The following is a 115,343-nucleotide window of genomic DNA, read 5'->3' as shown; positions in this document are numbered from 1 at the left end:
TATGTGGGTTATGCTCATCGGCGCGTTCGGTATCTCATTCGGTCTCCTGCTGTTCGGTCCAAAGCTGATCCGCATTGTTGGCGAAAAGATCACCAAGCTGAACCCGATGCGCGCTTACTGTGTGGCACTTTCTGCAGCGATCACCGTTATCGTGGCATCCGGTCTGGGTCTGCCTGTAAGCTCCACCCACATTGCAGTTGGTGCGATCTTCGGCGTTGGCTTCTTCCGTGAATGGTTCATCAAGCGCTCTAAAACCCGTGTTCGCTACGTTCGTAAGGACACCGGCAAAGACAAGTACCTCATTGATGGTCGTGAAGCTCAGAAAATCGCTCTCGTGCGCCGCTCTCACTTCACCTCTATCCTTGCAGCATGGGTAATCACCGTGCCTGCAGCGGCTGCACTGTCAGCAACCGTTTACTGGGTTCTGAGCTTTACGTTCTAATCCAGCGTGTTAAGTCAGGTTGGGAGGCCCGCGCCTCCCAACCTGAACGCAATATGAACAGCGTTTTCAGCATCGATACAGACCACCCCCGCTAATAAGGCAATTATGACAGGCATTAGGCCTGTTTTTTCGTTTTTGATGGCTATTCGGGGGCAACAATGAAAACACTGGCAGCACTGACACTCGCAGCAATGCTCGGCTCATCCGGCATTTATACCTTTACCGCTGGCAGCAAAGAAAACCTGCGCCGCGTAGAGTGCAAAACCCTCTCTGTATTTACCGCAAACAAGCTGCTTAGTGATGCTGATGTATGCCGCGCCTATGGCGGGCCGGTGGACACGAAAGCCATCTTGCAGCCAACAGCGATAAACTAGCCTCAAAGCGCCCCTCAGTTCTCTGATTGCTCTCTTGGCGTATCATCACCCCGTAAGCGCCAAGTACCCCTGAAACGGCTCTGAGGGCCTCCATTAGGCGATACTGACAGCTCAGGGTCTCCTTGGGCGTAAAGCGCCTGTGAAGGCCCCACACCGCCCGGACAATGCCCCTGCTCCAATAACGCATAGAACGAACGAGGCCAGATGATCGGCGCAGTCTGTTCTGGATAGACGCCGCCGCTCAAACGAGCGCCCTCAAAGTAGACATCCTCCAGTGATGCTCTCTGGAAGCAGGTTCCTCGAACATCGGCGGCATCCAGCATAACAACTTCCAGCCCCGCGTCGGTAAAGTCCACGCCCCTGAGCCTTGCCCCGTAGAAGGTCACATTGCGAAGCGTGGCGCCTCTAAAGCTCGCTCGACTGAGGTCAGCAAGTGTAAAATCCACGTTGGATATGTAAGCGCCGTTGAAGTTCGTTCCACTCAAATCAGCTTTGAGGAAGCTGATATTCTCGAAGGTCTGACCGCGAAAATCCCTACCCGCCCAAACAGCAGCATTCAAATTACGACCAGCTATTTCACCATAAGGCAGCGAGTTGCTTACGGAGGAGCTTGGTAGCCAATCAAGCACACTGGGATTGAAGTTTCCGCAGGCGGCTAACGACATGAGAATGCATGCGAGCGACAGCCCACGCTGAAGCCCGATTGAAACACACCTGTGATGCGAATCAACCTTTCTACGGATCATTGAATGAACATGCCGCAGCGGAAGAGGACTTCCAAGCGCAACAAAAAAGCAGCCCTCCGTTTTGAACAGAGGACTGCCTTAAGCCCTTAAAGGATAATGGCTATTTATGCCAATTACCCTACTGGATATCGAAAAGCTTGTTGCTCAAAGCCAAAGATGCGCCACATGGCTCTTCCGGTTCGCCGCGCTGCTTGGAAGCGCCTTCTCCCGGACGCAGGCCCGCGAAATCGAAAACCTTCGGGTCATGTAGGTGAGATGGACGTACGTGAGAAAGAGCACGCGCCATAATACCAAGACGGCCCGGTGTTTCCTTTTCCCACTGCTGCAACATCTTCTTGATCTGCACGCGCTGCAAACCATCCTGAGAACCACACAGGTTACAAGGAATGATCGGGAATTCCATGCCCTTGGCATACTTCTCGATGTCTGCTTCGCATGAGTACATCAGCGGGCGCAGAACCATCAGATCACCTTCATCGTTCACCAACTTCGGCGGCATGGATGCCATACGGCCACCGTGGAACATGTTCATCATGAAGGTTTCAAGCGCATCATCGCGGTGATGGCCAAGAACAATTGCCTCGCAGCCGTTTTCACGGGCTACACGGTAAAGGATGCCGCGGCGCAGGCGAGAGCACAAAGAACAGTAGGTACGGTTCTCAGGGATCTTGTCTGTAACGATGGAGTATGTGTCTTCGCGCACGATCACATGCGGAATGTCGTAGCGCTCGAAAAACTCAGGCAGGATATGGCTTGGGAAGCCCGGCTGCGACTGGTCAAGGTTACAGGCCACAAGGTCAACCGGCAGAAGGCCGCGCCACTTGAGGTCCATCAGAACTGCCAGCAGGGTGTAGCTGTCTTTGCCGCCGGAAAGGCACACGAGCCACTTCGGCTTGGTCTGCTCTGCGTCTGGCGCCACCATACCGTAATCTTCAATCGCCTGACGGGTTTCACGCAGCAAGCGCTTTCGCAGCTTTTTAAACTCTACCGAGCCGGGTGTCTCCCTGAACAGCGGAGGACAATCAGGATCAACCACCTTTTGTGGTTCGTCACTATTGATCTGTGTCGGGGATACATCGGTCATCGGGTCTGCTCGGCGTATATTAGGGCTGCGTTGTGCCCTGCCCGACTTTTGCGTCGGGCCAGATTAACAATGGGGCCAGATAAACTGGTTCGGTGGCGCAATGTGCCTGTACCACCGCAAAAACTCAAGGTTGCCCGAAGGCAGAACGGAAAAAGGCCGCCTTTGAAAAGGCGGCCAATCCCAAAAAGCACAAGTGCTTTCCAAACATTAGCGGGAATAGAATTCCACAACCAGGTTTGGTTCCATCTGTACTGGGTAAGGTACGTCAGAGAAGCTTGGTACGCGGGAGAAAGTCGCAGTCAGCTTGTTAGCGTCTACGTCGATGTAATCCGGTACGTCGCGTTCAGCGGACTGAACAGCTTCCAGAACGATTGCCAGCTGCTTGGACTTTTCACGCACTTCGATAACATCGCCTGGCTTACATACGTAAGAACCGATGTTAACGCGGCGGCCGTTCACGTTCACGTGGCCGTGGTTGATGAACTGACGAGCAGCAAAAACAGTTGGTACAAATTTCGCGCGGTATACGATCGCGTCGAGACGGGACTCCAACAGACCGATGAGGTTTTCAGAGGAGTCACCCTTCATGCGGGTAGCTTCAAGGTAAACCTTGTGGAACTGTTTTTCGGAGATGCTGCCGTAGTAGCCTTTCAGCTTCTGCTTAGCGCGCAGCTGCACACCAAAGTCAGAAAGCTTGCCTTTGCGGCGCTGACCGTGCTGGCCTGGGCCATATTCACGACGGTTAGCAGGGGACTTTGGGCGACCCCAAATGTTTTCGCCCATACGGCGGTCTAGTTTGTACTTGGCGCTCTGGCGCTTAGACATCGCAGTTTCCTTTGCGTTGCTCTTCAAATATTAACAAGGAAACGCGCCCTCCTTTTCCCTTCGGAAGAAAACTTCCTAAGGCTGACAGAAGTCCTGACAAACAGCGCCTGCCGGACTACTCGGGTGCGTAAAATCAAAGCGGCCCCGCAAAGAACCGCCTTAACCGGCGCAGTACTAGTCGTAACTCGCCCGCGAGTCAATTACTGAACGCGCCAGAGACGGCAAAAAGCGGCAGTTTCAGGCCCGTAAGAGGGATCGTGCAACAACTAAGAGACTTGGCGCTGCCATAACTCCACCTCGTAGACCTGCTCAACAAGCTCAAGACCGCTTTTTGCAAGCAGCGTGCGCACCCTATTACAGCCCTCTTCTCCGATTCTTGCCGGATGCAGCTCGATAAACACCTGCTTGAGGTTGGGGAGCCAATCAGCATGCTCTTCAACAAACGCCAGCTCCGCCCCTTCAATGTCGATAATCAGGGTATCGAAACGGGTCGAAGCCAGTTGCTCCAGCTCAGCGATACTATAGCACCTGACCTGCGAACGCTGCCCTTGCCGCCCCTTCAAGGAGGAGCTACCGCAGATGTTATCAGCAAGAAAGATTGAGTACTCAAGCCTTGAAGATGCCGCCCCCTCTACTGCAAAAAAGGACGCGTTGTTTCTAGCGCGATTGCGTTTGAGCGCTGCAAAAGATCTCGGATCAGCCTCCATAACAACGTGTGCGGATGACTGCTCTAACCGCCGGTTCACATAGCAGGACACAACACCCAAACCGCCCCCAAGCTCTAGCACACGAGCATCGCTTCCAAGGTACTTATCGACCAAGGAGCGCTCGTTCCATTCATGGTTCCCGAATAAAAACCGTGCTCGAAAGCGCCTGCTCGTACCTTCCTGAGGCACCTCGAAACTAAGCGAACCGACACGGAACACGCCCCGCTTGAAGGTGTCGAACAACCACCCGCCAAGCTCCTCCAGAGCAGTTGTGTCGATGTTTTTCTTTCCGGCGGAGCGGGTTAAACGGCTGATAAAGGTGGGTGAAAGCATTGCGGCCTTTCCTGTTCGGTTACCGCAGAAAATGCCTCAGCTCGCCCTTCCCGTAAGCCCTCCAAATCTGCCTGCTAAAATCCGCAGGAGCAAACGCAAAGGGGCCGCCCGAAGGCGACCCCAAACACTCATCAGCTAGAAAAAGGCACTTACTGCGCAGGCTGCTGCGCTGTATCCGGCGTTTCTTCCACCCAAATGGTTGGATCAACGCCCTGAGCCAATTCAGGATGCAGGGAGATATCGAACTGCGGTGTCTGACCTGCCTGCAGATAGCCCAGATAATCCTTCGTGAGATAGATCACCTTAGGTGCCAGCAAGATCAGCGCAAACAGGTTGATCGTCGCCATAAAGCCCATTGCCGCATCCGCCGCGTTAAACACGGTGGTGACTGACTGCTTGGTTCCCCAGAACACCATACCAAGCGCCGCAAAACGCAAGATAGCAATGCCCGGCTTCCAACCATGATCAAGGAAGATCATCGCGTTTTCAGCGTAGGAGTAGTTTGCAACGATGGTTGTGAACGCGAAGAAGAAGATCGCAATCGCCACGAAATAGGTTCCGGCAAAGCCGATGTGCTCACCAGCCGCAGCCTGTGTCAGCGCGGTGCCGGTAAGGCTTCCGCCCGGAACATAAACATCGGAAAGCAGGATAAGCAGCGCTGTAGCGGTACAGATAACGATGGTATCGATGAACACACCAAGCGCCTGCACAAAACCCTGACTGGATGGGTGATGCGGATCTGGAACAGCGGAAGCTGCGATGTTTGGCGCAGAGCCCATACCAGCTTCGTTGGAGAACAGACCACGACGGATACCGTTTATCATCGCAGCCATAACGCCGCCGGTAACACCACCAGCTGCCTGCTCGAAACCGAATGCATGGCCAACGATGCTCCACAGAACACCCGGAACATCAGTGATGTTCATAAAGATCACGATGAAAGCGATAAGGATGTAAGCACCGGCCATAAGAGGCACAACGCGCTCGGCAAAGTGAGCGATGGTGCGGATACCGCCGAAAATTACGAGAGCTGTGCCGATTACAAGGCCAACGCCGGTCACCATATCAGGGATACCGAAAGCGCTGTCCAAAGCATCGGCAATAGAGTTGGACTGCACAGCGCAGAAAACAAGACCAAAGCAGAAGATAAGAGTAATAGCAAAGATATGACCCAGAACAGGCATGTTCAGCCCGCTGGACATATACTGCGCCGGACCACCACGGAACGTACCTTCATCGTCGCGCACCTTGTAAAGCTGTGCCAACGCACTTTCCGCATACGCGGTAGCCATACCGAGAAACGCTACAACCCACATCCAGAAAATCGCACCCGGACCACCCAAGTTCAGCGCCACTGCCACACCGGCAATGTTGCCAGTGCCAACGCGCGAAGCAAGCGAAGTACACAATGCCTGAAAGGGGCTAATGCCGCTGCTGTCTTCCTTGCCTGAATTCTTCAGAACCCGAATGCACTCGCTAAAGTAACGGATCTGAGGGAAGCCAAGACGAAAGGAGAAATAAAGCCCAACGCCAAGAAGACCGACAAATAGAATGTAGTTATAAAAGACGGTGATGAGGGTATCGACCACGGTGTCTATCACGCCTGCCCTTCCTTATTATTATTCTTTTTTTCGCCACAGTATTTGGGCTGCCTATAGCACAACAACATTGACCTATCATAGTGCCCTCAAAGAAATATCAATGAAAGGCAAGAGGCGGCAAATAGTGAACCGAAGAATAAGGTTGGGCAGACTGAGATATACCTCAAAGCCCCCCAGCGGAAACTACGCTAGAGGAACCTATTGAATTCATTAGGGTCTACAGATCGACCAGTCGTAAAGTGAATGTTCACTTTCCGCTCACCTTCCTGCTGGTGAGATATCAAGACACTACAAACGCGCCGCGCAATGGCTGGAGCGGGGTCAATCCAGCGAACTGGCCACGGCGAAACCTGCTCCAATTCTTCGAGTAACAGTGGATAATGTGTACACGCGAGTACAACCGTGTCGGTTTTTTTATCGTTTTGCGACACGAAACACGCTTCGACCTCTCCTTTAAGGCGTAACAAATCAACCGGACGACCGGCAAGTTTGTCTTCGGCTATGGCAGAAAGATGGCGTGAACCGACCAGATTTACAGAAATCTCACTGGCGAACTGACTAATTAGACTACGAGTATATTCTCGCCTTACGGTACCCGGTGTAGCAAGCACGCTAATTTGCCCGCTTTCCGTCTGTTCGGCGGCAGGTTTAATAGCAGGTACCGTTCCCACAACAGGAATTGTGAGTTCTGCCCGCAGGCGCGGCAATACAAGAGTGGAAGCAGTGTTGCAGGCCACAACAACAGCGCGAGGTTGGACCTTTGCAACAAAGTCGCCAACCAGTGCGCTAATGTGATCGATGAGAGCCGCCTCTTCCCAGTCACCGTAGGAAAAACCGGCATCGTCGGCCAAATAGGTCAGACTGATAGCGGGAAGCAGGCGGCGGATTTCCCGCGCAACTGTAAGCCCCCCGACACCACTATCAAAAACAAGGATCGGCCCGTCTGTACCTGTGGCTGCCCCTTGCATGTTCGTCGCCATATTGCGACTACTCCTTGTCTTCCTTGATACCGTACTTATCGAAGCTGGCGATAATACCGCGCAAGGTGCGCACTTCGTTTTCGGTCAGGCTTGCTTTCTGGAAGATATTGCGAACACGGCGGATCGTTGTCGGGCGCTTTTCTACCGGACGGAAGAAACCGCGCTTGTCCAATGCCTCTTCAAGATGCTCGAAGAAACGAACCACGTCTTCTTTTTTGGCAGGCTCTGCACCGTAATCATCAAGCGTGAACGGCAAACGGCCAGCAGTAGCAACACGGCGCCACTCATAGGCACATACCAAAACAGCCTGCGCAATGTTCAGCGATGCATAGGTCGGGTCTACCGGCAATGTCACGATCTTATTTGCCAGCGCAACCTCATCGTTATTGAGGCCCCAGCGCTCACGGCCAAACATGTAACCGGTGTTCACTCCCTGCATTCCGCGGGCTACCGTCTCGCTGGCTGCCTCATCCGGCCCAACAACAGGCTTAGGCATATCGCGAATACGGGCAGTCGTTGCAAAAACAAGCTGCAAATCCGCCAAGGCTTCTTCGACAGTATCGAACACACGCGCTGCATCGATAACATGATCAGCACGGCTCGCCGCCGAACGGGCGCGCTCACTCGGCCATCCGTCGCGAGGGTTCACCAAACGCAGATCCTTCAAGCCGAAGTTGGCCATAGCACGGGCAACCATGCCGATGTTTTCGCCCAACTGCGGCTCACAAAGAATAACAGCAGGAGGGACTAGGTTTTCACTGGGTGCTTCATTCTCAGACATGACGCTCCCCTTATCGCAATAGCGCAAAGAATTCCAGTATCCATGAAAGGAGATACCCAATCTCGCCACGAACTCGGCCTAGCATATTCACCAAGCCAAGGGGCCTTTGATTCGTTTGGAGTATTTGTGACTAGCCTGAGCCTACGGGCAGTATCAGGAGGGTTTTAAACGCCGGTACTCTGACCGTATTCTGATAAATAAAAACAACGCCGCATAACGCGAGGAAAAAGCAATGTCAGAGAATCCAAGCATAAGTGAAGTAGCCGCTCAAATGACCGAAATGGTCAAAAAGCACTGGGGCCGATTTCTCGCCCTCGGAATTATCTTGGTAATTGGCGGTATTATCGTCATCGCAATGCCCGTCGCTTCTTCTATTGCGGTAGCGCTGGTTATTGCCTTTGCCCTCATCCTTGTCGGTGCCTTGCAGATCTGGCACGCCTTTTCGGTTAAGGGCTGGGGTGGCTTCCTTTGGGAGTTGATCACCGGCTTGATCGCAGTCATCGGCGGCATCGCCATCTATTACAATCCGGTATTTGGCACAGCAGCCCTTACACTCGTCATGTCCGCTGCCTTCGTAGCTCAAGGTGTTTCACAGGCAATTTTCGCCTTCAAGCTGCGCCCTCATGACGGCTGGGGCTGGATTTTGCTCTCCGGTATCGTTTCTATGATTGCCGGTCTATGTATCTTCTTCGAGTTCCCAATGTCCGCAGCTTGGGCACTTGGCCTCGTCGCTGGCATCTCAATTATGTTCAACGGCTGGAGCTATATCGCCATCGCGATTGCCGCACGGCGCATGGCCAACCACAGTCACGCCTGATTGCTGGGCTGGAGCTCGGACCTATTCACAGTAAATGGATAGGCAGCAAACCCACTTTGATTCTTGCGCCGGATAGTCTCCGGCGCTTTTTTCTTTTTACCTCTGCATTTTAAGAGCATTGAGAGGCCTTTGCCTTGCCCCGCCCATACCTTTGATGGAAACAGGCAGCACCAACCACTGGTTACGTGGGGTTTTCTCACGAATAACCTGAGTATTTCGTGCTCCACTGCTTAAACTACTGATGCTGGATGCGGAAAACGAACGCGCAGTAAGCCCAAAAAAATAAGTAGTTGCAAAGACTTCGTCCTACCGAAAATCGCGCATACCAACTTTTCCGCCTACGCATGATCTGGTATAGAACGAGATGTTCATCGACCAAATTCCCACTGGCGCTTTATTGCGCACACGTGTATACAACTTTTCGAATTCCGGCACTGCCGGACCCTTTTCGTCTTTACACAAGAGGTCCGTAACATGGCAAAGATCAAAGTAGCCAATCCAGTCGTCGAGCTCGACGGCGATGAGATGACCCGCATCATCTGGCAGTACATCAAAGACAAGCTGATCCATCCATATCTGGACATCGACCTGAAGTACTACGACCTTGGCATTGAATCCCGCGATGCGACTGACGACCAGATCACCGTTGACGCTGCAAACGCGATCAAAGAACACGGCGTAGGCGTTAAATGTGCAACCATCACTCCAGATGAAGCACGCGTTGAAGAGTTTGGCTTGAAGCGCATGTACCGCTCGCCAAACGGCACCATCCGCAACATCCTCGGCGGCGTTATCTTCCGTGAGCCGATCATCATGCAGAACGTCCCACGTCTGGTACCGGGTTGGACCCAGCCTATCATCGTTGGCCGTCACGCATTTGGTGATCAGTACCGCGCGACTGACTTCAAATTCCCTGGCAAAGGCAAGCTGACCGTTAAGTTCGTTGGCGAAGATGGCACCGAGATCGAACACGAAGTGTTTGACGCGCCTTCCTCCGGCGTTGCAATGGCAATGTACAACCTGGATGACTCCATCCGTGACTTTGCCCGCGCATCCATGAACTACGCTCTTGGCCGTAAGGTACCTTGCTACCTCTCCACCAAGAACACCATCTTGAAGGCATACGACGGCCGCTTCAAAGATCTCTTCCAGGAAATCTATGAGGCCGAGTTCAAAGAGAAGTTCGAAGCAGAAAAGATCTGGTACGAGCACCGCCTGATCGATGACATGGTTGCAGCTTCCATGAAGTGGTCCGGTGGCTACGTTTGGGCATGTAAGAACTACGACGGCGACGTACAGTCCGACACCGTTGCACAGGGCTTCGGCTCCCTCGGCCTGATGACTTCCGTTCTGATGACCCCAGATGGAAAGACCGTTGAAGCAGAAGCAGCACACGGCACAGTGACCCGTCACTACCGCCAGCACCAGAAGGGTGAAGAGACCTCCACAAACTCCATCGCATCTATCTTTGCATGGACCCGTGGTCTGGCTCACCGCGCTAAGCTCGATGACAACGCCGACCTTAAGAAGTTCGCTGATACTCTCGAGCGCGTGTGCATTGAAACCGTTGAAAGCGGTTACATGACCAAAGACTTGGCTCTGCTCGTAGGTCCAGACCAGAAGTGGCTCACCACAACTGGCTTCCTCGACAAGGTTGACGAGAACCTTCAAAAGGCAATGGCTGCAGCCTAATCCTTCTTGAGACATTCAAAAAGAAAGCCGCCCAATCGGGCGGCTTTTTTATTATTCACCTCCATCATCACCGTCCGGCGCGTTCCCACTTCCCTCAGATTTGGGTGGTCGCACTGTCCGCCGTGGTGGTACCTTTTTTGGTTTCTCGGTAGCGCTGGCGGCACGGGCCTTTGAGGCTTTCTCTGTGCCGGCCCCGTACACCTTGTCATGAATGACAACGCGCTTGCGGTAGGCTGGATCCTTGCGAGCTTTTGCAAAAATATGCTTGGCAACATTTGGCTTCATATCCATAAAGCGGCGCAGATCATCCATTTCCAGCACCATCAATTGAACTTCGCCGATCGCGGTTGCCCGCACGCCTTCCTCTGAGATCCCGTGTAAGGCAAGCTGACCGAAGTAATCGCCAACACCAATGGACGTCTCCTCGCCATCTTCCTCCACCAGTACCTCGCCAGATGCGACGAAGTAAAGCTCATCCGCCGGATCGTCAGGTTCTGTGATTATGAAGCCATCGCCGACTGACCGCGCCCTTAAAAGGTCTGCAAGCTCGGCAATTTCCCGAGCCGCTAGATTTTCAAAAGCGGGAACCGTCGCAACCATGCCCCAAGTCACCACGAAGTCACGGCTATTAATCTCGCGTACAAAGGCCGTTCCGACGATACCAACGGGCAACGCAAACAGGCAGTAACCGGTGAGCATAACAACGCTGGCCAGAACCTTACCCGCTGCTGTAACGGGCACAACATCGCCGTAGCCCACAGTTGTCAGGGTCACAAACGCCCACCACATAGCATCAGGAATGGTGCCCAGCTTCTCAGGTTGCACATGGCGCTCAACGAAGTACATGCCCGTTGCAGCCATCAAAATAGCGCCCAAAATAATCACAATACTGGCAAGTATAGCTCGCCGCTCAACGCTAATGGCTGTAACCAGCGACTTCATAGCGGGCGAATATCGAGCAATCTTGAAGAAACGCAACAGGCGCAAAATCAAGAACGCCTTCCATGATCCCTCCCCAAAAAACAGGGCCAGAATGAATGGCATCACAGAGATGAGGTCGATGATCGCCATAGGCTGAATGGCATACATCAACCGAGATTTGATCACTCCGTAACGGCGAAACGGAGGATAGATGTTGGCGACCCAAAGCCGAAGGATGTACTCGATAAGGAAGATTGCACCGGCGGCAACATCTAAAAACAGGATCAGCTTTTGCCATCCCGGACCGATATCCGGCTCCGTTTCCAGAACCGCCGCACCTACGGTGAGCACAATAAGGGTAACGAGCACCCTGTTCGTCCACTGCGCATAAACATTGCCGGAGCTGCTCTTCTCCAGAATATTGTAGACGGTTTCTTTTAGTGCCTGCGCCATTAGACAGTTGTTTCCCTACGCAAAAAGGGAGGCCGCTAAGCCTCCCTTCGCTTATAACCAATTGGCCTCTAAAGTTCCTTAAATGGCTGCCAGATGATCTTCAATCGCTTTTACAGCGTCATCTGCCTTGCTTCCATCTGGACCACCAGCTTGCGCCATGTCCGGACGGCCGCCGCCACCGCGACCACCAAGAGCTTCAGAACCGATGCGAACCAGATCAACCGCAGACACAGTCTCGGTCAAGTCCTTCGTTACACCAACAACGATTGCAGCTTTCCCGTCTTCAGCAGTGCTGATGAGAACAACCACGCCGCTACCCAGAGAGGTTTTGCCTTCATCAGCAATGCCTTTCAGGTCCTTCGGGTTGATGCCTTCAACAACGCGAGCCATCAGCTTGAATTTACCAGCATCACGAACGCCAGTGTCACCAGCGCTGGAACCACCGCCCATTGCCAGTTTCTTCTTGGCTTCTGTCAGTTCACGCTCCAGCTTACGACGCTCATCCATGAGAGCCGCAACGCGGGATGTTACGTCACCTGCGCCAACCTTCAACAGGCCAGCCAGTTCACGAACGCGTGCATCCTGCTCGCTAAGGTACTTGCGTGCTTCACTACCGGTGAGCGCTTCGATACGGCGAACGCCAGCAGCAACCGCACCTTCAGAAACGAGGGTCACAAGACCGATTTCACCAGTGCTGGAAACGTGGGTACCACCGCAAAGCTCTACAGAGTAGGTTTTGCCAGCTTTAGAGCCCTCAACCGCTGTGCCCATGGATACAACGCGAACTTCATCGCCGTACTTTTCGCCAAACAGCGCCATAGCACCAGACTCGATAGCTTCATCAACAGCCATCAAGCGGGTCTCAACCTTGGAGTTCTGCAGAACCATTTCGTTTGCAAGGCGTTCGACCACTGCAACTTCATCATGGCTCATCGGTTTAGGATGAGAAAAGTCAAAGCGCAGACGCTCAGGGGTAACGAGAGACCCCTTCTGAGCAACGTGCGAACCCAAAACTTCACGAAGTGCTTCATGCACAAGATGGGTTGCGGAGTGGTTGGAACGGATTGCCTGACGGCGTGCACCGTTTACAGCCATCTCAAGCGCGATACCCTTGGTAACGTCACCCTTCACGACTTCTACGGAGTGAACGAAGAGGCCATCAGCCTTTTTCTGAGTATCAACAACGCGCAGTTCAACGCCTTCGCCAACCATAGAGCCGGTGTCACCGACCTGACCACCGGACTCGCCGTAGAACGGTGTCTGGTTGGTGATGACGATGCCCTTGTCGCCTTCTGCAAGCGTCTCAACGACTTCACCATCTTTCAAAAGACCGGTTACTACGCCTTCAGCCTGCTCGGTTTCATAGCCGAGGAACTCGGTTGCACCCAGCTCATCCTTCAAGGTGAACCAAACAGCATCGGTTGCCGCTTCACCAGAGCCTGCCCAAGCAGCACGCGCTTCAGCACGCTGACGTTCCATAGCCTTTGCAAAGCCATCGGTATCAACGGTGATGTCACGGTTGCGCAGAGCATCCTGTGTCAGATCAAGCGGGAAGCCATAGGTGTCATAGAGTTTAAACGCGGTTTCACCATCAAGGCGGTCACCAGCGTTAAATGTACTCGTTGCATCATCCAGCAGGCCAAGGCCACGCTCAAGCGTTTTGATAAAACGCTTCTCTTCCAACTGAATAGTTTCAGAGATGAGCGGCTCGGCGCGAACCAGTTCAGGGTATGCCTGACCCATTTCGCGAACGAGGGTTGGGATCATCTTGAAGATAAGCGGATCGCGAGCACCCAGAAGGTTTGCATGACGCATTGCGCGGCGCATGATGCGGCGCAGAACGTAACCACGGCCTTCGTTAGAAGGCAGTACACCATCGGCAATGAGGAACGCCATAGAACGGAGGTGGTCTGCAATTACGCGGTGGCTTGCAAGAGTATTGCCAGCAGCTTCTACACCAGTGAGGTTCTCGGAAGAGCTGATCAACGCGCGGAACAGGTCGATTTCATAGTTATTATGAACGCCCTGCATGATCGCAGCAAAACGCTCCAGACCCATACCGGTATCGATGGAAGGACGCGGCAGATCGATACGCTTATCGACCAGTTGCTCGTACTGCATGAATACGAGGTTCCAGATCTCAATGAAACGGTCGCCGTCTTCTTCAGGAGAACCTGGAGGGCCACCCCAAACATGCTCGCCGTGATCATAGAAAATCTCGGAGCATGGACCACAAGGGCCGGTATCGCCCATAGACCAGAAGTTGTCAGAGGTCGGAATGCGGATGATCTTGCTTTCCGAAAGACCACCGATCTTCTTCCAAAGATCGAACGCTTCATCATCCTCAGCGTAAACGGTCACAAGGAGCTTGTCCTTAGGCAGACCGAATTCGCGGGTTACCAGCGTCCATGCATGCTCAATCGCGGTTTCTTTGAAGTAATCGCCGAAGGAGAAGTTACCCAGCATTTCAAAGAAGGTGTGGTGACGAGCGGTATAGCCGACGTTATCAAGGTCGTTATGCTTACCACCGGCGCGTACACACTTCTGGGAAGAAGTTGCGCGCACGTAATCACGCTTTTCAAGACCTGTGAAGACGTTCTTGAACGGCACCATACCTGCGTTGGTGAACATCAAGGTTGGGTCGTTACGGGGAACCAGCGGGCTGGATTGAACAACCTCGTGCCCATTTTTTTTGAAGTAGTCGAGGAAGGTCGACCGGATTTCGTTCACACCACTCATTGGTTCAGATGTCCGTCTCTTTATTTGAAGACAGAGGCTACGTCCCTTCTCGCAACCCCGTCACAGTAAACTTACAGGCTGTATCAAGCCAAAAATCGAATTTGAATGCGTTTTATCTGCGATGAACGTTTCTGTCCATGAAATACCGGTGAGACACAGAGCGCGCTTTCCACATTCGCCTGACAAAATCCATCAATTAACAGATTCTTTCACATAACCTCGTCACGCAACCGCAGGAACCCGCGTGTTGCGCCTAAAAAAGAAGCCGGAACGATACGTCCCGGCTTCAATAACCTTAAGGGTAACTTTTTACTCTTCCGAGCCGTCTTTATCAGGATCAGAAATCGCCTCGGCGATAAGACCCGCATTCTGACGAATGGCAAGCTCGATCTCAGCAGCCACCTCTGGGTTTTCTTTCAAGAAGACCTTGGAGTTCTCACGGCCCTGCCCCAAACGCTGGCTGTTGTAGGAGAACCATGCGCCGGATTTATCGACGATACCGCCCTTAACACCCAGATCCAGAAGCTCACCGGTTTTGGAAACACCTTCACCGTAAATGATGTCGAACTCGACCTGCTTGAACGGAGGAGCAAGCTTGTTCTTGACCACCTTTACGCGAGTCTGGTTACCAACGATCTCGTCACGGTCTTTGATCGCACCAATGCGGCGGATATCCAAACGTACGGAAGCATAGAACTTCAGTGCGTTACCACCGGTTGTTGTTTCAGGAGAACCGAACATCACACCGATCTTCATACGGATCTGGTTGATGAAGATTACCATGGTGTTGGATTTAGAAATAGAAGCTGTCAGCTTACGCAGCGCCTGGCTCATCAAACGAGCTTGCAGACCCGGCAAGCTGTCGCCCATCTCACCTTCCAATTCGGCTTTCGGTGTCAGTGCAGCAACAGAGTCAACAACGAGAACGTCAATCGCACCGGAACGCACCAGAGTATCGGCAATCTCAAGAGCCTGCTCGCCGGCATCCGGCTGAGAGATCAGAAGATCATCAATGTTAACGCCAAGCTTGCGTGCATAAACAGGGTCCAGCGCATGTTCCGCATCGATAAAAGCGCAGATACCACCAACCTTTTGAGCTTCAGCAATGGTGTGTAGAGCAAGCGTGGTTTTACCGGAAGATTCCGGACCATAAATCTCTACAATGCGCGAGCGCGGCAAACCGCCGATACCCAGAGCGATATCAAGGCTGAGAGACCCAGTGGATACGGCCTGGATCTCTACGGCCTGCCCTTGGCCCATGCGCATAATGGAGCCTTTACCAAAGGCTCTTTCAATTTGTGACAACGCTGCATCGAGCGCTTTTGTTTTGTCCATCTTATTGCCCTCGACAAGGCGGAGTGAAGTTTGTGACATGCGTACCCGTTCCTTATTCCATGACGGACCGAGAGTTTCAAAGCTCGCCTTTTGTACCTACTTTGTTCCACAATCGCAACCACTCATAAACCGTTACTAAAAAAGCAATATTTTCAATACGTTCTATAAATGTTCCATGTGTGTAAGTTTTATTGCCGCACAGGTGGGTCTAATGAAAATGATTCTAAACAGGAAACCAGCTATGTTTCTAGAGGCTAAAGAGAGTTATTTTGGCTACGTGTTTTCGCCATTCAGATTATTGCGGTTCCCAGATTGAACTGCTAGGAAAATACGGTCAACAGTCAGGAACCTCTGATGATCCGAAAACTCGGAAAGATTGCAGTGGTCGGCGCTATCCATGTCGATCGCCTAGCTCATGCATCAAGACCGGTTAAGCCGGACACTTCCACCCCCGGGGAGATTTTCCAAAAGGCCGGAGGTGTCGCTGCCAACATAGCGCAGGCGCTTGCTCGTCTCGACTGCGCCCCTTTGTTGATTGGCTCAGTAGGGAACGATTCCGACGGAACATGGGTCTGTGATCTTCTTCAAAGTGCTGGCGTTGATACCAGCGCAATTGCACGGTCTAGCCGTTTTCAAACGGGCTCATACCTTGCACTACATGATGTTGACGGCTCTCTATATGCAGCAATTGCGAGCAGCGAGATAACCGATCACGCGCTTCCGCTAGATCACCCTCTTCCTCACCAGCTTCTAGATGCTGGTATTTGGGTATGTGAGACCAATTTGGCGGAGGAACAGTTGCTGCGACTGGCAGCGCAAAAGGGCGAGCGATTACTGGCTGCAGACACCGTTTCTATTGCCAAAGCTCCCCGACTTCTTCCAATCCTTGATCAACTAGACCTCCTTTTCACGAACCGAAGTGAAGCCGAGACACTTACTGGCTTGAGCCAAAATGAACCGACAGAGGCCCTCGCCCAAAGCCTTCAAATCCGCTCAAATGGATCGGTTGTTATTACGGATGGCCCAAGCCCCCTTACCATCGCAGGGCCGGAAGGCATCATCTCCTTGCCCGTTCCGCCGGCGCAGTTGAAAGACGTAACCGGAGCGGGAGACGCCTTTATCGCTGGTTTCCTAAAAAGTGTAAGCAAGGGCTCCGACATCAAGGCAAGCGCAATTATGGGGCTGGCCGCATCTGCCATTACGGTGGAGCAAGAAGGAGCCGCTCCCCCTGCACTCAATTCCAACGCTATTGCTCAAAAGGCATCTCAGATCAAAGCCTTTTACGAACAAAGCCAAACAACAACGACAGCATAAGAAGAGAAAACCATGAGACTTGAGCTCTCTGATGAGGTGAAAGCAGCCCTTGATAACGGTAAGCCTGTTGTCGCGCTTGAATCGACCATTATCACCCATGGTATGCCGTACCCACAAAACGTGGAGACGGCCCGTGAAGTAGAGGCGTTGATCCGCACCTGCGGCGCTACGCCAGCAACAATCGCTGTTTTGTCCGGTACCCTTCACATTGGCCTGAATGACGAGCAGCTGGAACGTTTGGCAACAGCGGACAGCACAATGAAATGTTCCCGTGCTGATCTCACCATCGCCATGGCGATGGGCCGCAATGGTTCAACAACCGTTGCAGCAACCATGATGGCGGCTCATAAAGCTGGCATTAAAGTCTTTGCAACTGGCGGCATCGGTGGTGTTCACCGCGGCGCGGAGGATAGCTTCGATATCTCCGCAGACCTTGATGAGCTGTCTCGCACACCGGTTTGCGTTGTCGCAGCAGGCGCCAAAGCGCTGCTCGACCTGCCAAAAACGCTGGAAGTACTTGAAACACGCGGCGTTCCAGTCATCGGCTACAACTGTGACACGCTTCCTGCGTTCTGGTCCCGCACCAGCACACACAAAGTGCCATATCGCATGGACACAGAAGAAGACATCGCGAATATCATTCAAACCCGCGAGGAGTTTGGTGATCATGGCGGCGTTTTGGTTGCTAACCCAGTGCCGCAGGATGACGAAATCCCTGCACATGAGATCGGTGTGTTCATCGAAAAAGCTCTCGAAGCCGCAGAAGAACAAGGCGTTCTAGCCAAAGACGTTACGCCGTTCATCCTCGGACACATCTTCGAAGCAACCGAGGGGCGAAGCCTGAAAACAAATATCGCATTGGTAAAAAACAATGCCATTTTGGCTGCGGGAATTGCAAAGGCACTGTGCTCTTAACAGCACGCTCTTGAAAGAAAGTCGCGTTTACTCCGGTTTTCTACGAGAGTTCCTACCACGCTTTCAGGGGTGTCATTTAAATCCACCGACACCTCTGTTAGAGTGCCGCAAACTGGACTTCTGCCGGAGTCGGCAAGCAACCGCCGAACCAAGAAGTCTGGCAATTTGATTTCTACGAGAAGTTGGTGGGCATACGAGCCCACTAGGGGACGAATGATGCATACACTTGGAAAATTGGGTCTCTTGGCGTTGATTGGCGCATCTGTCGCAGCATGTAGCCCTTCTTCTAGACCGGGACAGCCGATCCTGCGTGCTGAGCCGGGCTCCCAACAAATCGCCATCAAGGCTTCTCCTGAACAGGTACGACAGACCCTCGTTAGCAGCGCAGCAAGTCGCGGCTCTTTCGTTATTCAGGATGATCCGAACATGGTCATCATCGAAAACGCCATGCGCAAGGCCAACCCTGTGCTGGATCAAGAGTTTGGCGAATCCTCCGTTGGTGAACGCGTGATCCGTGTTCGCGTTCGCTTCTCCGGTGATCGCTGCAACACACGCGTCGTGCAGGACCTTGCGCTGATCAACAACTCGCGCACCCCTGCGGAACAGTCCTTCCAGTTACCGGGTGACGCAAACACCATGCAGAGCCTTCAGGGTTTGAAGAGCAACGCAGAATCCACATCCGGCTGCGCATAAGCGAGCAGGATCGTACGAAATAAAAAAGGGGCTGCATTGCGCGGCCCCTTTTCTTTTGTCTGAAATAGATTCTGTGATCCGGCTACTGCGGCCCGTTTTGGCCTTTCTCCAGCACATCCTTCACTGTTGTCGCAAGCTGCTTCAACGAGAACGGCTTTGGCAGGAAGGAGAATTTTTCGCCCTCTGGCAAGTTCTTCTCGAATGCATCCTCGGCATAGCCTGAAACGAAGATGATCTTCAGATCCGGGCGGACTTTGCGCAGCTCTATGAGCAAGGATGGGCCGTCCATCTCTGGCATCACAACGTCAGAAACGACCAGATCAACCGCGCCATCCAGCTCGGTCATTACATCCAGCGCTTCCGTACCAGACCCGGCTTCATGCACTTCATAGCCGCGAGAAGAGAGCGCGCGGGCAGCGAAGGCACGCACCGCTTCTTCATCTTCCACCAGCAAAATGGTGGCGGAACCGGTGAGATCAGCAATAGCAGTAGTTTCCTGTTTCTCTTCAACGACCGGCGCCACCTCTTCAGGAATATGGCGCGGCAGGAAGATACGTAACACAGTGCCCTTGTTTACCTGACTGCTACAGAACACAAAGCCGCCGGTCTGCTTAACGATGCCATAGACGGTCGAAAGCCCAAGGCCGGTGCCTTTACCCACATCCTTAGTAGAGAAGAACGGTTCGAAGATCTTATCCATCACCTCAGGCGGCATACCATGACCGGTATCGGCCACTTCAATCAGCACATATTCGCCATCCGGCATTCCGCGCGTGTTCTCGTAGGTAGCGGAAGCAGCACGGTCCACGTTGAGAGTGCGGATGCTCACTTCGCCTCCGCCAGACATCGCGTCGCGGGCGTTAACAGCAAGGTTAACGATCACCTGCTCAAGCTGGTTCACGTCTGCCATTACCGGCCACAGATCGCGCCCATGAACCACTTTAAGATCAATCTTCTCACCAAGAAGACGATCAAGAAGGATACTGAGGTCGGCCAGCACGTCCGAAAGAGCCAGTTCTTTTGGTCTTAGTGTCTGACGGCGGGAGAACGCAAGCAACTGACGAACAAGACCAGCAGCACGGTTTGCATTCTGCTTGATATTCATGATGTCTTGGAAAGCCGGATCAGTTGGCCGATGGCTTGCAAGCAGCAGATCGGAGAAGCCGATAATAGCTGTCAGCACGTTGTTGAAGTCGTGCGCAACACCGCCTGCAAGCTGGCCAATCGCCTGCATTTTCTGGCTCTGCGCAAACTGGGCTTCAAGCGCGCGCTGCTGCGTGGTTTCAAGCACGTAAACAACAGCTGCTTCATCGTCATCCTGCACGTCTTGAACGGCAGACACGTAGAAGGTTGCAGAGCGTTCCTGATTACTGCCAGCGAGAACCACATCAACCGGAGCTATCTGGCTTTGCCCTTGCGCGGCATCAGAAAGCGCAGCCAGCAATTCGCCACGGCCCGCTTCCTCTACAAACTCTGCAAGCGTCGTATCGCGTAGCGCCGTGTCATTCGTACCAAACAGGCGAACAAACGGCGCGTTCGTGCGGTTAATGCGGCCAACACTGTTAACACTGGCAATAGCAACTGGCGTATTGTTGAAGAAGCGGGAGAAACGAACTTCCGCCGCACGCAGCGCCTCAGCAGCCTCTTCACCCGGTGAGCGGTTAAGCACAAGCGTACGGCTTTCACCCGCCTGCCCTTCCGCCCCAAACGGAACGCGGTGGATGAGACGAACCGGAAGTCCAGTACCGTTGCGGGTAACAAGATCAATATCGAAGGTCTCGGTTCTTACCTGCCCCTCCGCACCCTGCATGGAGAGGATCAAAGCCGCGCCATCGCCGCGCACAACATCGGAAAGCGTCAGGCCGCCAGAGACGAACTGGGTGAGATCATAACCCAGCCAATCAGCAAGCGTCGCGTTGAGGTAGACGAGACGACCATTGTCATCGCAAGACATAAAGCCAGATGGCGCATGGTCGAGAAAATTGATAACGCGTTGAAGCTCTTGGAATGAGTTTTCCTGCTCTTTGCGGTCTCGCGAAATATCGGCTACCTGCCAAACCGTCAAAGCACGGTGGTCGATCGCGGCGCCATGCTGGCGCAGCGGGCGAACGCTAATGCGGTACCAGCGGGGCCCGCTATGCAACTCGCCGCCCAGCGGTTTGGTCAGGCGAATTTCTTCCTGCGCACGGCGGCCTTCACGAACAGCATGAGAAAGACGGAAAATGGCGTCTGCCGCATTGGGGTCAGCAGAAAACACCCGTTCAACAGCACGCACTTGTTCCGGTCCAAGAGCATCTGTCAGATCAGCATAGGCTTTGTTGGCGTAGATGATGCGCCCGCTTCCATCGGTAAGGATTGCGCCTTCTTCCAGGGAGTCCAGAAACGCCTCTGCCAGAGGGTTACCCGCCCCTCGGGAGGAAAAACGCAGCAAGCCGATAGCCCATGCGAACAAGCTGAATACGCCCACAACGGCAAGAATACCAAGTAGCCCCAGAATATAGGGCTCTGACTGCTCCTTAGACATCATGGCAAAGGCGGCAATTACCGCAACAAGACCAAGGGCAAGCAGCATGAGCACGCCGATATTGCCACCCTTTTCGACCCGGTCCACCACCGGTTCAGGGGAACGTGCTTCTGTCTTACTCATAAAAAGTCTCCCCAATAACCCCGGATTCGGAGAGTATAGAATCGCGCTTACTGTTGATTTCACACAGCTTACAGCAGGTTGCAACCATTAGCTTCCCTTAAGGCCCCAATACCAAGAGGAGTTACGAACGCCAACTGCGGCGCGACTTGAGATTGATAACGTAACCAATCACCTTAGCAACGGCTGCAAAGTGTTCTTCCGGCACCATATCTCCGACCTCGATCGCGGCATGCAAGGCGCGTGCAAGCGGCGGGTTTTCGACCACCGGCACCTCGGAGTCCTTGGCGACTTCACGAATGCGCAAAGCGACCGCATCCAAGCCCTTGGCAACACAAAGTGGCGCGCCCATGCCCTCTTCATACTTCAACGCCACAGCATAGTGCGTCGGGTTGGTAACAACCACAGTCGCCTCAGGAACCTGCGCCATCATACGGGTACGTGCTCTTTGCTGGCGAAGCTGGCGTATACGAGCCTTGATCTGCGGATCACCTTCCGCCTGCTTGTGCTCGTCCTTCACTTCCCGCTGTGTCATCTTTAGCTTGGTGAACCACTGGTACCGCTGCCATGCATAATCTGCCGCTGCAACAACCGTCATCAACGCCAAAATAGCGCCAATGAGCAACAGTGACAGCTCCTGAACTTCCGGAAGAAGCGACGTTCCCGGGCGCAGCACCATCGTGTCGAGGCGGTCTCTTTCCGGCCACAGCACGAAAAACATCAACACAGCAACAATGACGATCTTCACCAGCCCCTTTAGAAAGTTCATCAAGCTTTCTTTGGAAAAGAGGCGCTTAAGACCAGCCAAAGGGGAGATCTTGCTCAGTTTTGGTATCAGCTTTTCAGCTGTGAAAATCGGTTTGCTTTGAATAAGCGAACCAACGGCTGCAAGAAGCAGCAGAGTAAGAAATGGGGCTGCCAGAATTTTAAAAATCTGCGGCGCGGTTTCCCGCCACAACTCCAGAAAATCAACGCCGTCAACGCTTAGCGTGCCAGCATGAATAAAAAAGCCCTTCAGCAAACCGGAAAGCGAAATGGCAACGGGCGCTGCGAAAAAGGCCACCACAAGCGCCGTGCCAACAAGTGCAAACCATGCACTGACTTCTTGTGATCGGGGTATATCCCCTTTGGAAAGCGCTTCATCCAGCTTTCGTTGGGAGGGGTCCTCGGTCTTCTCGCTGTCGTCGGTATCATCAGCCATTTGCGTCTCCTATCCCACCAGAAAGGGCGCAAAAAGCTCTTGAAACTTGGTCAAATACCAACCCATCAGCGTCGAGAGCAAAAGAACGAGTAGCACCAAGCCCATCATGATGTTGAGTGGCATGGCAACGAAGAAGATTTGAAGCTGCGGCATAAGCTTGTTGAGCAAGCCAAGGCCGAAATAGAAAACAAGCCCGAAGAGAATAAACGGCGCACTCATACGCAGGGCGATCGAGAAACTTTCGCTAACCACTTGAACGGCCAACTGGCTGGCATCTGCCACCGGTATTGTTCCACCGGGCGGAAACAGCGTGAAGCTGTCATGCATAGCCGCAATAACCAGGTAATGCAGGTTGTTGGCGAAGATTAGCGTTGCCCCAAGCAATGCAAGAAAGTTGGAAAGCATAGCACCCTGCTGACCGGAGTTGGTCATATCTCCGCCCATAGCGAAGGCAAGGCCAGACTGGTTGGCGATAACTGTTCCAACGGTATTGAGCGTATAGGTGATGAGGCGCGTTATCAGGCCAATGAAAAAGCCGATAATCAGCTCAATCGACAGATACGTAATCAGGAGGCTGAAATCAGAGGCGACCTCTGAAGGGTAATAGGGGCGTGCGATTGGCAGTAGAATGTAGGCGAGCATCAGCGCCATAGACAACCGCATACGCGCTGGAATAGCCCGCTCCCCAAGCCCCGGCATCAGCATAAGCATGGTACCTATCCGCGCAAAAATGAGCAGAAAGACGACAGTTATGTTGGTAAGCGGGCTTAGGTCGAACTCCATTTCAGGCTATCCGACGGGTTATACGGGGGGACTGATAATGAGAGCTGTCACACGCTCGGTAAAGCTGCCCATAAGCTCTCCCATAAAGGGAAGAGCCACCAGAAGCCCAATGAAGATAGAGAGAATTTTCGGCACGAAGACCAGCGTGGCTTCCTGAATCTGCGTCAATGCTTGGAACAAAGACACTATAACGCCTACCACAAGGCCAACGAGCATCACCGGCGCAGACACCTTGATCAGGGTCCAAATGCCATCACTGGCAATATCAAGTACTTCTGCGCCGTTCATAGAACCTCCGCCGGTTAGATCGGCATTCTCATGATTTCTTCATAGGCCGAAATTACGCGGTCGCGAACCGAGACCATAGTTTCAAGCGCCAGCTCTGTTTCAGCTACTGCTGTCACAACATCCACCACGTTTGCGTTGCCTTGAAGAAGGTCGATAGACTGGCTTTCCGTGGTAGAGCCAGCATCCGCAACGTCCTGAACTGCAGACTGAACCATCTGGGCAAAATCAGAGCCCTCGCCCTTTGCCAAACCGCCAGCAGTTGCGCCTACTCCGCCCTGCGTTGCAGAGCCGACCTGCGCCATACTTGCATAGGCGTTCGCCGCCATTGTTGCGTTAGACATGGGTTCCCCTCCTCATAAAGCTGGCAGAGCAGCTTAACCCTTCAAAATATCGATGGTTCTTTGCAGCATGGAGCGCGATGAACGCACCACATTGAGGTTAGCCTCATATGAACGCTGCGCTTCGTTCATATCAACCGCTTCAACCATCGTGTCCACGTTAGGCATCTGCACATAGCCCTGTTGGTTCGCAGCTGGATGCCCCGGCTCAAACCGCGCCTTGAACGCAGACTGATCTTCCTGCACTCGGCCAAGCTCAACCACGGCAGCCCCAAGTTCACGGTCAAAGCTTGTCTTGAAAGTCGGAACCTTGCGGCGATACGGGTCTTCTTCCGGCGTGCGGCCCGTTGAAGAAGCATTGGCAACGTTCTCCGCGATGACGCGAATACGTCCGCTCTGCGCTTTCAAGCCCGATGCAGCAATGTGGATAGATTTGACCAAGTCCAACGGCTTGTCCCCTCAAAAATCTGGTTAAACCACTTACGACGCCCCATCGTGAATGGCTCGAGTTCGTTTATCGCCCAAGCGCGGTACGCAGCAGCCCTAAACTGCGAGAATAAAGGCTAGTCGCCATCTGGTAATCCATCTGGTTCTCCGTAACCTTCATCATCTGCTCTTCCAGCACCACGCTATTACCGTCCGGTGTGCGCTCGAAACTCTTTGCAGAAATACCCTTTGCAGAACCACTGCCACTAATGGCAGATCCACCAATATGCCCCGCATGAGTGCGGGCGGGCCCTGCGTCACCCGTATGCTGGGCAACCATGCCTTCAAATTTAAAGTCTTTGAGGTCTTGCCCCCGATAGTCCGGCGTATCAGCATTGGCTATGTTCTGTGCCAGCAAGCCCTGACGCTGCTGGTGCCAGTTCATTTTCTGCTTCAACGCCTGAAATAGCGGCAGGTCGACAATGGACATCAAATCACTCTAGTGCGTATTAATAACTAGGTAATTTTTGCCTATTCAATGGTTAACGAATAGTTAACATTAACGAAAAATAAACCATTTCCCTCGGCAAACATCGCTTTAAGTTTCAGTACGACCTTGCAAAATGGTGCAATTTTCCTCTTCTTTTGGTCAACCTTTAAATACCCGCGCCGAAGTAAGGCATTGAAATGTAAAACTCGGGGCTGATTATAGTTAATTTTCTCCAACGAGAAATAAGCTAGATCGGTTCATTCGGGCCTTACTATCGGGTAAACAAAGCAACGGCTTTGCGTAGGGGCGGATTCGCATACGCAACGACGGGGATAAAAACTCGGCAATAGCTGCAACAAAGCGGAGGGGCTCCGCTGAAGTGAGGACGGAATGAAAGACTGGTTGGCCGCAAACCTCGGTCTGTCGCCTGAAGTGGCGCTGCTGTTTTCTATCATTTTATCGCTTGGGCTTGTTTTAGCCTTAGCTGCTGTCGTTATTCCCCTTCTCAAGCGCTTTGCCCGCACGAGTTACAAGGGTGCGCGTAACCGTCAGCCGCGTATTGCGATTATGGACGCTGCGGATATTGATGCTCGCCGCCGCCTTCTGTTGATCCGCCGTGATAACGTTGAGCACCTCATTCTTGTAGGTGGTCAAAATGATCTCGTCGTGGAACAGCAGATTGTTCGCGGTATGCCGGTTTCTGCAACCCATGGCCGTTCCGCCGCTGTTGGCGGTCACTTTTCTGCAACCAACGGCTATTCGGATCAAACCAGCATTGTCAGCGAGCCTTCCAGCGAAAGCAGCGAACCGCAGGTAGCAAAACCAGCGAAGCAGGAAGCTATGCCTAAGCAGACTGCCCCTGTTGCAATTGCTCCAGCACCTGAGAAGACCGTTGAGGTGGTAAAACCAGTTCCGGCACCAGCGCCTGTAAAGGCACAGGTTGCAACGCCTCCTGCACCTAAGCCGCAAGCCCCGCAAATCAAGGTTCAGCCAACGGCCCCGCAGGTAAAGCCTGCGCCTGTAGCGCCAACACGCCCAGCACCAATTGTGCAGCCTGCTGGCCCACAACAGGGCGCAGCTGTAACGCATCATACAAATTTGGGAGATAAGCCAAGGGCCTATCCACCAGTTGGTAGTGCGGCGATGAAGCCACTGGCGCAACCTGCTCAGGCACCAATCCTCAAACCAGCGGCAACAACTCCTTCTGCAACTGCTCCGTCTGCGGCTACGGCAACTGCAACTGCAGCACCTAGCCGTGTTCGTGCACCGATCCGCAGAGAGATGACGCCGCCTCTTGCAGGACCAGCCTCACGCACATCCAGTGTTTATCCTCGTCCGACTGCTAAGCAGGAAAAGCCAGCAGAAAAGTCTGAGAGTGAAGCTGCTCCGAAAGCGAACGGCGCACCAGCCAAAGCTGAACAAAATGAAGCTCCCAAGGCTGCAGTGAAGGCTGAAGCACCGGCAAAAGCGGATAAGGCACCGAAGGTTGAGAGCGAGCATGAAGTTGATCGCAAAATCGACGCTGCCATTGACGCGATTGTTGCAACCGACAAAGAAGCGAAAGCTGAAAAGCCTAAAGCTGAGACTGTAAAGAGCGCTTCTGAGGCGCCTCAGGACAAAGCTGACAAAAAGGCTGAAAGCAAAGAAGAGGCAGATAAGACAGCACCTGCCAAAAAGTCTAAAGCGTCTGCCAAAAGCGACGAGAAGCCAGAGGCAAAGAAGGATGATGCAGCTAAAGTTGCAGCATCCAACACCAATAAACCTCTGGACGACACCAAACGCACCGTTGAGCCGTTCGGCGACACTATGGCAGATTTACTTAGTGAGATTGACGGGGAAACTCGCGCACACTAAGCGCAACCGATCCCAAACGTACCCTGTTCGATTTCGGACAGGGTACAATGCGGCTATTTCTTTTTCTTGCACTACTGGTCCTCGCTGGTCTTGAACCGGCATCAGCCCAGACAATTTCGATAGATCTTGGCCAAGACAATGGCCTCACGCAGCGCCTGTTGCAGATCATTGCACTGCTGACTGTTCTATCCCTCGCTCCCAGTATCCTTGTTATGGTCACCAGCTTCACCCGCATTGTGGTGGTGCTTTCGCTGCTTCGTACAGCTATCGGCCTACAAACCGCACCACCTAACGCGGTAATGATCTCTCTAGCGCTTTTCCTGTCTGCTTTCGTGATGGCGCCCGTTTTCGAGCGAGCCTACGATGACGGCGTTAAACCGCTCATGGACGGCACTATTGAGATGGACCAAGCCTTTGAGCGGGCTAGCGAACCGTTTCATGACTTTATGCTTAAACAGGTGCGCGAGAGTGATGTGGAGCTGTTTCAAGGGCTTGCAAATGAACCCGCTCCGGAAACTCCGCAAGAATTGAGCCTGCGCGTTCTCGTACCTGCATTCATGATCAGCGAACTGCGCCGCGCTTTTGAGATCGGCTTTCTGCTCTATCTGCCCTTCTTGATTATCGACCTCGTTATCGCATCGGTTCTCATGTCCATGGGTATGATGATGCTACCGCCTGTCGTCATCTCCCTACCCTTCAAACTGATTTTCTTCGTGCTTGTCGATGGATGGCAGTTGATTGCAGGTAGCCTCGTGCAAAGCTTCGGCGTCACCTGACGCCGCTTCACCGATCAATACGCCTAACTAGATGTCTGTGAGGACAACTGCTCGGCCGCAGCGGAAGCAGATGGCGCACTCAGGTAGTTACGGCGATATTCCTGCAAGAACATCTGCAGGCTATCTGTCGAAGTCACAGCACGAGCCACCTCTCTAAACGGAACACCACGCTCTTCGATAGGCCGCGTAACCACATTAAACGCGGAAGCATGTTCGCTCGTGCTCATCTTCTCGGCGTACTTCTGGCGCAGGCGCTCCAGACCAAGCCTGTCTTCAGCCAGCGTGTAACCCACTGCTGCCTTCAGAACATCAAGACGTTCCTGCTTGGAAAGCGGAGCCGCATCAGACCACCTACTACCGTGCATGCGCTCTAGCTGCTCTCCAGCATCCTGCCAATGTTCTGCGGCCCACATAGTATCAGCCCGCAGCCTCTCAACGTCAGAACCGCTCATATTACGAACCAGTTCCAAGGCAAGATCAGGCCGTCCGCTTTCGGTCAAAGCCCGCGCTTCCACAATGCTCCGCTGGCGTTGAAGCACGCGAGGAAGCTGCCCCTGGCGGGTACGGCTAAGCGCCCGCAAGGCTTCCTCAGGCTTTCGGTCGAGCAGATAGACAACGGCGAGATCAGCCGCAACCTGCGCTTTTGCAGCACCCTTCAAGCGGTTATCAATCTGGTGAGAAAGCAAACTCGCCGCCTGTTGTAGGAGGTCCAGATCAATCAGACGGTTTGCAAGGTTGCGCACCATCTTGTCACCTCGTGAACCAACAGGCAGAAGCTCCCGAAAATCATAGAAAAGCGAAAGTGCCCTAATGGTATCAAGCTCGTTTGCCTTACCATCCAGAAACAGCGAGGTGTAGACCGATCCCATTTCCTCTTGGAGCCTGCGTGTCTCCTCCGCTTCAGGATCAGAGTAAAGCGCCTGTTTCATCGCTTCAAAAGCCTTTTGGTAGTCACCCTGCTGAGCACGTAGCCTTGCCAGCAAACGCAATGCGTTGATCTCGGTTTTATCACCGCGCCACGAGGTCACCAGCCCGTCCAGCTGGTCAATCGCCTCCTCGCGGTCAATGTAGCCATCTCGATAACGAATGTGGGTAGACCTGAACTGCGCCTCAGCTGCCCATGGTCCGTCCGTAGATTTCAGAACGAAATCGAAAGCGGTCAATGCTTCCTGTGTACGGCCGGAGATATCGGCAAGCTGCCCCCGCAAAAGGTCATAGCGAGCCGCCTGCTCCACATCCAGCTTACTAGGCTCTACCTGAGACAGGTACTTGAGCGCAGAACCATAATCTCCAAGGGAAAGCTGGGCCTTTACTGCCGCCAAATTGAAGTCTGACTGCACCTTTACAGGGTAGTTGTTCGTCACAAACGCCGTACGGCCAAGCGCAGCATTTGCCTCCGGCCAATGCTCTTTGGCTACATGGGCTAGTGTTTTCCAAACAGCAGCGTCAGGGCTGTGCATCAGCTCTGGAACAGTGAGGAACTCAATCGCTTCCTCCGGCCTGTTCGACATCATCTGCGCTGCGCCCATCATCAAGCCGTAGAGTGGCTTACTCGCCATATCGGGCGCATCACGCTCTATCAGCTCCAGAATGCCAATCGCCTCGGAAGAGAAGCCGTGCGCGATATAAAACCGCGCCATCTCCATGCGCAGGCCAGTGCGTTCATCACCTTCCGCCATTGCAGAGCGGCGCTCGTACTCGCGGATGCGCTTCAGGAATGCCTCGTCACTCGGCGTGGTCAGCGTCGCAAATTCTACAAGCCCCGGCTGGGTTGGGTCACGTGCCTCTTTTCCTGCGATAGTGCGTTCACCCAGAAGCCCTGAAGAAAGCGCTAGGCCTTTAGCGCGCTCCACGAGCACATCATCACCGGCAAGCGTAACAGACAGATCATCAGCTAGCGGAACAAGAGCAAGGCCATGAGAGGAGCGCAGAACGGAAAGCTCGGCAAAGCGCTGCGGCTTGATAGCACCACGAACCGGCGGCAAAGCCGTAACCACAAACACCGTATCGCCCACATAAGGGTCATCGATCTTATGCAAGGCACTTGGGTCTCCAAATGGGATACGCAGCAAAGGAGTGCCGTCACCTTGAATGTGGCGCTTTACTGCCACCGCCTTTGTCGGCGCTGCGATTGTCTCGCCAAGAGTTAGCTGCCAGCCCTGATCAAGAAATTCCACACTCGCAAGCGCTGCCCGTTTCAACTCCATCGTGACGATCTGGTGATCATCATGAGACTGGGTTTTAACGTCTTCTGCATAGCGCGTTACCGCAGCGACCATGCCCCGAACATCGAGAGCCTTCTGGCTTTCAAACACCAGCGTATAGATATTATCCCGCCGATAGAACGCGGTTGGAACATCACCTGCGAACGGAAAGGTCACCTGAACGAAAGCGCCAACATCTCTGGTCTCAACGCTTACAAGGTTACTCTCCTGTTCCTCCAACTCGTTGAGCGCCTCTGGTGATACCGGAAGCTTTAATGGCTCCTGTGAGACGATGACAGGAGCCTCAGCCGCAGCTTGTTTGGAAGGCTTCACAGCCGAACGCGGCTCCAGAACGAGCGGTTTCGGAGCGAGAACAACGCCCTCGGTCTTTGGTTCTGTATTTGCGGATAGTTGTTGGGAAGACGTTGGAGGCGAGACCTGTTGCTGTTCTTCGACTTCCTTCAGCTTCCCAGCTTCTTCGCCGCCCTCTGTCTTCGCCCGAGGACGCGCGACTTCATCCATTGACTGGTTGGGCTTGGCTGCCGGAAGAATAACCTTGCTTGCAAGTTCATCTTCCTCACTTGGCTCAGGCTGCTCGCTTGCAGCCATTTCCTTTTGCGGCGCTAGGGAAACAATCTCGTTACTTCTTTTGGCTTCGTCCGCAACCGGTGGCTCGATGGCCAAAGCCTCGGCAACAGCCTGCTGCTCGGCTGATTTGATAGCTCTACGCGGCGGAGTTATATCCATCACGTAGGTATTGCCCTCCCGAAAGGCACGGATATCGGCTTGAGGCACGACCTGCATTGTAAAGTGCGTCGAACCGTCATCATTGCCTGAGCGAACAGCTAGCACGCCATTCGGCAAACGTGCACGTAAACGGCTAACGTCCAGCTCGGCTTCCTGATCAAACACGACCTTGAGATCCTGCCCGTTGCGGGTGAACGAGCTATCGAACGGACCAGACCATGAAAAGACAAAGCGCGTGAAAGTTGGATGCTCACCAACGGCCAGATCAACGGATGCTACAGGATCAAACGTTGCACCGCTTCTCTCTAGCTCCTGTACACGCTTCAATGCTTCTTCGGCCCGTTTTGCAAGTTCAGCGACAACATCCTCCGGCAAACCCGGAGGCAAGCCCTCCCAGTTCGGCGGCAGCATATCAATGAAAAGGCGCTCTCCAGCTTCCATTGTGTTGATGTTGACGGGCTTCTTGAGCGCAAAGCGCAGCGCCCCGCCATCCGGATCGCGGCGAGCAATTGAAACGTAATCGCTCAAAGTATCCGGTACGTCGTCTACGGATACATCAATGCCTTGCGGAAAAGAGATGCGCAGTACGCCAGCAGTGATGAGAGCATCATACTCCGGCAGCGTCGTGCGGCCCTCAAAGTTGATAACCAAGCGGGCATAGCCCTCGCTGGCATCCATCTCGAGCGAAGCTTCGGGAAGAGAAGCAGCGGACGCATAAAAGGGGAAAAGCCCAGCAGCAAGCCATAGAGAGACGAACAGGAACTGCATGAGCAGCCCCGCGCCCCTCTTGTCATACCGTGCTTTGAGAACCTTATTGAAACCGGAAATCATTGCGCCCAGAGAACCTCAGAATAAAACTAGGTAATTTTATATAGTTTCCCGTTAATTCTCTGTTACGAACTGCCAAATGGGTATGGGCGAATAGTTCAACACTGCGCCGCCTATCCCCATTGCTAGAGACACAGTAAGTCCACGCTCGCCACTGGCGATGCCGCCAATCAGTTGCCCTTGATCTTCGGCAGAATAGTTGCGCCGGAAGCGGCTGCGTGCGCACCGCCCATAGCTAGCGCGACAGTCAAACGCTCCGCTGCTTCTGGGTCCATAGAAGCCAGAACATCGGCCATTTTGCGCGGCTGCATCTTTTTGACCACCCGCAGCAAGACATCCAGCTCCAAGCGATTGAAAATACGAGCCGCATTCTTGGCATTCATGCTCTCATAAATGCTTACAAGATCCAGAATTTCTTGCGCAGCCTGCTCTTTTTGCCGGGATTCGGTCGATTGCAGCTCTTCTTCCATCGCTTTCAGCTCGGCAATGCGCTTCTCAACGCGAGCCTCGGCAGCAGACAACATCTGCTCGCGGAGCTGCAATTCCTGCTCCCGTTTATTCAGCTCTTCACGACGAGAACCCAAGCTCTTAAGAAGCTCGCGCTCTGAAGGAGAGCTGCCGATTGCGCCACTGTTGAGATCCGGCATTCCCGCTGGCAGCGTCGTATCAACACCTCTGGCGTCTAAGGCTGTTCCGTTATTTGCCAACGCATCGCGAAGCATACCAATAGAGGCCTTATCCTCGATAAAGAAGCTCATCAGCTTCAAAACCAAAAGAGCGGAACCGGCAAAAACGACCAGAGGCAGCAGGCGTAACGTCATGCAACACGTTCCTGAGAGCGGCGGCGGAACTCTTCAAGCCTTGATGCAGATTCGCCCGCCGCACGGCGGATATCATCTGTCAGGTTGCGCTTTGGTTGGCGTGCAGGCTCCGCAACTGGCTCACGGCGCGGACTTGCAGCTTCTGCAGAGGCTGCGCCGTGAGCAACGTTGCCGATACGATCCAGAACCCCTTGCCCGAAGTCCAATTGATCGGTCAGTTTGCGTGAAACGTTTTCCGCTTCATCAAGGCGGGCACCCAAGGTGCGATCCGCATTACCTGCGGTGGACTTGAGGCCCAAGATCGCACGTTCTGCGATTTCCGTTGCAGTAATCAGCTCCGAGATGGTTGCCCGCAAGGATTCCTCGTCGGAACGCAACCGCTTGAGGCGCTTGTTAAGCACCCAGCAGTAGCAAATGGTGACGACAAGGAGCAGCGCCACAATGCACTCGACAATAAGCCCGATATCCATAGCTATGACGCCTCCATGTCATTTTGCAGGGATCGCTCAAAGGCTGCCAGCGTCATGCGCGGTTGCTTCAGCTCCCTAGAAACTTCAATTGAAATATGATCGCCCACACGACCAAGGCGTCCCTCGGTCAAGGCGGTATCGCCGCATTTGATCTGCACAGGATCTTGCGGGCCAACGTCGAACAACAATGTCTGCCCGACTTCCAAATTCATTACGCGCTCAAGCGGCAGAGCGTTTTCGTAAAGCACTGCTGCAACTTGAACCTCGGAGTTATAGACCTCGGAAGCCAAGTGCCCTTCCCAGATAGGGTCGCGGCCAAACTTTTCGCCCATGAACATCTGCAGCAGCATCTCGCGAATTGGCTCGATAGTCGCGTAAGGCAGCAAAATTTCGATCTTGCCGCCGCGATCTTCCATATCGATACGCAACTCAACGAGGATTGCAGCATTGGCTGGACGGGAGATAGCGGCAAAGCGCGGATTGGTCTCCAAACGCTCTAGCGGAAGATGGACCGGCGACAGCGGCGCAAATGCTTGCTCGGCATCATCGAGAATAATCTCGATCATCCGGCGCACAAGATTGGTCTCGATGGTGGTGTAAGGGCGGCCTTCAACACGCACCATGGAAGTGCCACGCCCGCCGCCAAGCAGTACATCGATGATCGAATAGATCAACGAACTTTCAACGGTCACCAAACCAAAGCCATCCCACTCCTCGGCTTTGAAAACCCCAAGAATGGCAGGCAGCGGAATGGAATTGAGATAATCGCCAAACCGTACGGAACTAATGGAATCGAGAGAGACTTCGACGTTGTCGGAAGTGAAGTTGCGCAAAGATGTTGTGGCAAGCCGTACAAGGCGGTCGAACACAATCTCCAACATCGGCAGGCGCTCATACGAAACCATTGCCGAGTTGATGAGCGCACGAATACCTTCGTTTTCACCGGTCAGCGCTTCATCAAAGGAGAAGCCTAGGAGGTTATCAATCTCCTCCTGATTGAGAATGCGATCAGCGCCGCGAGCAGCATCATCAAGGTCCGGCTCATTGTCCTCGACCATCGCTGCCCATTGAGCTGCAATGTCCTCGGCGTTTCCTGCCCCCTGTTCCTGAAGAGCAGCACCCCAAGCAGCGGCGAGATCTTCGTCCGCGTCCAGATCGTCATCAAAATTTTCTGCAAGATCTGTCACAACTGCCCCTCAATTCACCGGCCAGCAGGCAAACGCCTACTGGATCAGGATCTCCTTGAACAACACCCCTTCAACACGCGCCGGATAAACCGCCAAGTTTATGCGCCGCAGCAACTGCTCCTTCAAACGGAACAAGCCCGCAGAGCCTTCAAGGTCTGCAGGACGTAACTCCCTTAGGTAAATCTGGAAGGCATCCATAATGCGCGGTAGGAAGGGCTCGACCCGATCCACCATGGCATCGTCTTGCAGCTCCAGAGAAATCTGAACTTTTAGGTATGTGCGGCGTCCGTCCGTCGCCAAATTGACCACCATCTCTGGCAGGTCATAAAAAACCACCGGCTTAACTTCCGGCACATCTTCTTCTGCAACACCGGCGGAAGATGAAGAGGATGAAAGTCCTCCAGTGAGGTAGTAAGCTCCAGCACCCAGACCAACGACGAGCGCAATGGCAGCCCCGATAATGACCAAACGCCACTTCGATGACTTGGGCTCCTGTCCCAGCTCTTCGCTGTCGGTATTCGCCATAAACTGCCCCACCGCCAAAATTAAGCAAATTAACCTACGTATTAATAATAGGTTAATGCGCCCTCAATGGTTAACAGAAGGTTAACAGAGCCCTCGCCAAATAGTCCCATCGGCAGTAATTAACGGGCAAATTTTGCCGAGCGCCCTTTTCATTGGTTTTTGAAAGCCCAGAGTTCCGCCATTTTCAACTTGGCACGCTTCCTGCACATCAGTCTGCGTCGCTGCTCTGGGGAGAGCACGGCTTGCTGGGGAGCAAGTTAGACTATGGAAAACGCACAGCTCATCGGGCTATCGCGCCAAACGGCGCTTAAGCGCGAGATGGATGTCATCGCCAACAACTTGGCAAACATCAACACCACTGGCTTTAAGGGCCAGCGGATACATTTTGAAGAATATCTCATGCCCGTTGCAGAGGCGACTGCCTTTCCAACTATGGATGAGACCCTTTCCTATACGCAGGATTTCGCCACTTCCTTCGACTTTGCCCAAGGCGCTCTGCGCCAAACAGGCAATCCGCTAGACCTTGCAATTCAAGGTGACGGCTGGCTGAGCGTTGAAGGCTTTAACGGCGAACAGCTTTATACCCGCACAACCTCCCTACATCTCAGCCCACAAGGCGAGCTGCAAACAGCCTCCGGCAATCCGGTTCTGGTTGACGGCGCTCCATTGACGATCCCGACAGATCAAGGACCGATCTCTGTCGACAAGCAAGGCGTGATTTCCGTGGGTGACGTAACCCTTGGCAAGCTCTCCCTCGTGGAGTTTGAAAACGCACAGCAGCTGACCCATCAAGGCGACAACCTGTTTACAGGACCTGAGCCCTTCCCCGCGACCAACACCTCAATTGTTCAGGGCGCGATCGAAAGCTCCAACGTTGAAGGCGTAACCGAGATTACCCGCATGATCGAGGTAACCCGCAACTACGCCAGCATTTCCAAACTCATCTCAGAGCGCAACGAGTTGCAAAAGAAAGCAATTCAGCAACTGGGCTCCATAGAAGCATAACCTCGGAAGGATAGCATCATGAAAGCCCTGTACATTGCAGCAACCGGTATGAAGGCACAGGAACTCAACGTCGAGGTTATTTCCAACAACGTCGCCAACATGCGCACCACCGGCTACAAGCGCCAGCGCGCAGATTTTCAAGACCTGCTCTATGAAAACCAGCGCCGCATGGGCACCCAGACTTCGGAAGTAGGAACCATCTTGCCAAACGGCGTGCAGATCGGCTCCGGTGTTTACGCAGCCGCGACCACACGCATCATGTCTCAAGGCACTATGAGCGAAACAGGCAAGAGTCTGGACATAGCTATTCGCGGTGAAGGCTTCTTCCAAATTCAGCAGCCGGATGGCTCTTCCGCCTACACACGAGATGGCTCGTTCAACCGCTCACAAGACGGAACGCTCGTTAACAACAACGGCTACATTGTTCAGCCTGCCATCAACATTCCTGATGATGTGCGCGATATCACCATCAACAACGAAGGTCAGGTACAGGCGATCACGCCAGGCGGCGCCGTTGTTAATCTGGGACAGATCGAACTGGCCCGCTTTGCCAACAAAGCCGGACTGGAAGCCGTTGGCGACAACCTCTTTCTGGAATCCGAAGCCAGCGGCCCGGCTCAGGTTGGCGCTCCGGGCGTAGACGGTACAGGCGACCTTCTTCAAGGCTTCATTGAAGCGGCGAACGTTGATGCAGTGACCGAGCTATCCGACCTCATCGCAGCGCAGCGTGCTTACGAGATGAATTCCAAGATCGTGAAAGCCGCCGACGAGATGTACTCAACAACAACCAACATGCGCTAGGAGCGGTAGATGATGCGTAAAGGTATTCTCGCAGTCGCTCTCGCATTTGGCGCAATGTTCACTAACCAAAACGCGAGCGCTGAGCCAACATTGAGAGCGCAAGTTTCTGTTGCAGGACCTCTTGTCACCATTGGCGACTTCTACGAAGGCGCCGGCACTCTTGCACAGATCCCGCTATTCCAATCTCCTGATCTTGGCACGTCAGGAGGCGTCTCTGCCCTTCAGGTTGCACAGCGCGCACAGGCCGCCGGCATGCTGGACGCGACAACCAGCGGGCTGGCGCAGGTGCAAGTTTCTCGCGCGTCTTTGTTTGTAGATGAGGGCTACATCAAACATCAGCTCTCACAGGTGCTTAGCCAGCAAATCCGGCACGCCGGAGACAAGCTGCAGATCGAGATTTCCAGCCGTCTGCCGCAGCCACTCTACGCAGACCTTTCTGCTCTGACGCCGGTAAAACTGCTGCGACTGGAACACAACGCAACCAACAAGCGCTTTAGCGCTCTGTTTGAAATTGCCAAAGGCGATCGCAAAGCAACACTTTCGGTTTCCGGCATCGCGCAACCACTTCTGGAGACAGTTGCCCTTACCCGCCCTCTTGAAAAGGGAAGCATCATTGGCACTGAAGATCTGCAGATCATCGAAGTTCCGATGACCAAAATGCGTGGCCGCGCTCCGCTTTCTTTCGCTGACGCGCATGGAATGCAGCTTCGCCGCTCGATGAAGGCAAACTTCGCCCTTAGCAGCAAAGACATCAGCCAGCCGACACTGGTGGAACGCGGTGAGCGTGTCACCGTTCTTTACAAGAGCGCAGGACTGCAACTCACCACGATCGCTCTTGCTCGGGCAGATGGCGCTCTTGGCGACTTGGTCGAAGTCACCAATCCGACGTCCCGCAAGAAGCTCTTGGCGAAAGTCATTGGCCCGGCACAGGTGGTGGTCGCTTCGCAAGCTGCTCTACATGCCCGCCTAGAGGAAGCAACAAGATGAAAATGAAAAAACTTCTAGTTACCGCATGCTGTTTGCTGACCGCGGGCTGCACCATGTCTAATGATCTGGCGAAGGTTGGTCAGGAACCGGTCCTCACCGCCATTCAAGATCCGACAACAATGCCAGGTTACCGTCCTGTGCAGATGCCAATGCCAAGCAAGCAGCCAGAGCACTACAACGCAAACTCACTATGGCGCTCTGGTAACCGTGCGTTCTTTCAAGATCAACGAGCCAAACGCGTTGGCGACATCCTCACGGTCGTTGTGACAATTTCTGACGAAGCAGCTTTTGATAACTCTTCCACCAACACACGCAGCAACAGCCGTGAACATGGCGCTGGCGGAGCACTTGGCGCAGCCATCAATACCGTTGCCCTGCCAGCAGGTGCATCTGCCGATGCAATGGCAAGCGTCAACAGCCAGAGCGCATTCAACGGCAGCGGTTCTATTGATCGCAAGGAAGAGCTGAAGACAACAGTTGCGGCGGTGGTGACGCAGATACTGCCAAACGGAAATATGGTGATTGAGGGAAGACAGGAAGTTCGCGTCAATTACGAAGTTCGCGAGTTGATCGTTGGCGGCGTGGTACGCCCGCAAGACATCTCGTCAGATAACACCATCGACAGCCAGAAGATTGCCGAAGCCCGCATCGGTTACGGTGGCCGCGGGCAAATCACCGCCGCGCAGCAGCCACGTTATGGCAATCAGGTGCTGGATATCGTTCTACCGTTCTAAACCAATACCCGAACCCCAGCCTGCCCGATGTAATCCATAGGCATTTGGGCAGCAAAAACGGGTGCGATGATTTGCTCCCCAGCACATCGCACCCGTTTTTTGTTTAGTGGGTCCAGCCGGAATGAAGAGCCCCTCAAACCTGCCATACCAATGATCAAAGCGGAGAATCCAGCAGACCCGCCACTTCAACTTCCATGCTCTTAATCGTCGCGGTAGATTTTTTCTCTACGCTCGTGCGCTTCTTGCGCCTCGATAGAAAGCGTTGCGATAGGACGGGCATCAAGACGACGAACGGAGATGGGTTCTCCAGTTTCTTCGCAATACCCATAGGACCCATCGTCAATGCGTTCCAACGCATCGTCAATCTTCGCGATAAGTTTACGCTGACGATCTCGTGCTCTCAGCTCAATGGAACGGTCTGTTTCGGAAGACGCACGGTCCGCCAAATCCGGATGGTTCTGGCTTTCCTCTTGCAGTGCGGCAAGTGTTTCCTTGCTCTCTTGCAGGATATCTTCTTTCCACGCGAGCAATTTCCGACGGAAATACTCGACCTGCCGTTCGTTCATGAACGGCTCGTTCTCTGATGGACGATAGTCAGCTGCGATATCAACCGCCATTTGTAACTCCGGCTACCTCTGTTGGCGGCTGGAATATAGCCATGCGCGCGCCAAACAACAACTAACCAAAAGCGTTTAATACGAAAGAGCGGAAAAATCCCCCTTTAATTCAGCCAAGTAGAAGGACTTATTGTCACTGTGAATAAGCATTAATTACTAGTTTAATCCACAAACTGCCCTAATTTCGCCAGTTCGATTCTGGCTCTTACCTCAATCTGACCCAAAGTTTCATCAAGTTCTCTATTTCCGGAAGCTACCCGCATGCGCACCAAATTGAGAATCTTATCAAGCTGCTGGGGGCTAACTCTCCCCTCAAGGAGTGATAGCTTTAGCTGCTCCAACTCATCCAAAAGATCATATCCCTGACGCAGCGCTTTTCGCGAATCTGGCGCTGGACCGTCGAGTTCCTGCAAGGCCAGTAAGGCATCAACGCCGTTTAAACTCGCCGCGCTCCCAGTTGCCGCAGCAGCAATTGTTTCTTGCGGATCGGCATCTAGGGAAAAAGCCTCCGAGCTACCCTGACCATCCTTTACCTTGCGTTTAGCAGGCTGGATGGCCCCAGTTCCGGTTAAAGAGGTCCCTCTGATCAAAACCATTGCAACTCCTCCCCAGAGCCAAACATGCGCTAGTCAATTACTGCCGATGAGAACTAGATATTTTTACCAATTAGGCAATATTTGCCGGCCAGATAACAGCCCTACCTAAGACACCTTTCCACACCTGACGAAAAACACTCGTAAATTCAACAGACTAACCACCAGCTCAGAATAGGCATCAGTGGCATGCTTTTCGCATTCCCAGTTAGTTCCAACAGTTACGGGTTCAGGGTGTCCAATGGCAAAAGCTGCTTTCAGAAAAGGCATATGGGGTGTTTTCGCCGCGATTATTACAGTCGCTGCAATTGCGACCTCCGCGCATGCAGCTTCCCGCATCAAGGACATCGCAGACTTTGAGGGCATTAGAGATAACCAACTAATTGGCTACGGCCTTGTCGTTGGCCTTCAGGGCACTGGCGACAGCTTGCGGAACTCACCATTCACCCGTCAAAGCCTTCGCGCCATGTTGGAGCGCCTCGGCGTGAACACCAACGAGTTGGATCTCAACACACAAAACGTCGCCGCAGTAATGGTCACTGCAAACTTGCCGCCGTTCTCAACCCAAGGCACCCGCATTGACGTATCTGTAAGCGCTTTGGGTGACTCTGGTAGCCTGCAAGGCGGAACGCTTCTCGTTACCCCGCTTATGGGCGCTGATGGTGAGGCCTATGCCATCGCGCAAGGTCCTGTCGCAATTGCAGGTTTCTCGGTTCAGGGTGAAGCAGCCTCCATTACACGAGGCGTACCAACATCAGGCCGCATTGCAGGTGGCGCATTGGTTGAGCGGGAACTGGATTTCAAACTAGCCTCGATGAGTTCTGTTCGCGTTGCACTACGAAACCCAGATCTGACGACAGCGCGCAGAGTGGCTATTGCAATCAATGAGATGATCGGTCTGCCGACAGCAGAGCCTCTTGATCCGGGCACCGTTCAGCTCCGCCTTCCTCGTCAGTTTGACGGCAACATTGTCGACCTTCTCACCGACATTGAGCAACTGCTTGTAGAGCCTGATCTGCCTGCAAAAATCGTCATCGACGAAAGCAGCGGCATCATCGTAATGGGCCAGCAAGTGAAGGTCTCAACCGTTGCAGTTGCGCAGGGCAACCTGACCGTGACCATCGCTGAAAGCCCCCAGGTAAGCCAGCCCGCGCCTTTCTCGGAAGGTACAACGGAAATCGTACCACGCACCAATGTCGCCCTCACTGAAGACGAAACCCAGATGGCACTCCTTTCAGAGTCTGTGACGCTTCAAGAGCTTGTAGACGGCCTGAACGCGCTAGGCATAGGCCCGCGTGACCTGATCTCCATTTTGCAGGCGATCAAGGCCGCAGGTGCTCTGCAGGCGGAAATTGAGGTGCTTTGATTATGTCCCTTTCAGCACAGCTTTCCGCAAACCTTCTAGCCCTGCAGGACACTCCTGCTCAAAAGGCGAGCCAAACACTCAATCCCGAGCTTCAGAAGAAGGCGGAAGAGTTTGAAGCTGTCTTTCTCAACCAAATGCTGCAGAGCATGTTTTCCGGCCTTGGTGAAGACAGCCTCTATGGCGGCGGCGCTGGCAGTGAGGCATGGCGCTCCCTGCAAGTAAACGAATACGCCGCATCCCTCTCCGAAAACGGCGGTATTGGCCTTGCCGATGCAATGAAGCAGCAACTTCTTCAACTACAAGAGATCTAGATGTCCAACGATACGAACAAGAGCGCAGTTGAAGAACTGGAATTCGATCAAAACGCTATCACAACCGCAGCGCAGGCCATGCAGTTTTGTCAGCGTTTCGAAACTGCCCTCACCAACCTCGTAACCGTCATCAACGAGGAAACGGACATCTTGAAACGCGGCGAGCTCAAAAGCCTCTCCGTGGTGGCACCCAAGAAAAGCGCTGCTATTCACACCTACATGCACGGTGTACGGCTCGCGCAGAAAAACGCTATCGCCCTTGGTAATCTGGCACCACAAGCTGTTGCTCAGATGCGCGAGCAGCACAGCACCATTCGTCCGATATTGCAGAAAAACCTGTCTGTCGTTGCCACAGCGCGCTCCGTTACAGACACAGTTGTCGAGACAGTGGCGAAAGCCGTTGGGTCATCTATGCAGACCAAGACCTATTCCGCAGGTGGCATGCAAAACCAACCGCAAAAAGGCGCACGGGGCATTGCCATCAACCGTCAGCTGTAGCTATAGTCACCAAGCTCATATGCAATAGTAAATAATGAGAATTTTACTTTAAATTTAGTAAAATACCCGTATTTGATTTCAGTCTATTTTTCGGTTTACTGTCAATAATACACAATAGTTTTTTGTATTTTACAGGGGAGCTGGACTATGGATCTGGGATCACATCGCGCATCTTTGTTTCAGCATGCACTATCTCCCGCCGCATCTATTACCAAGGTAGATGATGATGCGGTAGAAACAGAGCTTGAAAAGGGCCTAACAGTCAGCTCTGCAACAGATACTGACAAGGCAAACACTGCCTCCGACAAAGCTTTTGCCTCCGACACACGAACTGGAATTCCGCCGCAAGGATCTGCGGAGAGCGAGGAAGTGCGCATCATCAAGGAACGCGTTCGCGATGATGAGTCTGGCGATATGGTCTATCGTCTACGCACCGAGCCAGAGGGCGAAGTTATCTTCGAGGTTCCGACTGAGACCGTCCGCAAGATTCGCGTTTTCATCGATCAGCTTTTGAACATTCAGGAAGCAGGCTTTCTTGATCAAAAGCCCGATACCGCCCAAAGCGAAACTCCTCCGGAAGTTATCAAGGCCGCAACACCGGCAGAAACAAGCTCGATTGAGGAAACTCGGGCAGAAGTACGCGCAGTAGCAGAACAGCGCGCAAATTTGGAAAGCTAACCAAACCTCTGCTTTTTCTTGGCTACTATAATAGAAAAAACGCCGCCCTTTCGAGGCGGCGTTTTTGCTGTAAAGCTCAAAGCTCTTGGATTAACGCAGAAGCTGCAGAACGTTCTGGTTAGCCTGAGTTGCAAGAGACAGAGTAGAAGTTGCGATGGACTGCTGCGTCTGAAGAGCAGACAGGTTCGCACCTTCGGTGTTCATGTCAGCAAGTGTCAGCTTACCAGCACCAACCTGAAGAGTTTCAATCATGTTGGTGGTGAAGTTCTGGCGGTTCTCAACCACGGTCATGTTCGTACCGAAAGTGGTTGCCTGTGCGCGCAGATCGTTTGCCGCTTTGTCCAGCTCGGCAAGAGTTGCCTCGATGGTTGCATCGCTTTCCCACATGGAGCCGGTAGTCGCAGCAACATCCGCAGCAATGTCGGTGTTAGTGAAACCAGAACCGGTACCGCTGGTGGAGAAGGAAAGAGCGTCTTTGTTGGTGTCAACAGTGAACACACCGCCTGTAACGCTAGCAGTTGCATCAGAATTTGCAGAGATGAAGTCTGAAAGATCCTGAACAGTGCTGGTAGCAGAGACAGTGAACTCAACAGCAGTGCCACCAGCAACGCTCATGCTGATCTTATCGCCAGCATCGAATGCGGACAAGCTGGAAAGCTGTGTTGTAGAATCCTGTGCAGCAACGTCAGCAGCAACGGAAACACCTGCAAACGGCGCACCGCTTTCAGAAGCAGCAGCAGTGTAGGTGAATGCCAGTGGGTTGGAGTTGGTGTCAACAACGAAGTCACCAGTGCTGATGTCAACAGTTGCGTCACCACCGTTTGCTTCAACGAAAGCCTTCAGGTCATCGACGGTGGACCCAGTAGTACCAATTACAAAGTCATTGGTGGTTGTGCCGCCATCGGTGCTGATAGAGATGGTACCGCCGGTGGAGAAGTCAGCAAGACTGTCCAGAGTGGTCGTACCGCTAACGCCAGCGCCAGCACCGTCCAGATCGAATGTCTGGTTGTTGTCTGTGCCAGTGCCCAGACCGAGAGCCAGAGTGCCGTTGTTGTCAACTGCGCTGACCGCTGCGGTTGTGCCAATTTCGTTGATGCGAAGGGAACCGTTTGCAAGGTCTGTGTAGTCAACAGCCATGATGTTCAAGGAAGAAGAACCATCTTCGTTGAATTTCACGTCAAGGTCGTTGCCGTCACCTGCAAGAAGGTTCTTGCCCTTGTAACCGGAGTCCTTAGCGATGTCCTGAATCTGGGTACGCAGTTCGTTGAACTCAGCAGCATACTTTGCACGGTCATCAGCGCTTTCGCTCTGCAGTGCCTGGTTTGCTTTAGCTTTTGCCGCATCAACAAGCTCAGAAACAGCGGAAATACCGGCATCAGCAGCTTCCAGAGTGGAAACGGACTGACCAATGTCATCCTGCAGGTTGGAAAGGTCAGAAGCGCGGTTGTTCAGGCTTGCAGCGGTGAAGAATGAATTCGGGTTATCCAGCGCCGAGTTAACTTTCTGGCCAGTCGCGAGGCGTTCCTGCGTCTGGCTGATCAGGTTTGCGGTGGACTGGAGAGTGCTCAGATTGGAGCGAACTGACGCGGTAAGTGTAATATCAGACATAGAAAATTTCCTTCTAGAAAATCAAAGGTTCATCCTTGAACCACACCCCTTCTGGAGCGTTGCGAGCAGGCTCTGTGATTTCCCTTAAGAAGGTATTAATACCTAATATATTTTGACTATATAAACCTCGATAATCCAACGTTGTTTTATATCCATCCCACCCAACCGACAAAACAGAATAAACAGTTTATTTTCAGCTTGTTAACTTGAAGTAACCGATGGAAATTTCGGTAATTTAGCCGGCTATCAGTCAAAAGCCTGTATCGATTTCATTAACCAATTTACACTAAATATTGCGTAGTTAAATTTACGCAGAAAATTACAGTGGCACTTAAGGTCGAATTAAAGCCGGGAGAGAAGATTATTGTTGGTGAAGCACTCATCACCAACGGTCCCGCGCGCGCTCGTTTTTCCGTTGAAGGAAACGCGCCAATTCTGAGGGAAAAGGACATCCTCGCAGTCAAGGATGCAAACTCCCCTGCCCTGCGCATCTATCTAGCAGTGCAGCTTATGTACCTTCACCGTTCCACTGACGTTGTTCGAGATGAATATTTTGATCTGGTGAGCCAGATCGTAAACGCGGCGCCGAGCACGCTGCCTTACCTTACAGATATCAGCAAGGCTATTTTGGAAGGCGCTTACTACAAGGCCCTGAAAGAAGCTAAAAAACTTATTGAGTACGAAAGGACCCTTCTCGGTCATGTATCATCAAGCAACTCAAGCCTACCAGAATAACGCCACAGTAACCGGTGACCCGCGTGAGCTGGAAGCAACCTTGCTTTTGAAAGCAGCAACTCAGCTCACCATGCTAAAAAACAGCTGGGATGATATTCGCCGTGAAGAGCGCAACGATATTCTGATCTTCAACCGCACAGCTTGGACTGTTCTGGCAACCGAAGCGACGGCAGAAGAAAGCCCGCTTCCGCTTGAAGTGCAGAACAATATGGCGAACCTCGCCATGTTCATCTTCCGTCATACCTTGGAAATTATGGCGCGCCCAGATGCAGAAAAGCTTGAACCGCTCATTACGATTAACCGCTCTATTGCAGCGGGTCTGCGGGGCGAGAGCGAACCAGTAAAATAGAAATGTGCAATGCGCTTGATATGACAAAGGGGCCAGATGGCCCCTTTTTTAGTCCCTAATAAAACTGCTATCACTTCAAATAGTTGGCTATCGACATATTCAGTAACATCGAAGTTGCCTGATAGGACGCTTCCAAATTGGTCTGAAGAAACGAAATCTCTGCGGCGAGTTCGGTCTTGTCGACGCCCTCAATCTCGCCGAGCATATTTGAATAGGTCAGCGACTTCTGCTCCAAACGGCTATCGGCATTCATAACAGCCGAATAGGTTAGGCTCATTTCTACGGTGACCGCCTGAATATCAGACTGACGATCCCCTTCTACACTGAGGAAACTATCAGTCGCAGTTGAAAGGGTGTTGTAGTAGCTCTCAGCAATCGCGAGAGACTGGGGATCAGACGGATCAGTTGGCGTAAAGTCTGCGGCAACATATACCGCCATTGTCTGCAAAAGCTCAGCAAAAGGCTTTTCAAGGGCGGACGCCCCGTACTCCACCTTCAGGCCGTTATCGACGAGAGCAATCTTCTCCTGTCTAACGTTTCCGCTGTCTGGTGATCCGGTGTACCACTGCGCAAGTTCACTGCTTGCATCAACGTATCCGGTTCCCGCCGCATCGGGCAGTCGCGGCGCATCAGGGATACGGCCATCCTCATAGGTTCCGAAGAACTCCTGACCAGCAACGTCGTCCGAATAGGCTCTCAGTTCGGTTTGAGACAACACAGAAAGCTCTGCCTTAAGCGCTGCTTCCATAGCAGAAATGGTCTCGTTAAACGCTGTTGCAGGGTCCGCATTCTGGCTCACAACAAAGCTGCCAGCCTCCCCGCCTTCGCTCGCCTGCGCTGTTAGCTCAATCGAACGCGTGGTACCATCGGGCAGAGCGACTTCATAAGTGAATGTGTCACCAGCAGCTGGTAGCGCGCTGAGAGACGTGACAATAGACGCAGGAACAGGGTTTAGCGGATCACTCACGGCATCTTCGGCAGCAAAGACCGCTGTTCCACTGGCGCTGGTTGTTGTAGCTCCGACCAAAGAGAGTCCGAACGCACCAACCATATCTTCAGAAAGCGTTAAAGAAGCAGATACCGCATCCGAAGTTGTAGCTGTTTCCAAGCGACCGAGCCCGTCTGCTCCAAGATGGGCGGCGCTATAAGCGGCCATTGTATCTTTAAGCCCCATCTTACCATCCTCACCTTCAAGAATGGTATCGATAGGCGCAACCGGATTGGCATTGGCGTCTCCACCGCCAAACAAGTAGTAACCGGCTACATCCGTGTTCAGCAGCGAGATAACCTCAAGCATGTGAACTTTGGCTGCGGCCTGACTTGTCGTGTGCCCGTTACTGCCAACCAGATAGGTGTTAGGGTCAATCGCGCCCACAGCTTCGGTTCTAAGCTCATCCATCCGCTCAAGCGTCTTGGTCATCGCATCAAGTTGCGTGGACGACAAGTTGACCGAACGCTGGTAAGAGTCGATTGCGCTGATTTCCGTGCGGATAGAAAGGCTCGTTGCACGCTGTGGACCAACACCGGCGTAGGTTTCTGCGACACGGCCGCTGGCAAGCTGCATGCTCTTGGTTTCAAGCTTGTCCTGCTTGTTTTGAATAAGCTCCAGCATGTAGGAGCGGCTGCCCATAATTCCGGAAATAGACATGACTATACCACCCGCATCAGGTCATCGAGCATCTGGTTGATTGCATCAAGCACGCGGGCATTGGCTGCATAGGAATTTTCCAACTCCATGAGGAAAACCAACTGCGCATCAACATCCACCGCGTAGCTGTCCTCATAGTTCTTTTGCGACAGTGCCAAGGTTGCTTGCGCGCTCTCGTCCAACTCGCTTGCGCGTGCGCTCTGCTGGCCTTGAGCTGCAACCAATTCGCCTGCGAACTCCGCGACCGTTCCGCTAAGGGGTGCTCGTTCGGTACCGATACCTACCGAAGAAGAGAAATACATCGTCTCGCTGGTAAGGCTGGCAAGAAGTTGCTCGGCCCGCATTGAGCTTTGCTCAACGGCCCCACCAGCTCCTGTTCCACTGAGAATAGACGGATCCATGATGAGATCATTATTGACGGTGATGGAAGCAGAAAGACCCGTGAGCTGCCCGCCGTTTTCAAGATAGCCGGTAATAGGCTGACCGCCGTTCCGCCCATCAACAAAAACGGGCAGTCCGTTGCCTGCATCATTCACCGATGTCATGGAGGACACAACATTCAGCTTGCTCAGCGAAACACCGCTCCCACCTGCATTCGCTAAAACTTGCAAGTCCCCGCTACCATTGGTGGAGACAGCAAAGCTACTACCCAACGCCTGTTGGATTTGGGCGTCCATAGCAGCTGCACCTGCTGACATATCCAGCCCAACGACCACATCATTTGGATTTGCAGTCAAGGAGCTATCAAGAGGCAGAAGTGAAGGATCATCGACCGCAATAAACGAATACTGGCGCGTCTCTCCACGGCTATCAACGAACTCCAGTTCGATCCGGTCACCTGCGCTCTGCAACAGGCTGATATCAACCGCAAGGCCGGTCTGCAAAGGAGGCACCAATCCGTCATCGACAGCAACGCCGCCAGTCGTTTGACGCGATAGAGCCATTGCCATTTGCGACGCGATCTCGTCGAGCTGTCGCTGTGCTTGCGGCAGAGTTTCATCGCGCAGTGTCATCAGCGCGCCAATGCTGCCCGAAGACAGGTCGTAGCTATTCAGCTCGCTCTTTTGCCCGCTTGGCGATGTAACTGAAATAGCCGCGCCTTCAGAGCCCGGCATAAAACCGCTGGTCCGATCCAGCGCAAACGATGAGGCTTTATCATCATAAATCGTCTGGCCGGAAAGCGTTGAGATACGAAGGCCACCATCAGACGCTGTGACGATATTCACGTCCATAAAGCCAGTGAGATCCTCAAGCAGCAGATCCATCTGATCTTCAAGGTTCGCAGTCGATTGACCGGAATGGCGGGCCTGCAGAATTCGGTCTTCCTGCGCTTCGATATCCTGCATGAGAGTGTTGAGCGCATCCACCTGCAAAACAGCCTGCTGGTCCGCGTCCTTCCGCATATCCTGAACGGCACGCGAAGCGCTGTTGAGCTCGTAAGCCAGAGCCTGCGAATGGCTGATAACAGTGGACTGGGCAGCAAGAGAAGACGGGTCAGCGGCCAAATCGCGCAGCGAGCCTGTCAGATCATTCATCAAAGAAGGTAAGCTGGTCGGGTCGTCAATTTGCCCAAAGAGTTGATCAAGGCGGGATGTATAGTCGGCCATTACCGCACTATGGCCCGCCTGACTAAGGTTTTGCCAATAAGCGGAACGCAGCATCGTATTGATATCCCGCTCAACAGCGCCGCTTCGAACAGATGTTGCACCGGTATCACCGTTGACAACTGCAACAGATGTTACGCTCTTGAGAGAGTAGCCCTTGGTATCGGCGTTTGTGATATTGCCCGCGGCAACATCCATCTGGCGATTAACGAGATTGATACCCGAAATTGCTGCGCCTAATGCCGATGACAAACCCATTACAAAACCCTGAGAACTGGATGTGCCGGACTAGCTAAAGCCCGGCACCATAAGGCCAATTAGCGAACCACGTTCAAGATATCGTCCAGCATCTGGTTGGCCGTGGACAGAACCTTGGAGTTTGCCGCGTAAGCCTGCTGGGTGATGATCAGCTTGGAGAATTCGCCAGCAACATCAGCGTTGGAGCTTTCAAGCGCCTGCGCACGAATGGAGCCACCATTGCGGAAGTCTGGCTCACCAGATGTTGGCGTTGCTGCAAAGGCCACACCGTTGATGCGTTGCAGCTCCTGCTCGGCGGCGAAGGTCGCTACAGGAATTTTGTAGAGGTCCATGGACTTGCCGTTGGAATAGCTACCGGAAACAGTGCCATCATCATCAATATTGATGCCGCTCAGCTCACCTGAAGGATAACCGTTCTGCGCAATATCAATGCTGGTGGCGTAACCGATGTTGTCTTCGTACTGGGTTAGCTTATTCACGCCAAAGTCCAGCTTCACATCACCAACGCTCACCCCCTTGACGGTCAGATCAGGAATGGAAAGCATACCATCAGCCGGAGAGACAAGACGGCCCGCCGCATCAAAGCTAACATCGTCAATCTTGGACCAAGCCACGTCCTGTCCGAGCGCATTCGGATCACTATTGTAGTAGAGAGACCAGTTATTCTCGGAGTTCAAAGACCAGCGCATCTCAACGTTCACCGGCGTACCGTTCGTATCATAAACGGTCACAGCACCGCCTGAGATGGTGGACTCAAGAAACACCGCTTCCTTGTCTGCAATAACGGTGCTGTTATCGACCACAGAACCACCATTGGAGATAGAAGTCGCATCCAGTGCGAACTGGGAGGCTTCTGCGCCGCCGTTTGGTGTATGGAAGAGCTCCAAGTCGATGAAGCTATCTACCTTCAACCCGCCATTCAGATCGACTTCCGCAGTCACGCCATTGTAGGAGTTAAAGAACTCCAGAAGGTCGCGCAGCTTAGTATCTGCGGTCACATCAAGGGTCGCAGGCCCCGCATCCGTCTGAATGCGGAACTGATCACCTACAGCAAAGCCGTCAGCGTTAGAGATCGGATCATCAATGGAAATTGCTGTACCGCTGCTGGCAAAAGTAACCGCGCCTGCACTGCTCGCCTTGTTCGCAAAAACGGATTCATCAATGTACTGCGAATTCATAACGTCCGGCGAAAAGCGGTCGGTAGCCGGAGTAGACGGCAAGTTTGCCTGATAGGTGATGACATCGGAAGGCTCAGCAGGCATTGGCTGATCGCTGATAACGATTGTCTCCAGCGCATCGCTAACAGCACCGGTTGCCGGATTAACCCCATGACCTTGTAGGAAGTAACCGGCACTGTTGACCAGCTGGCGGCTTGCATCCAGCTCGAAATCACCAGCACGGGTATAATAGTAGTCAGGAGAAAGACTGGTAAGGCCCTCCTGATCGGTCACAACAAAGTAGCCACTTCCATTGATGGCCATGTATGTGTTCTGATCGTAGCTAGAGATATCACCCTGCAGCGTATTGGTCGCGCGGGATGTGGCGTACACCGTACCGGAAACCTGATTGGCTTGCGTACTACCGGTACTAGCAACCAAATCGGAGAAGCTGGTATCAAGGCGCTTATAACCAGTCGTTGAGGAGTTCGCGACGTTGCCGGAAATATTCTCCAGCGCCTGTGCTTGCGCATCAAGACCGGTCGTTGCGGAGTTAATAGCACCATAAATACTCATAGGGGCCCACCTAGGTTTCACATAAGAGACAAATCCAAGTCACTAAGATGCAAAGGCAATGCCAAGCAGGACCGAGCCGACGAGAGCCAATAAAAACAGACACTTAATAGAACCCACTACGCTTACACGCCCGAACCACCCGGCAGAACCAACCACCTCAACCGGCAAAAACTTCCCACTCACCCGCTAGGGAGCAATGTTTGCCGAGGTGTTTTGCGCGCTGCGCCAACTTAGACTATCGGAAGGGATTGCCCTCAAAAAACACTGGGACTACTCTGCGCCTGACGAATTTCGAGGGGACTCTGCGCAATGAAATTTTCCGGAACTTCAAGCTACGTTGCCACGCAAGACCTAACGGTGGCCGTTAATGCGGCGATCACGCTGGAACGGCCTTTGCTGGTAAAAGGCGAGCCGGGAACCGGTAAAACAGTTCTTGCCCATGAGATCGCCAATGCGGTTGGTGCTCCGCTTTTAGAGTGGCACGTTAAGTCCACCACCAAAGCCCAGCAGGGCCTCTACGAGTACGACGCAGTCTCCCGCCTTCGTGATAGCCAACTTGGCGATGAACGCGTGAAGGACATCAACAACTACATCCGCAAAGGCAAGCTGTGGCAGGCGTTCCAGATGGAGCAGCGCCCTGTGCTTCTGATCGACGAAATCGACAAGGCTGACATCGAGTTCCCGAACGATCTGCTGCTTGAGTTGGACCGCATGGAGTTCCACGTCTATGAAACAGGCGAAACCGTTAAAGCAGCGCAGCGCCCTATCGTGATCATCACCTCCAACAACGAGAAAGACCTGCCGGACGCCTTTTTGCGTCGCTGCTTCTTCCACTTCATCAAGTTTCCAGATGCGCAAACCATGGAAGATATTCTCAAGGTACACTTTGGAGACATCAAAGAGCGCCTGCTGAAAGAAGCTCTCAGCAGTTTCTATAATTTGCGTGAGGTACCGGGCCTCAAGAAGAAGCCATCCACCTCTGAGTTGCTGGACTGGATCAAGCTTCTGCTTAACGAGGATATCGACCCAGAGGTGATCCGCGAGAACGATGCCCGCAAAGTCGTTCCGCCATTGCATGGGGCACTGCTGAAGAACGAGCAGGATGTGCACCTGTTTGAACGCCTCGCCTTCATGAACCGCCGCTAGGTGGTTGCAGGAACGTTGCCTCTTTTAAGAAACATCGCGGCTGCGTTCGCTATAGGATCGCTGTGCCTTGCCATAGGCACCGCGCCTCACGCGCTTGCACAAAACAACTCCTTTTCGGAAGGCCTGCTCTATCGGCCAGACAAAGTCTACCGTGGCTGGCGGCAAGAAGTTGGAGCGCTTGGCCATTATTCCGGTATGAAATGTCCTGACCGCGTAGGCTTGATGGAACGCGCCGCCGTTCTTCCTGTAATCGAAGGCGTTGGCATCGGCTGCGCCTACACCAGCAGGCAGGATTTCGAGGCTATCTTTCGCCAGCATGAACACGGCAGCGCTGGCACCGTTCTAAAGACGTTCCAGAGCACTTTTGAGCGTGCAGGCTTTGCGGCTTTGATAGATCAGCGCTTTCCATCTGCTGCCCTTTTCCGCACCGATAAGGGTCAAACAAAGCAGACCCACGAGTATCTTTGGACATTTGAAGGCACTAACCAAGACTACTCCCTTTGGGTCGCGGTAAGCGGCAACCAGAAGGAAGCGCAGCTTCAATCCATTCTTGCAGCGTTCTATGAAGAAGCGCAGAAGCAAGACACCCCTTAAGATTTCACGGCTTCCAGCCCCTTCCCAACAGCGCTCCCTTTGGCTAATCTTAAGCCCAGAAAAACAAGCAATAACAATATACTGCACTGCAAAACGGGCCGTAGATCAAAAGCCGCAAATGGCTCTTCGCCCGCTTTAAAAGGGGAGCCCCATATATGTTGCGACTGCTTCTTTTACGCCACGCCAAGTCCGACTGGTCAGAGCCCGGCCTGCACGATCATGATCGCCCGTTAAACGCGAGAGGATGGAAAGCTGCCGACCTTGCCGGCCAGCACATCCAGCAGTACCAAATGGTCCCTGCAACCATTTTATGCTCTACCGCGCTTCGTACGCGGCAAACACTAATGCAGCTTCTGCCCCACCTTCGGGCAGATATGAAAATCCAGATCATGCGCGATCTTTATATGCAGGGCGACCTTCAATATATCGACACGATCCGCGCTTTGGGTGGCCCTTCTTCCAAGCTAATGCTCATCGGGCATAACCCTGCCATTCAGGACACAGCGCTGGAACTTGCAGGCAAAGGCAACCCGGAACTCTTTGATCAGATGGAAGAAAAGTTCCCAACCGCAGCAATGGCGGTGATCGACTTTGAAGCTCATCGCTGGTCGGAAGTTACGCCCAAACAGGGCCGCCTTGTCTCGTTTTTCCAGCCGCGATCCTTGCAGGTTTTACCCTGAGTTTGATCCTGTGCGTGGACAATTTTATTTCGCTGTGCGATTGCAAATACTGCTGGGACATCCCACATGCCCCTGCGGAGAAACATAGTGACACCCATATCAAAATTCCTCGACCAGACCCGCACCGCGATTGATAATTTGACCGAAACGGCAGTGGACCTCACCACTCCGACCGTGCGCCTTGGCGTAACGGGACTTGCCCGTTCCGGTAAAACTGTTTTCATCTCCGCGCTCGTACATAACCTGCTTGCCGGCGGCCGCTTGCCCTTGTTTGAAGCAGCAAGCTCTGGCCGCATATACAACACTGCACTGCAACCGCAGCCTGATGATGCAGTGCCGCGCTTTGACTATGAAGCGCACATCAACGCCCTTGCCAAGGAACGCATCTGGCCCAATTCCACGCATCAGATTTCCGAGCTGCGTTTGACCATCGAGTATGAGTCCGCCTCTTATCTGCAGCGCAAACTGGGCCGTGGTCGGCTGCATTTGGACATCATCGACTATCCGGGCGAATGGCTGCTGGACCTGCCTCTGCTCAACCAGACATACGAGCAGTTCTGCGAAGCATCCCTTTCCCGCGCCCGCAAACGACCGGATCTTTCCGACGACTTCTTCGAGTGCTTGGACCGGATGACGCCAAAGCTGGATGAAGAGGCATCAGAAGAAGACGCCAAAGCACTGGCGGCCGCGTTCAAAACCTATCTTGCCCGCTGCCGTGAAGAGGAAAACGCCCTCTCTATGCTGCCTCCGGGCCGCTTCCTGATGCCGAGCGATATGGAGGGTTCCCCTGCCCTGACCTTCGCGCCGCTAGATCTCACAAAAGTAAGCGGCAGAGCAAAGAACGGCACTCTACGCGCCATGATGGAGCGCCGTTACGAGGCCTATCGCAAATACGTTGTTCGCCCCTTCTTCAAAAACCACTTTGCACGGCTTGATAGGCAGATCGTTTTGGTGGACGCACTTCAGGCGTTGAACGCAGGCAACGAGGCAGTCTCTGACCTCAGCAGTGCGCTTACAGAAATCCTGAATGCCTTCAGACCGGGCAAACGCAGCTGGCTGGCTTCTGTACTGCCGCGGCGCATCGATAAGATCGTTTTCGCGGCAACAAAAGCAGACCACTTGCAAAAGGAAGATCACGACAAGCTGCAAAAGCTGCTGCGTAAGCTGGTAGATGGTGCCATTTCCAAAGCCCAGTTTGCAGGCGCAGAAGTAGACGTGCTTGCGATGGCCTCCGTACGCGCTACTCGGCAAACCACCGTTAAAGCCAACGGTCAGCAAATGCCCGCGCTTGTCGGCACACCGCTTCCGGGACAGCGTCTTGGTGATGCAGAGTTTGACGGCAGAGAAGAAGCAGCCATTTTCCCGGGTGACCTGCCTGATGATCTTTCCCAGCTCGCCCAGCGTGCGGCAGAAGGCGAAGAAGCACCGCAGGTGAAATACATCCGCTTCCGCCCGCCGACACTGGAAAAGACAGCCGAGGGCCTAACGCTCTCGCTGCCGCATATTCGTCTGGACCGCGCCCTACAGTTCCTTCTGGGAGACAAGCTGGCATGACAAACACAGATAAACGCCCAAAGTCTGCCCCAAGACAGCCAACTGCTTTCAAGTTGGACGAGGTCGATACCGAACTGAAATTCGATGACTTCATCGATCCTTTAGAAGCGGGCGACAATCCACTTGCAACCACAGACCCTCGGGCAATGGCACCAGAGCCGAAGGCCAAGCCGTCACGCTGGGGTAAAGTGTTCACCGTCGGTATCGGCGGTTTGGTTTCGCTCTCACTCGGCCTTGCTATCGACAGCTTGCTGCGCGATCTGTTCGCCCGTTATGAATGGCTTGGCTATATCGGCGCCGGCCTCACGGTACTCGCTCTGCTTGGCCTCATCGGTATTGTCGCTCGTGAATGGCGTGCCCTGTCCCGCCTTGCACAAATCGACCATCTGAAAGATGGATTGCAGCAAGCAGCCGACAACAACGATGACAACAGCGCTAGAAAGTATCTCAAGGAACTTTCCGACCTTTACAGCGAACGAGCCGAAACCGCGCAAGGCAGACAGGCCCTTCAAGGACACCTGCGTGAAGTGATTGATGGCCGTGATCTTGTGATGCTCGCGGAAAAAGACCTTCTTGGCCCAATGGATGCCCGCGCCCGCAACATCGTGATGCAAAGCGCTAAACGTGTTTCCGTCGTAACGGCGCTTAGCCCGCGAGCACTGCTGGACATTGCCGTTGTGCTCTATGAGAACCTGCGCATCGTTAGCCGTATCGCCCGCCTTTACGGTGCAAGACCGGGTGTCTTCGGTTACTGGCGCCTTGCCCGCAACGTCGCAGCCCACCTAGCTGTGACAGGTGGCATGGCAGTTGGTGACAGCGTGATGGAGCAGTTCATCGGTCAGGGCCTTGCTGCACGTCTTTCCGCCCGCCTGGGTGAAGGCCTCGTCAATGGTTTCCTCACAGCGCGTATCGGCCTTGCTGCTATCCAGACTTGCCGCCCAAGCCCGTTTATTGCAACAAGCGGCCCTACAATTGGCGAATTCATGAGTGAGATCATGAAGTCAGAAGAAAAGTCCGCGCAGGACGCGAAATCAAAACAAAAAACCGGAGCTTAACCCGTGAGAAAAGTCGAAGTTGTCGACCACAATCCGCAATGGGCACAAGACTACGCCGTAGAAGAACAGCTGATCAAAGACGCTCTGGGCGACACCATAACGGCCATCCACCACATCGGCAGCACCTCTGTCTCCGATCTGGCTGCAAAGCCGGTGATCGACATCATGCTGGAAGTAACCAGCCTTGATGAGTTGGACAGCAAAAACGCCGCTCTAGAAGCTCTCGGCTATGTGGCCCGAGGCGAAAACGGTATCGAACGCCGCCGCTATTTCGAAAAAGGCGGTATGGATCGCACTCACCAGATCCACGCCTTCCCGACTGGCGATGAACATGTAACCCGCCATATCGCGTTTCGTGACTACTTGCGTGCCCACCCAGAGGTTGCCCGCGAATACGAAGCTGTAAAACGCCGTGCCGCGCAAATCGCAAATCATGACATTGAAATCTATTGCGATGAGAAGGACGCCTTTATCGTCAAGTACGAGGCACTCGCTCTGGACTGGATGCACGGCATGCTCTGATAGAGCGTAGCCTTCGCGATAGGCGGCACTAGCCTTTAGAAGAAGATGCCGCCTTCACGCTCGACACAATAACGCGCAGACCTTAGTGTTGCGCCCATGTTCATCCAGTTTTTTCTAGAGCTAAAATCCGCTGGCCTTCCTGTTTCCCTGCGCGAATACCTCTTGCTCATGGAAGCTATGGACCGTGACCTCGCCCATAGGCAGGTCGAAGAGTTCTATTACCTCTCCCGCTCCATTTTGGTGAAGGACGAGCAGAACCTCGATAAGTTCGACCGTGTGTTCTCCCATATCTTCAAAGGGCTGGAGAGCGTCGGTGACGATCTTATGACAGAGATCCCCGAGGATTGGCTCAAGAAACTCACCGAGAAGTACCTCAGCGAAGAAGAGAAGAAACTGATCGAGTCCCTTGGCGGCTTTGACAAGCTCATGGAGACGCTAAAGAAGCGCCTTGAAGAGCAGGAAAAGCGCCACCAAGGCGGCAACAAATGGATCGGCACCGCAGGCACATCTCCCTTTGGTGCTTACGGATATAACCCAGAAGGCGTGCGCATAGGCCAGCAGGAAAGCCGTCACCGCCGTGCCGTGAAGGTTTGGGACCAGCGCACCTATAAGGATCTGGACGGTAGCGTCGAGCTTGGTACCCGCAACATCAAGGTTGCGCTCAAGCGCTTACGCCGCTTTGCCCGCCAAGGCGCAGCAGAAGAGCTAGACCTTGAAGGCACCATTCGCGGTACAGCACAAAAAGGCATCCTGGACATCGCCATGCGGCCAGAGCGGCGCAACGCTGTCAAAGTGCTGCTGTTCTTCGATATCGGCGGCTCGATGGATGACCACATCCGCGTGTGTGAAGAGCTCTTCTCCGCAGCCCGCACTGAGTTCAAAGTTATGGAGTACTTCTATTTCCATAACTGCCCCTATGAGTTTGTCTGGAAGAACAACGCCCGCAGGCACTCCGAACGCCTGTCTACCATGGACGTGCTGCACAAGTACCCCAATGATTACAAGGTGATTTTCGTCGGAGATGCTTCCATGAGCCCCTATGAGATCACCTATCCCGGTGGTTCGGTAGAGCACTGGAACGAGGAAGCCGGTGCTGTGTGGATGCAGCGCATTACCCAGACCTATCAAAAAGCGATCTGGCTTAATCCGGTTCGTGAAACCCATTGGAAGTACACGCCAAGCATTCAGCTTATTAGCCAGTTGATGGATGACCGCATGTATTCGCTCACCCTAGAAGGGCTGGAAGCAGCCATGAAGGAGTTGGCGCGCTAGACGTTTTCCTTTTCTCCTCCCTCCCAATTTCAAGCAAAGGATACTCCTATGAATTTTGAGCAGCTCAAGCACTATCAAGCGAAGCTCGCCTTTGAGATGGATAGCTGGGATCTCTACGAGGCCATGGAACGTGGCGACAACTTCGTTGTCGTTGATGGCCGAAAGGAAGAAGCCTTCGGTATGGAGCGCATTCCCGGCGCAATTAATCTGCCCCATCGTGACATCTGCACCAACAGCACGGCAAAACTGGATAAAGGCAAAGTCTATGTTTGCTATTGCGATGGCATCGGCTGCAACGCGTCCACCAAAACAGCTATGAAACTTCTAACCCTAGGCTTTGAAGTGAAAGAGCTGATCGGTGGGCTCGACTGGTGGATCCGCGATGGATATGCCACAGAAGGCATCAACGCCAGAGCAGGCACAGAAGTAAACTGCGGCTGCTAGCATTACCCTCGGGCTAGGTGCCTGGCTGTTTTGGCTAAGTACCAGCCCCTGCGACCTTGCCATTCATTCACAGTTCAGCTTAGGTAATCTACGCTAGGTTGTCCTAGCGAGAGCCTTTGCTATAGCTGGGCTGATAATGACATGGGGGTTCGGGATCAATGAAGGTTTGGGTAGCGGTCGCTTCTGCGGCTTTGGCCAGTGTGCTTTGGACAAGTGGAGCAAACGCACAGCAACAAGATAATCCGCTTCAAACCATACCCATGCGGATTTTCCAAGCCTGCATGTTTGAAACCGGCGGCGCTCTTGGCAGCGACAGGTTTCGCGAATGCGTTCTCGACAAAACCCGCGACGAGATTATCGGCACCCCTGCCCCGCAGCCACCAACACCGGACAACGGTACGCAAGTCCCTGCTGGTGACATCGTGATTTGCAGCTCGGTGAACAACAAACGCTCTATCTGCGAGCTGTCACCTGTTCGCCGCGGTAATGTTGCGCTCATCAGCCAGCAGAGCAAAAAGCCCTGCACTGTGGGTGAAACGTGGGGCGTAAACAACCGTGGTGTCTGGGTGAAGAAAGGTTGCCGCGGCGTGTTCTACATCGGCACCCGCCCAAGCAACAACCCGTCCTACCAGACATGGGCAAACTATGTCCGCGAGAACGGTCAGACTGAAGACCTGCCTAAACTACCAAAGAAGACCAAGGACGGCTGGCTGCGCTGTGCACTGGAAAACCAGTTCTGTAGCGTGCCATATCAAACACGCGTTCGTTTTGGCGTGCCCGGTCAGTTCACCGAACGCACTGTAAAGAACAAGATCGCCTGTAACCGCGCCAGCTTTGGCGAGCCTGCACCAATGCAACGCAAGGCATGCTACTACCTGCCAAAGAAAGAAGAACCGCCAGTGATCGTGCCTCCGGTTGATCCGGTTGAACAGGCAAAAGCCGGTCCTCTTCGCACTGCACGCCTTTCCTGTCAGGCGCAGGCCCGTAAGGTTCTGGCCGCTAAAGGCATGGGCGTTAAAAACACCGCTGTTGTTCTTGGCCTTGGCCACGTTGGTGGCAACAAAGCCAACGCATCTCCTGTTTTGAAGCTGAAAGGCAAAGAACTCAAAGGTCGTGGTCTCTTCCAAAGCGGCAAAGACACATGGTCTCCATTTACCTTCTCTTGCCTACTGGAAAACAAGCAGACAACGGCTTTCAATATCGAGGTGAAAGAAACGGGAACAGCGAAAACCCTGTCGAACCTCATCCCTATGCGTGATAAGTTCACTGACAACCCTGCACCGACCAAAGGCTATGACGGCACTTTGCGCTGGCAGGCAACGGGCGGTGACCGCCCAACCCTGATCCACGGCGTGCCGGAAACAGATGACCGTGACTTCCTCGCGGTTTGCAACAAGCGTACGGGCAAGATCAAGGTTCACATGATCGCTCCGCCGCCAGACTACAAAACCGGCGAAAGCACACTCGTGTCCATTGGCTCCAAGAGCTACGTGGAAGACTACGCAGCTAAGGGCGGCACTTCTGACAACGAGGCAGGTGTAGCCCTTCCAGCGATCGAGCTTTCCCGCTCTTCACCGCTTTGGAGCCAGATGATCAAAGACAATGACCTTGCCATTACTATTGGCGGGTATCTGAGCCACCGCGTTAGCCTTAAGGGCAGCGCCAAACCGGTTCGCAGCTTCCTTGCAAGCTGTCGCTGATCAAACAGCAAAGGCAGGGTTCGCGCCCTGCCTTTATTCCTTCTCTCGGAAATATTGGCCCGGTGTCACGCCAAACGCCTTTTTAAAGGTCGCGATAAACGCGCTCGGCCCCTCGTAACCGAGCTTGTGTGAGACATCGCTTACTGTACGATCCGCCGCCAGCAGCTCTAGCGCTCTAAAGAGCTTCGCCTGATTGCACCAGCGCCTGTAGCTAATCCCCGTCTCGGCAGAAAAACGCCGCTCAAAGGTGCGCTGGGATAAGGCACAGGATGCAGCAGCCGTTGCAACAGAGGGAATGTGGGCAGGACACTCAACAATGCGATCTGCCAACCCCTTCAGCTTTTCATTGCTAGGAAACGTTAGTTGAAGCGGCGCAGTCGGCAACAACGCCATCTGATCCAGTAGAACGCGGGCAAGGCGGCCAGCGGGGCTGTGTTCATCGTAGTGCCGCGTCATGCCCATAAGCGCCATAATCAGCTCTCGCAGCAATGGCGTTACCTGCACCACAATGGGTTCAGCAGCGAACTGGGAGCACCAGTCCTCGCGCACATACAGCGTGCGGAACTCGGTGTAGGTTGGATAGATGGTACGGTGTTCCATATTGCCGGGCACCCAAACGGCCCGCTCAGGTGGCACAACAAACGTTCCTCCGGCGGTTTGCACCACCAAAGACCCCTTGGTGATATGAAGAAGCTGACCGCGAGCATGATGGTGCCAGTCGTTATTCTCTTTCCCTGCCAAATCCTTTGCATAGGCGATTATGGGCGTATCACTGTCGTGATCCGGCGCTTCCAATACATCAGGGTGAATAACAGGCATGTTCCCTCCACTCGTGCCGTTCTTCCCGCGAACCTGCCTAAGAAGACGGGTAAAGACAAAGCCCTAGAGCAGAAAGAGCTTTCAGCTTGAGCTAAAACCCCTCCTGTGGCATTTCGCAGATATTATTTGGCAGAGTAACGCTATCACGGCAGGCAGAACTTAATCTATGTGTTTTTTCATAGATTTCTACAGAGGTATCAATGTTCAGTTCTTTAAAGCACCCTCAGTACGGATGGCGTTCTCCCGCTGTACTGCTGATCCTGATGACGATAGCCATGCAGCTCTCGTTCTCGGTCTGGTGGAACTTGATGAATAATTTTGCCGTGAACGAAATCCACTTCACGGGCCGAGAAATCGGCATTCAGCAATCCATTCGAGAAATTCCGGGCTTCCTTGCCTTCACCGCTGTATTCGCTCTGTTTTTGTTCAGAGAGCAAACCTTCGCCTATATCTCTTTGTTGGTACTTGGCGTCGGCGTGGCGGTGACAGGTTACTTCCCAACCGCCTACGGCTTTTATTTTACCACGCTGATCATGTCGATCGGCTTCCACTATTATGAAACCATGCAGCAATCCCTCTCGCTGCAATGGCTGCCAAAGAAGACCGCCCCCGCAACAATGGGCAAGATCCTGTCTTTTGCAGCAGCAGCCCAGCTCGTGGCTTACGGCGCAATCATGCTAACGTGGAACAGCCTCGGCCTGTCGTTTACCACGGTCTTCTTGATCGCTGGCATCTCTACCATCGTTATCGTTGCAGTCGTTGCAACACAATTTCCGAAGTTCAACGAAGGCGTTCCGCAGCACAAGAAGCTTATCCTGCGCAAGCGCTACTGGCTCTACTACGCCCTCACCTTCATGGGCGGCGCGCGTCGTCAGATCTTTACGGTATTTGCTGGCTTCTTGATGGTAGAGCGCTTTGGCTACGACGTGCATGAAGTCGCAGGCCTCTTCCTGCTCAACGGCTTGATCAACGTCTTTATCGCCCACCGAATTGGTGCATTCATCGGTCGTTTTGGGGAACGCTTCTCGCTCACCCTTGAGTACATCGGCCTGTTCATCGTCTTCACCATGTACGCTTTCGTTACCAACGAATACATCGCCGGTGCGCTCTATGTGATCGACCACGCGTTCTTTGCCATGGCGATCGCAATGAAGACCTACTTCCAGAAGATTGCCGATCCGGCAGACATCGCACCAACTGCGGGTGTCGCCTTTACTATCAACCATATCGCAGCAGTTGTTATTCCAGTCGTCTTCGGCACCATCTGGCTCTATTCGCCAGAAGCTGTGTTCCTTGCAGGTGCAGGCATGGCGCTGATCAGCCTTGTTCTATCCCGCCTCATTCCGCACAAACCAGAACCGGGTCACGAACTCATCTGGGGCGCGGCAGACGCAAGCTTCAAAAAGCCTGCTAGCGTCTAAACAGCGCTCACTCCACAAACAAAAAAGGCTGGCACATTCGCCAGCCTTTTTTAATTGAAATATGGAAATGCCTTAGCCTTGGCTTTCCGGAATATGTACGACCAGACCGTCCAGCGCATCATCTACGCGGATCTGGCAGGACAGACGGGACGTGTCACGAACGTCCTGTGCGAAGTCCAGCATGTCTTCTTCCATAGCTTCCGGCTCACCCGTTTTGTCGCTCCACTCAGGATCAACATAAACGTGGCAAGTAGCACAAGCGCATGCGCCGCCGCATTCAGCTTCAATGCCCGGAACCATGTTCTTGATAGCAGCTTCCATTACAGTGGCGCCGGACTGTGCTTCCACTTCAAAGCGCTCACCTTCAGAGGTGATGTATACGATTTTCGGCATTTAATAGAACTCTTGCCAAGTTTTAGGATGTTTGCAGACTTTAGACCTGAGATAACCGGAATATCACGTGGGTTCAAGAAAAACCGCAGGCTAATTGGTAGGGAGTTCAGTTTCACAGCGCCAATACTTTGGCAATGACCGCTGAAGACCAGCTACTGACAGCGCTGGCGAATAACAACGCAGGTCCGCTCCAGCAATTGAAGCAGCTCCTCAACCGCTACCGCCTGCCCCTGTCTGGCAGCTTCTTCTTCCTTAGAGCAAGCATTGCCTATAGCTACAGCTCCAATTCCTCTGGAAGAACCCTTGAGCCGGTGGATATGGTCAGCAAGCTCAACAGGCGCGCTGGTTTGCCTCAATAGCTGCGGAAACAATGCAGCCTGTTCCAGAAAAATGCCGAGCACCTGACGTTCTAACTCAGCATCTCCAAAACTAACTTTTTCAAGATGGTCAATATCCAGAAGGATTTCTTCAGCAGGCGTGTTTTCGGCGTTTACCAACTGCAACTTCCCGTAGGGTAATGCGTGGACAGATTCTGAACCGGCGGGTGTAATGATTCTATTACGCTACCAAACCCGCGGTCTTAACCACAGGTTTTCTGTAGGGTAGCAGCGAACATTCAGACAGAATCAGAGTTGAGTCACCTATGCAATTTAAAAATTAGTTTTTATGGTTAATAAACTCTTGCGGGTATGATTCATAGCGGCCCATTTATCACCCACCCCAACACCGTAACTAGGTAATTTTCTGTAATATTATTCAGCAATTCCTTACCGCTCTGCCCTTCCGGCACAGGCCGCGGCAAGCCACTCGCTGCCCCCTTCGTTAACAAAGCAGGAAGTATTCCGCTAGGTAAGAGTTTGGAAAACCTAGAGTCTGCTTAGAGTCTTTTCGCGCAATTCTCGCGGACTTGTTAAGGATTGAAAAAACCACAATCTCCGGCTGTTTTCACAAGGCGAGCGAAGGCCACTTCGATGGTTTGGCTGAATGGCTCTGATCTTTGAATGTTTACACCCGCGCTTAAAACACCTTGGAATTTTTCCCCCGCGTTCATAGTGCGTGTGAAAGGCTCCCAAACATTCGCACTTCCTGCGTTAGTGGCGTCCACAATAGCCCGCAACGCGTGTTGTACCGCCCTCCTGTTTGTGCCATTAGGTTAATGACCAAAGTAAGGTGGGGACCTGCGTTCTTTTGTAGTGTTAGAGTTAACACGCGGCGTACACGAGAACAGCTAAACGGAGCTGCTTCGGGCACACGTCTCAAAGCGTATACAACCGGCCCTGCCTTGCTGGTATGGCGCAATCACAGGTGGCGACTAGTCCTGTGAATGCGACCGGTGAGTAAAGAGTACGGACGCGAGGCGACAAATATGGCGAACCCCCCGAAGGCGAAAGCTCCATCGGAAGTGGCACTGTCAGCAGTCGAAGAAGCTCTAGCCAAAGACTTTGGCGGGCCAAACGACGTTGATTCCATTTTCGAAACGGAAGCAACAGCTAAAACTGGCGAAAAAGCGCAGGCAGAACCTTCCAAAAATCCAAGCAAGCTGGAAAAAACCATGTCCGAGCTTGAGAAGAAGGAAGAGGCAAGCATTGCCAAGCGCCGTCGTGGCCGTGGAGGCCGCCCTCCGGCAGCCAGCAACGATGATCGTCAGAGCATCGGCTCGCTTATGTTTGCGCTTCAGCGTAAACCGTCTACCGCTCCATTCTGGTTCGCTTTTGCCCTGTCCGTCGTCTGGGCAAGCATCGGCTCCGCATTGGCATGGAATGCCTTTGCACCGGAATTCACTGAAGGCTTCTCCTTCTCTGCAATGGCTGAACAGCCATCCATGATGCTGTCTCTTATCGGCATCCTGGTCCCTATCGTTTTCTTCTGGGTTATGGCGTTGATGTTCTGGCGCGCGCAGGAAATGCGCAACGTCGCCCACTCCATGACACAGGTTGCTCTTCGTCTGGCCGAGCCGGAGGAAGTTGCTAAAGAGAGCATTCTCAGCGTTGGTCAGGCCATCCGCCGCGAAGTCGCGGCTATGGGTGATGGTATCGAGCGTGCAATTGCCCGCGCCAGCGAGCTGGAAGTGCTCATCCATAAAGAAGTATCGTCTCTCGAAAACTCCTATAATGACAACGAGCTGAAAATCCGCCGCCTCGTTGAGGAACTCGTCAGCCAGCGTGAAGCCATTCAGGCAAACGCTGAACTTGTTCGTGAAACCATTTCCGGTACCCACGAAAACCTCGCTTCCCAGCTTTCTTCGACTTCAGAGAATTTCGCCAATTCTGTAGACCGTGCCCGCGAGCGCCTCACCAGCGCGGTCGATTCTGTTATCGAGAAAATGTCCGACAAGGTGGAAGACCGGATCAACTCCGCCACCGAGAACTTTACCGAAGCCGGTAGCTCCCTCGTTTCCTCCCTCACCGTGCGCGGTGATGATTATGTGGACCGCCTCACCTCCACAGGTAACGAACTCGTTGATACCCTCAGCGTCTCCGGCCGCGACATGGCTGAGCGCCTTGAAAGCCGCGGTACCGAGATCAACGAGGAGTTTGCTAAAACCGCTGACAAATTCGTTGATGGCCTCACCCTGCGCGGTGACGAACTCAACTCCCGTTTGGCAGAGACTTCCGACACCCTCATCAGCGCACTGTCCGAGCGCTCCGAGGCAATCGGCTCTACCCTCTCCGGTATCGGCGAAGAGATCATCGACGGTCTTGGCTCCCGTGCAAACGAGATTGGCGAACTGCTGCATGACCGCGGTAACGTTCTTAACGAGACCCTTGCCACCGCTGGTGAAGAGCTGACCCGCACAATTGCAGAACAGACCTCTGCAATGAACACCTCGCTCATCCAGCAGGGTATGGACCTGAAAGACACCATCGAAGGCACTGCAGCAACGGTTACCGAGCAGTTTGCAGGCGCAAGCGCCCAGCTGACCGACACGATCGTTTCCGCAACCTCCGGCGTAACAGAGCAGTTCAACGCAGCACACCTGCAGCTGAACGACACGCTCACCACCAACCTTGCCCAGTTTACCGAAAGCGTAAACGCAACCGGTTCGCAGGTTGCACAGACCATCAGCAGCAGCACGCTGGAAGTTACCGCCCAGTTCAACGCGGCAAACACCCAGCTGAACGCAACCGTCAACGACAGCCTCGACATCTTCACCCAGACTGTCGATGCATCCAACGTTGCTCTGCGCGAAACCATCACCGACACTGTCGTGACCGTTTCCGAGCAGATGAACGCGGCAAACGATGCTCTCTCCGGCACCCTCACACAGGGCCTCAGCGAGTTTACCGAGTCTGTTGCAACAACCAGCAGCGAACTGACCGAGACCCTCGTAAACACCACCAGCTCCGTCACCGACGAGATCAGCAAGGCAAACATCCAGCTGAACACGACGCTGACCTCTGGTGTGAACACCATTTCCCAGAGCGTTTCCGACGCAAACGAGCAGATCAGCGACACCCTCAACGGCTCCGTGGACCGCATGGTCAGCGAGCTGGGCGGCGCAACCAGCCTGCTTTCCGAAACACTTTCCGAAAGCACCGGCACCCTCGTTTCCGAACTGGGCAGCGTTACCGGCACCCTTTCCGAAACGCTGGATTCCACCGCGAACCGTCTGGTTCTGGAAGTTGGCCATGCATCTGGTCAGGTATCGGAAGCAATCAACGGCAACACCGAGCGTCTGGTGGACGAGCTGGGCAACGCAGCCGGCTACATCTCCCAGACCATGGACGCAAAAACCGGCGCGATGCTGGCAGACCTCGACGGCGCAGGCACTTTGCTTGCACAGACCCTCGACGGTACCGCAGAGCGCATGGTTTCCCTGCTTGCAGGCGCAAGCACCCAGCTTTCTGAAACTCTGGAAGAGAAAACCGGCGCAGTTGTCGGCGAACTCTCTCAGGCAAGTTCCGGCCTTACCCATACTCTGGAAGACAAGACCGACTTCATGGTCACCCAGATCTCTGGCGCAAGCACGCAGCTTTCCCAGACACTGGAAGGCCACACCGAGCACATGTACGGCCAGATTTCCGGCGCGAGCGCACAGCTTGCCGAAACTCTGGAAGGACAGACCGGTCAGCTTGTTGCAGAAATCTCCGGCGCAAGCTCCCTGCTTTCCGACACACTGGAAGGCCAAAAAGGCCAGCTCGTTGCAGAAATCGCAGATGCCAGCCAGCAGCTCTCCCAGTCTCTGGAAGGCAAGGCAGAGCAGGTTGTTGGCGACATTTCCGGCGCAAGCGAAGCCCTCACCCAGAGCCTCGACAGCACAGCAGGCCGTGTTGTTTCCCAGCTCGAAGGTGCAAGCGGCAACGTTGTGGAAGTACTGGAAGGCACCTCTGGCCGCGTGATCTCGCAGCTCACCGGTTCCAGCGAAGCACTGGTACAGACCCTCGGCGAAACTTCTTCCCGTGTTATCGAAGAGTTCTCCGGTGCGAACGCCCAGCTGCATGAAACGCTTGAAAGCACCATCGCAGGTGTTACCGAGCACTTCGGTAGCGCAAGCGTTAAGCTTTCCGACGAGATCCTCAGCCACGGCGCTCAGATCAACGACAACCTGTCTTCTACCAGCAGTCGCTTGATCGACACCATCTCCGCACGCACCGATGAACTCATCGGCACCGTGGACGAGCGCGTTACTTATCTGGATCAGGCACTTCGCCAGACCGGCGAATTTGCAGCAGACACCATTTCCAACCGCGGTCTGGAAATCAACGATGCAATCGGCCAGCAGGCAGAAAGCTTCGTCGAGACCCTCGCCTCCCGTACAGCAGAGGTTTCCGAAACCCTGCGCGGCACCGGCGACAGCATCGTCTCCGACATTGCTGAGCGCGGCGCGGAAATCACATCCCGCATCGACCAGACCGCTTCCACCCTTGGTGAAACCATCACCGTTGGCGGCGGCACACTGGCAGATCGCCTCGAGACCGTATCCGGTCAGATCCATCACTCCATCACCGTTGGTGGTGCAGCCCTTGATGAAGCTCTGGCAACCCGTGGTCAGGAAGTTGTTGGCCTCATCGACAACCAGACCAACGAGTTCCGCGTTGCAATTGAAACGGCAAGCGTTGAAGTTACCGGCGCACTTGGCGAACGTACGCAGGAACTGGCTGAAAAGCTGGGCGAAACCGGCACCGCACTGGCGCACCTCATCGGCGCACGCGGCGAGCGCATCACCGAAGACTTCGCAGAAGTCGGCGAGCGCCTTGCAGAAACGCTGGACGTACGTGGCCGCGCCCTCAACGATGGTCTGGCAAGCCGCCTCGTAGAACTGGAACAGGTTGTGACCGAGCACGGCGCAGAACTGGTTCAGGCTCTCGACAACCGCAGCCAGAAGATCACCACATCCTTCGACAGCCGCATCGAGCATCTGGACAGCACCCTGTCCGAGCGCACAGCGACTTTCGAACACTCCTTCGACGATCGCGCAACTGCCCTCACCGGTACCATCGAGTCCCGTACACAAGCTCTTGCGACAGCAGTGGAAGCTGGCACCGACCTTCTGGCCAACACGCTGGAAGAAAAGTCCCAGTCCATCTCCAAGATCCTCGAGGACCGCACCGACATTATCGCCGTCAACCTGTCCGAGCGCGTGGAAGAAGTGGGTGCAAACCTTACTCAGCGTGCAGAGAAGATCGGCGACATTCTTGTCGAGCGCAGTGAGACCATTGAAAAGACGATTGCAAACTCCCTATCCACCTTCGACCAGACTGTTGGCGAGAAAGTGGAAGCAGCAGCAACCGTCATCACCGACCGTGCAGAACATCTGGCAACATCCATGTCCGTTGGCACCGAGCGCATCGACCATGCACTCGACGCCCGCGCACGCCAGATCTCCGAGACACTCGTTGCCCGTACCCGCGAGATCGCCAAGGCGTTCCACGAGGGTCAGAGCGAGATGTCCGATGCACTCGATGGTCGTCTGGAAGAAGCAGGCAACGTTCTGGTTCGCCAGTCCAAGGAACTCACAGACGCCCTTGCAGAGCGCGTGGCAGAGATCAACGTCTCTCTCGGCTCCAAGGTATTCGAAGTGGCAGAAACCCTCGATACCCGCGCAGTGGCACTGGAGAACATCCTCAACGACCGTCTGGAAGCAATCTCCACCAAGCTTGCTGGTGAAGGTGAAAAGGCTACCGAAGCACTTGCCGGTGCAATGTCCGACGCGACAAAGACACTTGGCAACGAAAGCTCCCGTATTCGCGAGATGATCGTGGATGTGGTGGGTCAGGCAGCTTCCCGCCTTGCAGACGAGCGTATTCGCACCGAAGAGACTGTTACAGAGGGCATGGCTCAGCTGGCAGGCACTCTCTCCAAGGAAGGCGAACGCCTGCACGAAATCGTTACCCTCTCCGTTTCCGAAGCACGCGAAAGCCTGCAGGGCGAAGGTGCGGCAGCAGCCAAGTCTGTTACCGAGTCCCTCGACCTTCTGCGCGGCAGCCTGACCGAAGAAACCGAAGGTGTTCGCGAAATCGTTCTCAACACCGTTGCTCAGGCAGCACGTACGCTTGCAGTTGAAAGCGAGAACGCTCGTGCGCTGTACGCTGCTTCCCTTGCTGAAATGTCCGGTCAGCTTACCGGCGAAAGCGACAAGGTACGCGACGACCTCAACCGCACTGTTGCCGAAATCTCCGGCAAGCTTTCCGCAGAAAGCGACCGTGCGAAAGCGGTTCTTGCAGAATCCGTCGAAAACGTCCGCAACCTGCTTGCTGGCGAAACCGACGAAGTACGCGATCGCGTCTCCGCTGTTATCGAAGAAGCAGCAGGCATGCTCTCCGCACGCGGTGCAGCAGTGGCCGACGAGCTTCTGCAGAAGGCAGACAACCTCAACGAAGCATTCGGCGCACGCTCTGCCGAACTGTCCACCATCATCGGCAAGGACGGTACAGAGCTTATCAACGCGATCGAAATGCGTGCCCACGACCTCACCAGCCGCGTCAACGAAGTGCAGAGCGCAATTCTTGAGGCTGTTACCGTCAAGGGCCGTGATCTGGCTGACACCTTCGCCCGCAATGGTCTGGATGCAACCCGCGCCCTCGTTGAGGCCGGTGACCGCATCGTTCACGCCATTGACGAACGTTCCGACAGCGCTGCGACCCGTCTGGAAGACAGCCGCAGCCGCATGAGCACCGAACTGACCGCCCTCCTCGACACCATCACCAATAAGGGTCAGGAAGCGGCAGAGGTGTTCACCCGTCAAGGTCATGATGCAAGCACCAACCTTGCTCACACCATCGACAGCATCGGCAACACCATTGAGGACCGCAGCCGTCTGGCAGCATCCGTTCTCAACGGTACAAAGGAACGTCTGGAGAAAGACATCTCCGACATCCTTATGCGCCTCAACACATCCAACGGCTCTCTGCGCGATATTCTGGCAACCGCTGGCGACAACCTCAACGAGGTGGAAACCAACCTTGCAGCCCGCGCTGGCGAGTTCCGCAGCACCATCGACCGCGCAGTTTCCGAAACCGCGGCAGCTGGTCAGGCAATCGAGTCTCAGGTGGATGCTCTGCGCGGCACAACCAGCAACGTGCTGGCCGATGCAGCTAACATCACCAGCCGTATGGAAACCCAGAACCGTCACCTTGCAGAAGCGATCCAGCATCTGGAAGAGACCAACAACACCGTCGACACCCGCCTGCACGATCGCCGCATGGCAATCGAGATGGTGGCCGACACCCTCATCAAGAAGACCGAGGGTATCGAACAGCTCATGTCCACGTACACCGTCACCCTGGGCGATACGCTGGAAGTGGCAGACGACAAGGCACGCGAAGTTTCTGCAATGCTCAAAGCGGCAGCAGAAGCAGCAACCAAGTCTGTTACAGAGCAGTTCGAGAACATGCGCATGACCGCTGGCATGGAAGGCCAGAAGGCACGCGATGCGGTTCGTATGGCTCAGGACGACATCATGAGCGAAATGCAGCGCACCGTGACCGAGGCTTCCGAGCGCTTTACAGAAGCAACTACCCGCATGCGCGACGTGGCACGCGATGTACACCGCGAGCTGGAAGCAACCCGCTCCGAACTGGCAGCAGGTCTACATGCCCTGCCAGAAGAGGCAGAGCAGTCTTCCGCAGCACTGCGCAAGGTCATCAACGAGCAGGTTAAGGCACTTGGCGAACTATCCAAGATCGTTTCCAAGCAGTCTGCTAACTTCGACGTTTCCGCACCAATGGCGCAAGGCACCCTTGCACAGCCAATGCCGGAAATGGCGGCACCAGCAGCAGCGCCTGCTCCGGCTTCAACCTACGCCAGCCGTCCGGCAGCACCTCAGGCCCCTAGCCTGTCGTCTCTGGGCAGCAGCGAACGCCCAAGCCGCTACACACCAGCTGCAGCACCACGCGGTGAAGCTGATGCGGCCCGCGGCGGCGCAAACGGTGGCAAAGGCTGGGTAAGCGATCTCTTGAAGCGCGCTTCCACTGGTAACGAAGAGCGTTCCGCTCCGCGTCCTTCCATGGCAGCAAGCAGCCGCACCCCGCAGCACATGGTAGAGTCTCTCAACTCTCTCAGCATGGACATTGCCCGCGCTGTAGACCACGAGACCTTCATTGAACTGTGGGAGCGTTACAAGCGCGGTGAGCGTGACGTCTTTACCCGTCGCCTCTACACCCTGCAGGGACAGCAGACCTTCGACGAGATCCGTCAGAAGTACAAGCGCGACCCTGAATTCCGCTCCGCAGTAGAGCGTTACATTCAGGACTTCGAGCAGCTGCTTTCTCAGGTATCCAGAAACGGTAGCGATCCGAACCTCGGTCAAACCTACCTAACCTCCGATACCGGCAAGGTTTACACCATGCTTGCACACGCAAGTGGCCGCTTCGAATAAGGCTTCTGACACTCAAAACAAAAAGCCCCGCTCTTTAGCGGGGTTTTTTATTGCTCGTTTTCAGGGTGGGCCACGCACCGTTCATGGTCACAAATCACCAAGCGCAAATCTTGGTGTTGGTCTCGGTGTTTTCCCAGCATGCACTGTCTGCAGAAGAGCGAATGTATTCGCCAGGAAGAAAGATACGGCGGCCTGTTCCAAAGTCGCCATAACCGTTCGCAACGTTTTTCTCCTGCATTATCAGCCGGTAGGTTGGCTTAGTGGCTGCAGAGATTTCAAAGCTGCCATCTTTGAATAGCGGAGTGAAGTTACAAGGGTACCGGCCATCATCACTGGTAAAGCAGATAGCTTCCTTCGCTAAAACTGAACCGGTAAATGGAAATGCAAGGGCAACAACCATTGCCGCAAGTCTAAGAGATTTCATAGTATCCTCCTTAATGCACTTTACGCTCCAAGGACGGAGAAACAGTAGATCTGTGATAATACCTTTGAAGAAATAATGGCGATTTATACTAATAAAATGCGCTAGAGCTTGGATGGATTTATTGCAAGATTTACAAACCTGTCAATTTTGACAGGCATTTGCGAGACAATTAGGTATAATAGAGCTGCTGCACCTGAATTTGAGGTGGGGGCTGGAGGCCCCGATGAAGCTTACGCCTATTATTGCTATTGCCGCACTTGGCGGTGCCGCGCTGCTATGGAGCGGCCCTGAGGCGAGCGCTATGCCTCTACCTGTGCCCGATAAGTCCCATTTCACCACCCCTGTGAGTTCGGCTCTTCTTGCTGGCCTTATCGACGTGCGCGACAGACGTTACTATCGCGGCCACAGGCATCATTATCGCCCGCACCGTTATTACCCTCGCAGATACTACCGTCCGCGCTACAGGCCCCTCTACAGGCCGTTTTATCGCCCTTACTATGGTTGGGGTGGTGGCTGGGGCGGTGGTCTTTCCTTTGGCGGCATCGGCTTCGGCTTTGGCGGTCCACTCTATCCGGCACCGCGATACTACGCTCCTCCGCCACCACCGCCAGTTTATCGCGGCGGGCTAAGGCCATGGTCGCCAGAGTGGTATCGCTACTGTTCAGCCAAGTACCGCAGTTTCAACCCGAGAACAGGCACCTATACCGCTTATTCCGGCAAGACGCGCTTCTGCCGTTAGTGTCGGCCTTAACGAGGTTCGCAAAGCCGGTCTTGACGGACCAGCGGCGCTTTAGGAGGATAAACGCCCAAAGACAAACCTTTGCTCAAATGAACAACGAAGAACACCTGAGCAGAGGTTGAAAGGGATGCGGCCAGACAAAAAGGGAGAACCCCCGTGCCACTAACAAGGGTATTGGCGCTGTGTGCTCTGGCGTGCCTATGGCTGGCTGGGCCTGCCGCCGCTTCTGAGCGCTGCGCCGTCCCAGATGACTACCTTTCCGACATCAGGCCCGACCCAGATGGCCCTCCAACGCAAATGACGATCGGTATTTTGGTTGCTGACGTACTTGCAATTGACGACGTGACGCAAACCATCGATTTGGATCTCATTGCCGGAAAAAAGTGGAAGGACCCACGCCTTGCGCATCTCAAGGGCTGCAAGCTGCAGAGAAACGAGGTCTGGTTTCCTGTAAGCGATGTTTTGAATTCCAACGAACTGAAACGCGCCAGAAGCAGGTTTAACTCAGATCAGGTAAGCATCGAAAAAGACGGTACCCTCACCTACGGACAACGCTTTTACGGCCCTGTGGCCACCTACCACAATCTTCGCAAATTCCCTTTTGATGAACACGTCATCCGCATTCGTATCGCAACCTTCGAGCATCCGGCAGATAAGGTTCAGCTCAGTGTAGAACGTAATATTTCCGGCCTTGCGGAGCGGCTTAATATTCCCGACTGGACCATCAAAGATGTGACCTTCAACGTGGAAGATGTTTATGTGCCGGAACTAAACACCAACTATTCCATGCTGCACGTTGATATCTACGCAAGCCGCCACAGCACCTTTTACGTGGTGAAGCTGCTATTTCCCCTCACCCTTATCGTGCTGATGTCCTTTGTGGTCTTCTGGATCAACCCTGAGCGGTTCGGCCCGCAGATCGGCCTGACGGCCACTGCAATGCTGACGTTGATTGCCTTTCAGTTCGCCCTATCAACGTTGCTGCCTAAAGTAAGCTACATGACCACAATGGATATTTTGATCCTCGGCTCAACGGCTCTGGTATTTTGCGCTTTGGTGGAGGCTACAATTACCTCAGCACTTGTGGTGAACGGCAAAGCACAACTTGCTCAGCGCATCGACCGCGTATGCAGATGGCTATTCCCCGCCCTACTCGTACTGGTCTGGGCCGGCATTTACCTAGCGAACTGGAAATAAGGAACCTGACTATGAGGCCTAGATGACCTTCAGCGTCCAAGCGGCGATCTCGGCCATAACCTGATCCGCAGCAACGTTCATTGCATCCACGGCTTCATCCAGATCAGTAGAGCTGGTTGGAACCTCAGCGCGGAAGAGACGGCTTGCTTTGGAAACACCGTTACGGTCATTCACGACGCGGGCAGCGACCTCAACATAGGCACGGGTACCGCCGTTGATGTTCATCTCGAATGAGCGGATGGTTGTCTGCAGCTGATAGTCGATCAAGAGGCCCTGCCCCGGACGACCTACACCGCGCAGCTTGCCGGTATTTTCTAGCGTCTCGATCAGCTTGGCCTGAAAGACGTTTGGCAATGTGTCTGCCCAAGCAACCTTCGGATAGTAGGAGTAGATGCGGCCTTCCTCAGCCACAGCAATGGAGCTGGTGTCCAATGCCTGCAAGGCCATAGGAGCAGCAACAAGAACCTGAACATTCTTGGCGGACGCAGAGGTATTCACGCTGACAGGAGCGGTCAACCCATAAAGAGCCTGAGGGCCAGAAGAGCCGCAAGCACTCAAGCCCAGCAGCACGACGGCTGCGCTCATCAGTTTTAGCATGGTCATTTTAGACAAGCTAAGCGGCTCCACTCATTCAACCTAGGGTCAACACCTCTAATTGACTAGGCAATTTCCAACCAAATTGCAAAATGTATTAGCGTCGTTTTGCACCATTAAAGACGGGTGTGTCCGATCCGCCAAAGATTACCCTGTTTGGATTCTGATCAAAATTACTTACAGCACGCTGTATTTCCACAAGAGTTGCATTAAGTTGCTGCATTGCGGCCGCAAAGTCAGATGACCCCTGCTGGCTAAAGCGAAGTAGATTTTGTGAAATCGGCTCGGCTTTATCTGCAAAAGCATCGGCAACAATGCGAATCGACTTAGCAGCAGCAGTCGCCTCTACAATCAGGCCTTCACCGTCCCCTTCAACCATGCCGTCAACTTTGTTGAGCAGCCCGTTTACACGAACGGAAGCAGCATTGAGGTTATTGGCGATCTGCTTGCCTTCGGAAATAATCTCGTCGATGTCCTTGGTCTTGGCCTTCAGGTTACCCGTCATCTCATTGACGTTGCTAGCAGCCTGCTTGGCTTCGTCAATGGTCTGGCCAATCTCGTCGCTCTTGCCAGAAAGCGTGCTCGCCACCTTCTCGGCGGAGGTTACGATAGAGTCCACTTTCTTCGGATCAACAGCGGCAACGAGTTGCTCAGCCTGATCGAGGAAGGCAGAGGCATCCTTCATAGTGGCTTCCAGCTCTTTGGAAACCACAGCAAGGTTATCGCTGATCTGTTTGCTGTTGGCGATAATGGCGTCAACGTCCTTGTCACGATCAGCGAAGGTCTTTGTCACCTTGTTGATGTTGACGGATGCAGAAGCAGCTTCATCGATAATCTGAGTGATTTGCGCGTCCTTTTGCGCAAACGTTCCAGACACCTGATCAACTGAAGCAATAATCTGCTCGACCTTGGTCGGGTCTACCGCCTGTATCACCTTGTTGAGCTGTTCGGTGCCAGCGTTGATCTGATCAGACGCTTTCACAGCATTGGTCACGAACTGGTCGATCTCATCCTGACGGGCAACGATGTTGGTCGAAAGGGTCGATACGTTTTTGCCGATTTCGCTGGCAGAGCTGAGAATGCTCTCAATCTCTTCCTTGCGATCAGTAATCACAGCACCAAGATCAGCAGCGCCTTTTACAGTCTTCTGCACGTCCTTAGGGTCAACCGCAGCAAGCAGCGCGTCCACGTCCTTGAGGCTGTCATTCACCCCAACGGAGAACTCTTCGAGGTTGTCCGCAGCTGTTTGCGCTGTTGAAACGATGCTGCCAACGCCATCAGCAGATTTGGAGAGCTTGGTGGTAATAACCTCGACGTTATTGACGATCTCACCGATCTTTTCCGGCGGCACGTCGGCAATCATCTGCTCACCGCGCTCCACGAGGCTGCCAATACGCCCGGAAAGGGAGGTCAAAGCCTTGGCTGTGCTGGTAATACCCTCAAGAAATTCAGAAACACCATCTGCGTTTTTCGCAAGTGCACCAGAGAACACTTCAATGTTTGAAATGGTCTTGGAAATCTCCGGACCGGATTGCTCGACAACGGTCTCAATGGAGCCCAGCGTTTTATCGGCCTTCTGGAGAATATCCTTGGCCCCTTCGATAAGGTCTTCAAACTGGGAGCGGCTTGCATAGATAACCGGTACTTCGTTGGAAGTCGGATCAATCAGCGCTGGAGACGATAGCGTACCGCCGTGCAGATCCACATAGGCAACACCTGTCAGGCCCGTATAGCCCAGCGATGCCTTGGTATCACGGCGGATCGGAGCGTTGGCGTCAATACGAACCGTTGCAACAACAAGGCGGGGATCTTCCGCATCGAACGTCAGATCGGTCACATCACCGATCTTGATACCGTTAAACAGCACCTGCCCACCCTTCGGCAGACCGGTTACAGCGCCAGGAAAGATGATTTTCACATCCGAACGCTTATTGGCATCTGCGCCGCTCATAAGCCAGAAAACGAAAATGAATGCCGCAGCCACTATGGCCAAGACGAACGCGCCGATGGCAATGTTATTTGCACGGGTTTCCATCGAAGTGTCTCCTTAAACCCTGTTAAGGGCGCGCTTGCCCCTGAAGTATTCTTTTACCCAAGGGTGGTCACAGTGCATCATATCCTCAATCGTACCCTCTACCAGCACCCGTTTTTCCGCAAGAACGGCAATGCGGTCACAAATGCTGTGCAAGCTGTCCAGATCGTGGGTCACCATGTACACGGTGAAGCCAAGCGTCTCGCGTAGCTTTAAAATAAGATCATCAAAATCGGCAGCGCCAATAGGGTCCAGCCCCGAAGTCGGCTCGTCCAGAAACACCAGCTCAGGGTCCAGCGAAAGCGCTCTGGCAAGCGCTGCACGCTTAATCATACCGCCGGAAAGTTCTGATGGTAGCTTGTCCGCCGCATCACGGGGCAAACCAACCATCTCCACCTTCATCAGAGCCAGCTCATCCATCAGCTTTTGCGAAAGGCGCAAATGCTCCTTCATTGGCAGCTGCACGTTCTGCTTTACAGTGAGAGAGGAAAATAGCGCGCCCTGCTGGAACAACACTCCCCAGCGCTGCTCGATCAGCTTCCGCTCAGCATCTGACACAGCAGAAAAATCATGTCCAAAGACCTTGATTACACCACTTCTTTTGGGGTTGAGGCCCAAGATAGTACGCATCAAGACCGATTTACCCTGCCCTGAACCACCAACAAAACCAAGCACTTCACCGCGATAAACATCGAGGTTGAGGTGATCCAGCACCACCTTTTTGCCAAAGGCGACGGTTACATCCTGCGCCCGCAAAATGACTTCACGCCCCGCTTCGACGGGTAGCAGGTTTTCCTCTTTCGTCTCTGCTCCGCTGTCGTTTTGCGCCATTACCTAGACCCCGATCGATGCGAAGAAGATTGCAAAAATGCCATCGACGAGGATGACGAGGAAAATGGCCTTCACCACAGACATGGTCGTATGGGTGCCAAGGCTTTCGGTAGAACCTTCCACCTTCATACCTTCAACACAGGCAATAAGGCCCACAATCAGCGCCATGAACGGAGCCTTGATCAAGCCCACCATCAAGGTTTCCGGTGTAATCGCAATTTTGAGCTGCTCGATAAATCCAGCCGGAAGAATATCGAGATAAATCCAGCAAATGAGGCCTGCACCCAGTAGTGCCGCAAGATCGGAAATAAACACAAGCGCAGGCAATGCCAGCATAAGCGCGATAAGGCGCGGGAGAATAAGAACTTCCGTGACCCGCAAGCCGATAACATGGAGCGCATCAATTTCCTCGCGCATCTTCATGGAACCGATTTCAGCGGTAAATGCCGAGCCAGATCGACCAGCAACCATAATGGCCGTCAAAATAACCCCGATCTCGCGCAGAACGAGAATGCCGGTCAAATCGACCACAAAGATATCCGCGCCGAACTGGCGCAAATAAAAGCCGCCCTGCTGTGCGATAATACCGCCAATTAGAAAGCTCATCAGCGCGATAATAGGCACAGCACCGATACACGTTTTCTGAAATTGAACAGCAATGGAAACGGGCCGCAGGCGGCGCGGATTAATGAGAACAGTTGCCAGCACACTGGCCATGGACCCAAGAATATGCAGCACTGCCAAAAAGTCGTGCCACGCAGTACGGGTGCGCTTACCTGTTAGCTCCAGATAATCGGCAACACTCATCCTGTCAGACTTGGCCACATACTCTTCGCGATTATAGTCGGCGACGGTATTGATCAGCTCACGCTGTTCTGCCCGCCCGCCTTGAACAAGCTCCGACGCACCGCCCAGATTGCGCAAAAGCGAAAAGATCACCCACGCTCCGGCGGTGTCCATACGCTCCACACCATCAAGGTTCACAGTGAAGGGTTGGCCCTTCAGCTTTGCAAGGGTAGTGCCCAAAAGCGATTCGCATTCGCCAGCCCATGAAACAACCCATCCACCACTTAGGGTTACTACCGAGCCATCATCCCCAGCAGAATGAACCACCTTTGGTCTATTTGGCAGCACATTTACATCCATAAGTCGAATCTGGGCCCCTTGCTCAAGCTTACTCCCTTCCCCTATACAGTGTTGTATGCCGTTAGGTCCAGCAACCTTACGGTTTCCTTCCTAATATCTCAGGCTGCAATCATGGAAATTACACCGCCATACCTTTTGTTCCTCGGGGACGTTAAAGATAATCTTGCCGCTAAAACCGGCCTTGGCATCGTAGACTGGCGTCCCGAATGGTGCGTTGGCCAGTTGCGCCTTGAGGGCTGCAACGCTGATGCCGGTATTGATGACCTTTCTATCGACAATGCCGTTGCCAAAGGCGCAAAGACATTTGTCATCGGCTGCGTAAACGCAGGCGGCATGCTGCCGGACCATTGGGTTGAAACCATTGTTGCAGCTGTTGAAGCAGGCATGGACGTTGCAAGCGGCCTGCATAGCCGTTTGGAAGAGTTTCCTGCAATCAAGGAAGCGGCAGAGCGTAACGGCGTAAAGCTCATCAACGTGCGCCACTCCGACCAGAAGTTCGCGACAGGCAAAGGCTCCAAGCGCTCCGGCAAGCGCCTGCTTGCTGTTGGCACTGACTGTTCCGTTGGCAAGAAGTACACAGCCCTTGCAATGGACAAAGGCATGCGCGAGCGCGGCTTTAACGCAACCTTTGCCCCAACGGGTCAGACCGGCGTATTTATTTCCGGCCGCGGTATCTCTCTCGATGCTGTGATCGCCGACTTTATTTCCGGCGCAGCTGAATGGCTGACACCAGACGCCGATGAAAACCACTGGCATGTGGTTGAAGGTCAGGGTTCCCTGTTCCACCCTTCCTTTGCTGGTGTAACTCTTGGCCTTCTGCATGGCTCCCAGCCGGATGCCTTCATTGTTTGCCACGAGCCAACCCGCACCAACATGCGCGGGGTTCAAACACCTTTGCCAACGATCCAGCAGGTGATTGATCTAACCATCGCAAACGGCAAGCTCACCAATCCTGATATTCGTTGCGTTGGCATCTCTGTCAACACAACAGCTCTGGAAGACGCCGAAGCACGCGCTTACCTCCAAGGCCTTAGCGAAGAGTACCAACTGCCAGCCACCGATCCGGTGCGCTATGGTGTTGCTCCAATCGTAGACAAGCTTGTTGAAGTATACGGCGTCTAACATGAAGCTCACAGTTGAAGCTCAGGAGTTCCCCATTGAGGGGGGCTTCACCATCTCCCGCGGTACTCGCACCCACGCAAAGGTTGTTGTTGCAACCGTAAGCGAGGGTGATGTTGTTGGCCGCGGTGAATGCGTGCCTTACCCGCGCTACGGCGAGAGCGTTGAAGGCGTTGCCGCAGATATCGAGAAGATGGCAAATGCTGTCTCCGGTGGCCTGACACCTCAAGCACTACAGCAGCTAATGCCAGCAGGTGCTGCCCGCTGCGCCCTTGATAGTGCGCTGTGGGACTTTACCGCCAAGAAGCAAGGCACCACCGTTGCGCAGCTTTTGGGCATTGCGCCGCTGAAATCCGTGACGACCGCCTTCACCATCTCTGTCGGTACGCCTGAGAAAATGGCAGCTGATGCAGCCAAAGCTGCGCACCGTCCGCTCCTCAAGGTTAAGCTTGCAGGCGATGGCGATGTTGATCGTATCACCGCCGTTCGTGCAGTAGCGCCTAACTCACGCCTTATCGTAGACGCGAACGAGGCTTGGACAGAGGCAAACCTTGAAGCCAACATGCGTGCGTGCTTTGAAGCAGGCGTCGGCCTTGTTGAGCAACCTCTGCCAGCAGACAACGATGCCATTTTGGGCGACGTGGAACATCTCATCCCGATTTGCGCGGATGAGAGCCTTCACACCTCCAAAGACCTTGAGCATCTGCGTGGCCGCTACTCTGCGGTTAACATCAAGATGGATAAAACAGGTGGTCTGACCGAAGCCATGATCCTTGCCCGCAAGGCAAAAGAAATGGACTTCGTAGTCATGGTCGGCTGTATGCTCGGCACATCTTTGGGAATGGCACCAGCCTTCCACGTTGCTCAGGAAGCAACCTTTGTGGATCTGGATGGACCTTTGCTGCTCTCCAAAGACCGTGATCCCGGCTTTACTTTTGACGGCAGCATCATGATGCCGCCGCCTCCCGCTCTTTGGGGCTGAGCGCAGACCAACACAAAAACAAACAAAACGGCGAGAGGATCATCCTACTCGCCGTTTTTTATTGTCTAGAATACGGGCGTGCTCAGGCAGCGCGAGGCACCAACTGTAGTGGTTTCCAGATCAAAGCCAGCAAAGCCATACCCACAACCGACATCACCGCCATGGCGTAGAACGTCACTGCCGGATCGTAGGTGTAAAGCCAGCCCGTTCCGATAGCAGCAACGCCGAGAATAAGACCGATATAGGTTTGCGCAGCCCCTTGAACTGTGCCGAGGTACTTACCCTCAACAACCTCTGCCAGATATGACGTCATGCCAAGATGCACCATGCCGAAGTTCGCTCCATGAAGAAGCTGGACGATAACAGCCAGCGTCACATCCGTTGCATGAGGGAACAGCATCCAGCGCAGGACAGCAGAAGCACCGCCAACCATGACGAGCATCAGTGGTCCCATCCGCTCCAGCAGCACGCGGCCTTTCATGAAGACGAGAATTTCGGCAACAACACCGACGGACCAAAGAATACCGACAGTGCCATCTGAAAGCCCGTTCGCCAGCCAGTAGATGCTGCCAAAGCTGTAAAGCGCGGCAAGGCTACCAAGCAACAAACCGACCGCCAGCAGAAATCCATGAATGGGCCAGTTGCGCAGGGCCGGCGCGCGCCACGGTGCTTGCTGGTTATGCTCCTTTTTTTCCGAGGGCATACCCGGCAATTTCAACGCCACAAGAGCTGCAACCAAGAACCCCAGCGCAGTAAACGCTTGAAGAGAAATAGGAGAGAAAACAGAGAGATACCAGCCACCAAACAACGTAGCGACGATAAAGGCGACTGAGCCCCAAGAGCGCATGAAGCCATAGTCGCTTCCGTAAACTTTCACCGCTTCGAAGGCATAGGCGTCGGCCAGTGGCTGCATGGGTGCGTGGCAGATGGATACGATAACCACCACTGCAAAAATGGACCAGTAACCATCAAGGACAACAAGCGAGAAAAAGCAAAGCGCGCAAATGACGCCATAAAACGCCAGCGAATGCCGCCGCCTTCCCGCCCTATCAGAAAGGCTTGTTGTAACCGGTGTAGCAACAATCTTGATGATATTGGGAAGCGATACAAACAGGGCAATTTCAACTGGCGAGAACGACAGCGCTTCCAGATACAAAGGAAAGTACGGCAAAAACAGCCCAAAACCCAAAAAGTACCCTGCAAACAGCAGGCTAACGCCAATGCTGGTCCAATTTAACTCTATTTTACTCAAGGGATTGGCCATGAAGTGCTCACGTGATTCTCGCCGAGCCGTGCAGATCGGGAATTTTCCCTACCACATCCTTCATTGTCCGTGGAGGCCTTTAACCTTTGTAAACCATTTTTCGAGATACCTATTAACACTTACAAAATAAGTGTTGCCAAGCGACCGACATGAATTTGACTTCAGGGTAGAGCGAGAAAAATTATGACTTCAGCTTTTACGGGGGGAAAGGGTTTCCTTCTCGAGGACGACGAATTCTTCGCCATTGAAAAAACCCTTTTGGAGTCTGAACGCGGACGCGCCTTTTTGGCAGACTATCTAATCCGTAACCGCAGTAAGGAAACCTTGGCGCTCCTTTCTAGTGTGCAGCGCCTCGAAACTGCCATTCTCGGCACCCCTGCTCCGACGAAATTCGACAGTATTCGCAATGGCATCTTCGACATGCAGGAGGCTATCGAGCGCACCAAGCGCGAGATAACCCGCATGACTGGAAACGGTGATGATGCCAACCGCTTTATTGCCGCCTCCAACGAACTGGATGCAATCGTATCTTCCACTGAAAAAGCGACCCAAGGCATTTTGGCAGCGACTGAGGTCATTCAGGAAAAGGCAGATGTCATCCGCTCGGCTGGCGTTGCTGACGGACCTGCTGCAGCCATTGAAGACCAGTCTATGGAAATCTTCATGGCATGTTCGTTTCAGGACCTTACCGGACAGCGCATTCAGAAGGTTGTTAGCGTTCTGCAGTACCTTGAAGAGCGCATCGACAAGATGGTTACGATCTGGGAAGAGGCTGGCAGCGTGGAAGGTCTTCTGGAAGAAGAAGCCCCTGAAGAGCCACGGGATAAACGCCCTGATGCCCATTTGTTAAACGGGCCACAGCTGGATGGTGAAGGCGTAGATCAGGCAGACATCGACGCGCTTTTTGAAGGAACCGGTACGGCCAGCGATCTGGAAATGTCTGGCGCACCGATCCCGCTGGATAGCATCCGCCAACCAGCCCACTAAGTATGAACGACCAAAGGCGCTCTAAACGAGCGCCTTGGCAATAAGTTCGGGGTCAATATTACCGCCGGACAATATGATGACAGCGGTCTTGCCGCGCACATCAATCTTGCCGCTTAACAAGCTTGCAAGAGCGACTGCGCCGCCCGGCTCCACCACCAGTTTCAGCTCTGATATCGCGAAAGCAACAGCTTCCAGCGCTTGCTGATCCGTTACAACAGCGCTACCCGCAGCACGTCTACGCATAACGGAAAAACCGTTTTCACCCGGAGCTGGCGTAAGAACAGCATCGCAGATAGACCCTGCCTTACGCTCGTTCTCCAAAATTCTATCCGCCGCTAATGAACGCGCGTAATCATCAAAGCCTTCCGGCTCTGCCGTGTAGACCCCGCACTCAGGCAGGAGCGTTTCGAGAGCAAGGGCAATGCCTGAGGTTAAACCGCCGCCACCGGTACAAGAAACGAGTAGATCAGGGGTAACGCCAAGAGCGCGGGTTTGTTCCCAAACCTCTAGCCCAACAGTTCCCTGCCCTACGATAACGCCGGTATCATTGAACGGATGAACAAAGGTTGCGCCGGTCTTTGAGCAGAGCTCCTCTGCAATCGCGTCTCTGTCTTCATTTGCACGATCATAAAGAACAACATCCGCCCCGAAAGCACGTGTACGCTCCACTTTGATCTTTGGTGCGTCCTGCGGCATCACAATAGTTGCAGGCATGCCAAGTAGGCTGGCGGAATAGGCAATGCCTTGAGCATGATTGCCGGAAGAACAAGCAACTACGCCCTTGGCCCGATCAGCCTCTGGGATCAGCTGTAGCCTGTTAAACGCTCCGCGAAACTTAAAGGAACCTGTTTGCTGCAAGCACTCCGGCTTTATGAAAACGCGGCCACCCACCAATTGATCCAGCTTGTCATTGCGCAGAAGAGGCGTTTTGAAGGCACGCTTTTCTATGCGCTTACTCGCTGCAATAATTTCGGAAAAAGTCAGATCAACTGGAGTGTACTTGCTCATTTCATCCTCGCCCCACCTACAAAAACGAAGCGACCGTAAAGCCCACCTAGTTGATCGTCAAGCGACCGCCGCCATCAGCAAGATGCTTATCTGTCGGGTTACAACCAATGTTGTAGGCAGCGTGAACGTTGCTCATAAACTGTTCCGCACTCGCCTCCCAGCTAAAGCGCTGTGCCATTTCACGGCAATGGTCAGGCGGGATGCTAAGAGCTTTTAGTGCTGCTTCTTCGAGGTTTTGGGAAAGAACCCCCGCCCTTGTCTCGCCCACTATATCCAGCGGCCCAGTAACGGGAAAAGCTGCGATAGGCGTTCCGCAAGCAAGCGCCTCCAGCAATACATTACCGAAGGTATCCGTTAAGCTGGGAAACACGAAAACATCTGCTGCCGCATACGCTTGGGTCAGCGCTTCTCCGCTTTTTGGCCCTGTAAAGACTACATGGGGATAGGCTTCCTTCAACGCTTCAAGCTGAGGCCCGTCTCCGACAACCACCTTGGAACCGGGCAACTCAAGATCGAGAAACGCCTCGACATTCTTTTCAACTGCTACACGCCCAACATTCAAAAATATCGGCCTTGGCAATCCTGCGAATACATCACTCTTAACTGGCCTGAACTGCTTGTGATCAACCCCGCGAGACCAGCGCATCAAGTTGTCAAAGCCACGCTCATCCAGTTCCTGTTCCAAAGAGCTGGTAGCGACCATGCAGCCATCACCGCTGTTGTGAAACCACTTCATGAGCGAATAACACCAGTTGGTTGGAATTGGCGCGCGCGCCCGCACATACTCAGGAAAACGAGTATGGTAACTCGTTGTAAAAACGCGCCCCTCCCGTAACGCGGCGGACCTTGCCATCCAGCCTAAAGGCCCCTCAGTGGCAATGTGAAGGTGCTCGCAATTGGCAGCTTCAATAAAGCGGCGAATATCATGAGGTACAGCAATGCTAAGCTGGATCTCAGGATAGGTGGGCATGGACATGTTGCGAAACTCAAGCGGCGTTAGAAACTTGAGCGTGACATCCTGCTGCTTGAGCGCGTTGGAAAGCTGCTTGAGCGAGCGCACCACGCCATTGACCTGCGGATGCCAAGCGTCTGTTACAACAAGAATGGAACTCATGCTGTAACCGCCTCGCCGCTTGCCTGCTCTTGCACCCTGCTGGTGCGAGCCTTCGTTTGCTGCTCGACCCATCGGATTACCTCAAAGGTACCCTCGTAACTTTCAGTAACGGCGGTGCAGCTTTCAACCCAATCTCCGGTGTTGATGTAGTGCACCTCTTCAAACCGGCGCTGCGCTGCATGGTGAATATGGCCGCAGATCACGCCGTCCAAACCATCGGCTCTGGCAAGCCCCACAAGGGCTTCCTCAAACCGGCCGATGAAGTTTACCGCTTTCTTGACCTTGAGTTTACACCAAGAAGACAAGGACCAGTACGGCAGACCCAAGGCACTGCCAAAGCGGTTAATGAAGGTGTTCAAGCCTAGAGCCGTAGTATAGGCAACATCTCCCACTAGGGCCAGCCAACGGGCGTTCATCACCACCACGTCGAATTGATCACCATGGGTAACAAGATACCGCTTGCCCGTAACCGTTTCATGAATGGCCTGCTCGGCAACCTCAATGCCTTCAAGGTGCACGCCATAAAAACCGCGCAGAAAATCATCGTGATTACCGGGAATATAGACCACCCTGCGCCCCTCGGCTGCCAGCTGTCTTATCCGCGTAATGACCTTGGCGTGCGCTGCTGGCCAATACCACCGACGGCGCAGCCGCCAGCCATCAACAATGTCACCAACGAGGTAAATAACCTCGCCGTCATGATGATCGAGAAACTCAAGAAGCGCCTCAGCTTTACAGCCCCGCGTTCCCAAATGAACATCAGATATAAAAAGGCTTTTATGCCGCCTTACCTGTTTGTCTGTTGCCATCAAAAGCACTCCGCTGCTTAGAAGAGATACTTTGGTTAGAAGCGATTCCGATAAAACCAATATGACAGTGGTTTTTAGTAGGCACGAGTAAAGCGCCATAAACTACCCGAACGGACTGACATACTTAGGAAGCAACACGTCCCCAAAATCCCCTATCGAAGGGCAGGATTGTAGCTAACTCTTTACACTTGCAGGTTTCTTCGATTGTTCTTCACTCTCAGTCATGGCAAAACTAGAGCGAGTTTCAGGAAACAAACCTAAAGAGGAAAAATGGATCTGGGTATCAAAGGCCGCAAAGCCATCGTTTGCGCTTCCAGCCGGGGTCTTGGCCTTGGCACTGCAAAAGCTCTTGCTGAGGCGGGCTGCGATCTGGTCATCAACGGCCGTGACGGTGCTTATCTGGCAACGATTGCAGAGCAGCTTCGCTCCACCTATGGCGTTTCGGTTCAGGCAATCGCAGCTGACGTTTCTACCGCAAAAGGACAGGACGACATTCTGGCAGCCTGCCCTGAGCCGGACATTCTGGTAAACAACAACGGCGGCCCACCACGCAAAGACTTCCGCGAACTGGACCGCGAAGCGATGCTGGCCGGCGTTACCCAGAACTTCGTTACTCCTATTGAGCTTATCCAGAAAACAATCGACGGCATGGCAGATCGCGGTTTTGGCCGCATTGTGAACATCACATCCATGTCGGTCGTCATGCCTTTGCAGGGTCTGGACCTTTCCAGCGGTGCACGCGCTGGCCTAACTGCATTCCTAGCAGGTGTTGCACGCCAGTACGCAGACCGGAACGTTACCATCAATAACGTACTTCCGGGCAAGTTCGACACTGACCGCCTCAAGGGCCTTTTCGAGCGCCAGTCTGAAGAAACCGGCCAGTCTATCGAAGAGTGCAAAGTAGCCGCTGCACAAGAGATTCCGGCCCACCGCTTGGGCACGCCAGAAGAATTTGGTCAAGCTGCTGCTTTCCTATGCTCTCAGTACGCTAGCTACATCACCGGCCAGAACCTGCTGCTGGATGGCGGTCTGTACCCGAGTGCGTTCTAAGACCCGCTAGAATTTATAACGGACAGCTGCGGAGACGATGTCCACCGCAGCGTCCACATCACCGCGGAAAGATACACCCTCATAATCCTGATGGCCGGGCACGATGTTAATGTCATCACTCAAGGCAAACAGGTGGCTGTATCCCAAATCAAACTCGAACATGTCGTTAAAGACATAGCTTAGGCCCGCGCTAAGCCAAACACGGTCCGTATCCGGCACACGAGCAGAACGAATAGCCTCATCAACAGGCGACCATTCGTATCCAACGCCAACGCGGCCTGTCCAGTTCTCGTAAAAGTCATACTCGCCGCCAACTGAAACGAAGTAGCCATCGTTGTAGTTGAACTTGAGCGTCTGAACGACCACACCAGCTTCGTTAAACACATTGAACGAGCCAAATCGCGACCAGTTCGTCCACTCGAAAGTACCCATAATTCGGGCTTCAGGCGTGATTTCCTGCTGGAACGAGAAGTTGATCTGCTCAGGCAAAATCACATCGGCATTGATGTCGATCTGAGATCCGGGAACGGTGATGCCATTGACCGATAGAGTTGGAATGATCAACTCACCTTCAAGGTCGTGCTTGATAGGAGAGCGATAACCGATACCGATCTGTGTACCCGGCCTTGGGGTAAGCAAGATACCAAGCGTCGCCCCTAGACCAAGATCGTGATCCTCACCCTTCAACTCGGCTGTAGGCGATGTCTGGAACACACCAAGCAAGCCACCAGGTGTTTGCTGGGCTGATGGAAACGCGCTCTTCAACCGAACTTGCAGATATTGGAACTGCATACCCAACCCAAGCGAGACGTATTCATTCACCTTCACCCCGACAATCGGCGTGACGTTGACCGATAGCGCTTTGGAAGAGCGTGCGTAGATCTGGCCTGCCCAATTAATCTCAGGCTTTGTCGCAAGCCCAAATGGAGAGTTCGTCGCAAGGCCCAGATAAAACTGGTCATTGACCTGATAGCTGCCGTAGGTCGCGGGAAGCCAAGCGCTTTGCCCCACATCCCCCGCTTCGCCAGCAGACCCGCCAGGAACAGACGAGAGCGGCGTACCAGCAGGAATAGCTCCAACCTGCACATCCAAAATGGCAGAGTCTGTACTGATATCACCGCGAGGAATGATGAAGCTGTTTACGGACTCGCCCTGTATCCCTTCGTGCCCGACTACCGTTGCAGGGTTCCAGAACATCGAAGACAAGCTATCGACAACCGTTCCATATCCGGCAAAAGATGTGCCCTGAAAGACCGCAGACTGCTCGCGCAAAGCAAATGCGCCAGAATTGGCCTCGTTCACCATAGAAAACCCTGCCGCACTGGCCATCAATACCGCAAGGGTTGCATTTGTCCTTCCCATCAAAGGTCTCCCGAACCGCTCACCCGCCGCATGGAGCGCGAGTGCAAATACACCCACTGGTGAATCTAGCATCGGAAAAATAAAAGGACGAACCTAAGGTTAATTGGAACAGCAGTAGCAACAACACCCTACACGGACGAAATTTATGCCAGTTATATTTTGTGAATATATCGATTTATAATCGTCAAAAAGTGTATAGTTGCGCCATATAAACTTACTGAATGACCACCACAGACAACAATAGTACTCCACAGATTAATTGAATACTTCTAAAATAGACAAAGAAAACCAATAAAAAAGGCCGCCGAATTGGCGACCTTCTACGTCTCGATTACTTTTAGCGCTTAGCTATCACGGGCAATCAGGTAGTCACGAATGGACAAGTCGCTCCACTGAGACACCGTTCCCTTAGCTTTGTTATAGCTCTCAAAGACCTTTTGAGTTCCCTCATGCTCCTCAACGAACTCATCCATCACCACAGCGGATAGACGCTTTAGTTCAGCTGTTACATCGGCAGGGAAGCCCAGTACCTGAACGTCATACTTGCTTTGCAGGTTTGCCAGCGCCACGGCGTTATGCCATGTAGCTTCCGCCAGGGCCTGCGCATGCTCGGAGCGGCAAGCTTCAGCAACGATCATCTGCAGATCAGCAGGCAGCGCGTTGTACTCTTCCAGATTGACTGTAGCTTCACCGGTACCATTTGGCTTGTTCGCGCCCGGACCATAGTAATGTTTGGCAATCTTTTGAAGTCCCAAGGCACCGTCACTTGCAGGGCCTAGGAATTCGATAGCATCAACAACACCTGACTGCATCGCAGAATACATTTCAGAGGTCGGCATAGTGACAGGCGTTGCACCCGCGCGGCGCATAATCTCACCGCCCAGACCCTGAATGCGGATTTTCAGCCCCTGAAGGTCGTCGAGCTTTGTGACCGGATCTTTAAACCAGCCAGCCATTGTGCCTGCAGTGTTGCCGCCCATAAATGGCTTGAGGTTGAAAGGAGCGTAAAGCTCGTCCCAGAGCTCCTGCCCGCCACCGAACTCGATCCAAGTAGAGTGCTCGTTCGGTGTCAAACCGTAAGGCACGGTAGTGAAGAACACCGAGGCTGGAACCTTACCCTGCCAGTAAAAGGCTGCGGAGTGGCCCATCTGCGCAGCGCCGCCAGCGACAGCATCAAACACTTCAAACGCCGGAACAAGTTCGCCAGCGGAGTACAGATCAACCTCCAAGCGTCCGTTACTCATAGTCTTGATACGGTCACAGATACGCTGCGCTGAAACACCCGGACCCGGCAGGTTCTTCGGCCATGAGGTAACCATCTTCCAACGAATGACCTTGGAAGCATCCGAAGCGATTGCAGGTGTAGCAAGGGCAGCCGTTCCGGCCAGCCCTGCGCCAGCCAGTTTCAGTGCGTGTCTACGGCTAATATTTCCAGAATTACTCATTGTGCCCCGTCCTCCCATGAGCGATAAAAGTGATGTACAGGTCCGTTGCCGCCGCCAATCTTTAAGGTGTCGGCTGCAGCAATCGCCCCGCTAATAAATTCTTTTGCTTCATCAAGTGCTTCATCCAGCGGCAAGCCTTTCGCCAATCCCGCTGCGATAGCGGAAGACAACGAACAGCCGGTGCCGTGGGTGTTGCGTGTTTCGTGGCGCGGACTAACCAGCCACTTTTCCAAACCGTTGCGATCCAAATAGAGATCTTCAGCAAGATCACCGTCACCATGGCCGCCCTTCAGCAATACGCCGCGCACGCCTTGCCCCAACAGCTCGTGTGCCTGCTCGCGCATATCGTCTTTGCTTTTCGCCATTTCACCGCCAAGCAGGAACGCTGCTTCAGCCATGTTCGGCGTTATAAGAGTTGCCAGCGGAAAGAGGCGCTTTTTCAGCGTTTCAATTGCGGAGCTTTGCAGCAGAGCATCGCCTGAGGTTGCCACCATCACAGGATCAAGAACCACCGGCCCTTTGTGAAAACGCTCCAGCCCATCGGCAACCGCATCGATAATATCCGGCTGAGACAGCATGCCGATTTTCACACTATCAACGCGAAGATCGGTAAAAACGGCCTCCATCTGATCGGTAACAAAGCTCGGCGGCACATCATGAATTGCGCTCACCCCTTTGGTGTTCTGCGCCGTTAGTGCGGTGAGCACGCTGGCACCGTAAACACCAAGAGCAGAAAACGTTTTGAGGTCTGCCTGAATACCGGCACCGCCGCCGGAATCAGAACCTGCAATCGTTACAGAAATCGCGGTCATAACTATCCCTCTTCGCATTGGGGATTTGAAACCTGCCTGTAGTTAAGACAGGCGGAAAAATCCTCGAAGCTGATTGAATAAAGCTGATCTAGAAACGCGGCCGGAAAGCTGCCCGGACCAGAGCATTGACGCCCTGCCAGTTCACCGGCGACGGAAAAGAAGGCGAGCGCACCAGCAACTGCCAGCCTGCGGTCTTCAACAAGGGCAACGCTTGCTGCCATTACTGCACCAAGAGCACAGCCCATGGCTGTTACCTGCGCCATAAATGGATGCCCGTTGGAAAGCTCGATCACTGGCTGAGCGCCGAACGAAATGCGATCTATAGCACCCGTACAAGCAACCACGGTTTTGTCTGCATGCTCGCTGTGGCGTTCTAGTGCAAGCGCATCCAGCTCCGGCTTATTACAACGAACAGCGTCGGGCCCATATCGCAGCAGTTCATGAGCAAACTGGCAGCGTGTTGGAGAGCGCTCCACCAGAACAGGATCGATCACCCAAGGCACGCCGTTGGCTTTGGCCGTGGAAACGGCTGTTAGCATTGCGCCTTTACGAGCAGCATCAAGCGTACCCAAGTTAACGAGCAGCGCTCCGCTGGACGCAGTAAAATCAGCCACCTCTTCAGGTGATATGGTCATGGATGGAACAGCGCGGCATGCCAGCAAGGTGTTGGCAGTAAAAGATTGCGCTACAAGATTGGTAAGGCAGTGCACCCGTACCGTTCTTTCCTGCATAGCGAGGCGAACGGACCACAGGTCCCGCGCAGAATATGTATTCAAGGTGTTTGTCCTCCGCACGTAAATGCAGGAAGACAAGAATATGGCATTGTCATCATCCCAATTCCCTCCGCCGGCACGATCCGGATCAGGTTCAAGGAGTTGGCACGTTTGCCTCTCAGCCCAACTTGGGCACCCCCATGAGATGCCAAATTGCTAGCAAACGACTGAGAACATTGCAAGTGGTTACCCCAATAAAGCTATGGACTGGGAAATCCGTTGGCAGGTAAGCGACCGCCCTTGCACCCTCTGTCAAATTCTGGGCACACTACGGCAAACCGAACACATACCGCGCATTGCGGCAGGGAATAGTTTTATGACACCGTTTTACGTAATGATTAAATGCCAGCTGGGTAGAACCTACGACGTGGCAAACGCCATTGCAGATGCCGAACTTGCTTCGGAAATCTATTCCACATCCGGTGATATGGACCTGATGGTGAAAATCTATCTGGATGAAGGCGAAGACATCGGCCGCTTCGTTAGCGAAAAAATCCAGCAGTTCGACGGCATTCAGGATACGCGTACAATCATCACATTCCGCGCATTTTAAAGCTCTTGGAGCAGAACGAAAAAGGGCAGCTTTCGCTGCCCTTTTTGTTTTCTAGAATTAGAATTTGGATGGCGTGGAAGCACGCCGCGCTCTTGTGCGGTCGTAACCCAGTTGACGTTCGCGCCAGATAACAAACACACCGGCTGCGATAACAATACAAGAACCGATCAGAACCTCATTGGTCGGCACTTCTGCAAACAGCATGTAGCCAAACAAGATCGCCCAAACCATGTTCATGTAATCAAACGGGGCAATAGTAGAAGCATCTGCATAGCGATAGCTCTGGGTCAGGAAGATCTGGCCAATACCGCCAAAGATACCAACGCCAATCAAGCACAGCGCATCATGCATATTCGGCATGACCCAAGCCATTTCCGGATAGAACCAACCCAGCGGATAGGTCAGCGCGGAGAGCACGCTGGATGAGAACGTAAACCAAAGAACGATGGTTGCGGTACGTTCTGTCTCACACAGCTTTCGAACGGTGATCATGGCAAAAGCGCCGAAGAACGCGCCCATGAACGAGAACATCGCGCCGATGTTGGAGCCAAAGCTGCCACCACCCTGCCCCAAGTGCGGAAGAACGGTAATGATAACGCCAACAAAACCAACAAGAACCGCGCTCCAGCGATAGATACGAACGGTTTCTTTAAGCAGCACAGCAGCCAAAACAACCACGATCAAAGGACCGGAAAAGCCGATAGCTGTAGCATCAGGCAGCGGGATCAACGTAAAGCCGACGAAACCACAAGCCATACCGGCAACACCGATGATGGCGCGGGTAAAGTGGGTTCCCGGGCGCTTTGTCTTCCACCCCTGAATCAGCATGCCGTTGTAACCCATCATGATGAAGATGGGAAAAAGGCCGAAGAAGTTGCGCGAGAATACAGACTGGGTAACCGGAACATCATCGGAAACCCATTTCAGCGCCGTCACCATCAAAAAGAAACTGAAGGTGGAGACGATCTTGAAGAAAATACCCAGAAGCGGGCGCGCATCTTCCCCCACAGCAGTAGGGGTAGCACCCTCCGGCATTTTCTGCACGGGCGGGCGACGATAAGAGTTGGGTTTGAACAGTCCCATAGTGTCGCTCTTAGAAAACTTGGAGAAGCGCAGCCAGCAAACCAGCAAGCTCAACAGGTTTATGGAAAGGTGGAAAAGAGGTGCGAAACGCGTAAGCCTAATAACCTAGACTTTAGTCACAACCGCCAAACCTTGGCAAGCATCGAATCTGACCCTCTGGAAGTTGTTAGTGCAGCTTTTTTGAAAAAACCACAAATGCAGAAAACACGGGGCTGCTATGCACTTAGCGCGCATGCCCTGCCCGTGTTTTCAATAGTCATGCAAACCCGAATACTCTGCAAAAAACCTGAGGCCGCCTCAGCTGACCCGTGCTGCTCTGATCGCTTCCCAAATGCGGGAAGGCGTTGCAGGCATATCAATCCACTCAACGCCGGCATGGCGAGAGAGCGCATCTTGCAATGCATTCATAACCGCTGGCGTTGCGCCAATCGTTCCAGCCTCACCTGCCCCCTTGATGCCGAGGGCATTCGTCGTTGAAGGCACATTGTGAGTCTGGAAGGAGAAGGACGGCAGATTATCCGCACGGGCCACATGATAATCGAGGAACGAGGCGCTGAGCAGCTGCCCATCCTCGTCATAGACCGTGCTTTCACAAAGAGCTTGCGAGATAGCTTGCGCTGCCCCGCCGTGTACCTGCCCTTCAAGCAGCAATGGGTTCACCGTCACCCCGAAATCATCAACGATAACAAAGTTGCAGATATGGACAGTGCCCGTTTCCGGATCAACTTCCACCTCACAAACATGCGTACCATTTGGATAGGTACATTCGTGCTGCAATACTTCCTCACGAGCCATCAGCTTGTTGGGCGCTTTCGCTGCAACCTGTGCAAGGCTCATTTGCCTGTCGGTTCCAACAATACGCACATGCCCTTCTTCGAGCTCTAGATCGTCAATGCCAGCTTCCAACTCCTCGCCTGCGATCTGTTTGATCTGCTTAACAAGGTCGATTGAGGCAGCGTTGGTAGAGGTCACACCTAGAGGGATAGAACGGGAACCACCGGTTCCTCCCCCCTTGCGAACGCGGTCCGTATCACCTTGCACCAAATGTACGCGGCTTACATCGATACCCAAGTGGGCAGCGATCACCTGACCATAGGCTGTCTCATGCCCCTGACCGTTATTTTGGGTGCCAATATAAAGGGTTGCAGAGCCATCTTCGTTCAGTTCCACCGTTGCTTCTTCTCCTGTCGGGAAAGCACAAGCTTCTACATAGGAGGCAAAGCCCAAGCCGCGATACTTACCGCGTTCCTTGCTCTCTTTTTCGCGTTCGGCAAAACCATCTCTATCAGCAACGGCCAGCGCCTTATCCAAATGGGCACTAAAATCACCGGTGTCATAGGTTCGCCCAGTCGGCGTTTTGTAAGGCAGAGCATCGTTGGCGATAAAATTACGATGACGGAACGCGGCTGGGTCTTCACCCATTTCATGAGCGGCCTTATCCATCAGCCGCTCAATGAGATAAGCCGCCTCAGGCCGCCCTGCGCCTCGGTAGGCATCAACGGGTACAGTGTTCGTGTATACGCCGTGCGCCTCAACCCACAGAGCCGGAACATCATAAAGGCCGGTACTCATAGAGATACCAACCTCAGGGATAGCAGGGCCAAACTGGTGCAAATAGGCGCCCATATCTGCCAGTACTTTGATCTTCAGGCCGGTAATCTTGTTGGTGCTATCAAGGGCAAGCTCTGCAAAGGAGACGTTATCGCGCCCATGCGCATCTGTCACAAAGTGGTCAGTTCGATCTGCCGCCCAACGCACTGGAACGCCTAGCTGCTTGGCGGCAACCAGCGCAAGCGGATACTCGCGGTAACAAAAGGCCTTGGTGCCAAACCCACCACCAACATCCGGCGTGATTACCCGAAGACGATCCTCGGAGATGCCCAGAATATCTTTGGCGATGATCGCACGCATGCCGTGGCCGCCTTGCGTACCGGCGGTTAGGGTGTAGCGGTCTGCCCCGCTGTCATACTCACCAATGCAGGCACGCGGCTCCATGTAGTTGCACACCACACGATTGTTGACCAATTTAACCGACACGGTTTTGGCCGCCGCAGCAAAGGCTTGCTCGGTCTTGTCCTTGTCGCCACGGCCAATTTCAAACGCTTTGTTGCTTCCAAGGTCAGACCAGATAACCGAGGCGTCCCCTTCTAGGGCATGCTCCACGCCAACAGTCACCGGAAGGTCTTCGTAATCGACCATAATCATCTCGGAGGCGGCCTTGGCGTTTTCCAATGTGTCGGCAACGATAAACGCAACCGCATCCCCCACATGGCGGACCACGGAGCTACATAGAACCTCGCGTTCCGGCACTGGACAGACGGTCCCGTCAATCTGCTTTACCGGTGCTTTGCATGGAATTTTGTTGATGCCTTCAAGGTCATCAGCTGTGAGAACCAGCTTTACGCCGTCAGCTTCGCGCGCATCTTCCAAGCCTTCCATCGTGAAGCGGGCATGCGCGACAGGAGAGCGAAGCATAAAACCAACGAGTGCCCCTTCTTTGTGCACATCATCGGTATATTGCCCTGTACCACTGATGAACCTGTCGTCTTCCACACGAAGAACAGAGGCACCGATGCCGAATTTTGGCGTTGCAACTTTATTCATCACCTGACCTTGCGAAAATTTGCTGTTTGTTTTCGGGACCCTACGGCAAATTCGGGAGAGTAAGCCGTGAAAACGAGACTAAGTATATATACGCGAGATGAGATACTCTACGGAAAAGATGGCTAGTGCGGACCAATCCCTGCTTAAGTCTAATTTCGCCAAATTGACGCCTTAGAAATTTCCCCTTAAGAGCTAGAAAGCCATTCTAACACGGACGGGATAGCGACCTCGCTGGCAGCTTTGGCCAGACCAATTAACGCTATCGTCCAACCGAAAGCCCATAGGTCCTATGCCGACGTCCTCTCTCAGGCACTACAAGCCCCTGCGACCGCTGGTCAGAGCAGGTTACCACACGGCCCGCTCTTGGCGGCGCTTGCCCGGCAATGTGCGCGGCATCCTCTGGGCACTACTTGGCACCGTTCTCTTCGCAATCATGGGGGCACTGGTTAAGCTGCTGGGCGAAAGGCTTCACGTAACCCAGATACTTGTTTTCCGTCAGCTATTTATGCTTGTAATCTCGCTTCCAGTGATCATTCGCGGACTTCCCGGATCATTGAGAACCAAAGCACCTATGCTTCATGCAGCGCGGGTCGTTCTTGCAACAGGGGCGATGGTCATGGGCTTTAGCGCTGTTATTGAACTGCCTCTGGCCGACAGTACCGTTATTGGCTTCTCGCGCACCTTCTTCCTCACCGTTTTCGCTATCTTCTTCCTTGGCGAGGTTGTTGGTGTCCACCGTTGGGCAGCGACTATTCTCGGCTTTATCGGCGTGTTGATTATCGTCCAGCCGGGTGGCGGTTCAGAGTTTAATATCTACACTGTGATTGCCTTGGCAGGCGCAGCCTGCGCCGCGATCGTCGGCATCATCCTGCGCAAGGTTTCGCAGCTTGATCCGCCAATCACTATTTTGACCTTCCAGGCCGCATTCGTTGGTTTGCTGCTGACACCATTTGCCATCTACTACTGGACACCAATGAGCCAAGGCGACTGGATCATTCTTGCAGCGCTCGGTGCTGTTAGCTGGATGGCGCAGATGTGTAACATTCAGGCGATGAAAGCGGGCGAAGCGACAGTCGTCGCGCCAATGGATTATACCCGTATCGTTTACGCCAGCATCATCAGTGTTGTGGTGTTTGGCGTATGGCCTGAGTGGACAACTTATGTTGGCGCTTCCATCATTATCGGCGCATCGCTCTACACCATGCATCGCGAGTCCAAGCGGAAGCTAGAACGCAAAAACACAATTGGCGAAGGCGCTTAGAGAACAATAAAAAGGGGCAGCGATCATTCGCTACCCCTTCTCGTTATTTCTAAGTCAAAGAACGCTAGAAGTTTACGCCGTTGCAGCTTCTTCCGCTTTGCGCTTCTCGGCTTCTTCCTCAACCAGTTCTTTCTTGGAAAGCTTGCCAACCAGTGTCTTTGGCAGTTCCTCGCGGAACACGATTTCCTTTGGCATCTCAATTTTGGAGATGTGGGATTTGAGGAAGCCCATCAGATCATCAGAGGATACGTTCTCACCTTCGCGCAGCTTTACGAACGCCTTAGGCGCCTGACCGCGATAATCATCCGGCACAGCGATAACGATCGTCTCTTCAACAGCAGGATGCTGATAAAGGGCCTCTTCAATCACACGCGGATAAACGTTGTAGCCGGAGCAGATGATAAGGTCCTTGATGCGATCAACAAGGTAGATAAACCCGTCCGCATCTTCATAACCAACATCGCCGGTGCGCAAGATACTGCCGTTGATCAAGGTCTTCTCAGACTCGTCCGGACGCTGCCAATAACCCTTCATCACCTGAGGACCGATGATGCAAACCTCACCTTTTTCGCCCTTCGGAACCTGCTTGGTCGGATCTTCCAGATCGCGGAACTCAATTTTGGTACCTGCCACAGGCAAACCGATAGAGCCATCCCGGGCGGTTCCATCCAGCGGGTTGGCACAGGCCACTGGGGAAGATTCAGAAAGGCCATAACCTTCAACGAGGAAGCAGCCAGTAAGCGCCTCAAACTCCTGCTTCACCTCAACAGGAAGCGGTGCGCCACCAGACATACAAAGCTTGATGGAGCTGAGGTCGTACTTCTTCGTCTCAGGGGAGTTGTTGATCGCGTTGTAGATCGTCGGAACACCTGCGCAAAGCGTCGCTTTCTTGCGCGTTGCAAGATCAAGGAACATCTTCATTTCAAAACGCGGCATAAGCAGCATTTCAGCGCCGATAAGAACCGAAAGGTTCTGACAGACCGTCATTGCAAAAACATGGAAGAACGGCAGAACGCACATCATGCGCTCAACACCAGGCTTGGCGGTAATAAACGCCTCGCGCATCTGCTCCATGTTGGCAGAAAGGTTTGCGTGGGTCAGCATCGCGCCCTTAGGCACACCAGTCGTACCGCCAGTGTACTGCAAAACAGCAATCTGCTCGTACGGATCAATCTGCGCACGCTCGTATTTACCAGCATTTGCAGTGAGCTGGCTGTAGGTAACGTGGTTGGTATCGCTAGGAATTTTAGCCCGCTCTTTACCCTTGAAGAGTGTGAACAGAAGCTTTTTAGGCTGCGGCAGGATATCGGCCATAGGGCAAACGATAACCTTTTCCAGCGCGCCTTCTTTGCGAACAGCTTCAATCTTGTCGTAAATCACTTTGAGGTCGAGCGTCACCATAATCTTGGCGCCGCTGTCTCTTACCTGAAACGACATCTCACGCTCAACGTAAAGCGGATTAACGTTTACGACGGTCGCACCGAGATTGAGGATCGCATAGTAAAACGCAGGATAGTAAGGGCAGTTCGGCAAACAGATGCCAACTTTATCGTCTTTCTTGACACCCATGGCCTGCAGGCCAGCCGCGATACGGTCAACCATATCGCCCAGCTCAGCGTAGGTTGTTGTTTTGCCAAGGAAGTCCGTCGCAGGGCGTTCCGAGTACACACGCAGTGTGTCATCAAGATACTCTCCCAGCGGTCTCGCTTTAAAGTTAGCGGCCCATTCGTCAGCGCTCGTCATTACAGATCCCCCCTGCCATGTGTTTTGCCGGCAGGCGTCAAACTCCATAGAGTCTCGCCCGCGACCTCCTCCAAAGCGCGGGCACCCCTACCTAGCATAGGTTAATTACTAACCAGAGTGCGCCACCCTACCGAAAACGTCAACTACACCTAATAGGCTAATTCCTTAGATTTCGAGGAACCGGACCGAACGTTTTGAGGGCGCTAGTGCTCCAGCAGGCAAAAAGCGTCCACATCAAACAGGCCCTTATCAGTGATTTTCAAATGCGGTATAACCGGAAGCGGCAGGAAAGCCACCTGAAGGAACGGCTCCGGCAAGGTACAACCGATTGCAACCGCCGATTCCCGCAGCGCTTCCAGTGCCTCGCGCACGTCCTCATAACTCTCCAAGCTCATCAATCCGGCAAGGGGCAGTGCCAACTCGGCCATTACGCCATTTTCATCCGCAACCACAAAGCCACCTTTGAGGTCTTGCAAGCGGTTAACAGCAATCGCCATCGCCTCCTCACTCGCACCAACGACGCAGATGTTGTGGCTGTCATGACCGACGGATGAAGCAATCGCGCCGCGCTTCAAGCCAAAGCCATGAACAAAGCTAACCGCGATATTGCCGTTCTTTCCATGGCGCTCGACGACAGAAACCTTCACTACGTCCTGACTGACATCCACAAGGCTTTGATTGCCTTGAACCGGAAGCACACGCTTTTCATGGAAGGTAAGAATAAGACCGGCCTTAACGCCGATTACAGATTGCTCACCTTGGCGCGCTGGAACCATAAAGTCTGCCGCCGAAACCGTTGGCGCATGGCAGCTATCTGTCAAACCATCCGGCTCAACAATGGCTCGTGCATCAAACAGAGCCGGCTCCACGGGCCTGCCACCACTCACCACCCTAGATACGGCGCAGCTTTCCAGATCATCCAGCAGCACAATGTCGGCCCGCCATCCTGGAGCCAGCAAACCGCAATCCTTCAAGCCAAATGCATTAGCAGCAGACCAACTTGCGGCACGGTAAACATCACGAGGCGCTGCACCATGGGCAATCAAACGGCGGATCATGCAATCCAGATGTCCCTCCTCCGCGATATCAAGCGGGTTCCGGTCATCGGTGCAAAGGCAGATGAAGCTGGAGCGCTCTGGCGTCAAGATAGAAGCCAGCGCATCAAGGTCCTTGGATACCGACCCTTCCCGAATGAGGATCGTCATTCCCTTTGAAAGCTTCTCCAGCGCCTCTTCCGCTGAGGTCGCCTCATGATCGGTCCTAATGCCCGCGGCAAGATAACCGTTTAGATTCATACCCCGCAGAAGCGGTGCGTGGCCATCTATATGCTCCCCTTGAAAAGCTTCCAGTTTGCGCAGCACATTATCATCAGCTGCAAGCACCCCGGGAAAGTTCATGAACTCCGCCAGTCCGATAACCTTTTCATGGTCCTTGAAGGGCAGAAGATCCTCAATCTCAAGACGGGCACCAGCAGTTTCAAACTCAGTAGCAGGAACACAGGAAGACAGGTTAACGCGAAGGTCCATCACCGTTTCCTGAGCGCATTTAAGGAAGTACTCAATCCCGGCAGACCCTAGCACGTTGGCAATCTCGTGCGGATCGCAAATAGCAGTCGTCACACCATGAGGAAGTACACACCGATCAAACTCGAACGGCGTAACGAGTGAGGATTCAACATGCAGGTGTGTATCAATAAATCCGGGAACCGCGATCTTGCCTGAGCAATCAATCTCCCGTTTTCCGCTATACGTCGCGTGCGTCCCCACAATCCTGTCGCCAACAATGGCGATATCAGTCACTGTGGTGCTGCCATCCATGACGCTAAACAAACCAACATTTTTTAGAACAAGATCTGCAGGTTCTGCTCCCTTCCCTGCAAAGATTGCTGCTTTCAAAAAACGAGCTGTTGTAGTTGGTTTGCCCATGGAGCCCCTCATAGCGTTTATACCTACGCGTATTTGAAGCACATCCCACGCCCAAGGAAAACAGGTTGTTAGCAATTATTTGCCAATGCAGCGCCTTCCACTGACACGAATATATTTGCAACGGGTGCTTGAGATGCCCGTTATAATTCTGTAACGGAGGCGCTGTAATGGCCAAGGTAACGCACCTTCGCCAGCTCAACTCAGTGGTTTAATTTTCTAGAAAATATAGGCAGCACCTCTTGCTTTTCGCGATGGGCCGAAGCATTAAGTGGCAATTACGCATTAAAACGTACACGCCATTTAAATCGGTTTAAGGATTTTTCCTGATAACCAATACCGAAGAGACAAAGAGATTGCCATCATCAGGAAGTGAAGGAATCCAGATGCCCGCTCAACTCACTGACGTCCCGTCATTTGACCTCGTAGTTTTTGGAGGTACGGGAGATCTGGCACACAGAAAGCTGCTTCCAGCTCTGTACTACCGCGAATTGGGCAATCAAATTCCGACGGATGCACGCATCATTGCAGTTTCCCGCCGCAACATTAGCTCGGAAGAATACCGCAACTGGGCACTCAACGCGCTGAACGACCACCTCGACGAAATCGACGACGATATCATGGCGCGTTTTCTGGAGCGCGTTCAGTATGTCAGCGTTGATGTAAGCGCCAACACCGGCTGGGAAAATCTAGAGACCGCACTTGCAGGCCGTGAAGACGTCGTCCGCGCATTCTACCTCTCTGTTTCTCCTGATCTTTTCGGCACAATCTGTTCTGCTATCGGTTCCCACGGCCTTATCACCGACAAGACCCGTGTGACCATTGAAAAGCCAATCGGCAAGAACGGCACTTCAGCTCACGAACTCAACGAGACAATCGGCTCGGTATTCAAGGAAGAACAGATCTTCCGCATCGACCACTACCTCGGCAAAGAAACCGTTCAGAACCTTATGGCTCTGCGCTTTGCAAACGCGATGTTCGAGCCGCTTTGGAACTCGACCCACATTGATCACGTCCAGATCACAGTGGCAGAAACCCTTGGCGTTGAAAGTCGCGCTGGCTACTACGACACTGCAGGCGCGCTGCGCGATATGGTGCAGAACCACCTGCTGCAGCTTCTCTGCCTTGTTGCCATGGAACCGCCTGAGTCCATGCATGCAGACAGCGTTCGCGATGAAAAACTTAAAGTTCTCAAGGCGCTTAAGCCAATGGATGCCAGCGGTGTAGCACGCAACACCGTTCGCGGTCAGTACCGCGCAGGTGCTTCGGCAGGCGGTGCGGTTTCCGGTTACCTTCAGGAGCTGGGCAAAGACCACTCCAACACCGAAACCTTCGTCGCAGCAAAGCTGGAAATCGCAAACTGGCGCTGGGGCAGCGTGCCGTTCTACCTCAGAACCGGCAAACGCCTCGCGAACCGCATTTCTGAAATCGTCATTCAGTTCCGCGATCTACCGCACTCCATCTTCCCAGAGGATGCTGGCACGATCAAAGCGAACCAGCTTGTAATCCGCCTTCAGCCTGATGAGGGCGTTAAGATGAAGGTGATGATTAAGGACCCAAGCTCCAGCAACATGCGCCTTCGCGAAGTGTCACTGGATATGTCCTTCGCAGCGACCTTCAACGTGCGCAACCCAGACGCCTATGAGCGCCTGTTGATGGACATGATCCGCGGCAACCAGACTCTGTTCATGCGCCGCGATGAGGTTGAAGCCGCTTGGGCATGGATTGACCCAATCCTCAAGCATTGGGGCAATGATCGTGAGCCTCCAAAGGGTTACACCTCCGGCACTTGGGGCCCTTCTGCCTCCATCGCTCTCATCGAGCGCGACGGCCGTACCTGGCACGAAGAATAATATATTTGGCGCCCGCACCACCAATGCGGGCGTCCCCTAGTTCCCAGCAACAAAAAAACACGGTACAACTAGAAAGTCACAAATCTAAATCGATTTAAAATCGGATATAGAACCTCAATCAGCACTAAGCAGAGCCCGCTCAAAACAATTCTACAGAGTGGTTTGCCTGAGGGAGTCCTACGCATGTCCATCAATGCTCGAGTTGGCGAAGTCACAGAGCGCATCATCAAACGAAGCCGCGACAGCCGTTCCGCTTACGTGGAAAGAATGCAACAGGCCATAATGAACAAGCCGCGCCGAACCTCCCTTGGCTGCGCTAACTTGGCCCACGGTTTTGCCGCCTGCCCTATCGGCGAGAAGAATGCACTTTCCGGCGAGGTTGTACCTAACCTCGGTATTATCACCTCCTACAACGATATGCTTTCAGCGCATCAGCCTTATGAGCGCTACCCAGAACTGATCAGAAAAGCTGCCGCTGAAGTTGGCGCAGTTGCACAGGTTGCAGGCGGCGTGCCTGCTATGTGTGATGGCGTTACTCAAGGCTTCCCGGGTATGGACCTCTCGCTGTTCTCCCGTGATGTTATCGGCATGTCCACGGCCATTGGCCTTTCCCACGATATGTATGACGCTGCTGTTTTCCTCGGCGTTTGCGATAAGATCGTACCGGGCCTTGCCATTGGCGCGTTGACGTTCTCTCACCTGCCAGCGGTCTTTATTCCCGCAGGCCCAATGCCATCAGGCATTTCCAACGAAGATAAATCCCACACTCGCCAGCTTTATGCTGAAGGCAAAGTGGGACGCGCCGAATTGCTTGCCTCTGAAAGCGCTGCCTATCATTCTCCGGGCACCTGCACCTTCTATGGCACAGCGAACTCAAACCAGATGCTGATGGAAATTATGGGCCTGCATATGCCGGGTTCTTCTTTCGTCAATCCAAATACCCCGCTGCGCGATGCTCTCACCAAGCAGGCTGTTAAGCGTGCTTTGTCCATCACGGCACTCGGCAACGAGTATATCCCGATCGGCAAGATCATCGATGAGCGCGCTATCGTAAACGGTGTTGTCGGCCTTCACGCAACGGGTGGCTCGACCAACCACACAATGCACTTGGTGGCGATTGCAGCAGCTGCAGGTATTACGCTGACTTGGGACGATATCTCTGATCTGTCCGATATCATCCCGCTGCTCACCCGCGTTTACCCGAACGGCCAAGAAGATGTGAACGCATTCCAAGCCGCTGGTGGCATGGGCTTCTTGATGCGCGAACTTCTGGATGCAGGTCTGCTCCATGAAGACGTAACCACGGTTAACGGCAAAGGCCTGCGCCAGTACACTGTGGAAGCAAACCTTGCTGACGATGAGCAAGTCGAGCTGGTGCAAGTGCCGGAAGTTTCCCGTAAGCCTGCTGTACTGACCACCTACGACAAGCCGTTCCAGAAGAGCGGCGGCCTCAAGGTTCTTTCCGGCAACTTGGGCAAGGCAGTTATCAAGATCTCTGCCGTTAAGCCTGATCAGCATATTATTGAGGCTCCTGCCCGCGTTTTCCACACACAGGAAGCGTTCCTTAAGGCTTTTTCCGACAATGAGCTGAACTGCGACATGATCGCCGTTGTTCGCTTCATGGGTCCAAAAGCCTGCGGCATGCCGGAGGCCCACAAACTCACACCTGCCCTAGGGGTTTTGCAAGGCAGAGGCTATAAAGTCGCACTTGTAACCGATGGACGCATGTCTGGCGCCAGTGGTAAAATCCCTGCAGCAATCCATGTCACACCGGAAGCTGCCGCAGGCGGTTTGATCGGTAAAATCAAAGATGGTGACATTATTAGGCTTGATGCTGTAAAGGGCACTCTTGACGTTCTTGTTTCCTATCGGGAACTGGATGCCCGCAGGCCCGCCACCACCAATTTTGCAGCAAATGCAGCAGGAACGGGCCGCGAACTCTTTGCAGCCTTCCGTGCGGTTGTCAGCTCGGCCGATACTGGCGCCCGTACATTTGGAATGGACATGCCAAAAACAAGTGAAACCAAAGCTGGAAGCCCCAGCCAAATGGAGACAATATAACTATGGCTCAGAATATCGAGCGTGTAGAAGCTGTCATGACCGCAGCTCCAGTCATTCCTGTACTGGTTGTTGACGACCCGAAGAAAGCAGTTCCAATGGCGCGCGCTCTCGTGAAGGGCGGTCTTCCTGGCATCGAAATCACTCTGCGTACCCCAAATGCTCTGGAATGTATCCGCGCAGTTGCAGCAGAAGTTGAAGGTGCTCTGGTTGGCGCTGGTACCGTTCTCGACCACGCACAGTACGAAGCCGCTGTTAAAGCTGGCTCCACCTTCATCGTATCTCCAGGCGCAACCGACAACCTGTTCAAAGCAGCAGAAGACTTCCCAGAAGTTCCACTGCTTCCAGGTGTGTCTACCGCTTCTGAAGTTATGTACGCTCTGGAAGCTGGCTACCAGCGTCTGAAGTTCTTCCCAGCAGTTCCTGCTGGCGGCATTCCAATGCTTAAAGGTCTTGCTTCCCCACTGGCAGCAGCAAAGTTCTGCCCAACCGGTGGCATCAGCCTTCAGAACGCTCGCGACTTCCTTGCATGCCCTAACGTACTTTGCGTTGGCGGCTCTTGGATTGCAGATTCCAAAGCAATCGACGAAGAAGACTGGGCTGGCATCGAAGAGCGTGCCCGCGCAGCAGCAGCACTGACTGCTTAATTTTAAGAAAAAGAAAGAACCAGAGTTTCCCCTCTGGTTCTTTTTTTAGCCTAATTTTCCAGCGTAAGATTGAAGGGGCAACAGAACCCCTAAAGCCGAAACCGGCTCTCTGCGTTGGTCTTAGGACCAAATCATTTTAGCTGTTTTAAAAGAAATCAATCCTCCGGAGCTTTCACATGTCCACCACAGGTATCTGGGAAAAACTCGCCAACCACGAAAAGCAACTTGCAAGAACGCCGCTTAAGTCCCTTTTCGAAAGCGACCCGGAACGGTTCTCCAAGTTCACCCGCTCCCTGGATGATCTGCTGATCGACTTTTCCAAGAACCACATCACCGAGGAAACTCTGGACCTCCTGCTGGAGCTTGCAGCCGCTGCCGATGTTGAGGCAAAGCGCGACGCGATGCTCGCAGGTCAAAAAATCAACACCACCGAAAACCGTTCTGTGCTCCACACAGCGCTCCGCAATGCTTCGGATCGTCCCGTTCTGGTCGATGGTAACGATGTGATGCCGCAGGTTCGTGAAGTGCTGCAGTCTATGGGCACCTTTGCAAATGGCATTCGTAGCGGCGAGTTGAAAGGCGCAACCGGTAAAGCCATCACCGACGTGATCAACATCGGCATCGGCGGTTCGGACCTTGGCCCTGTTATGGCAACGCTTGCTCTTGCACCGTACCATGACGGCCCGAAAATGCATTTCGTATCCAACGTAGACGGTGCGCACATTGCCGACACCCTCAAGACGCTGGATCCAGCAACGACCCTCGTAATCGTTGCAAGTAAAACCTTCACCACTATTGAAACCATGACCAACGCGGCAACCGCTCGCAAGTGGATTGCTGAAACCCTTGGCGAAGACGCTGTTGGTGCACACTTTGCAGCCGTTTCCACCGCGCTAGACAAAGTCGCGGCGTTCGGCATTGGCGAAGAACGTGTCTTTGGTTTCTGGGACTGGGTTGGCGGTCGCTACTCCATCTGGTCTGCAATCGGCCTACCGCTGATGATTGCAATCGGACCGGAAAACTTCTCCCGCTTCCTCGATGGCGCACACTCCATGGACGAGCACTTCCGCACAGCACCTGCTGGCGAGAACCTGCCGATCCTCATGGGCCTTATCGGCGTTTGGCATCGCAACGTTAAAGACTATGCGACCCGCGCCGTTCTTCCTTACGACCAGCGCCTCTCCCGCCTGCCAGCTTATTTGCAGCAGCTGGATATGGAATCCAACGGCAAGCAGGTCACTAAAGAAGGCCGTCCAGTTGCTACCGCAACCGGTCCTGTCGTTTGGGGTGAGCCGGGTACAAACGGCCAGCACGCCTTCTACCAGCTCATCCATCAGGGCACCTCGGTTATTCCGTGCGAGTTCCTCGTTGGCATTCACAGCCACGAACCAGAGCTGAAGAACCACCAGAACCTGCTTCTTGCCAACTGCTTTGCTCAGAGCGAAGCGCTGCTTAAAGGCCGCTCCTTGAGCGAGGTTGAAGACAAGATGCGGGCTGACGGGGCAAACGAGAGCGAAGTTGTTAAACTTGCGCCTCAGAAAGTATTCCCGGGCAACCGCCCGTCGACAACAATCATCTACAAGCTTCTGGATCCGTTCACACTGGGCAGAATCATTGCTCTCTACGAGCACCGCGTCTTTGTTGAAGGCACGATCTGGAACATCAATTCTTTTGATCAATGGGGTGTCGAACTAGGTAAAGAGTTGGCAACACAACTTCTGCCAATGGTTGAAGGCGCGAATACAGCGAATAGTCGCGACAGCTCAACAGCAGGACTTGTGACTTATGTCCATAGTCTTCGTTAGGACTTAACTCGACCACACTTTAACCACGTTCCTACAGCAAGAACCCTGAGAAATTACTGTCGCCGTTAAGGGGTCGCAGCAGGCGTGCTGCGCATCGTGCGGCAGTGATACAGGAGAGAAAAATGAAAAAAATCGCACTTGTTTGCGCTGTGCTGCTGACTGTTGCTGGCTGCAACACCAACAACAAAGGTGACCGCACTCTGGCAGGCGCAGGTCTTGGCGCTGCAACCGGCGCTGCTATCGGCGCTGCTGGTGGTGACCGTAACGACGCTGTTCGTGGCGCTCTGATCGGTGGTCTTGCAGGCGGCATCCTTGGCCGCGCAACCGCACCTAAAAACTGCACCGCTTACGACCGTAACGGCCGTCCATACGCTGTAGCTTGCCCATAAGCAGCTCGCGCTAGCGGATTTAAAAGGCTCCCGTTTGGGGGCCTTTTTTTTATGAACGGCGACTTAACAGGCCGGCCATGCTGTGGGCCCATTTCTACTCACCCGTTTAACCACAAAACTGTTCTCATCACCTTGCCAATTTACGCCTGCCACACAGCAGGTTAGGCTGCACGCGGACCTTGGAGGTCGGGGGGATGATGAGGATATGATTGATGAAGAAGCTCGTAATCATCTCTGCCCTACTGCTTACAGTAGCCGCATGTAATTCCAATAACCCATCAGACCGTGCGCTCGTTGGCGGCGGCCTTGGCGCAGCCACAGGCGCAGCAATTGGCGCAGCAACCGGTGATGTTGGCGGAGCGGTAGCAGGTGCTGCCATCGGCGGCGTAGCAGGCGGTCTTTTGGGTGCAGCAACAACCCCGCGCCGCTGTGTAGGTTATGACCGTTACGGACGCGCCTACTACTACAACTGCTAAGCACTACAAGCTTTCGAGGTGATCAAGCATCGGCAGTCCTCGCGCTGGTTGTCTGCATAGCTGGACAACTAGCGGACTACGTTTCTACTATGCAAGCGCAAACGAGAAACTGCCGAGGCCACCTTGAACATAACTGATGATGCCCGCACAAGCGCTCCAACACTTACAACAACGCGCCTAATCCTGCGGGCCCATACCCGCTCAGACTGGCAGCATTGCAACGCCTTGTGGCAAGAGCCAGCCATCTATGAAAACATCACGGGAAGCCCCTGCACGCCAGACCAGAGCTGGGCCCGCTTGCTACGCTATGCTGGCCTTTGGAGCCTTTTGGGCTACGGCTATTGGGCTGTAGAGCTGAAAGAAACTGGCGCCTATGTGGGTGAAGTGGGCTTTGCGGATTTCAAGCGCATGATCGAGCCATCCATAGCCGGACACCCCGAAATGGGCTGGATCATCAGTTCCAAGTATCACGGCATCGGAATAGGCAAGGAAGCAACCGGTGCAGCAATTGGCTGGGCTCGTGAGCACCTGACCGGACAAACCGCAGTTGCGATCACTGGGCCGGACAACAAGGCCTCCATTGGGCTCGCCAAGTCACTTGGCTTCCACCCGCGCCTTCTTACAGAATTTGCAGGAGAGCCAACGCTCCTTCTAGAACAGGTACTCTAGTGGGGCCGCTAACAAAAATGCGCAGGCTCCCAAAGATGAGATCCTGCGCACATTTAAATCTATCAGCCTGCTCTAGTTGTATAGATCACCACACAACCAGTGGCGATCTTATTCGCTTGCCAGAGCGTCTTCTGGGCTGAGGTATTCGTAGCCGAGGTTGTCAGCAACCTCTTTCACAGTCACCTTGCCTTTGTAGACGTTGAGGCCCGGCAGGAAGCCCGGAATATCGGAGAGAGCCTGCTTGTAGCCTTTGTCGGCGAGAGCCAGAACGTATGGCAGAGTTGCGTTGTTCAGCGCGTAAGTGGAGGTGCGAGGAACTGCACCCGGCATGTTTGCAACGCAGTAGTGAACCACTTCATCAACGATGTAGGTTGGCTCCTGATGGGTGGTCGCGTGTGCAGTCTCAAAGCAGCCGCCCTGATCGATTGCAACGTCCACAACAACAGAACCCGGCTTCATCGCTTTGATGTGTTCAGCAGTAACAAGCTTAGGAGCTGCCGCACCTGCAACAAGAACAGCACCAATAACGAGGTCTGCGCTGGTTACATGCTCTTCAAGAGAAGCATTGGTGGAGTAAACGGTCTTCAGCGCCGCGCCAAACTGCTCGGAAAGAGCTGCAAGCACGTCAACGTTGCGATCCAGAACGGTCACGTCTGCGCCAAGGCCAAGAGCCATAGCAATTGCGTGGGAACCAACAACGCCGCCGCCGATCACAACAACCTTGGCAGGAGCAACACCCGGCACACCGCCGAGTAGAACACCGCAGCCGCCGTTTGCTTTTTGAAGCGCGGTAGCACCAGCCTGAATGGAAAGACGGCCAGCAACCTGAGACATAGGAGCCAGAAGCGGCAGACGGCCCTTGGCATCACGTACGGTCTCATAAGCAATGCAGACAGCGCCGGACTCAACAAGGTCCTTTGTCTGCTCTGGATCCGGAGCCAGATGCAGGTAGGTGAACAGCAGGTGATCAGGACGCAGCATTTTGCGCTCTACGGCCTGTGGCTCTTTCACCTTCACGATCATCTCTGCCATTTCGAAGACTTCGGCAGCAGTAGCAAGGATGGTTGCGCCAGCGGCCTGATAGTCGGCATCACTTGCACCAATACCAAGACCTGCGCCGGTTTCGACAACAACGGAATGGCCGTGGGAAACAACTTCGCGAACGCTGTCTGGTGTCAGACCAACGCGATACTCATGGTTTTTTATTTCTTTTGGAACACCTAAACGCATAACGCTCTCCTCCAACTGTCACGCAGCATTTCCGTAAAATTAATAGGGTAAATACTAATCGAAATGGCACGACATGTTCTTGCAAAGTCACGAAGACTCTGAAATATCTTGCAAGAATATTCGAATAAAAGACAGATAATTCGCAGATTATGCAAAAGATTGCCCACAAATGAAATTTGATCGCATTGACCAAAAAATCCTCGCCCACCTGCAAAACGATGCCCGCATTACAAATGCTCACCTATCTGAGAAGGTTGGCCTGTCTCCTTCCGCCTGCTTGCGCCGCGTAAAAGCGCTGGAAGAAGCTGGCGTTATCGACCGCTATGTTGCGCTACTAAACCCGCAAACGGTCGGACGTAACATGAGTGTATTCGTGGAAATTTCGCTCGGCTCTCAAGCCGAGGAAGTTCTGACGACCTTCGAGGAAGCGGTTCGTAAATCCAACGAGATCATGGAGTGTCATCTCATGGGCGGTGACGCAGATTATCTGCTTCGTATCGTGGCTAAGGACCCCAATGATTTCGAACGCATTCACCGCGATCACCTCACCCGCCTTCCCGGTGTTGTGAAGATGCGCTCATCTTTTGCGATCCGTTCAATCACAAGCCGAACAGCCTTTGTTCTGGAAGACAGCTAAAGCTACTAGCGTTATCCACCAGCGTTGCTCGACGCAGCGGCACTGGGCGGCTATAAACACTCACTATCCTTTTTCATTTTCTGAACCGACAGTGGAGCATACCCGTGAAACCGGAAATTACTGTTTTTCATAGGGGCAGCTATCAGCTTGCCGAAAGCGCGGTATGGGACGAGAAGTCCGGCACCCTTTACTTTGCCAATATTCTTGGATGTGAAATCCATGCCGTTGCTTGGGAAAGCGGCGTTCACGAGAGCTGGAAGTTTGAAAAGACAGTTGGCTCCTTCGGTCTATGCAAAGACGGCCGCCTTGTAGTCGCTCTGCATGACGAGGTTATTCTGTTTAATCCGGAAACAGAGGAACGCACCGTTCTTTGCCGGATCGAAGCAGATGATCCCCGCACCCGCCTCAACGACGGCAAGGTAGGCCCAGACGGCGCATTTTGGGTCGGCACTATGTGCGACAGCTCTCCACGTCAGGATATCGGCGCGCTCTACCGCGTAGCGCCAGACGGCACTGTCACCACTATCCAGACCGGCGTTCGCGTTTCCAACGGCTTGGGCTGGACGCAGGACGGCAAGACCATGTTCCACTCGGATTCAACCGATGCTTGGGTGGTGAAGTATGATTTTGACCCTGCAACGGGGGCAGCAACCAACCGCCGCGTCTACCTTCAACTCGACAACACTTTAGGCCGTCCAGACGGCGCATGTGTTGATGCTGATGGCAATTACTGGTCCGCAGGCGTATCAGCGGGCAACGTGAACTGCTTCTCCCCTGAGGGAGAACTGATGACATCCTACGAAATGCCTGTACCGCGCCCGACCATGCCATGTTTTGCAGGGCCGGACATGGATACGCTTGTCGTTACTTCCTTGCGCGATGGGCTGAGCGAAGAGCAGTTGGAAGAAGCGCCGCTCTCCGGTGACATTCTGGCATTCAAACCGGGCTTCAAAGGCTTCGCGCCGTTCCGCTTCGGCTAACTAGCCCACAAAAACGACTTAGGCAGCGGTCTCGTCATCGCTGCCTTCACCGCCTGCAAGCTGATAATCAGCTAGAATATGGCGGCTCTTTTCCGGAACATTCTTGCCCCACTGCGCTTCCAGCTTGTGATCGACCGAAACGCGGTCATCAAACACAAAGCAGTCGCCTTTCCAAAGGCTCTCTTCTTCCGGCACGGTTTCAAGGTAATTCAAAATACCGCCTTCAAGGTGGTAGACCTCCTCGAAACCCTCTTCCAACATGAGCGCTGTCGCCTTCTCGCAGCGAATTCCGCCGGTGCAGAACATTGCAACCTTTTTGCCCTTGGCATCCTTCAGCTCGTCAGCGGAGCGGACCCACTGAGGAAACTCGCGGAATGTCTGCGTATCAGGGTCAATGGCCCGCTCAAACGTACCAAACGCAACCTCATAGTCATTGCGGGTATCAATCACCACAGTGTCAGGGTCGGCAATAAGCTCGTTCCAGTCCTTCGGCTTTACATAGGTGCCTACGGTCTTGTTAGGGTCGATACCATCCACGCCCATGCGAACGATCTCTACTTTCAAGCGAACACGCATACGGCGAAACGGGATTTTATCGGACCAGCTCTCTTTATGTTCCAGATCCACCATACGTGGATCAGAACGAAGATATGAAAGCAACTCCCGAACGCCCTCTTCTGGACCACAAACCGTGCCGTTAATGCCTTCGCTTGCCAGCAACAAGCTGCCACGAACACCACGAGCAACGCAGTATTCCAAAAGAGGCTCCTTAAGGTTCTCGAAGTCTTCCAAGGGAGCGAATTTATAGAGGGCGGCAACCAGATACTGGGACATACGCTAAAGATCATCCATATTTATAGGGTTAAGTGCGTATAATCCTGTTTCCTGCAAATATCCAGTAGCCTTGAGGGTAAGAGAGAAAACGACAAACCCTCTCCCGCACGACTGCGAGAGAGGATCTGGTCGTAGAACCCCGCCAAACAAATAGGCTTAGCGACCACCGCTAAATGCGTTGAGAACAGTCAGCAAAGTGGTCAGGTTGTCAGCAGTACCGGACTGGGCAACTTTCTCGGTAGCGCCAGCGCCTGCCATAGTGTCCATGGAATAGATCTGCATAACGCCTTGGTTAGCAGCCGCCTGAGAAAGCGTATTCTGCTGCTGAGACGCAGACACCGCATTTTCAAAGAGGATGCTGGTTGAATGGGCCATGCTCTGGAAGATAGAGCCCATAGCCATTGCTGGCGCTTCACCCACGACCTTAACGTTGGACTGGGTAACAGCGTCGGTCACCATTGGGTTCACGGTGGTTGGATCGGCCATACTTTCACTCCATATTTTGTGAATTGAACTGGATTATCAAAGAGCCGCAAAGGTAAACGCAGGAAACAACTCAAAAGTATGGGCTTTGCGGCACGAACTACCTCCCTTGGGAGGAGAGAAAGCGCCTAGCTAAAGGCGTTCATTACGGTGAGCAGCGTTGCCAGATTGTCGGACTCGCCAGACTGGGCAACTTTTTCTGTAGCGCCCGCTCCCGACATCGTATCGAGAGAATAAATCTGCATGACGCCCTGATTAGCAGCAGCTTGTGCAAGGGTATTTTGCTGCTGAGCAGCTGAAACAGAATTTTCAAAAAGAATGCCGGTGGAATGGGCCATGCTCTGGTAAATCGAACCCATGGCCATAGCCGGAGCTTCTGCAACGACTTTCACATTCGCCTGTGTCACGGCATCCGTGATCATCGGGCTTACAGTTGTTGGATCTGCCATAACGTTTCTCCTCAGATCTTTGCTGGATAATTACAACTCAAAGGACGCAGAACTTGCAGAGGTGTGAAGGTTCAAAAACCCCGTAAATCTATGAAAATATGATGTAATTTTTCACTTCCGCATTCTACCAAGAGCCGCCCTGATTTCTTCAATTAGAGGCTGGATCTGTGCCTGAACTTCCTGATGGATAATGCGGCGCAGCTCGCTAGCCACCTGTAAAGCCATAGGGCTTGCTTGCACCATATGAGGCGTTTGCATTGGCTGTTGTCCCTGCATTGGCCTTGCCTGCATTTGCAGTTGCGGCTGCGGGGCTGCCTGCTGAACCGGAGTCGTAGGCTGCTGCATTTGCTGCTGGGTTGTGCCGCCACCTGCTACGCCTTGCTGACCAGTGTCACCAGCCGCTTGGCCGGTATTCGGCCTGCCACCACCGACGTCTATCTCGTCCAACAGAGAGTGGACCTCTTGCTCCACATCACTGTTAATGCGCTGAATAGCTAGGCTAACCTCTGCCACCGTCTTTTGAGCAGCATCGGCGATCTGCTCACTCGTCTTGTTCAGCTCTTCCTGCTGCTTGCGAATAGAAGCAAAGGCCTCCTTTAGCGTCGGAATTTGTTGGCTAAGATCAAGAAAGCTCTGGGCGTTCGCAGCAGAACCGGCTTCTCCCTCAGCGCCCGCAGCTTCTTCTGCGGTTTTTGTGGCGTCCTTTGCATTCATTGCTTCGCTCCGTGATGCTGACCTTTTCGGTGACTTCCATATCGACACTTTCTGAGATCTCCGCTTCAACCGTTTCCCGATCCAGCCCGCCGCCAAACTCCTCCATGGAGACTTCCGAACCCAAGGCTTCCTCAATGAAACGCCGCTCGCTCATGATTTCTTCGCCCTGACACAGACAGCCACGCGCTTTATTGAGGTACCAAAGCACTCCGGGAATGTGGCTTGGCACGGCCCGACTACGGCGGTTTCCCTTAATGGCAAGCACCCAGCTTTCCAGATGGGCAACAATGACCTCATCCAGCTCTTCCCGAATGTAAAAGATGTCCCGTTCCATTCGCTGTCTCCACGTCCTGCGAAAAGGCGAGCTGCCTAGCCCTGCTTTCGCTTTTTGAGAAATTGCGCCAGCATCAAAACCGAAAGCTGCTGTTTGAATGGAAGACCGAGAAGCTTTTTCATCGCCTCCTGCGCTTCCTTGCTTAAGCCTCCTACGGCCCCTTTTTCAGCCGGTGCACCATTCGTTTGCGCTTGGCCGTTTTCCTGCTCCTGCATTAGCTCACTCCTGCCCGCCTAAACCTTGGTTTTAGAGATGATCGCCGCAGCAGAAGTACCTGCCTGCTCACTAGCGGTTCCGTATGCAGAAATGGCTGCACTCACCATGCCCTGCAGCTCAGTCAAAGCTGCGGCATCAGCCCCCGCTGTTGCGGGTGAAGCCGCAATTTTGGCCGCGACGACCGCCTGCGCGGCTACCGCAATCTGCATGATGCTGTTCATATAGCTCTCTGCATTTTGCGTTGCATGTCCGGCCGTCTGTGTGGCCATCACGTCCGCAGGAACAGAAATTAACTGGCTGCTATAGCTAGAGTTTTCCGCATTAGAGAGCTGCGCAGCCTGCACTATCTGGGCATTCAGCGCAGATGTATCGGGTTGCGATGGCGTATCGGCCATATCAGCCTCCTCTTCCTTTCCCGATGGCGGCTCACGACCTCCGGAGCCTCCATCATTTCCTTGCTCGCCCGTCCCACCTAGCCGCGCTTCCGGCGAAGACTTTGCTTTGCCTGTTGCCTTAGATCCCGATGACTTCGGAGCCGCAGTTTGAAGTGCAGGCGCTTCATCAGGATGCCTAGTCTTGCTGTCTGGCTCGGCTATCAACGCATCCTGATAGGCCGATGTAATAGGCTTTTCCGAAGCATCTGGAGAGGTTACCTCCTCGCTTCCAGCCAAACGGGACGCTGCTTGTGCGGCCACCTGTTTTGCTGCCTGATGCGCTCTGGCGTAAACATGCCTTGCGCGCTCACTCTCTTCTTCGGGCAAGGCATCGAAGCCTAAGCCGTCAATATCTTCAGCCTCGACCGAGCGGGAGAAGGATAGTTGAACCTCCTCATCCCCGCTTTGCCCAAGCTGCCGCTTAACCTCTACAGCTTCCAGAAGCTCTTTTATGAACTCCCTCCGCCGGATCGCGGCACGCTCGTAATCCGTAGCGCCTGAGCGCACGCCCTTCTCGTTCTCCATTGACACTACGCCCCCCGTCGCGCCTTAGAGAGAAATGATCAAGTTACGACTTGGAGCCGATCTCCATGATCAACTGCACACCCTTGGAGACCACGGCTGTGGTGACCTGGTTCATCGCCTGCTGAGAGTGTGTCGCGTTCTGAACGGAAAGCCCTGTAGCGCTACTAACCACCTGATAGAGGCTTGCCATCGCCTGCGCCGGAGCCTCTGCCACCACCTTCACATTGGTCTGCGTAACCGCATCAGTTATCTGCGCATTTACGGTATCGTCTGCCATGATATTGCCCTTACCTGATTGCTAAACCTTAAGACGTGCTCCACCTGAAGCTGTGAACGGGAAAACCAAGATTAATAGCCAACAGAGGCCCTTAGTTTTTGCCTGAGAAATTGCACCCGCTTGCGAGCGAGCGCCTGCGATATTTCCAGTTCCTCGGAAATTTCCGGATAACCCTTCTCCTCGACGAATTTCAGAGAGAAAATTCGCTGATAAACCTCCGGCAACCGAACCAACGCAGCTTGAAGTTGCTCCAACTGCTCCCTCTGCAAGAGCTTTTCGTCCTGTTGAACGTTCTGGGCATCCTCAACAGCAAACCGGTCTTCATAAACGTCAATTCCGCCAATCCGGTACTGGGCCTCGTTTTTCTTCTTCCGGTACTGGCTGATGAATTCATTCTTCAGCGCATAAAGGAAAAAGGCTCGTGGCTCGCGCAGCTCAACAGGCTTGCCGTCAAAGTGGTTGGCGACCTTCAATATGGTCGCAGAGAGCAGATCTTCAGCAGCGTCAGCATCGCCGCCAGTAAGTCTAAGTGCACGTCCAAAAAGTTGAGGACGACATTGCACCCATCCCTGCCATAGATAAGAAAGCGCATAGCTGCGCGCTTGCTCCAGACATTCTCTGTTTGAAGTCAACATTTACCGCACCTACTTTTCCAATATTCGGACAAAGCGGGATCGATCGCGGAAAAATACTTAACGCGCCAAGTATATAATTACGTATTGATGGATCGAAGCCCTAGAAGAACTCTTAATACTGAAACTATACGTAGATACTTCACACAGCAGGAGCGGGTTGAAAATCAATGCAATCTCATAGGTTGTGTAAATAAATACATACAACCCGATAATAAGCCATGCACTTAGGTGACTTTATCGCATTCTTTTCAATGAGATAGGGAAATCGGAACTCAACCTGAGAAAATGACCGATGAATAATTTCAGGTTGTATTTTTGCTGTTAACAACCAAAAACGACAGTTCACAAGGCTGCAAAGCCGCGAACAGATCAATCAAATGTACTTGGGAAGGCTTGGAGAAGGAGAATGGTGAGTGCACACGGGTTCGAACCGTGGACCTACTGATTAAAAGTCGTTGCTCTACCAGCTGAGCTATGCACTCATTCCATGATAATTCACGCCGAAAAGGGATCGGCTTGGAATGTTCTATCCAAAAAGTTTGGATAAGGTGGTGAGTGCACACGGGC

At 53.6% G+C, this 115,343-nt stretch carries 105 protein-coding genes, 1 tRNA gene and 1 riboswitch (1 of these 107 only partly in view); of the genes, 47 read left to right on the top strand and 59 right to left on the bottom strand.

The window, feature by feature from the left end; all coding sequences use genetic code 11:
• Positions 1-442, top strand: partial view of an inorganic phosphate transporter gene (locus E1162_RS18855; RefSeq protein WP_155134776.1) — the final stretch only. 1,040 nt of this gene lie to the left of the window's left edge; only the last 442 of its 1,482 coding nucleotides appear in the window; the start codon falls outside the window, past its left edge; the stop codon is at positions 440-442.
• 158 nt (positions 443-600) lie between these two features.
• Complete coding sequence (locus tag E1162_RS18850) at positions 601-816, top strand: hypothetical protein (protein ID WP_155134774.1); 216 nt, start codon at positions 601-603, stop codon at positions 814-816.
• Positions 817-830: 14 nt separating this feature from the next.
• Here the strand turns inward: E1162_RS18850 and E1162_RS18845 are convergent, their stop codons facing one another.
• The 7 genes from E1162_RS18845 to E1162_RS18815 all read right to left on the bottom strand — a co-directional run bounded on the left by E1162_RS18845 (position 831) and on the right by E1162_RS18815 (position 7,873).
• Positions 831-1,481 carry a pentapeptide repeat-containing protein gene (locus E1162_RS18845; protein WP_257099118.1) on the bottom strand — a complete coding sequence of 217 codons (651 nt, stop codon included), beginning with the start codon at positions 1,479-1,481 and terminating at the stop codon, positions 831-833.
• Positions 1,482-1,680: 199 nt separating this feature from the next.
• Positions 1,681-2,646: a tRNA 2-thiocytidine(32) synthetase TtcA gene (ttcA, locus tag E1162_RS18840; protein ID WP_155134768.1), complete on the bottom strand. Its 966-nt coding sequence runs from the start codon at positions 2,644-2,646 to the stop codon at positions 1,681-1,683.
• 207 nt (positions 2,647-2,853) lie between these two features.
• Complete coding sequence (rpsD, locus tag E1162_RS18835) at positions 2,854-3,471, bottom strand: 30S ribosomal protein S4 (protein WP_155134766.1); 618 nt, start codon at positions 3,469-3,471, stop codon at positions 2,854-2,856.
• 266 nt (positions 3,472-3,737) lie between these two features.
• Positions 3,738-4,511 carry an FkbM family methyltransferase gene (locus tag E1162_RS18830; protein ID WP_155134763.1) on the bottom strand — a complete coding sequence of 258 codons (774 nt, stop codon included), beginning with the start codon at positions 4,509-4,511 and terminating at the stop codon, positions 3,738-3,740.
• 149 nt (positions 4,512-4,660) lie between these two features.
• On the bottom strand, positions 4,661-6,109 hold the full coding sequence (locus tag E1162_RS18825) for an alanine/glycine:cation symporter family protein (RefSeq protein WP_371312030.1): 1,449 nt from the start codon (positions 6,107-6,109) through the stop codon (positions 4,661-4,663).
• A gap of 191 nt (positions 6,110-6,300) precedes the next feature.
• Complete coding sequence (gene murI / locus E1162_RS18820; protein ID WP_155134760.1) at positions 6,301-7,092, bottom strand: glutamate racemase; 792 nt, start codon at positions 7,090-7,092, stop codon at positions 6,301-6,303.
• Between the two features lie 7 nt (positions 7,093-7,099).
• Positions 7,100-7,873 carry an RNA methyltransferase gene (locus tag E1162_RS18815; RefSeq protein ID WP_155134757.1) on the bottom strand — a complete coding sequence of 258 codons (774 nt, stop codon included), beginning with the start codon at positions 7,871-7,873 and terminating at the stop codon, positions 7,100-7,102.
• Between the two features lie 232 nt (positions 7,874-8,105).
• Here E1162_RS18815 and E1162_RS18810 point away from each other — a divergent pair, with 232 nt between their 5' ends.
• Together E1162_RS18810 and E1162_RS18805 are read left to right on the top strand one after the other, a co-directional pair.
• Positions 8,106-8,690: an HdeD family acid-resistance protein gene (locus E1162_RS18810; protein ID WP_155134754.1), complete on the top strand. Its 585-nt coding sequence runs from the start codon at positions 8,106-8,108 to the stop codon at positions 8,688-8,690.
• A gap of 474 nt (positions 8,691-9,164) precedes the next feature.
• Positions 9,165-10,382, top strand: a complete 1,218-nt coding sequence (locus E1162_RS18805) for an NADP-dependent isocitrate dehydrogenase (RefSeq protein ID WP_155134752.1) — start codon at positions 9,165-9,167, stop codon at positions 10,380-10,382.
• A gap of 51 nt (positions 10,383-10,433) precedes the next feature.
• On the opposite strand, the gene E1162_RS18800 is transcribed toward E1162_RS18805, so the two are convergent.
• From E1162_RS18800 to recA, 3 genes are all read right to left on the bottom strand, one after another.
• Entirely contained in the window at positions 10,434-11,756 is a 1,323-nt protein-coding gene (locus E1162_RS18800) for a cyclic nucleotide-gated ion channel (RefSeq protein WP_155134747.1), read from the bottom strand.
• A 78-nt stretch (positions 11,757-11,834) separates the two neighbouring features.
• Entirely contained in the window at positions 11,835-14,495 is a 2,661-nt protein-coding gene (gene alaS / locus E1162_RS18795; RefSeq protein ID WP_155134744.1) for an alanine--tRNA ligase, read from the bottom strand.
• A 309-nt stretch (positions 14,496-14,804) separates the two neighbouring features.
• The gene (gene recA / locus E1162_RS18790) at positions 14,805-15,869 is read right to left on the bottom strand and encodes a recombinase RecA (protein ID WP_155134741.1); all 1,065 of its coding nucleotides are present in this window, start codon (positions 15,867-15,869) and stop codon (positions 14,805-14,807) included.
• A gap of 315 nt (positions 15,870-16,184) precedes the next feature.
• Between recA and E1162_RS18785 the strand changes: the two genes are divergently transcribed.
• From E1162_RS18785 to E1162_RS18775, 3 genes are all read left to right on the top strand, one after another.
• On the top strand, positions 16,185-17,144 hold the full coding sequence (locus tag E1162_RS18785; protein WP_155134738.1) for a PfkB family carbohydrate kinase: 960 nt from the start codon (positions 16,185-16,187) through the stop codon (positions 17,142-17,144).
• A gap of 12 nt (positions 17,145-17,156) precedes the next feature.
• A complete protein-coding gene (locus E1162_RS18780) occupies positions 17,157-18,059 on the top strand; it encodes a pseudouridine-5'-phosphate glycosidase (protein WP_155134735.1) in 903 nt (300 codons plus the stop codon).
• Between the two features lie 213 nt (positions 18,060-18,272).
• Positions 18,273-18,752, top strand: a complete 480-nt coding sequence (locus E1162_RS18775; RefSeq protein ID WP_257099117.1) for a hypothetical protein — start codon at positions 18,273-18,275, stop codon at positions 18,750-18,752.
• 82 nt (positions 18,753-18,834) lie between these two features.
• Here E1162_RS18775 and cckA read toward each other — a convergent pair whose 3' ends face one another.
• From cckA to flgB, 7 genes are all read right to left on the bottom strand, one after another.
• Positions 18,835-21,399 carry a cell cycle histidine kinase CckA gene (gene cckA / locus E1162_RS18770; RefSeq protein WP_155134732.1) on the bottom strand — a complete coding sequence of 855 codons (2,565 nt, stop codon included), beginning with the start codon at positions 21,397-21,399 and terminating at the stop codon, positions 18,835-18,837.
• A gap of 121 nt (positions 21,400-21,520) precedes the next feature.
• Positions 21,521-22,597 (bottom strand): flagellar biosynthesis protein FlhB, encoded by a 1,077-nt coding sequence (gene flhB / locus E1162_RS18765; protein WP_155134729.1) that lies wholly within the window; start codon positions 22,595-22,597, stop codon positions 21,521-21,523.
• 9 nt (positions 22,598-22,606) lie between these two features.
• The gene (fliR, locus tag E1162_RS18760) at positions 22,607-23,380 is read right to left on the bottom strand and encodes a flagellar biosynthetic protein FliR (protein ID WP_155134726.1); all 774 of its coding nucleotides are present in this window, start codon (positions 23,378-23,380) and stop codon (positions 22,607-22,609) included.
• An 18-nt stretch (positions 23,381-23,398) separates the two neighbouring features.
• Positions 23,399-23,668, bottom strand: coding sequence for a flagellar biosynthesis protein FliQ (gene fliQ, locus E1162_RS18755; protein WP_155134722.1), 270 nt, complete (start codon positions 23,666-23,668; stop codon positions 23,399-23,401).
• A 14-nt stretch (positions 23,669-23,682) separates the two neighbouring features.
• The gene (fliE, locus tag E1162_RS18750) at positions 23,683-24,009 is read right to left on the bottom strand and encodes a flagellar hook-basal body complex protein FliE (RefSeq protein ID WP_155134719.1); all 327 of its coding nucleotides are present in this window, start codon (positions 24,007-24,009) and stop codon (positions 23,683-23,685) included.
• Positions 24,010-24,042: 33 nt separating this feature from the next.
• On the bottom strand, positions 24,043-24,453 hold the full coding sequence (gene flgC, locus E1162_RS18745; RefSeq protein ID WP_155134716.1) for a flagellar basal body rod protein FlgC: 411 nt from the start codon (positions 24,451-24,453) through the stop codon (positions 24,043-24,045).
• Between the two features lie 67 nt (positions 24,454-24,520).
• Positions 24,521-24,922 carry a flagellar basal body rod protein FlgB gene (gene flgB, locus E1162_RS18740; protein ID WP_155134713.1) on the bottom strand — a complete coding sequence of 134 codons (402 nt, stop codon included), beginning with the start codon at positions 24,920-24,922 and terminating at the stop codon, positions 24,521-24,523.
• Positions 24,923-25,312: 390 nt separating this feature from the next.
• Here flgB and E1162_RS18735 point away from each other — a divergent pair, with 390 nt between their 5' ends.
• Together E1162_RS18735 and fliP are read left to right on the top strand one after the other, a co-directional pair.
• On the top strand, positions 25,313-26,776 hold the full coding sequence (locus E1162_RS18735; protein ID WP_155134710.1) for a flagellar biosynthetic protein FliO: 1,464 nt from the start codon (positions 25,313-25,315) through the stop codon (positions 26,774-26,776).
• Between the two features lie 47 nt (positions 26,777-26,823).
• Positions 26,824-27,552: a flagellar type III secretion system pore protein FliP gene (gene fliP, locus E1162_RS18730; RefSeq protein ID WP_155134707.1), complete on the top strand. Its 729-nt coding sequence runs from the start codon at positions 26,824-26,826 to the stop codon at positions 27,550-27,552.
• A 23-nt stretch (positions 27,553-27,575) separates the two neighbouring features.
• Here fliP and E1162_RS18725 read toward each other — a convergent pair whose 3' ends face one another.
• From E1162_RS18725 to E1162_RS18705, 5 genes are all read right to left on the bottom strand, one after another.
• Positions 27,576-31,271 carry a tetratricopeptide repeat protein gene (locus E1162_RS18725; protein ID WP_257099116.1) on the bottom strand — a complete coding sequence of 1,232 codons (3,696 nt, stop codon included), beginning with the start codon at positions 31,269-31,271 and terminating at the stop codon, positions 27,576-27,578.
• A 230-nt stretch (positions 31,272-31,501) separates the two neighbouring features.
• Positions 31,502-32,152, bottom strand: a complete 651-nt coding sequence (locus E1162_RS18720; protein ID WP_155134702.1) for a MotE family protein — start codon at positions 32,150-32,152, stop codon at positions 31,502-31,504.
• On the bottom strand, positions 32,149-32,622 hold the full coding sequence (locus E1162_RS18715; protein WP_155134699.1) for a DUF6468 domain-containing protein: 474 nt from the start codon (positions 32,620-32,622) through the stop codon (positions 32,149-32,151). The genes E1162_RS18720 and E1162_RS18715 overlap by 4 nt, the downstream gene beginning before the upstream one ends.
• Before the next feature lie 2 nt (positions 32,623-32,624).
• Positions 32,625-33,809 (bottom strand): flagellar motor switch protein FliM, encoded by a 1,185-nt coding sequence (gene fliM, locus E1162_RS18710; protein WP_371312021.1) that lies wholly within the window; start codon positions 33,807-33,809, stop codon positions 32,625-32,627.
• Between the two features lie 36 nt (positions 33,810-33,845).
• Entirely contained in the window at positions 33,846-34,334 is a 489-nt protein-coding gene (locus E1162_RS18705; RefSeq protein ID WP_155134696.1) for a flagellar basal body-associated FliL family protein, read from the bottom strand.
• 264 nt (positions 34,335-34,598) lie between these two features.
• On the opposite strand from E1162_RS18705, the gene flgF reads away from it, so the two are divergent.
• The 4 genes from flgF to flgH are packed head-to-tail and all read left to right on the top strand — an operon-like array spanning position 34,599 to position 37,861.
• Complete coding sequence (gene flgF / locus E1162_RS18700; RefSeq protein WP_155134693.1) at positions 34,599-35,339, top strand: flagellar basal-body rod protein FlgF; 741 nt, start codon at positions 34,599-34,601, stop codon at positions 35,337-35,339.
• 18 nt (positions 35,340-35,357) lie between these two features.
• Positions 35,358-36,140, top strand: coding sequence for a flagellar basal-body rod protein FlgG (flgG, locus tag E1162_RS18695; protein WP_155134689.1), 783 nt, complete (start codon positions 35,358-35,360; stop codon positions 36,138-36,140).
• A 9-nt stretch (positions 36,141-36,149) separates the two neighbouring features.
• On the top strand, positions 36,150-37,127 hold the full coding sequence (gene flgA, locus E1162_RS18690) for a flagellar basal body P-ring formation chaperone FlgA (RefSeq protein ID WP_155134687.1): 978 nt from the start codon (positions 36,150-36,152) through the stop codon (positions 37,125-37,127).
• A gap of 2 nt (positions 37,128-37,129) precedes the next feature.
• Entirely contained in the window at positions 37,130-37,861 is a 732-nt protein-coding gene (gene flgH, locus E1162_RS18685) for a flagellar basal body L-ring protein FlgH (RefSeq protein WP_371312020.1), read from the top strand.
• Positions 37,862-38,061: 200 nt separating this feature from the next.
• Here flgH and dksA read toward each other — a convergent pair whose 3' ends face one another.
• Both dksA and E1162_RS18675 read right to left on the bottom strand, forming a co-directional pair.
• Positions 38,062-38,478 carry an RNA polymerase-binding protein DksA gene (gene dksA, locus E1162_RS18680; protein WP_155134680.1) on the bottom strand — a complete coding sequence of 139 codons (417 nt, stop codon included), beginning with the start codon at positions 38,476-38,478 and terminating at the stop codon, positions 38,062-38,064.
• Between the two features lie 161 nt (positions 38,479-38,639).
• Positions 38,640-39,074, bottom strand: coding sequence for a flagellar assembly protein FliX (locus tag E1162_RS18675; protein ID WP_155134677.1), 435 nt, complete (start codon positions 39,072-39,074; stop codon positions 38,640-38,642).
• A gap of 238 nt (positions 39,075-39,312) precedes the next feature.
• Between E1162_RS18675 and E1162_RS18670 the strand changes: the two genes are divergently transcribed.
• From E1162_RS18670 to E1162_RS18655, 4 genes are all read left to right on the top strand, one after another.
• The gene (locus tag E1162_RS18670; RefSeq protein WP_155134675.1) at positions 39,313-40,437 is read left to right on the top strand and encodes a flagellar basal body P-ring protein FlgI; all 1,125 of its coding nucleotides are present in this window, start codon (positions 39,313-39,315) and stop codon (positions 40,435-40,437) included.
• Between the two features lie 2 nt (positions 40,438-40,439).
• Positions 40,440-40,748: a rod-binding protein gene (locus E1162_RS18665; RefSeq protein WP_155134672.1), complete on the top strand. Its 309-nt coding sequence runs from the start codon at positions 40,440-40,442 to the stop codon at positions 40,746-40,748.
• Positions 40,749-41,246: a hypothetical protein gene (locus tag E1162_RS18660; protein WP_155134669.1), complete on the top strand. Its 498-nt coding sequence runs from the start codon at positions 40,749-40,751 to the stop codon at positions 41,244-41,246.
• 147 nt (positions 41,247-41,393) lie between these two features.
• The gene (locus E1162_RS18655) at positions 41,394-41,924 is read left to right on the top strand and encodes a hypothetical protein (protein ID WP_155134666.1); all 531 of its coding nucleotides are present in this window, start codon (positions 41,394-41,396) and stop codon (positions 41,922-41,924) included.
• Positions 41,925-42,014: 90 nt separating this feature from the next.
• Here E1162_RS18655 and E1162_RS18650 read toward each other — a convergent pair whose 3' ends face one another.
• Positions 42,015-43,532, bottom strand: a complete 1,518-nt coding sequence (locus tag E1162_RS18650) for a flagellin N-terminal helical domain-containing protein (RefSeq protein WP_155134663.1) — start codon at positions 43,530-43,532, stop codon at positions 42,015-42,017.
• Positions 43,533-43,856: 324 nt separating this feature from the next.
• On the opposite strand from E1162_RS18650, the gene E1162_RS18645 reads away from it, so the two are divergent.
• Together E1162_RS18645 and flaF are read left to right on the top strand one after the other, a co-directional pair.
• Positions 43,857-44,267, top strand: a complete 411-nt coding sequence (locus E1162_RS18645) for a flagellar biosynthesis repressor FlbT (RefSeq protein WP_371312019.1) — start codon at positions 43,857-43,859, stop codon at positions 44,265-44,267.
• Positions 44,233-44,616, top strand: a complete 384-nt coding sequence (gene flaF, locus E1162_RS18640; RefSeq protein WP_155134660.1) for a flagellar biosynthesis regulator FlaF — start codon at positions 44,233-44,235, stop codon at positions 44,614-44,616. Before E1162_RS18645 ends, flaF begins: the two co-directional genes overlap by 35 nt.
• A gap of 70 nt (positions 44,617-44,686) precedes the next feature.
• Here flaF and E1162_RS18635 read toward each other — a convergent pair whose 3' ends face one another.
• Genes E1162_RS18635 through E1162_RS18625 form a run of 3 tightly spaced genes read right to left on the bottom strand, consistent with a single transcriptional unit; the run spans position 44,687 to position 49,859 of the window.
• Positions 44,687-46,264: a hypothetical protein gene (locus tag E1162_RS18635; RefSeq protein ID WP_155134657.1), complete on the bottom strand. Its 1,578-nt coding sequence runs from the start codon at positions 46,262-46,264 to the stop codon at positions 44,687-44,689.
• 2 nt (positions 46,265-46,266) lie between these two features.
• The gene (gene flgK, locus E1162_RS18630; RefSeq protein WP_155134654.1) at positions 46,267-48,126 is read right to left on the bottom strand and encodes a flagellar hook-associated protein FlgK; all 1,860 of its coding nucleotides are present in this window, start codon (positions 48,124-48,126) and stop codon (positions 46,267-46,269) included.
• A gap of 59 nt (positions 48,127-48,185) precedes the next feature.
• Positions 48,186-49,859, bottom strand: coding sequence for a flagellar hook protein FlgE (locus E1162_RS18625; protein ID WP_155134652.1), 1,674 nt, complete (start codon positions 49,857-49,859; stop codon positions 48,186-48,188).
• Between the two features lie 309 nt (positions 49,860-50,168).
• Between E1162_RS18625 and E1162_RS18620 the strand changes: the two genes are divergently transcribed.
• From E1162_RS18620 to E1162_RS18580, 9 genes are all read left to right on the top strand, one after another.
• Positions 50,169-51,005 carry an AAA family ATPase gene (locus E1162_RS18620; RefSeq protein ID WP_155134649.1) on the top strand — a complete coding sequence of 279 codons (837 nt, stop codon included), beginning with the start codon at positions 50,169-50,171 and terminating at the stop codon, positions 51,003-51,005.
• 15 nt (positions 51,006-51,020) lie between these two features.
• Positions 51,021-51,599: a hypothetical protein gene (locus E1162_RS18615; RefSeq protein ID WP_155134646.1), complete on the top strand. Its 579-nt coding sequence runs from the start codon at positions 51,021-51,023 to the stop codon at positions 51,597-51,599.
• A 155-nt stretch (positions 51,600-51,754) separates the two neighbouring features.
• On the top strand, positions 51,755-52,279 hold the full coding sequence (locus E1162_RS18610) for a SixA phosphatase family protein (RefSeq protein WP_155134643.1): 525 nt from the start codon (positions 51,755-51,757) through the stop codon (positions 52,277-52,279).
• Between the two features lie 87 nt (positions 52,280-52,366).
• Positions 52,367-53,833: a YcjX family GTP-binding protein gene (locus E1162_RS18605; RefSeq protein WP_371312018.1), complete on the top strand. Its 1,467-nt coding sequence runs from the start codon at positions 52,367-52,369 to the stop codon at positions 53,831-53,833.
• Positions 53,830-54,888 (top strand): YcjF family protein, encoded by a 1,059-nt coding sequence (locus tag E1162_RS18600; RefSeq protein ID WP_155134637.1) that lies wholly within the window; start codon positions 53,830-53,832, stop codon positions 54,886-54,888. Before E1162_RS18605 ends, E1162_RS18600 begins: the two co-directional genes overlap by 4 nt.
• A gap of 3 nt (positions 54,889-54,891) precedes the next feature.
• The gene (locus tag E1162_RS18595; RefSeq protein WP_371312017.1) at positions 54,892-55,410 is read left to right on the top strand and encodes a GrpB family protein; all 519 of its coding nucleotides are present in this window, start codon (positions 54,892-54,894) and stop codon (positions 55,408-55,410) included.
• A gap of 96 nt (positions 55,411-55,506) precedes the next feature.
• Entirely contained in the window at positions 55,507-56,682 is a 1,176-nt protein-coding gene (locus tag E1162_RS18590; protein WP_155134634.1) for a vWA domain-containing protein, read from the top strand.
• 48 nt (positions 56,683-56,730) lie between these two features.
• Complete coding sequence (locus E1162_RS18585; protein WP_155134631.1) at positions 56,731-57,126, top strand: rhodanese-like domain-containing protein; 396 nt, start codon at positions 56,731-56,733, stop codon at positions 57,124-57,126.
• Positions 57,127-57,284: 158 nt separating this feature from the next.
• A complete protein-coding gene (locus E1162_RS18580) occupies positions 57,285-58,826 on the top strand; it encodes a DUF3011 domain-containing protein (protein WP_155134628.1) in 1,542 nt (513 codons plus the stop codon).
• A gap of 33 nt (positions 58,827-58,859) precedes the next feature.
• On the opposite strand, the gene E1162_RS18575 is transcribed toward E1162_RS18580, so the two are convergent.
• Positions 58,860-59,645, bottom strand: coding sequence for an AraC family transcriptional regulator (locus tag E1162_RS18575; RefSeq protein ID WP_155134625.1), 786 nt, complete (start codon positions 59,643-59,645; stop codon positions 58,860-58,862).
• Between the two features lie 200 nt (positions 59,646-59,845).
• Between E1162_RS18575 and E1162_RS18570 the strand changes: the two genes are divergently transcribed.
• Complete coding sequence (locus tag E1162_RS18570; protein ID WP_155134622.1) at positions 59,846-61,066, top strand: MFS transporter; 1,221 nt, start codon at positions 59,846-59,848, stop codon at positions 61,064-61,066.
• 72 nt (positions 61,067-61,138) lie between these two features.
• Here E1162_RS18570 and E1162_RS18565 read toward each other — a convergent pair whose 3' ends face one another.
• Together E1162_RS18565 and E1162_RS18560 are read right to left on the bottom strand one after the other, a co-directional pair.
• The gene (locus E1162_RS18565; RefSeq protein WP_155134619.1) at positions 61,139-61,459 is read right to left on the bottom strand and encodes a 2Fe-2S iron-sulfur cluster-binding protein; all 321 of its coding nucleotides are present in this window, start codon (positions 61,457-61,459) and stop codon (positions 61,139-61,141) included.
• Between the two features lie 152 nt (positions 61,460-61,611).
• A complete protein-coding gene (locus E1162_RS18560; RefSeq protein ID WP_257099115.1) occupies positions 61,612-61,956 on the bottom strand; it encodes an Hpt domain-containing protein in 345 nt (114 codons plus the stop codon).
• Between the two features lie 869 nt (positions 61,957-62,825).
• On the opposite strand from E1162_RS18560, the gene E1162_RS18555 reads away from it, so the two are divergent.
• Entirely contained in the window at positions 62,826-70,277 is a 7,452-nt protein-coding gene (locus E1162_RS18555; protein ID WP_155134615.1) for an apolipoprotein A-IV repeat region-like domain-containing protein, read from the top strand.
• A 94-nt stretch (positions 70,278-70,371) separates the two neighbouring features.
• On the opposite strand, the gene E1162_RS18550 is transcribed toward E1162_RS18555, so the two are convergent.
• Positions 70,372-70,701, bottom strand: a complete 330-nt coding sequence (locus E1162_RS18550) for a hypothetical protein (protein WP_155134611.1) — start codon at positions 70,699-70,701, stop codon at positions 70,372-70,374.
• 223 nt (positions 70,702-70,924) lie between these two features.
• On the opposite strand from E1162_RS18550, the gene E1162_RS18545 reads away from it, so the two are divergent.
• Together E1162_RS18545 and E1162_RS18540 are read left to right on the top strand one after the other, a co-directional pair.
• Positions 70,925-71,440 (top strand): BA14K family protein, encoded by a 516-nt coding sequence (locus E1162_RS18545; RefSeq protein WP_257099114.1) that lies wholly within the window; start codon positions 70,925-70,927, stop codon positions 71,438-71,440.
• Between the two features lie 156 nt (positions 71,441-71,596).
• Positions 71,597-72,637, top strand: coding sequence for a ligand-gated ion channel (locus E1162_RS18540; protein WP_155134608.1), 1,041 nt, complete (start codon positions 71,597-71,599; stop codon positions 72,635-72,637).
• An 18-nt stretch (positions 72,638-72,655) separates the two neighbouring features.
• Here E1162_RS18540 and E1162_RS18535 read toward each other — a convergent pair whose 3' ends face one another.
• From E1162_RS18535 to E1162_RS18520, 4 genes are all read right to left on the bottom strand, one after another.
• Entirely contained in the window at positions 72,656-73,240 is a 585-nt protein-coding gene (locus E1162_RS18535; RefSeq protein WP_155135142.1) for an ABC-type transport auxiliary lipoprotein family protein, read from the bottom strand.
• 88 nt (positions 73,241-73,328) lie between these two features.
• On the bottom strand, positions 73,329-75,266 hold the full coding sequence (locus E1162_RS18530) for an MlaD family protein (RefSeq protein WP_155134605.1): 1,938 nt from the start codon (positions 75,264-75,266) through the stop codon (positions 73,329-73,331).
• Between the two features lie 12 nt (positions 75,267-75,278).
• Entirely contained in the window at positions 75,279-76,094 is an 816-nt protein-coding gene (locus tag E1162_RS18525) for an ABC transporter ATP-binding protein (RefSeq protein ID WP_155134602.1), read from the bottom strand.
• A 3-nt stretch (positions 76,095-76,097) separates the two neighbouring features.
• Complete coding sequence (locus E1162_RS18520; RefSeq protein ID WP_371312016.1) at positions 76,098-77,228, bottom strand: MlaE family ABC transporter permease; 1,131 nt, start codon at positions 77,226-77,228, stop codon at positions 76,098-76,100.
• Positions 77,229-77,351: 123 nt separating this feature from the next.
• On the opposite strand from E1162_RS18520, the gene dgcN reads away from it, so the two are divergent.
• Both dgcN and dgcA read left to right on the top strand, forming a co-directional pair.
• On the top strand, positions 77,352-78,362 hold the full coding sequence (gene dgcN, locus E1162_RS18515) for an N-acetyltransferase DgcN (RefSeq protein WP_155134596.1): 1,011 nt from the start codon (positions 77,352-77,354) through the stop codon (positions 78,360-78,362).
• 1 nt (position 78,363) lies between these two features.
• Positions 78,364-79,341: an N-acetyl-D-Glu racemase DgcA gene (gene dgcA, locus E1162_RS18510; protein ID WP_155134593.1), complete on the top strand. Its 978-nt coding sequence runs from the start codon at positions 78,364-78,366 to the stop codon at positions 79,339-79,341.
• An 82-nt stretch (positions 79,342-79,423) separates the two neighbouring features.
• Here the strand turns inward: dgcA and E1162_RS18505 are convergent, their stop codons facing one another.
• Entirely contained in the window at positions 79,424-80,605 is a 1,182-nt protein-coding gene (locus tag E1162_RS18505; RefSeq protein ID WP_155134590.1) for an MFS transporter, read from the bottom strand.
• Positions 80,606-80,788: 183 nt separating this feature from the next.
• Here E1162_RS18505 and E1162_RS18500 point away from each other — a divergent pair, with 183 nt between their 5' ends.
• Entirely contained in the window at positions 80,789-81,592 is an 804-nt protein-coding gene (locus tag E1162_RS18500) for a protein phosphatase CheZ (protein WP_155134587.1), read from the top strand.
• A gap of 21 nt (positions 81,593-81,613) precedes the next feature.
• Here E1162_RS18500 and E1162_RS18495 read toward each other — a convergent pair whose 3' ends face one another.
• Genes E1162_RS18495 through E1162_RS18485 form a run of 3 tightly spaced genes read right to left on the bottom strand, consistent with a single transcriptional unit; the run spans position 81,614 to position 84,523 of the window.
• Positions 81,614-82,600, bottom strand: a complete 987-nt coding sequence (locus E1162_RS18495) for a threonine ammonia-lyase (RefSeq protein WP_155134584.1) — start codon at positions 82,598-82,600, stop codon at positions 81,614-81,616.
• 46 nt (positions 82,601-82,646) lie between these two features.
• Entirely contained in the window at positions 82,647-83,714 is a 1,068-nt protein-coding gene (locus E1162_RS18490; protein WP_155134581.1) for a glycosyltransferase family 4 protein, read from the bottom strand.
• On the bottom strand, positions 83,711-84,523 hold the full coding sequence (locus E1162_RS18485) for a UDP-2,3-diacylglucosamine diphosphatase (RefSeq protein ID WP_155134578.1): 813 nt from the start codon (positions 84,521-84,523) through the stop codon (positions 83,711-83,713). The genes E1162_RS18490 and E1162_RS18485 overlap by 4 nt, the downstream gene beginning before the upstream one ends.
• A gap of 270 nt (positions 84,524-84,793) precedes the next feature.
• Here E1162_RS18485 and E1162_RS18480 point away from each other — a divergent pair, with 270 nt between their 5' ends.
• Positions 84,794-85,573, top strand: a complete 780-nt coding sequence (locus E1162_RS18480; RefSeq protein ID WP_155134575.1) for an SDR family oxidoreductase — start codon at positions 84,794-84,796, stop codon at positions 85,571-85,573.
• Positions 85,574-85,579: 6 nt separating this feature from the next.
• Here the strand turns inward: E1162_RS18480 and E1162_RS18475 are convergent, their stop codons facing one another.
• The 4 genes from E1162_RS18475 to E1162_RS18460 all read right to left on the bottom strand — a co-directional run bounded on the left by E1162_RS18475 (position 85,580) and on the right by E1162_RS18460 (position 89,968).
• Entirely contained in the window at positions 85,580-86,935 is a 1,356-nt protein-coding gene (locus E1162_RS18475; RefSeq protein WP_155134572.1) for an OmpP1/FadL family transporter, read from the bottom strand.
• Between the two features lie 344 nt (positions 86,936-87,279).
• Positions 87,280-88,380, bottom strand: a complete 1,101-nt coding sequence (locus E1162_RS18470) for a TRAP transporter substrate-binding protein (RefSeq protein ID WP_155134569.1) — start codon at positions 88,378-88,380, stop codon at positions 87,280-87,282.
• On the bottom strand, positions 88,377-89,192 hold the full coding sequence (gene thiD / locus E1162_RS18465) for a bifunctional hydroxymethylpyrimidine kinase/phosphomethylpyrimidine kinase (protein WP_155134566.1): 816 nt from the start codon (positions 89,190-89,192) through the stop codon (positions 88,377-88,379). Before thiD ends, E1162_RS18470 begins: the two co-directional genes overlap by 4 nt.
• 2 nt (positions 89,193-89,194) lie before the next feature.
• Complete coding sequence (locus E1162_RS18460; protein ID WP_257099113.1) at positions 89,195-89,968, bottom strand: hydroxyethylthiazole kinase; 774 nt, start codon at positions 89,966-89,968, stop codon at positions 89,195-89,197.
• Positions 89,969-90,013: 45 nt separating this feature from the next.
• Positions 90,014-90,115, bottom strand: a riboswitch (TPP riboswitch).
• A 166-nt stretch (positions 90,116-90,281) separates the two neighbouring features.
• Between E1162_RS18460 and E1162_RS18455 the strand changes: the two genes are divergently transcribed.
• Positions 90,282-90,518 (top strand): Lrp/AsnC ligand binding domain-containing protein, encoded by a 237-nt coding sequence (locus E1162_RS18455; RefSeq protein ID WP_155134563.1) that lies wholly within the window; start codon positions 90,282-90,284, stop codon positions 90,516-90,518.
• Positions 90,519-90,575: 57 nt separating this feature from the next.
• Here the strand turns inward: E1162_RS18455 and E1162_RS18450 are convergent, their stop codons facing one another.
• Positions 90,576-91,601 (bottom strand): DMT family transporter, encoded by a 1,026-nt coding sequence (locus tag E1162_RS18450; RefSeq protein ID WP_257099112.1) that lies wholly within the window; start codon positions 91,599-91,601, stop codon positions 90,576-90,578.
• Between the two features lie 297 nt (positions 91,602-91,898).
• Positions 91,899-94,205, bottom strand: coding sequence for a xanthine dehydrogenase family protein molybdopterin-binding subunit (locus E1162_RS18445; protein WP_155134560.1), 2,307 nt, complete (start codon positions 94,203-94,205; stop codon positions 91,899-91,901).
• Between the two features lie 289 nt (positions 94,206-94,494).
• On the opposite strand from E1162_RS18445, the gene E1162_RS18440 reads away from it, so the two are divergent.
• Positions 94,495-95,466, top strand: coding sequence for a DMT family transporter (locus E1162_RS18440; protein WP_155134557.1), 972 nt, complete (start codon positions 94,495-94,497; stop codon positions 95,464-95,466).
• Positions 95,467-95,538: 72 nt separating this feature from the next.
• Here E1162_RS18440 and E1162_RS18435 read toward each other — a convergent pair whose 3' ends face one another.
• A complete protein-coding gene (locus E1162_RS18435) occupies positions 95,539-97,209 on the bottom strand; it encodes a long-chain-fatty-acid--CoA ligase (protein ID WP_155134554.1) in 1,671 nt (556 codons plus the stop codon).
• Between the two features lie 203 nt (positions 97,210-97,412).
• Positions 97,413-99,134 (bottom strand): adenine deaminase, encoded by a 1,722-nt coding sequence (gene ade / locus E1162_RS18430; RefSeq protein WP_155134551.1) that lies wholly within the window; start codon positions 99,132-99,134, stop codon positions 97,413-97,415.
• 383 nt (positions 99,135-99,517) lie between these two features.
• On the opposite strand from ade, the gene zwf reads away from it, so the two are divergent.
• The 7 genes from zwf to E1162_RS18395 all read left to right on the top strand — a co-directional run bounded on the left by zwf (position 99,518) and on the right by E1162_RS18395 (position 107,028).
• Complete coding sequence (gene zwf, locus E1162_RS18425; RefSeq protein ID WP_155134548.1) at positions 99,518-100,984, top strand: glucose-6-phosphate dehydrogenase; 1,467 nt, start codon at positions 99,518-99,520, stop codon at positions 100,982-100,984.
• Between the two features lie 183 nt (positions 100,985-101,167).
• Positions 101,168-103,045 (top strand): phosphogluconate dehydratase, encoded by a 1,878-nt coding sequence (gene edd / locus E1162_RS18420; protein WP_155134545.1) that lies wholly within the window; start codon positions 101,168-101,170, stop codon positions 103,043-103,045.
• A 2-nt stretch (positions 103,046-103,047) separates the two neighbouring features.
• Positions 103,048-103,689, top strand: a complete 642-nt coding sequence (gene eda / locus E1162_RS18415; RefSeq protein WP_155134542.1) for a bifunctional 4-hydroxy-2-oxoglutarate aldolase/2-dehydro-3-deoxy-phosphogluconate aldolase — start codon at positions 103,048-103,050, stop codon at positions 103,687-103,689.
• Positions 103,690-103,865: 176 nt separating this feature from the next.
• Positions 103,866-105,494, top strand: a complete 1,629-nt coding sequence (gene pgi, locus E1162_RS18410; RefSeq protein WP_155134539.1) for a glucose-6-phosphate isomerase — start codon at positions 103,866-103,868, stop codon at positions 105,492-105,494.
• A gap of 122 nt (positions 105,495-105,616) precedes the next feature.
• Positions 105,617-105,883: a YMGG-like glycine zipper-containing protein gene (locus E1162_RS18405; protein WP_155134536.1), complete on the top strand. Its 267-nt coding sequence runs from the start codon at positions 105,617-105,619 to the stop codon at positions 105,881-105,883.
• A 212-nt stretch (positions 105,884-106,095) separates the two neighbouring features.
• The gene (locus E1162_RS18400; RefSeq protein ID WP_155134533.1) at positions 106,096-106,359 is read left to right on the top strand and encodes a YMGG-like glycine zipper-containing protein; all 264 of its coding nucleotides are present in this window, start codon (positions 106,096-106,098) and stop codon (positions 106,357-106,359) included.
• Positions 106,360-106,482: 123 nt separating this feature from the next.
• A complete protein-coding gene (locus tag E1162_RS18395; protein ID WP_155134530.1) occupies positions 106,483-107,028 on the top strand; it encodes a GNAT family N-acetyltransferase in 546 nt (181 codons plus the stop codon).
• A gap of 108 nt (positions 107,029-107,136) precedes the next feature.
• Here E1162_RS18395 and ald read toward each other — a convergent pair whose 3' ends face one another.
• Positions 107,137-108,258, bottom strand: a complete 1,122-nt coding sequence (ald, locus tag E1162_RS18390) for an alanine dehydrogenase (protein ID WP_155134527.1) — start codon at positions 108,256-108,258, stop codon at positions 107,137-107,139.
• A 169-nt stretch (positions 108,259-108,427) separates the two neighbouring features.
• On the opposite strand from ald, the gene E1162_RS18385 reads away from it, so the two are divergent.
• Both E1162_RS18385 and E1162_RS18380 read left to right on the top strand, forming a co-directional pair.
• Positions 108,428-108,895 carry an Lrp/AsnC family transcriptional regulator gene (locus E1162_RS18385; RefSeq protein WP_155134524.1) on the top strand — a complete coding sequence of 156 codons (468 nt, stop codon included), beginning with the start codon at positions 108,428-108,430 and terminating at the stop codon, positions 108,893-108,895.
• Positions 108,896-108,999: 104 nt separating this feature from the next.
• Positions 109,000-109,875, top strand: a complete 876-nt coding sequence (locus tag E1162_RS18380; protein ID WP_371312015.1) for an SMP-30/gluconolactonase/LRE family protein — start codon at positions 109,000-109,002, stop codon at positions 109,873-109,875.
• Between the two features lie 18 nt (positions 109,876-109,893).
• Here E1162_RS18380 and trhO read toward each other — a convergent pair whose 3' ends face one another.
• The 10 genes from trhO to E1162_RS18330 all read right to left on the bottom strand — a co-directional run bounded on the left by trhO (position 109,894) and on the right by E1162_RS18330 (position 115,258).
• Positions 109,894-110,709 carry an oxygen-dependent tRNA uridine(34) hydroxylase TrhO gene (gene trhO / locus E1162_RS18375; RefSeq protein ID WP_155134518.1) on the bottom strand — a complete coding sequence of 272 codons (816 nt, stop codon included), beginning with the start codon at positions 110,707-110,709 and terminating at the stop codon, positions 109,894-109,896.
• A 156-nt stretch (positions 110,710-110,865) separates the two neighbouring features.
• Positions 110,866-111,195: a RebB family R body protein gene (locus E1162_RS18370; RefSeq protein WP_155134515.1), complete on the bottom strand. Its 330-nt coding sequence runs from the start codon at positions 111,193-111,195 to the stop codon at positions 110,866-110,868.
• A 125-nt stretch (positions 111,196-111,320) separates the two neighbouring features.
• Positions 111,321-111,641 carry a RebB family R body protein gene (locus tag E1162_RS18365; RefSeq protein WP_155134512.1) on the bottom strand — a complete coding sequence of 107 codons (321 nt, stop codon included), beginning with the start codon at positions 111,639-111,641 and terminating at the stop codon, positions 111,321-111,323.
• Positions 111,642-111,752: 111 nt separating this feature from the next.
• Positions 111,753-112,355, bottom strand: coding sequence for a hypothetical protein (locus tag E1162_RS18360; protein WP_155134509.1), 603 nt, complete (start codon positions 112,353-112,355; stop codon positions 111,753-111,755).
• Positions 112,306-112,689 (bottom strand): hypothetical protein, encoded by a 384-nt coding sequence (locus E1162_RS18355; RefSeq protein ID WP_155134506.1) that lies wholly within the window; start codon positions 112,687-112,689, stop codon positions 112,306-112,308. Before E1162_RS18355 ends, E1162_RS18360 begins: the two co-directional genes overlap by 50 nt.
• Before the next feature lie 35 nt (positions 112,690-112,724).
• Positions 112,725-112,904 (bottom strand): hypothetical protein, encoded by a 180-nt coding sequence (locus E1162_RS18350; protein WP_155134503.1) that lies wholly within the window; start codon positions 112,902-112,904, stop codon positions 112,725-112,727.
• 18 nt (positions 112,905-112,922) lie between these two features.
• Positions 112,923-113,864, bottom strand: a complete 942-nt coding sequence (locus tag E1162_RS18345; RefSeq protein ID WP_155134500.1) for a hypothetical protein — start codon at positions 113,862-113,864, stop codon at positions 112,923-112,925.
• A 43-nt stretch (positions 113,865-113,907) separates the two neighbouring features.
• Positions 113,908-114,141, bottom strand: coding sequence for a RebB family R body protein (locus E1162_RS18340; RefSeq protein WP_155134496.1), 234 nt, complete (start codon positions 114,139-114,141; stop codon positions 113,908-113,910).
• A gap of 71 nt (positions 114,142-114,212) precedes the next feature.
• On the bottom strand, positions 114,213-114,776 hold the full coding sequence (locus E1162_RS18335) for an RNA polymerase sigma factor (RefSeq protein WP_155134493.1): 564 nt from the start codon (positions 114,774-114,776) through the stop codon (positions 114,213-114,215).
• Positions 114,777-115,183: 407 nt separating this feature from the next.
• Positions 115,184-115,258 (bottom strand) — tRNA-Lys (locus E1162_RS18330).
• Positions 115,259-115,343 lie beyond the last annotated feature (85 nt).

The sequence above is a fragment of the Pseudovibrio flavus genome, assembly GCF_009711345.1.
Lineage (GTDB): Bacteria > Pseudomonadota > Alphaproteobacteria > Rhizobiales > Stappiaceae > Pseudovibrio > Pseudovibrio flavus.
The sequence above is the reverse complement of the archived record's forward strand: the minus strand, read 5'-3'. Positions and strand labels throughout refer to the sequence as shown.

Bases quoted from the DNA above. Each gene is read 5' to 3' on its own strand.
- E1162_RS18850 (WP_155134774.1), top strand. From the start codon at position 601: ATGAAAACACTGGCAGCACTGACACTCGCAGCAATGCTCGGCTCATCC.
- E1162_RS18845 (WP_257099118.1), bottom strand. From the start codon at position 1,481: ATGTCGTTAGCCGCCTGCGGAAACTTCAATCCCAGTGTGCTTGATTGG.
- ttcA (WP_155134768.1), bottom strand. From the start codon at position 2,646: ATGACCGATGTATCCCCGACACAGATCAATAGTGACGAACCACAAAAG.
- rpsD (WP_155134766.1), bottom strand. From the start codon at position 3,471: ATGTCTAAGCGCCAGAGCGCCAAGTACAAACTAGACCGCCGTATGGGC.
- E1162_RS18830 (WP_155134763.1), bottom strand. From the start codon at position 4,511: ATGCTTTCACCCACCTTTATCAGCCGTTTAACCCGCTCCGCCGGAAAG.
- murI (WP_155134760.1), bottom strand. From the start codon at position 7,092: ATGGCGACGAACATGCAAGGGGCAGCCACAGGTACAGACGGGCCGATC.
- E1162_RS18815 (WP_155134757.1), bottom strand. From the start codon at position 7,873: ATGTCTGAGAATGAAGCACCCAGTGAAAACCTAGTCCCTCCTGCTGTT.
- E1162_RS18810 (WP_155134754.1), top strand. From the start codon at position 8,106: ATGTCAGAGAATCCAAGCATAAGTGAAGTAGCCGCTCAAATGACCGAA.
- E1162_RS18805 (WP_155134752.1), top strand. From the start codon at position 9,165: ATGGCAAAGATCAAAGTAGCCAATCCAGTCGTCGAGCTCGACGGCGAT.
- E1162_RS18800 (WP_155134747.1), bottom strand. From the start codon at position 11,756: ATGGCGCAGGCACTAAAAGAAACCGTCTACAATATTCTGGAGAAGAGC.
- alaS (WP_155134744.1), bottom strand. From the start codon at position 14,495: ATGAGTGGTGTGAACGAAATCCGGTCGACCTTCCTCGACTACTTCAAA.
- recA (WP_155134741.1), bottom strand. From the start codon at position 15,869: ATGTCACAAACTTCACTCCGCCTTGTCGAGGGCAATAAGATGGACAAA.
- E1162_RS18785 (WP_155134738.1), top strand. From the start codon at position 16,185: ATGATCCGAAAACTCGGAAAGATTGCAGTGGTCGGCGCTATCCATGTC.
- E1162_RS18780 (WP_155134735.1), top strand. From the start codon at position 17,157: ATGAGACTTGAGCTCTCTGATGAGGTGAAAGCAGCCCTTGATAACGGT.
- E1162_RS18775 (WP_257099117.1), top strand. From the start codon at position 18,273: ATGATGCATACACTTGGAAAATTGGGTCTCTTGGCGTTGATTGGCGCA.
- cckA (WP_155134732.1), bottom strand. From the start codon at position 21,399: ATGAGTAAGACAGAAGCACGTTCCCCTGAACCGGTGGTGGACCGGGTC.
- flhB (WP_155134729.1), bottom strand. From the start codon at position 22,597: ATGGCTGATGATACCGACGACAGCGAGAAGACCGAGGACCCCTCCCAA.
- fliR (WP_155134726.1), bottom strand. From the start codon at position 23,380: ATGGAGTTCGACCTAAGCCCGCTTACCAACATAACTGTCGTCTTTCTG.
- fliQ (WP_155134722.1), bottom strand. From the start codon at position 23,668: ATGAACGGCGCAGAAGTACTTGATATTGCCAGTGATGGCATTTGGACC.
- fliE (WP_155134719.1), bottom strand. From the start codon at position 24,009: ATGTCTAACGCAACAATGGCGGCGAACGCCTATGCAAGTATGGCGCAG.
- flgB (WP_155134713.1), bottom strand. From the start codon at position 24,922: ATGTCCATTGTCGACCTGCCGCTATTTCAGGCGTTGAAGCAGAAAATG.
- E1162_RS18735 (WP_155134710.1), top strand. From the start codon at position 25,313: ATGAAAGACTGGTTGGCCGCAAACCTCGGTCTGTCGCCTGAAGTGGCG.
- fliP (WP_155134707.1), top strand. From the start codon at position 26,824: ATGCGGCTATTTCTTTTTCTTGCACTACTGGTCCTCGCTGGTCTTGAA.
- E1162_RS18725 (WP_257099116.1), bottom strand. From the start codon at position 31,271: ATGCAGTTCCTGTTCGTCTCTCTATGGCTTGCTGCTGGGCTTTTCCCC.
- E1162_RS18720 (WP_155134702.1), bottom strand. From the start codon at position 32,152: ATGACGTTACGCCTGCTGCCTCTGGTCGTTTTTGCCGGTTCCGCTCTT.
- E1162_RS18715 (WP_155134699.1), bottom strand. From the start codon at position 32,622: ATGGATATCGGGCTTATTGTCGAGTGCATTGTGGCGCTGCTCCTTGTC.
- E1162_RS18705 (WP_155134696.1), bottom strand. From the start codon at position 34,334: ATGGCGAATACCGACAGCGAAGAGCTGGGACAGGAGCCCAAGTCATCG.
- flgF (WP_155134693.1), top strand. From the start codon at position 34,599: ATGGAAAACGCACAGCTCATCGGGCTATCGCGCCAAACGGCGCTTAAG.
- flgG (WP_155134689.1), top strand. From the start codon at position 35,358: ATGAAAGCCCTGTACATTGCAGCAACCGGTATGAAGGCACAGGAACTC.
- flgA (WP_155134687.1), top strand. From the start codon at position 36,150: ATGATGCGTAAAGGTATTCTCGCAGTCGCTCTCGCATTTGGCGCAATG.
- flgH (WP_371312020.1), top strand. From the start codon at position 37,130: ATGAAAAAACTTCTAGTTACCGCATGCTGTTTGCTGACCGCGGGCTGC.
- dksA (WP_155134680.1), bottom strand. From the start codon at position 38,478: ATGGCGGTTGATATCGCAGCTGACTATCGTCCATCAGAGAACGAGCCG.
- E1162_RS18675 (WP_155134677.1), bottom strand. From the start codon at position 39,074: ATGGTTTTGATCAGAGGGACCTCTTTAACCGGAACTGGGGCCATCCAG.
- E1162_RS18670 (WP_155134675.1), top strand. From the start codon at position 39,313: ATGGCAAAAGCTGCTTTCAGAAAAGGCATATGGGGTGTTTTCGCCGCG.
- E1162_RS18665 (WP_155134672.1), top strand. From the start codon at position 40,440: ATGTCCCTTTCAGCACAGCTTTCCGCAAACCTTCTAGCCCTGCAGGAC.
- E1162_RS18660 (WP_155134669.1), top strand. From the start codon at position 40,749: ATGTCCAACGATACGAACAAGAGCGCAGTTGAAGAACTGGAATTCGAT.
- E1162_RS18655 (WP_155134666.1), top strand. From the start codon at position 41,394: ATGGATCTGGGATCACATCGCGCATCTTTGTTTCAGCATGCACTATCT.
- E1162_RS18650 (WP_155134663.1), bottom strand. From the start codon at position 43,532: ATGTCTGATATTACACTTACCGCGTCAGTTCGCTCCAATCTGAGCACT.
- flaF (WP_155134660.1), top strand. From the start codon at position 44,233: ATGTATCATCAAGCAACTCAAGCCTACCAGAATAACGCCACAGTAACC.
- E1162_RS18635 (WP_155134657.1), bottom strand. From the start codon at position 46,264: ATGTCTATTTCCGGAATTATGGGCAGCCGCTCCTACATGCTGGAGCTT.
- flgK (WP_155134654.1), bottom strand. From the start codon at position 48,126: ATGGGTTTGTCATCGGCATTAGGCGCAGCAATTTCGGGTATCAATCTC.
- E1162_RS18625 (WP_155134652.1), bottom strand. From the start codon at position 49,859: ATGAGTATTTATGGTGCTATTAACTCCGCAACGACCGGTCTTGATGCG.
- E1162_RS18620 (WP_155134649.1), top strand. From the start codon at position 50,169: ATGAAATTTTCCGGAACTTCAAGCTACGTTGCCACGCAAGACCTAACG.
- E1162_RS18610 (WP_155134643.1), top strand. From the start codon at position 51,755: ATGTTGCGACTGCTTCTTTTACGCCACGCCAAGTCCGACTGGTCAGAG.
- E1162_RS18600 (WP_155134637.1), top strand. From the start codon at position 53,830: ATGACAAACACAGATAAACGCCCAAAGTCTGCCCCAAGACAGCCAACT.
- E1162_RS18590 (WP_155134634.1), top strand. From the start codon at position 55,507: ATGTTCATCCAGTTTTTTCTAGAGCTAAAATCCGCTGGCCTTCCTGTT.
- E1162_RS18585 (WP_155134631.1), top strand. From the start codon at position 56,731: ATGAATTTTGAGCAGCTCAAGCACTATCAAGCGAAGCTCGCCTTTGAG.
- E1162_RS18580 (WP_155134628.1), top strand. From the start codon at position 57,285: ATGAAGGTTTGGGTAGCGGTCGCTTCTGCGGCTTTGGCCAGTGTGCTT.
- E1162_RS18575 (WP_155134625.1), bottom strand. From the start codon at position 59,645: ATGCCTGTTATTCACCCTGATGTATTGGAAGCGCCGGATCACGACAGT.
- E1162_RS18570 (WP_155134622.1), top strand. From the start codon at position 59,846: ATGTTCAGTTCTTTAAAGCACCCTCAGTACGGATGGCGTTCTCCCGCT.
- E1162_RS18565 (WP_155134619.1), bottom strand. From the start codon at position 61,459: ATGCCGAAAATCGTATACATCACCTCTGAAGGTGAGCGCTTTGAAGTG.
- E1162_RS18555 (WP_155134615.1), top strand. From the start codon at position 62,826: ATGGCGAACCCCCCGAAGGCGAAAGCTCCATCGGAAGTGGCACTGTCA.
- E1162_RS18550 (WP_155134611.1), bottom strand. From the start codon at position 70,701: ATGAAATCTCTTAGACTTGCGGCAATGGTTGTTGCCCTTGCATTTCCA.
- E1162_RS18545 (WP_257099114.1), top strand. From the start codon at position 70,925: ATGAAGCTTACGCCTATTATTGCTATTGCCGCACTTGGCGGTGCCGCG.
- E1162_RS18535 (WP_155135142.1), bottom strand. From the start codon at position 73,240: ATGACCATGCTAAAACTGATGAGCGCAGCCGTCGTGCTGCTGGGCTTG.
- E1162_RS18530 (WP_155134605.1), bottom strand. From the start codon at position 75,266: ATGGAAACCCGTGCAAATAACATTGCCATCGGCGCGTTCGTCTTGGCC.
- E1162_RS18525 (WP_155134602.1), bottom strand. From the start codon at position 76,094: ATGGCGCAAAACGACAGCGGAGCAGAGACGAAAGAGGAAAACCTGCTA.
- dgcN (WP_155134596.1), top strand. From the start codon at position 77,352: ATGGAAATTACACCGCCATACCTTTTGTTCCTCGGGGACGTTAAAGAT.
- dgcA (WP_155134593.1), top strand. From the start codon at position 78,364: ATGAAGCTCACAGTTGAAGCTCAGGAGTTCCCCATTGAGGGGGGCTTC.
- E1162_RS18505 (WP_155134590.1), bottom strand. From the start codon at position 80,605: ATGGCCAATCCCTTGAGTAAAATAGAGTTAAATTGGACCAGCATTGGC.
- E1162_RS18500 (WP_155134587.1), top strand. From the start codon at position 80,789: ATGACTTCAGCTTTTACGGGGGGAAAGGGTTTCCTTCTCGAGGACGAC.
- E1162_RS18495 (WP_155134584.1), bottom strand. From the start codon at position 82,600: ATGAGCAAGTACACTCCAGTTGATCTGACTTTTTCCGAAATTATTGCA.
- E1162_RS18490 (WP_155134581.1), bottom strand. From the start codon at position 83,714: ATGAGTTCCATTCTTGTTGTAACAGACGCTTGGCATCCGCAGGTCAAT.
- E1162_RS18485 (WP_155134578.1), bottom strand. From the start codon at position 84,523: ATGGCAACAGACAAACAGGTAAGGCGGCATAAAAGCCTTTTTATATCT.
- E1162_RS18480 (WP_155134575.1), top strand. From the start codon at position 84,794: ATGGATCTGGGTATCAAAGGCCGCAAAGCCATCGTTTGCGCTTCCAGC.
- E1162_RS18475 (WP_155134572.1), bottom strand. From the start codon at position 86,935: ATGGGAAGGACAAATGCAACCCTTGCGGTATTGATGGCCAGTGCGGCA.
- E1162_RS18470 (WP_155134569.1), bottom strand. From the start codon at position 88,380: ATGAGTAATTCTGGAAATATTAGCCGTAGACACGCACTGAAACTGGCT.
- thiD (WP_155134566.1), bottom strand. From the start codon at position 89,192: ATGACCGCGATTTCTGTAACGATTGCAGGTTCTGATTCCGGCGGCGGT.
- E1162_RS18455 (WP_155134563.1), top strand. From the start codon at position 90,282: ATGACACCGTTTTACGTAATGATTAAATGCCAGCTGGGTAGAACCTAC.
- E1162_RS18450 (WP_257099112.1), bottom strand. From the start codon at position 91,601: ATGGGACTGTTCAAACCCAACTCTTATCGTCGCCCGCCCGTGCAGAAA.
- E1162_RS18445 (WP_155134560.1), bottom strand. From the start codon at position 94,205: ATGAATAAAGTTGCAACGCCAAAATTCGGCATCGGTGCCTCTGTTCTT.
- E1162_RS18440 (WP_155134557.1), top strand. From the start codon at position 94,495: ATGCCGACGTCCTCTCTCAGGCACTACAAGCCCCTGCGACCGCTGGTC.
- E1162_RS18435 (WP_155134554.1), bottom strand. From the start codon at position 97,209: ATGACGAGCGCTGACGAATGGGCCGCTAACTTTAAAGCGAGACCGCTG.
- ade (WP_155134551.1), bottom strand. From the start codon at position 99,134: ATGGGCAAACCAACTACAACAGCTCGTTTTTTGAAAGCAGCAATCTTT.
- zwf (WP_155134548.1), top strand. From the start codon at position 99,518: ATGCCCGCTCAACTCACTGACGTCCCGTCATTTGACCTCGTAGTTTTT.
- edd (WP_155134545.1), top strand. From the start codon at position 101,168: ATGTCCATCAATGCTCGAGTTGGCGAAGTCACAGAGCGCATCATCAAA.
- eda (WP_155134542.1), top strand. From the start codon at position 103,048: ATGGCTCAGAATATCGAGCGTGTAGAAGCTGTCATGACCGCAGCTCCA.
- pgi (WP_155134539.1), top strand. From the start codon at position 103,866: ATGTCCACCACAGGTATCTGGGAAAAACTCGCCAACCACGAAAAGCAA.
- E1162_RS18405 (WP_155134536.1), top strand. From the start codon at position 105,617: ATGAAAAAAATCGCACTTGTTTGCGCTGTGCTGCTGACTGTTGCTGGC.
- E1162_RS18400 (WP_155134533.1), top strand. From the start codon at position 106,096: ATGAAGAAGCTCGTAATCATCTCTGCCCTACTGCTTACAGTAGCCGCA.
- ald (WP_155134527.1), bottom strand. From the start codon at position 108,258: ATGCGTTTAGGTGTTCCAAAAGAAATAAAAAACCATGAGTATCGCGTT.
- E1162_RS18385 (WP_155134524.1), top strand. From the start codon at position 108,428: ATGAAATTTGATCGCATTGACCAAAAAATCCTCGCCCACCTGCAAAAC.
- trhO (WP_155134518.1), bottom strand. From the start codon at position 110,709: ATGTCCCAGTATCTGGTTGCCGCCCTCTATAAATTCGCTCCCTTGGAA.
- E1162_RS18370 (WP_155134515.1), bottom strand. From the start codon at position 111,195: ATGGCCGATCCAACCACCGTGAACCCAATGGTGACCGACGCTGTTACC.
- E1162_RS18365 (WP_155134512.1), bottom strand. From the start codon at position 111,641: ATGGCAGATCCAACAACTGTAAGCCCGATGATCACGGATGCCGTGACA.
- E1162_RS18360 (WP_155134509.1), bottom strand. From the start codon at position 112,355: ATGAATGCAAAGGACGCCACAAAAACCGCAGAAGAAGCTGCGGGCGCT.
- E1162_RS18355 (WP_155134506.1), bottom strand. From the start codon at position 112,689: ATGGAACGGGACATCTTTTACATTCGGGAAGAGCTGGATGAGGTCATT.
- E1162_RS18350 (WP_155134503.1), bottom strand. From the start codon at position 112,904: ATGCAGGAGCAGGAAAACGGCCAAGCGCAAACGAATGGTGCACCGGCT.
- E1162_RS18345 (WP_155134500.1), bottom strand. From the start codon at position 113,864: ATGGAGAACGAGAAGGGCGTGCGCTCAGGCGCTACGGATTACGAGCGT.
- E1162_RS18340 (WP_155134496.1), bottom strand. From the start codon at position 114,141: ATGGCAGACGATACCGTAAATGCGCAGATAACTGATGCGGTTACGCAG.
- E1162_RS18335 (WP_155134493.1), bottom strand. From the start codon at position 114,776: ATGTTGACTTCAAACAGAGAATGTCTGGAGCAAGCGCGCAGCTATGCG.